At 72.6% G+C, this 113,317-nt stretch carries 102 protein-coding genes and 2 riboswitches (2 of these 104 running past the window's edge); of the genes, 40 read left to right on the forward strand and 62 right to left on the reverse strand.

The features are described from left to right. The 8 genes from ftsW to rsmH all read right to left on the reverse strand — a co-directional run. Window positions 1-170, reverse strand: partial view of a putative lipid II flippase FtsW gene (gene ftsW, locus ACPU2J_RS09560; RefSeq protein WP_361595074.1) — the beginning only. The gene continues 1,192 nt to the left of window position 1, outside the view; the window shows 170 of its 1,362 coding nt (coding positions 1-170); its start codon is at window positions 168-170; its stop codon lies beyond the left edge, outside the window. 70 nt (window positions 171-240) lie between these two features. Then, a complete protein-coding gene (gene murD / locus ACPU2J_RS09565) occupies window positions 241-1,740 on the reverse strand; it encodes a UDP-N-acetylmuramoyl-L-alanine--D-glutamate ligase (protein ID WP_365074466.1) in 1,500 nt (499 codons plus the stop codon). After that, the gene (gene mraY, locus ACPU2J_RS09570) at window positions 1,722-2,792 is read right to left on the reverse strand and encodes a phospho-N-acetylmuramoyl-pentapeptide-transferase (protein WP_360879207.1); all 1,071 of its coding nucleotides are present in this window, start codon (window positions 2,790-2,792) and stop codon (window positions 1,722-1,724) included. The genes murD and mraY overlap by 19 nt, the downstream gene beginning before the upstream one ends. Continuing rightward, a complete protein-coding gene (locus ACPU2J_RS09575; protein WP_423833076.1) occupies window positions 2,789-4,219 on the reverse strand; it encodes a UDP-N-acetylmuramoyl-tripeptide--D-alanyl-D-alanine ligase in 1,431 nt (476 codons plus the stop codon). Before ACPU2J_RS09575 ends, mraY begins: the two co-directional genes overlap by 4 nt. Then, window positions 4,216-5,925, reverse strand: coding sequence for a UDP-N-acetylmuramoyl-L-alanyl-D-glutamate--2,6-diaminopimelate ligase (locus ACPU2J_RS09580; RefSeq protein WP_420081057.1), 1,710 nt, complete (start codon window positions 5,923-5,925; stop codon window positions 4,216-4,218). The genes ACPU2J_RS09575 and ACPU2J_RS09580 overlap by 4 nt, the downstream gene beginning before the upstream one ends. Before the next feature lie 45 nt (window positions 5,926-5,970). Further along, a complete protein-coding gene (locus tag ACPU2J_RS09585; protein ID WP_361595082.1) occupies window positions 5,971-7,977 on the reverse strand; it encodes a peptidoglycan D,D-transpeptidase FtsI family protein in 2,007 nt (668 codons plus the stop codon). Window positions 7,978-8,136: 159 nt separating this feature from the next. Further along, entirely contained in the window at window positions 8,137-8,736 is a 600-nt protein-coding gene (locus ACPU2J_RS09590; RefSeq protein WP_361595084.1) for a hypothetical protein, read from the reverse strand. Beyond that, entirely contained in the window at window positions 8,733-9,662 is a 930-nt protein-coding gene (gene rsmH, locus ACPU2J_RS09595) for a 16S rRNA (cytosine(1402)-N(4))-methyltransferase RsmH (protein WP_391347227.1), read from the reverse strand. Before rsmH ends, ACPU2J_RS09590 begins: the two co-directional genes overlap by 4 nt. Window positions 9,663-10,053: 391 nt before the next feature. On the opposite strand from rsmH, the gene ACPU2J_RS09600 reads away from it, so the two are divergent. The 4 genes from ACPU2J_RS09600 to ACPU2J_RS09615 all read left to right on the forward strand — a co-directional run bounded on the left by ACPU2J_RS09600 (window position 10,054) and on the right by ACPU2J_RS09615 (window position 15,534). Further along, a complete protein-coding gene (locus ACPU2J_RS09600) occupies window positions 10,054-10,605 on the forward strand; it encodes a beta-class carbonic anhydrase (protein WP_423833077.1) in 552 nt (183 codons plus the stop codon). Window positions 10,606-10,742: 137 nt separating this feature from the next. Next, window positions 10,743-11,753, forward strand: coding sequence for an AAA family ATPase (locus tag ACPU2J_RS09605; protein WP_361595088.1), 1,011 nt, complete (start codon window positions 10,743-10,745; stop codon window positions 11,751-11,753). Next, window positions 11,753-13,123: a DUF58 domain-containing protein gene (locus ACPU2J_RS09610; protein ID WP_423833078.1), complete on the forward strand. Its 1,371-nt coding sequence runs from the start codon at window positions 11,753-11,755 to the stop codon at window positions 13,121-13,123. The genes ACPU2J_RS09605 and ACPU2J_RS09610 overlap by 1 nt, the downstream gene beginning before the upstream one ends. Beyond that, window positions 13,120-15,534: a transglutaminaseTgpA domain-containing protein gene (locus ACPU2J_RS09615; RefSeq protein ID WP_423833079.1), complete on the forward strand. Its 2,415-nt coding sequence runs from the start codon at window positions 13,120-13,122 to the stop codon at window positions 15,532-15,534. The genes ACPU2J_RS09610 and ACPU2J_RS09615 overlap by 4 nt, the downstream gene beginning before the upstream one ends. Window positions 15,535-15,852: 318 nt before the next feature. Here ACPU2J_RS09615 and ACPU2J_RS09620 read toward each other — a convergent pair whose 3' ends face one another. From ACPU2J_RS09620 to ACPU2J_RS09630, 3 genes are read right to left on the reverse strand one after another with little or no spacing between them, the layout of a single operon-like run. After that, window positions 15,853-16,485, reverse strand: a complete 633-nt coding sequence (locus ACPU2J_RS09620; RefSeq protein WP_361595094.1) for a TetR/AcrR family transcriptional regulator — start codon at window positions 16,483-16,485, stop codon at window positions 15,853-15,855. 29 nt (window positions 16,486-16,514) lie between these two features. Beyond that, window positions 16,515-18,608, reverse strand: coding sequence for a YhgE/Pip domain-containing protein (locus ACPU2J_RS09625; RefSeq protein WP_361595096.1), 2,094 nt, complete (start codon window positions 18,606-18,608; stop codon window positions 16,515-16,517). Beyond that, entirely contained in the window at window positions 18,580-19,638 is a 1,059-nt protein-coding gene (locus ACPU2J_RS09630; protein ID WP_423833080.1) for an ATP-binding cassette domain-containing protein, read from the reverse strand. Before ACPU2J_RS09630 ends, ACPU2J_RS09625 begins: the two co-directional genes overlap by 29 nt. Window positions 19,639-19,810: 172 nt before the next feature. On the opposite strand from ACPU2J_RS09630, the gene ACPU2J_RS09635 reads away from it, so the two are divergent. From ACPU2J_RS09635 to ACPU2J_RS09655, 5 genes are all read left to right on the forward strand, one after another. Beyond that, on the forward strand, window positions 19,811-20,305 hold the full coding sequence (locus ACPU2J_RS09635) for an SAV_6107 family HEPN domain-containing protein (protein ID WP_361595100.1): 495 nt from the start codon (window positions 19,811-19,813) through the stop codon (window positions 20,303-20,305). A gap of 74 nt (window positions 20,306-20,379) precedes the next feature. Further along, entirely contained in the window at window positions 20,380-21,138 is a 759-nt protein-coding gene (locus ACPU2J_RS09640) for a methyltransferase (protein ID WP_361595102.1), read from the forward strand. Window positions 21,139-21,428: 290 nt separating this feature from the next. Further along, window positions 21,429-21,830, forward strand: a complete 402-nt coding sequence (locus ACPU2J_RS09645) for a DUF3040 domain-containing protein (protein ID WP_030663992.1) — start codon at window positions 21,429-21,431, stop codon at window positions 21,828-21,830. Between the two features lie 95 nt (window positions 21,831-21,925). Then, window positions 21,926-22,552 (forward strand): DUF4126 domain-containing protein, encoded by a 627-nt coding sequence (locus tag ACPU2J_RS09650; protein ID WP_423833081.1) that lies wholly within the window; start codon window positions 21,926-21,928, stop codon window positions 22,550-22,552. Between the two features lie 36 nt (window positions 22,553-22,588). Continuing rightward, the gene (locus ACPU2J_RS09655; RefSeq protein ID WP_420081050.1) at window positions 22,589-24,007 is read left to right on the forward strand and encodes a phytoene desaturase family protein; all 1,419 of its coding nucleotides are present in this window, start codon (window positions 22,589-22,591) and stop codon (window positions 24,005-24,007) included. Window positions 24,008-24,031: 24 nt separating this feature from the next. Here ACPU2J_RS09655 and ACPU2J_RS09660 read toward each other — a convergent pair whose 3' ends face one another. The 5 genes from ACPU2J_RS09660 to ACPU2J_RS09680 form a co-directional block, all read right to left on the reverse strand. Further along, a complete protein-coding gene (locus tag ACPU2J_RS09660; protein ID WP_423833082.1) occupies window positions 24,032-24,895 on the reverse strand; it encodes a hypothetical protein in 864 nt (287 codons plus the stop codon). 42 nt (window positions 24,896-24,937) lie between these two features. After that, a complete protein-coding gene (gene metF, locus ACPU2J_RS09665) occupies window positions 24,938-25,852 on the reverse strand; it encodes a methylenetetrahydrofolate reductase [NAD(P)H] (protein ID WP_365074502.1) in 915 nt (304 codons plus the stop codon). Window positions 25,853-26,041: 189 nt separating this feature from the next. Then, the gene (thiE, locus tag ACPU2J_RS09670) at window positions 26,042-26,677 is read right to left on the reverse strand and encodes a thiamine phosphate synthase (protein WP_420081048.1); all 636 of its coding nucleotides are present in this window, start codon (window positions 26,675-26,677) and stop codon (window positions 26,042-26,044) included. Between the two features lie 82 nt (window positions 26,678-26,759). Next, window positions 26,760-27,125: an Rv2175c family DNA-binding protein gene (locus ACPU2J_RS09675; protein ID WP_361595114.1), complete on the reverse strand. Its 366-nt coding sequence runs from the start codon at window positions 27,123-27,125 to the stop codon at window positions 26,760-26,762. 250 nt (window positions 27,126-27,375) lie between these two features. Next, the gene (locus ACPU2J_RS09680; protein ID WP_420081046.1) at window positions 27,376-28,596 is read right to left on the reverse strand and encodes an NAD(P)/FAD-dependent oxidoreductase; all 1,221 of its coding nucleotides are present in this window, start codon (window positions 28,594-28,596) and stop codon (window positions 27,376-27,378) included. Between the two features lie 81 nt (window positions 28,597-28,677). After that, window positions 28,678-28,789: riboswitch (TPP riboswitch) on the forward strand. Here ACPU2J_RS09680 and thiO point away from each other — a divergent pair. From thiO to ACPU2J_RS09710, 6 genes are all read left to right on the forward strand, one after another. Next, window positions 28,787-29,968, forward strand: coding sequence for a glycine oxidase ThiO (thiO, locus tag ACPU2J_RS09685; protein WP_423833083.1), 1,182 nt, complete (start codon window positions 28,787-28,789; stop codon window positions 29,966-29,968). Its footprint overlaps the riboswitch before it by 3 nt. After that, window positions 29,965-30,165, forward strand: a complete 201-nt coding sequence (gene thiS / locus ACPU2J_RS09690; protein ID WP_361595120.1) for a sulfur carrier protein ThiS — start codon at window positions 29,965-29,967, stop codon at window positions 30,163-30,165. Before thiO ends, thiS begins: the two co-directional genes overlap by 4 nt. A gap of 3 nt (window positions 30,166-30,168) precedes the next feature. Then, window positions 30,169-30,963, forward strand: a complete 795-nt coding sequence (locus tag ACPU2J_RS09695) for a thiazole synthase (RefSeq protein WP_361595122.1) — start codon at window positions 30,169-30,171, stop codon at window positions 30,961-30,963. 85 nt (window positions 30,964-31,048) lie between these two features. Further along, window positions 31,049-32,968, forward strand: a complete 1,920-nt coding sequence (gene pknB / locus ACPU2J_RS09700; protein ID WP_423833084.1) for a Stk1 family PASTA domain-containing Ser/Thr kinase — start codon at window positions 31,049-31,051, stop codon at window positions 32,966-32,968. Window positions 32,969-32,977: 9 nt separating this feature from the next. Further along, the gene (locus tag ACPU2J_RS09705) at window positions 32,978-33,835 is read left to right on the forward strand and encodes a deoxyribonuclease IV (protein WP_420081043.1); all 858 of its coding nucleotides are present in this window, start codon (window positions 32,978-32,980) and stop codon (window positions 33,833-33,835) included. 91 nt (window positions 33,836-33,926) lie between these two features. Further along, a complete protein-coding gene (locus ACPU2J_RS09710; protein WP_420081042.1) occupies window positions 33,927-34,421 on the forward strand; it encodes a DUF4396 domain-containing protein in 495 nt (164 codons plus the stop codon). Window positions 34,422-34,454: 33 nt separating this feature from the next. Here ACPU2J_RS09710 and ACPU2J_RS09715 read toward each other — a convergent pair whose 3' ends face one another. Continuing rightward, window positions 34,455-35,087 carry a sulfite oxidase-like oxidoreductase gene (locus tag ACPU2J_RS09715; protein WP_365498986.1) on the reverse strand — a complete coding sequence of 211 codons (633 nt, stop codon included), beginning with the start codon at window positions 35,085-35,087 and terminating at the stop codon, window positions 34,455-34,457. Between the two features lie 174 nt (window positions 35,088-35,261). Here ACPU2J_RS09715 and bfr point away from each other — a divergent pair, with 174 nt between their 5' ends. Next, complete coding sequence (gene bfr, locus ACPU2J_RS09720; protein ID WP_031153026.1) at window positions 35,262-35,738, forward strand: bacterioferritin; 477 nt, start codon at window positions 35,262-35,264, stop codon at window positions 35,736-35,738. Window positions 35,739-35,779: 41 nt separating this feature from the next. On the opposite strand, the gene ACPU2J_RS09725 is transcribed toward bfr, so the two are convergent. Continuing rightward, complete coding sequence (locus tag ACPU2J_RS09725; protein WP_420082460.1) at window positions 35,780-36,043, reverse strand: (2Fe-2S)-binding protein; 264 nt, start codon at window positions 36,041-36,043, stop codon at window positions 35,780-35,782. 178 nt (window positions 36,044-36,221) lie between these two features. Next, complete coding sequence (locus tag ACPU2J_RS09730; protein WP_361595131.1) at window positions 36,222-37,577, reverse strand: class II 3-deoxy-7-phosphoheptulonate synthase; 1,356 nt, start codon at window positions 37,575-37,577, stop codon at window positions 36,222-36,224. Window positions 37,578-37,913: 336 nt separating this feature from the next. On the opposite strand from ACPU2J_RS09730, the gene ACPU2J_RS09735 reads away from it, so the two are divergent. Beyond that, window positions 37,914-39,833: an anthranilate synthase family protein gene (locus ACPU2J_RS09735; protein ID WP_423833085.1), complete on the forward strand. Its 1,920-nt coding sequence runs from the start codon at window positions 37,914-37,916 to the stop codon at window positions 39,831-39,833. Here the strand turns inward: ACPU2J_RS09735 and ACPU2J_RS09740 are convergent. From ACPU2J_RS09740 to ACPU2J_RS09765, 6 genes are all read right to left on the reverse strand, one after another. Then, on the reverse strand, window positions 39,830-40,150 hold the full coding sequence (locus ACPU2J_RS09740) for a hypothetical protein (RefSeq protein WP_423833086.1): 321 nt from the start codon (window positions 40,148-40,150) through the stop codon (window positions 39,830-39,832). The two genes, ACPU2J_RS09735 and ACPU2J_RS09740, sit on opposite strands and share 4 nt — an antisense overlap. A gap of 111 nt (window positions 40,151-40,261) precedes the next feature. Beyond that, window positions 40,262-41,260 carry a 2-hydroxyacid dehydrogenase gene (locus tag ACPU2J_RS09745; RefSeq protein ID WP_420081038.1) on the reverse strand — a complete coding sequence of 333 codons (999 nt, stop codon included), beginning with the start codon at window positions 41,258-41,260 and terminating at the stop codon, window positions 40,262-40,264. A gap of 72 nt (window positions 41,261-41,332) precedes the next feature. Then, window positions 41,333-42,361 (reverse strand): 6-phosphofructokinase, encoded by a 1,029-nt coding sequence (locus tag ACPU2J_RS09750; RefSeq protein WP_361595234.1) that lies wholly within the window; start codon window positions 42,359-42,361, stop codon window positions 41,333-41,335. 155 nt (window positions 42,362-42,516) lie between these two features. After that, window positions 42,517-43,221, reverse strand: a complete 705-nt coding sequence (locus ACPU2J_RS09755) for a response regulator (protein WP_361595139.1) — start codon at window positions 43,219-43,221, stop codon at window positions 42,517-42,519. Beyond that, window positions 43,218-44,435, reverse strand: a complete 1,218-nt coding sequence (macS, locus tag ACPU2J_RS09760; protein WP_423833087.1) for a MacS family sensor histidine kinase — start codon at window positions 44,433-44,435, stop codon at window positions 43,218-43,220. The genes ACPU2J_RS09755 and macS overlap by 4 nt, the downstream gene beginning before the upstream one ends. 33 nt (window positions 44,436-44,468) lie before the next feature. Continuing rightward, window positions 44,469-45,236, reverse strand: coding sequence for a lysophospholipid acyltransferase family protein (locus tag ACPU2J_RS09765; RefSeq protein WP_401167660.1), 768 nt, complete (start codon window positions 45,234-45,236; stop codon window positions 44,469-44,471). A gap of 170 nt (window positions 45,237-45,406) precedes the next feature. Between ACPU2J_RS09765 and ACPU2J_RS09770 the strand changes: the two genes are divergently transcribed. Both ACPU2J_RS09770 and ACPU2J_RS09775 read left to right on the forward strand, forming a co-directional pair. Further along, complete coding sequence (locus ACPU2J_RS09770) at window positions 45,407-46,186, forward strand: alpha/beta hydrolase (protein WP_423834944.1); 780 nt, start codon at window positions 45,407-45,409, stop codon at window positions 46,184-46,186. Continuing rightward, window positions 46,179-46,769, forward strand: coding sequence for a hypothetical protein (locus tag ACPU2J_RS09775; protein WP_365074546.1), 591 nt, complete (start codon window positions 46,179-46,181; stop codon window positions 46,767-46,769). Before ACPU2J_RS09770 ends, ACPU2J_RS09775 begins: the two co-directional genes overlap by 8 nt. An 80-nt stretch (window positions 46,770-46,849) precedes the next feature. Here the strand turns inward: ACPU2J_RS09775 and ACPU2J_RS09780 are convergent, their stop codons facing one another. The 6 genes from ACPU2J_RS09780 to ACPU2J_RS09805 all read right to left on the reverse strand — a co-directional run bounded on the left by ACPU2J_RS09780 (window position 46,850) and on the right by ACPU2J_RS09805 (window position 52,284). Then, window positions 46,850-47,599, reverse strand: a complete 750-nt coding sequence (locus ACPU2J_RS09780) for an endonuclease/exonuclease/phosphatase family protein (protein ID WP_420081036.1) — start codon at window positions 47,597-47,599, stop codon at window positions 46,850-46,852. A 68-nt stretch (window positions 47,600-47,667) separates the two neighbouring features. Beyond that, window positions 47,668-48,609, reverse strand: coding sequence for an ROK family glucokinase (locus ACPU2J_RS09785; protein WP_361595149.1), 942 nt, complete (start codon window positions 48,607-48,609; stop codon window positions 47,668-47,670). Between the two features lie 61 nt (window positions 48,610-48,670). Next, on the reverse strand, window positions 48,671-49,135 hold the full coding sequence (locus tag ACPU2J_RS09790) for a DUF5304 domain-containing protein (protein WP_423833088.1): 465 nt from the start codon (window positions 49,133-49,135) through the stop codon (window positions 48,671-48,673). A gap of 75 nt (window positions 49,136-49,210) precedes the next feature. Beyond that, window positions 49,211-50,365 (reverse strand): ArsA family ATPase, encoded by a 1,155-nt coding sequence (locus ACPU2J_RS09795; RefSeq protein ID WP_423833089.1) that lies wholly within the window; start codon window positions 50,363-50,365, stop codon window positions 49,211-49,213. Window positions 50,366-50,863: 498 nt separating this feature from the next. Beyond that, window positions 50,864-51,304 carry an SRPBCC family protein gene (locus ACPU2J_RS09800; protein ID WP_420081033.1) on the reverse strand — a complete coding sequence of 147 codons (441 nt, stop codon included), beginning with the start codon at window positions 51,302-51,304 and terminating at the stop codon, window positions 50,864-50,866. A gap of 161 nt (window positions 51,305-51,465) precedes the next feature. Then, window positions 51,466-52,284 carry a metallophosphoesterase family protein gene (locus ACPU2J_RS09805; protein ID WP_420081032.1) on the reverse strand — a complete coding sequence of 273 codons (819 nt, stop codon included), beginning with the start codon at window positions 52,282-52,284 and terminating at the stop codon, window positions 51,466-51,468. 243 nt (window positions 52,285-52,527) lie between these two features. Between ACPU2J_RS09805 and ACPU2J_RS09810 the strand changes: the two genes are divergently transcribed. Beyond that, the gene (locus tag ACPU2J_RS09810) at window positions 52,528-54,327 is read left to right on the forward strand and encodes an AMP-dependent synthetase/ligase (protein ID WP_420081031.1); all 1,800 of its coding nucleotides are present in this window, start codon (window positions 52,528-52,530) and stop codon (window positions 54,325-54,327) included. A 35-nt stretch (window positions 54,328-54,362) separates the two neighbouring features. On the opposite strand, the gene ACPU2J_RS09815 is transcribed toward ACPU2J_RS09810, so the two are convergent. The 7 genes from ACPU2J_RS09815 to ACPU2J_RS09845 all read right to left on the reverse strand — a co-directional run bounded on the left by ACPU2J_RS09815 (window position 54,363) and on the right by ACPU2J_RS09845 (window position 62,773). Further along, complete coding sequence (locus tag ACPU2J_RS09815; RefSeq protein ID WP_420081030.1) at window positions 54,363-55,979, reverse strand: GMC oxidoreductase; 1,617 nt, start codon at window positions 55,977-55,979, stop codon at window positions 54,363-54,365. A gap of 195 nt (window positions 55,980-56,174) precedes the next feature. Continuing rightward, complete coding sequence (locus ACPU2J_RS09820) at window positions 56,175-57,317, reverse strand: glycosyltransferase family 4 protein (protein WP_361595163.1); 1,143 nt, start codon at window positions 57,315-57,317, stop codon at window positions 56,175-56,177. Window positions 57,318-57,337: 20 nt separating this feature from the next. After that, a complete protein-coding gene (locus ACPU2J_RS09825) occupies window positions 57,338-58,477 on the reverse strand; it encodes a hypothetical protein (protein WP_423833090.1) in 1,140 nt (379 codons plus the stop codon). A 69-nt stretch (window positions 58,478-58,546) separates the two neighbouring features. Then, a complete protein-coding gene (locus tag ACPU2J_RS09830) occupies window positions 58,547-59,614 on the reverse strand; it encodes a C40 family peptidase (RefSeq protein WP_365074568.1) in 1,068 nt (355 codons plus the stop codon). 229 nt (window positions 59,615-59,843) lie between these two features. Further along, window positions 59,844-60,872: a C40 family peptidase gene (locus ACPU2J_RS09835; protein ID WP_389079001.1), complete on the reverse strand. Its 1,029-nt coding sequence runs from the start codon at window positions 60,870-60,872 to the stop codon at window positions 59,844-59,846. A 253-nt stretch (window positions 60,873-61,125) separates the two neighbouring features. Further along, on the reverse strand, window positions 61,126-62,487 hold the full coding sequence (locus tag ACPU2J_RS09840) for an NYN domain-containing protein (protein ID WP_420081028.1): 1,362 nt from the start codon (window positions 62,485-62,487) through the stop codon (window positions 61,126-61,128). Window positions 62,488-62,533: 46 nt separating this feature from the next. Beyond that, a complete protein-coding gene (locus tag ACPU2J_RS09845; RefSeq protein WP_008738811.1) occupies window positions 62,534-62,773 on the reverse strand; it encodes a hypothetical protein in 240 nt (79 codons plus the stop codon). Window positions 62,774-62,897: 124 nt separating this feature from the next. Between ACPU2J_RS09845 and ACPU2J_RS09850 the strand changes: the two genes are divergently transcribed. Beyond that, window positions 62,898-63,632 (forward strand): rhomboid family intramembrane serine protease, encoded by a 735-nt coding sequence (locus tag ACPU2J_RS09850; RefSeq protein WP_361595171.1) that lies wholly within the window; start codon window positions 62,898-62,900, stop codon window positions 63,630-63,632. Continuing rightward, window positions 63,629-63,910 (forward strand): Lrp/AsnC family transcriptional regulator, encoded by a 282-nt coding sequence (locus tag ACPU2J_RS09855; RefSeq protein WP_030850086.1) that lies wholly within the window; start codon window positions 63,629-63,631, stop codon window positions 63,908-63,910. Before ACPU2J_RS09850 ends, ACPU2J_RS09855 begins: the two co-directional genes overlap by 4 nt. A 570-nt stretch (window positions 63,911-64,480) precedes the next feature. On the opposite strand, the gene ACPU2J_RS09860 is transcribed toward ACPU2J_RS09855, so the two are convergent. The 7 genes from ACPU2J_RS09860 to ACPU2J_RS09890 all read right to left on the reverse strand — a co-directional run bounded on the left by ACPU2J_RS09860 (window position 64,481) and on the right by ACPU2J_RS09890 (window position 72,317). Further along, on the reverse strand, window positions 64,481-64,738 hold the full coding sequence (locus ACPU2J_RS09860) for a hypothetical protein (RefSeq protein ID WP_423833091.1): 258 nt from the start codon (window positions 64,736-64,738) through the stop codon (window positions 64,481-64,483). Between the two features lie 349 nt (window positions 64,739-65,087). After that, window positions 65,088-66,467: an aminotransferase class V-fold PLP-dependent enzyme gene (locus tag ACPU2J_RS09865; RefSeq protein ID WP_423833092.1), complete on the reverse strand. Its 1,380-nt coding sequence runs from the start codon at window positions 66,465-66,467 to the stop codon at window positions 65,088-65,090. A 219-nt stretch (window positions 66,468-66,686) separates the two neighbouring features. Further along, a riboswitch (SAM riboswitch) is annotated at window positions 66,687-66,803 on the reverse strand. A 96-nt stretch (window positions 66,804-66,899) separates the two neighbouring features. After that, entirely contained in the window at window positions 66,900-67,964 is a 1,065-nt protein-coding gene (gene trpD / locus ACPU2J_RS09870) for an anthranilate phosphoribosyltransferase (protein ID WP_420081025.1), read from the reverse strand. Window positions 67,965-68,127: 163 nt separating this feature from the next. Next, window positions 68,128-69,759: a cytochrome b gene (locus ACPU2J_RS09875; protein WP_361595178.1), complete on the reverse strand. Its 1,632-nt coding sequence runs from the start codon at window positions 69,757-69,759 to the stop codon at window positions 68,128-68,130. Next, a complete protein-coding gene (locus ACPU2J_RS09880) occupies window positions 69,756-70,814 on the reverse strand; it encodes a ubiquinol-cytochrome c reductase iron-sulfur subunit (RefSeq protein ID WP_361595180.1) in 1,059 nt (352 codons plus the stop codon). Before ACPU2J_RS09880 ends, ACPU2J_RS09875 begins: the two co-directional genes overlap by 4 nt. Then, window positions 70,811-71,620, reverse strand: a complete 810-nt coding sequence (locus ACPU2J_RS09885; RefSeq protein ID WP_030036316.1) for a c-type cytochrome — start codon at window positions 71,618-71,620, stop codon at window positions 70,811-70,813. Before ACPU2J_RS09885 ends, ACPU2J_RS09880 begins: the two co-directional genes overlap by 4 nt. Window positions 71,621-71,696: 76 nt before the next feature. Next, window positions 71,697-72,317 (reverse strand): cytochrome c oxidase subunit 3, encoded by a 621-nt coding sequence (locus ACPU2J_RS09890; RefSeq protein WP_389079455.1) that lies wholly within the window; start codon window positions 72,315-72,317, stop codon window positions 71,697-71,699. Between the two features lie 200 nt (window positions 72,318-72,517). Between ACPU2J_RS09890 and ACPU2J_RS09895 the strand changes: the two genes are divergently transcribed. Next, a complete protein-coding gene (locus ACPU2J_RS09895; RefSeq protein ID WP_361595184.1) occupies window positions 72,518-72,922 on the forward strand; it encodes a hypothetical protein in 405 nt (134 codons plus the stop codon). Between the two features lie 102 nt (window positions 72,923-73,024). Here ACPU2J_RS09895 and ACPU2J_RS09900 read toward each other — a convergent pair whose 3' ends face one another. From ACPU2J_RS09900 to coxB, 4 genes are all read right to left on the reverse strand, one after another. Continuing rightward, the gene (locus ACPU2J_RS09900; protein WP_399818604.1) at window positions 73,025-74,269 is read right to left on the reverse strand and encodes a L,D-transpeptidase; all 1,245 of its coding nucleotides are present in this window, start codon (window positions 74,267-74,269) and stop codon (window positions 73,025-73,027) included. A gap of 124 nt (window positions 74,270-74,393) precedes the next feature. Further along, window positions 74,394-74,792 carry a cytochrome c oxidase subunit 4 gene (locus ACPU2J_RS09905; RefSeq protein WP_350996519.1) on the reverse strand — a complete coding sequence of 133 codons (399 nt, stop codon included), beginning with the start codon at window positions 74,790-74,792 and terminating at the stop codon, window positions 74,394-74,396. Then, window positions 74,789-76,519, reverse strand: a complete 1,731-nt coding sequence (gene ctaD / locus ACPU2J_RS09910; protein ID WP_361595188.1) for a cytochrome c oxidase subunit I — start codon at window positions 76,517-76,519, stop codon at window positions 74,789-74,791. Before ctaD ends, ACPU2J_RS09905 begins: the two co-directional genes overlap by 4 nt. Next, on the reverse strand, window positions 76,516-77,490 hold the full coding sequence (coxB, locus tag ACPU2J_RS09915) for a cytochrome c oxidase subunit II (RefSeq protein WP_361595190.1): 975 nt from the start codon (window positions 77,488-77,490) through the stop codon (window positions 76,516-76,518). Before coxB ends, ctaD begins: the two co-directional genes overlap by 4 nt. Before the next feature lie 283 nt (window positions 77,491-77,773). On the opposite strand from coxB, the gene ACPU2J_RS09920 reads away from it, so the two are divergent. Beyond that, entirely contained in the window at window positions 77,774-79,153 is a 1,380-nt protein-coding gene (locus ACPU2J_RS09920) for a cysteine desulfurase/sulfurtransferase TusA family protein (protein ID WP_420081024.1), read from the forward strand. Between the two features lie 181 nt (window positions 79,154-79,334). Here the strand turns inward: ACPU2J_RS09920 and ACPU2J_RS09925 are convergent, their stop codons facing one another. After that, window positions 79,335-80,309 (reverse strand): carbohydrate kinase family protein, encoded by a 975-nt coding sequence (locus ACPU2J_RS09925; RefSeq protein ID WP_420081023.1) that lies wholly within the window; start codon window positions 80,307-80,309, stop codon window positions 79,335-79,337. Between the two features lie 132 nt (window positions 80,310-80,441). On the opposite strand from ACPU2J_RS09925, the gene ACPU2J_RS09930 reads away from it, so the two are divergent. Both ACPU2J_RS09930 and ACPU2J_RS09935 read left to right on the forward strand, forming a co-directional pair. Next, on the forward strand, window positions 80,442-80,681 hold the full coding sequence (locus ACPU2J_RS09930; RefSeq protein WP_420081022.1) for a hypothetical protein: 240 nt from the start codon (window positions 80,442-80,444) through the stop codon (window positions 80,679-80,681). 112 nt (window positions 80,682-80,793) lie between these two features. After that, the gene (locus tag ACPU2J_RS09935; protein WP_423833093.1) at window positions 80,794-82,236 is read left to right on the forward strand and encodes a hypothetical protein; all 1,443 of its coding nucleotides are present in this window, start codon (window positions 80,794-80,796) and stop codon (window positions 82,234-82,236) included. 81 nt (window positions 82,237-82,317) lie between these two features. Here the strand turns inward: ACPU2J_RS09935 and ACPU2J_RS09940 are convergent, their stop codons facing one another. Beyond that, window positions 82,318-82,674, reverse strand: coding sequence for a HesB/IscA family protein (locus ACPU2J_RS09940; protein WP_030029080.1), 357 nt, complete (start codon window positions 82,672-82,674; stop codon window positions 82,318-82,320). Window positions 82,675-82,968: 294 nt separating this feature from the next. On the opposite strand from ACPU2J_RS09940, the gene nadA reads away from it, so the two are divergent. Continuing rightward, window positions 82,969-84,156 carry a quinolinate synthase NadA gene (gene nadA, locus ACPU2J_RS09945; RefSeq protein ID WP_420081020.1) on the forward strand — a complete coding sequence of 396 codons (1,188 nt, stop codon included), beginning with the start codon at window positions 82,969-82,971 and terminating at the stop codon, window positions 84,154-84,156. A gap of 113 nt (window positions 84,157-84,269) precedes the next feature. On the opposite strand, the gene ACPU2J_RS09950 is transcribed toward nadA, so the two are convergent. The 3 genes from ACPU2J_RS09950 to ACPU2J_RS09960 form a co-directional block, all read right to left on the reverse strand. Next, on the reverse strand, window positions 84,270-87,395 hold the full coding sequence (locus tag ACPU2J_RS09950; RefSeq protein WP_423833094.1) for an efflux RND transporter permease subunit: 3,126 nt from the start codon (window positions 87,393-87,395) through the stop codon (window positions 84,270-84,272). A 126-nt stretch (window positions 87,396-87,521) separates the two neighbouring features. Then, window positions 87,522-88,238: a response regulator gene (locus ACPU2J_RS09955; protein WP_420082459.1), complete on the reverse strand. Its 717-nt coding sequence runs from the start codon at window positions 88,236-88,238 to the stop codon at window positions 87,522-87,524. A gap of 81 nt (window positions 88,239-88,319) precedes the next feature. Next, a complete protein-coding gene (locus ACPU2J_RS09960) occupies window positions 88,320-89,141 on the reverse strand; it encodes an adenosylcobinamide-GDP ribazoletransferase (protein ID WP_420081018.1) in 822 nt (273 codons plus the stop codon). A gap of 70 nt (window positions 89,142-89,211) precedes the next feature. Here ACPU2J_RS09960 and ACPU2J_RS09965 point away from each other — a divergent pair, with 70 nt between their 5' ends. Continuing rightward, entirely contained in the window at window positions 89,212-89,988 is a 777-nt protein-coding gene (locus ACPU2J_RS09965; RefSeq protein WP_365135257.1) for a hypothetical protein, read from the forward strand. A gap of 114 nt (window positions 89,989-90,102) precedes the next feature. Here the strand turns inward: ACPU2J_RS09965 and pspAA are convergent, their stop codons facing one another. Together pspAA and ACPU2J_RS09975 are read right to left on the reverse strand one after the other, a co-directional pair. Next, complete coding sequence (gene pspAA / locus ACPU2J_RS09970) at window positions 90,103-90,381, reverse strand: PspA-associated protein PspAA (protein ID WP_361595210.1); 279 nt, start codon at window positions 90,379-90,381, stop codon at window positions 90,103-90,105. A 13-nt stretch (window positions 90,382-90,394) separates the two neighbouring features. Continuing rightward, complete coding sequence (locus tag ACPU2J_RS09975) at window positions 90,395-91,189, reverse strand: PspA/IM30 family protein (RefSeq protein ID WP_078658699.1); 795 nt, start codon at window positions 91,187-91,189, stop codon at window positions 90,395-90,397. A 270-nt stretch (window positions 91,190-91,459) separates the two neighbouring features. Between ACPU2J_RS09975 and ACPU2J_RS09980 the strand changes: the two genes are divergently transcribed. Beyond that, window positions 91,460-92,068, forward strand: a complete 609-nt coding sequence (locus ACPU2J_RS09980; RefSeq protein ID WP_361595212.1) for a DUF3043 domain-containing protein — start codon at window positions 91,460-91,462, stop codon at window positions 92,066-92,068. A 101-nt stretch (window positions 92,069-92,169) separates the two neighbouring features. Continuing rightward, a complete protein-coding gene (locus ACPU2J_RS09985) occupies window positions 92,170-92,880 on the forward strand; it encodes a class I SAM-dependent methyltransferase (RefSeq protein ID WP_361595214.1) in 711 nt (236 codons plus the stop codon). A 126-nt stretch (window positions 92,881-93,006) separates the two neighbouring features. Here ACPU2J_RS09985 and ACPU2J_RS09990 read toward each other — a convergent pair whose 3' ends face one another. After that, window positions 93,007-93,219 carry a hypothetical protein gene (locus ACPU2J_RS09990; RefSeq protein WP_361595216.1) on the reverse strand — a complete coding sequence of 71 codons (213 nt, stop codon included), beginning with the start codon at window positions 93,217-93,219 and terminating at the stop codon, window positions 93,007-93,009. Between the two features lie 93 nt (window positions 93,220-93,312). Here ACPU2J_RS09990 and ACPU2J_RS09995 point away from each other — a divergent pair, with 93 nt between their 5' ends. From ACPU2J_RS09995 to ACPU2J_RS10015, 5 genes are all read left to right on the forward strand, one after another. After that, the gene (locus ACPU2J_RS09995) at window positions 93,313-94,518 is read left to right on the forward strand and encodes a bifunctional adenosylcobinamide kinase/adenosylcobinamide-phosphate guanylyltransferase (RefSeq protein ID WP_423833095.1); all 1,206 of its coding nucleotides are present in this window, start codon (window positions 93,313-93,315) and stop codon (window positions 94,516-94,518) included. A 104-nt stretch (window positions 94,519-94,622) separates the two neighbouring features. Further along, window positions 94,623-95,687: a nicotinate-nucleotide--dimethylbenzimidazole phosphoribosyltransferase gene (cobT, locus tag ACPU2J_RS10000; protein WP_361595220.1), complete on the forward strand. Its 1,065-nt coding sequence runs from the start codon at window positions 94,623-94,625 to the stop codon at window positions 95,685-95,687. 83 nt (window positions 95,688-95,770) lie between these two features. After that, window positions 95,771-97,633 (forward strand): phosphatidylglycerol lysyltransferase domain-containing protein, encoded by a 1,863-nt coding sequence (locus tag ACPU2J_RS10005; RefSeq protein ID WP_361595222.1) that lies wholly within the window; start codon window positions 95,771-95,773, stop codon window positions 97,631-97,633. Window positions 97,634-97,686: 53 nt separating this feature from the next. Further along, on the forward strand, window positions 97,687-98,334 hold the full coding sequence (locus ACPU2J_RS10010) for a hypothetical protein (protein WP_389078939.1): 648 nt from the start codon (window positions 97,687-97,689) through the stop codon (window positions 98,332-98,334). A gap of 159 nt (window positions 98,335-98,493) precedes the next feature. Continuing rightward, window positions 98,494-99,669, forward strand: a complete 1,176-nt coding sequence (locus tag ACPU2J_RS10015; protein ID WP_420082458.1) for a sensor histidine kinase — start codon at window positions 98,494-98,496, stop codon at window positions 99,667-99,669. A 52-nt stretch (window positions 99,670-99,721) separates the two neighbouring features. Here ACPU2J_RS10015 and ACPU2J_RS10020 read toward each other — a convergent pair whose 3' ends face one another. The 5 genes from ACPU2J_RS10020 to ACPU2J_RS10040 all read right to left on the reverse strand — a co-directional run bounded on the left by ACPU2J_RS10020 (window position 99,722) and on the right by ACPU2J_RS10040 (window position 106,440). Continuing rightward, complete coding sequence (locus ACPU2J_RS10020) at window positions 99,722-100,540, reverse strand: endo alpha-1,4 polygalactosaminidase (protein ID WP_399314035.1); 819 nt, start codon at window positions 100,538-100,540, stop codon at window positions 99,722-99,724. Continuing rightward, entirely contained in the window at window positions 100,537-101,223 is a 687-nt protein-coding gene (locus tag ACPU2J_RS10025; RefSeq protein WP_423833096.1) for a spherulation-specific family 4 protein, read from the reverse strand. The genes ACPU2J_RS10020 and ACPU2J_RS10025 overlap by 4 nt, the downstream gene beginning before the upstream one ends. Next, the gene (locus ACPU2J_RS10030) at window positions 101,220-102,761 is read right to left on the reverse strand and encodes a hypothetical protein (RefSeq protein WP_420081015.1); all 1,542 of its coding nucleotides are present in this window, start codon (window positions 102,759-102,761) and stop codon (window positions 101,220-101,222) included. Before ACPU2J_RS10030 ends, ACPU2J_RS10025 begins: the two co-directional genes overlap by 4 nt. Next, a complete protein-coding gene (gene pelF, locus ACPU2J_RS10035; RefSeq protein ID WP_361607583.1) occupies window positions 102,758-104,314 on the reverse strand; it encodes a GT4 family glycosyltransferase PelF in 1,557 nt (518 codons plus the stop codon). Before pelF ends, ACPU2J_RS10030 begins: the two co-directional genes overlap by 4 nt. 95 nt (window positions 104,315-104,409) lie before the next feature. After that, a complete protein-coding gene (locus tag ACPU2J_RS10040; protein WP_420081014.1) occupies window positions 104,410-106,440 on the reverse strand; it encodes a hypothetical protein in 2,031 nt (676 codons plus the stop codon). Between the two features lie 347 nt (window positions 106,441-106,787). On the opposite strand from ACPU2J_RS10040, the gene ACPU2J_RS10045 reads away from it, so the two are divergent. The 5 genes from ACPU2J_RS10045 to aceE all read left to right on the forward strand — a co-directional run. After that, the gene (locus tag ACPU2J_RS10045) at window positions 106,788-108,323 is read left to right on the forward strand and encodes a leucyl aminopeptidase (protein ID WP_361607577.1); all 1,536 of its coding nucleotides are present in this window, start codon (window positions 106,788-106,790) and stop codon (window positions 108,321-108,323) included. Between the two features lie 284 nt (window positions 108,324-108,607). Then, window positions 108,608-109,996 carry a dihydrolipoyl dehydrogenase gene (gene lpdA / locus ACPU2J_RS10050; protein ID WP_401402429.1) on the forward strand — a complete coding sequence of 463 codons (1,389 nt, stop codon included), beginning with the start codon at window positions 108,608-108,610 and terminating at the stop codon, window positions 109,994-109,996. A 54-nt stretch (window positions 109,997-110,050) separates the two neighbouring features. Continuing rightward, window positions 110,051-111,841 (forward strand): 2-oxoglutarate dehydrogenase, E2 component, dihydrolipoamide succinyltransferase, encoded by a 1,791-nt coding sequence (sucB, locus tag ACPU2J_RS10055; RefSeq protein ID WP_423833097.1) that lies wholly within the window; start codon window positions 110,051-110,053, stop codon window positions 111,839-111,841. Between the two features lie 131 nt (window positions 111,842-111,972). Continuing rightward, window positions 111,973-112,596: a GntR family transcriptional regulator gene (locus ACPU2J_RS10060; RefSeq protein WP_030654838.1), complete on the forward strand. Its 624-nt coding sequence runs from the start codon at window positions 111,973-111,975 to the stop codon at window positions 112,594-112,596. A 219-nt stretch (window positions 112,597-112,815) separates the two neighbouring features. After that, window positions 112,816-113,317, forward strand: partial view of a pyruvate dehydrogenase (acetyl-transferring), homodimeric type gene (gene aceE, locus ACPU2J_RS10065; protein WP_423833098.1) — the 5' portion only. Its footprint extends 2,180 nt past the window's final position; only the first 502 of its 2,682 coding nucleotides appear in the window; the start codon lies at window positions 112,816-112,818; the stop codon falls past the right edge of the window.

A 113,317-nucleotide genomic window follows, 5' to 3' on the forward strand; every position in this document is an offset into this window, starting at 1 on the left:
TACGCGGTGAGGGGGCGGTCCCAGGCCTTGCGCAACTGCCGCTGCGTACGCCGCAGGCCGGCCAGCGGCCCGCGCCCGGCGGGCCGCCTCACCCTCACCGCGGGGCGTTTGCGGCCCTGCGCCTTCACGGCGGACGGCCGCCGCCCCGGCAGCATCTGCTTGGCCGGCATCTGTGATCTTCCCCTCCACTCGTACGGGGCGAGCAGCCGGCCGGAGGGAACCTGTTCGGGCGCCCCCGGCCTAGGCCGTGTCCGCAGTGCTCCCGGCGGCCAGTTCGCGCACCGCGTCGGCGAATGCGTCCCCGCGCTTGTTGTAGTTCGCGAACATGTCCATCGACGCGCAGGCGGGTGCCAGCAGGACCGTGTCGCCGGGCTCGGCGAGCGCGGCCGCCTCCCGGACCGCTGCGAGCATCGCCCCAGTGTCGGTCCGGTCGAGGTCGACGACCGGGACCTCGGGCGCGTGTCGCGCCAGCGCGTCGGCGATGAGCGCCCGGTCGGCGCCGATCAGGACGACGCCGCGCAGCCGCTTCGCCGACTTCTGCACGAGCTCGTCGAAGGTCGCGCCCTTGGCGAGGCCACCGGCGATCCAGACGACCGGCTCGAAGGCCGCCAGCGAGGCCTCGGCCGCGTGGGTGTTGGTCGCCTTGGAGTCGTCGATGTAGGTGACCGAGCCGACCTCGGCCACGTGGGCGACGCGGTGGGCGTCCGGGCGGAAGTCGCGCAGTCCGTCGCGGACGGCGCGCGGCTCCACGCCGAAGGCGCGGGCGAGGGCGGCGGCGGCGAGGGCGTTGGCGATGTTGTGCGGGGCGGGCGGGTTGACGTCCTTGACCTCGGCGAGCTCCTGGGCGTTCTTCTGCCGGTTCTCGACGAAGGCGCGGTCGACGAGGATGCCGTCGACGACGCCGAGCATGGACGGGCCGGGCGCGCCGAGGGTGAAGCCGATCGCCCGGCAGCCCTCCACGACGTCGGCCTCGACCACGAGGTCCTCGGTGGCCTTGTCGGCCGCGTTGTAGACGCAGGCGACCGTGTTGCCCTCGTAGATGCGGCCCTTGTCGGCGGCGTACGCCTCCATGGAGCCGTGCCAGTCGAGGTGGTCGGGGGCCAGGTTGAGGACGGCCCCGGAGTGGACGCGCAGCGAGGGCGCCCAGTGCAACTGGTAGCTGGAGAGTTCGACGGCGAGCACGTCGTACTCCTGCTCGCCGAGCACCACGTCGATGATCGGTGTGCCGATGTTGCCGACGGCCGCGGTGCGCAGCCCTGCGGCCTTCAGGATCGACGCCAGCATCTGGGTGGTGGTGGTCTTGCCGTTGGTGCCGGTGATGGCCAGCCAGGGGGCCGGCTCCCTGCGGGGCGCGCCGGCGGCGGCCCGCCGCTCCTGGCCGACCTCGCGCAGCAGCCAGGCGATCTCGACGTCGCCGACGACGTCCGTGCCCGCGGCGGCGGCTGCGGCGAAGAGCGGGCTGTCGGGCTTCCAGCCGGGCGAGGTGACGACGAGGTCGGTGCCCTCGGGCAGCACCTCGCCGGCGTGCCCCCCGTCGGCCAGCCGCCCGAGGCGGACCTCGATGCCCTCCTCGGCGAGTTCGGCGGCCCGGGCGCGGTGCGCGTCGCCGTCCCCGTTGTCGACGACGGTCACCGAAGCGCCGAGGCCGGCCAGGGCGCGGGCGGCACTGATGCCGCTCACGCCGAGGCCGGCGACGGTGATGTTCTTGCCGTGCCAGGAGGTCACTTGTCGGCTGCCCATCCCGCGTAGAAGATTCCGAGGCCGACGATCACGCACATGCCCTGGATGATCCAGAAGCGGACCACCACGAGCACTTCGGACCAGCCCTTGAGTTCGAAGTGGTGCTGCAGCGGTGCCATCCGGAAGACGCGCTTGCCGGTCAGCTTGAAGGAGCCGACCTGGATGACGACCGACATGGTGATGAGGACGAACAGGCCGCCGAGGAGGGCGATCAGGAACTCGGTGCGCGAGCAGATCGCGAGGCCGGCGAGGGCGCCGCCGAGGGCCAGGGAGCCGGTGTCGCCCATGAAGATCTTGGCGGGCGAGGTGTTCCACCACAGGAAGCCGAAGCAGGCGCCCATGAGGGCGGAGGCGACCACGGCGAGGTCGAGCGGGTCGCGCACCTCGAAGCAGGCGTTCGGGCTGGGCAGGGTCTGCGCGTTGACGCAGGACTCCTGGAACTGCCAGACGCCGATGAAGGTGTAGGCGCCGAAGACCATCACGGCGGCGCCGGTGGCCAGACCGTCCAGACCGTCGGTGAGGTTCACGCCGTTGGACATGGCGAGGATCATGAACAGCGCCCAGACCACGAACAGCACCGGTCCGAGCGACCAGCCGAAGTCGGTGACGAACGACAGCTTGTCGGAGGCCGGGGTGAGTCCGCGCGAGTCCTTGAACTGGAGCGCGAGCACGGCGAAGGCGATGCCGACGATCAGCTGGCCGGCCATCTTGGCCTTGGCGCGCAGACCGAGCGAACGCCGCTTGACGATCTTGATGTAGTCGTCCAGGTAGCCGACCAGGCCCATGCCGGCCATCAGGAACAGCACGAGCAGGCCCGAGAAGCTCGGCTCCTCACCGGTGATGACCTTCGTCAGCGCGTACGCGACCAGGGTCGCCAGGATGAAGGAGATACCGCCCATGGTGGGCGTCCCCTTCTTCCCGGCGTGGCCGCGCGGACCGTCGTCGCGGATGAACTGGCCGTAGCCCTTGCGGGCCAGCAGCTTGATCAGCAGCGGCGTACCGATGACGGTCAGGAACATGCCGATGACACCGGCGAACAGGATCTGCCTCATCGGCCGGCGACCTCGCCCTCGACAGTGCCCTCGAGCAGGGCCTGGGCCACCCGCTCCAGACCGGCCGACCTGGAAGCCTTCACCAGCACGACGTCACCCGGGCGCAGTTCACTGCGCAACAGGTCGACCGCCGCCTGCGCGTCGGACACGAGCACCGACTCCTCACCCCACGAACCCTCGTTATATGCGCCCAGTTGCAGCCAGGAGGCTTCCCTGCCCCCGACTGCGACGAGCTTGCTCACGTTGAGCCGGACGACAAGTCGTCCGACCGCGTCGTGCTCGGCGAGAGCGTCGTCTCCGAGCTCGGCCATCGGGCCGAGCACCGCCCACGTGCGTCCCCCGTTCGCCCTGGCCGCACCGCCCATCGCGGCGAGCGCGCGCAGTGCGGCCCGCATGGACTCCGGGTTCGCGTTGTAGGCGTCGTTGACGATCGTCACACCGTCCGCGCGCTCGGTGACCTCCATCCGCCACCGGGACAGCGTGCCCGCCCCGGAGAGCGCGGTGGCGATCTCCTCGACGGACATGCCCAGGACATGGGCGACGGCGGCCGCGGCGAGCGCGTTCGACACGTGGTGCTCACCGTACAGCCGCAAGGTCACGTCGCTGCACCCGGTCGGTGTGTGCAGTGTGAAGGATGGCTGCCCGGTGTCCGTCATCCGGACGTCGGTGGCCCGGATTTCGGCGTCGTCGGCCTCGCCGAAGAGGACCGTACGCGCCTTCGTACGGGCGGTCATGGCGCGAACGAGCAGGTCATCGGCGTTGAGGACGGCGACGCCGCCCTCGGCCTCGGCGGGCAGGGACTCGACCAGCTCGCCCTTGGCCTGGGCGATCTGCTCGCGGCCGCCGAACTCGCCGATGTGCGCGGTCCCGACGTTGAGCACGAGGCCGATGCGAGGGGGCGTCAGTCCGGTGAGGTAGCGGATGTGGCCGATCCCGCGGGCGCCCATCTCCAGGACGAGGTGCTGGGTGTCCTCGGTGACGCGCAGCGTCGTGATCGGCAGCCCGATCTCGTTGTTGAGGTTTCCGGGGGTCCAGACGGTCGGCGCGTGGTGCTGGAGCACCTGCGCGATGAGGTCCTTGGTGGAGGTCTTGCCGGCGGATCCGGTCAGCGCGACGACGTCGGTGCCCAGGCGGGCGACGACGGCCCGGGCCAGGGCGCCGAGCGCGGCCACGACGTCGGGGACGACGATGGCCGCCACGCCGACGGGACGGGTCGCGAGGACGCCGACGGCGCCGGCGGCGAGGGCGCGTTCGGCGTAGTCGTGGCCGTCGACGCGCTCGCCGACGAACGCGGCGAACAGGCTCCCGGGGCGGACCTCGCGGGAGTCGTAGACCACGGGACCGGTGACCTGGACGGACGGATCCGGTATGTCGTGGGGTTGCCCGCCGGTGATGTCGGCGATCTCGGCGAGGGAGAGGGCGATCACTGGTTCACCTCGGCCTGTCGGGCCTGGGTCGTTCGGTCGAGCACGAGCCGGTGCTCGATCGCGGCGCGGAGCACCGTGCGGTCGTCGAAGGGCCGTACGACACCGGCGGTGTCCTGGCCCTGCTCGTGTCCCTTGCCCGCCACCAGGACGGTGTCCCCGGGCTCGGCGCGTGCGACGGCGGCGGCGATGGCCGCGGCGCGGTCGGCGTCGACGAGGACGGTGCCGCGCTCGGCGGGCGGGACGGACACGGCGCCCTCGAACATCGTGGCGAGGATCGCGAGCGGGTCCTCGGAGCGCGGGTTGTCGGAGGTCAGGACGGCCACGTCGGCGTACCGCGCGGCCGCGGCGCCCATCGGGCCGCGCTTGGTGGTGTCGCGGTCGCCGCCGCAGCCGAGCACGATGTGCAGTCGGCCGGCGGTGACCTCGCGCAGCGCGCGCAGCACGGATTCGACGGCGTCGGTCTTGTGCGCGTAGTCGACGACGGCCAGGTACGGCTGGCCCGCGTCCACGCGCTCCAGACGGCCGGGGACGCCGGGGACGGCGGCCACGCCGTCGGCGGCGGTCTGCGGGTCGAGTCCGGCCGCGGCCAGGGTGACGACGGCCGCCACGGTGTTGGCGACGTTGAACGGGCCCGGCAGCGGCGCCTCGGCCCGTACGCGCTGCCCGTCGGGGCCGAGCAGGGTCAGGGTGGAGCTCGCCGGACCGAAGACCACGTCCTCGGCGCGCCAGTCGGCGGCCGGGTCGCCTGCGGCGGAGAAGGTGACGACCGGGATCGTCGCCTCCTTGGCGAGGCGGCGGCCGTACTCGTCGTCGAGGTTGACCACGCCCAGGCGGGCCCGGCGGGGGGTGAAGAGCCCCGCCTTCGCCTGGAAGTAGTCCTCCATGTCGGAGTGGAACTCCATGTGCTCGGGGCTGAGGTTGTTGAAGACGGCCACGTCGAAGACGCAGCCGTCGACCCGGCCGAGGACGAGGGCGTGGCTGGAGACCTCCATGGCGACGGCCTCGACACCGCGTTCGCGCATGACCGCGAACAGGGCCTGGAGGTCTGTGGCCTCGGGGGTGGTGCGCTCGGACTTGATGCGCTCGTCGCCGATGCGCATCTCGACCGTGCCGACCAGTCCGGTGCTGCGGCCGGCCGCGCGCAGTCCGCCTTCGACGAGGTACGCCGTGGTGGTCTTGCCGGAGGTGCCGGTGATGCCGATCTGGAGGAGGTCCTTGCCGGGGTCTCCGTAGATGGCCGCGGCGAGCTCGCCCATCCGGCCCCGCGGGTCCTCGACGACGAGGACGGGCAGGCCGGTCGCGGCGGCGCGCTCGGACCCGGCGGGATCGGTCAGCACGGCGGCCGCGCCGAGGGAGGCCGCCTGGGCGGCGAACTCGGCGCCGTGCATCCGGGCGCCGGCCAGGGCGGCGTACAGGTCTCCCGGGCGGACCGCACGGGAGTCGTGCGTGATCCCGGTGATCTGCGCAGCGCCTGGGGACGGGATTCCCAGCAGGGCGGCCAGCTCGCCCAGCGGGCTCGGACTGGCGGACGCGGGCCTGGGCGCTCCCGGCGGCGCTGCCGGGGCGTCTTTCTGGGCGGTTCTGGGCTGATCAGCGTGGGGCACGGCGGTGAGCGTACCGGGCGTGGCGGCCGGGCCGCGAAGTGAGGGCCCGGCCGCGGGGCCGGCGGCCGGTCGGTTCCCGGGTTCGGGGGTGATCGTTGTCACTGATGGTGCCTCACGCTTTTCTGGCGGGCAGGCCGCGGCCGTGGGTCACTGACCGGGCTTCGGACTGGGCTGGGGGGCGGGCTGGGGGCCGGGTTCGTAGGTGACGGGGAGCCCGGCGGGGGCGGATCCGGTGGGGGCGACCTGGAGGGTCTTGAGGGCGAACTCCATGACCTGCTTGTAGATGGGGCCGCAGATCTGGCCGCCGAAGTAGCTGCCCTTGGTGGGGTTCTGGATGGCGCAGTAGACGGTGATGCGCGGGTTGTCGGCGGGGGCGAACCCGGCGAAGGAGGCGGTGTAGCCCTTGTAGCGGCCGGTGGCCGGATCCACCCGGTTGGACGTGCCGGTCTTGCCGCCGACCCGGTAGCCGGGGATCTTCGCCTTGGTTCCGGTGCCCTCCTGGTCGTCGACCACGGACTCCAGCATCGCGGCGAGGGTCTTGGCCGTCTCCGGGCTGATGACCTTGGTCTGTTCGGGGGCCGGGGCCGGGGTGAACCGGCCGTCGGGTCCCTTGGTGCCGCGGACCAGGGTCGGTTCGATGCGGACCCCGCCGTTGGCGACGGTCGAGTACACGGAGGCGGCCTGCATGGCGTTGAGCGAGAGGCCCTGGCCGAAAGGAATCGTGTACTGCTGCGAGGTGGACCAGTTCTCGGGCGCGGCGAGGAGGCCCCGGGACTCACCGGGGTAGTCCAGGCCGGTGGGGCGGCCGATGCCGAACCTGGTCAGGTAGGAGTGCAGGACCTTGTTGGCCTCGGGCTGCGTCGGGCCGAGCTGTCCGGTGGCCAGGATGGTGCCGATGTTGGAGGACTTGGCGAGGACCCCGTTGAGGGTGAGGTACCAGGTCGGGTGGTCGATGTCGTCCTTGAACAGCCGGTCGCCGCGGTGCAGCCGGTTGGGCACCTCGACCCGGGTGTCGGGGGTGGCCTTCTTCTCCTCCAGCACGGCGGCCATCGAGATGACCTTGGCGGTGGAGCCGGGCTCGTAGACGTCCTGGAGCGCGGCGTTGCCCATGGCGGCGGAGCTGGCCCGGGTCAGGTCGTTGGGGTCGAAGCCGGGGGCGTTGGCCATGGCCAGCACCTCGCCGGTGCGGGTGTCCTGGACGATGACGTAGCCGCGGTCGGCCTCGGACTTGCGGACCTGCTCGGCGATGGCGCTCTGCGCCGCCCACTGGATGTCCCGGTCGATCGTCAGCTCGATGTCGTCGCCGGGGACGGCGCGCTTCTCGCTGGATCCGGCGGTGGGCACCCGGCGGCCGCCGGACTGGGCGTAGGTGATCTCCCCGTCCTTGCCGGAGAGCTTCTTGTCGAGGGAGGACTCCAGTCCGCCGCCGCCCTTGCCCTCGGCGTTGACGTAACCCAGTATCCCGGCGGCGAGGTCGCCGTTCGGGTACACGCGCTTGCTGCTGTTCTCGTTGAAGACGCCGGCGAGGACGTTGGCGCCGGGGCCGTTGCCGCGCTTGTCGGCGGCGGCCTTGTCGGCGAAGACCCGCTTGAGGTCCTTGATCTGGTTCCAGACCTGGGGGGTCTGGCGCTGGGCGAGGACCACGTAGCGGGAGTTCTTGGTCTTCAGCTTGGCGGCGATGTCCTTGGCGTCCTTGCCGAGGATGGGCGCGAGGAGTGCGGCCGCCTGCTCGGGGGCGTCGGGGGCCTTGCTGTCCTGCGGGGTGAACATCTTCGGGTCGGCGGTGATGTCGTACGCGTCGACGCTGGTGGCGAGGGCCACGCCCCGCCGGTCGGTGATCTCGCCGCGTTCCGCGGCCAGTTTGACGCTGGTGTAGCGGTTCTTGGAGGCCTCGGCGGAGAACGAGGAGGCGTCGACGGCCTGCACCTGGAGCAGGCGTACGACGAAGGCGAGCATCACGAGGGTGAGCCCGACGCCGACCAGACGCAGCCGGGGCCGGGGGCTGCCGAGCCGGATGGTGTGGGGGGTGCGGGCGGCCGCGGGGCGCCGGGTCGCGGGGCGGGAGGCCGGGCGGGAGGCGGGCCGGGCGCCGCCGGGGCGTGGTCGGGCCGGTCCGGGGACGCGCCGCCGGGGCGGCTCCCCCGCGGGGCTCATGCGGACACCGCCGCGGGCAGGGCCGGGCCGGGCAGGCCGGGGGCGTGCGAGGACCGGGTCCGGGCCTGGCCCGGGGAGCGGTGAGGGGCCGGGGTGGGGGGAGGCCCCGCGGGGCTGCCCCCGGGCACCGCGATACCGCCTTCCGTCGGGGTCACCACGTCACCTGCCTGGGTTGGGGGTGGGCTGCTGCTGGGAGGGCCGGGCCGGGGGTGCGGCGGTCGGTTCCGGGGAGGCCGGGGCAGGAGCCGGGGCCTCCTCCGGGGCCGTGGCCGCGGGTGCGGTGGGGGCCGTCGGCGTGGGCCGGCCGGGGCCGGCCTGGGCGGCGGGCGGGGCCGGGGTGGGGGTGGGGCTCGGCGGCGCGGGGGCCTGCGCCGGTGCGGCGCTGCCGCTGACGCTGCCGTCGGGGCCGAGGAAGACCGGGCTGCCGCCGGGGACCAGGCCCAGTTCGTGGGCGCGGCGCTGGAGGGCGTCGGGGGCCGAGTAGGCGTCCACGTCGCGCTGGAGGGCCTGTTCCTCGTCGGTGAGGGCGGTGGTCTCCTTCTTCAGCCGGCTGAGCTGGAAGGAGCCCTCGTTGAGGGCCGAGTTGAGGAGCAGCAGGCTGATCAGGCCGCCGGCGAGGAGGGCGACGACGAGCAGGACGAACGGCATCCGGGCCGCCTGCCCGCCGGGCCGCGGGGCGGCCGGCCGGGCACCGAGGGCCCGGCCGAGCCGGGCGGCCTGGCCCCGGGTCAGCGTGGCGACCTTCCCGGCCCTGGTCACAGCCGCGCCTCCCGGATGCGTTCGACCCCCCGGAACCTCGCGGGGGCGGCCCGCCGGTTCTCGGCGATCTCCTCCTCGGTCGGCAGTTCCGCGCCGCGGGTGAGGAGCTTCAGTTTGGGCTGGTACTTCTCGGGCACCACGGGCAGGCCGGGCGGGGCCGTGGAGGTGGCGCCCTCGGCGAAGACCTGCTTGACGAGGCGGTCCTCCAGCGAGTGGTAGGAGAGGACCGCGATGCGGCCGCCGACGGCGATCCGGTCGACCGCGGCCGGGATGGCCCGTTCCAGGCCCGACAGCTCGCTGTTGACCTCGATGCGCAGTGCCTGGAAGGTCCGCTTCGCCGGGTTGCCGCCGGTCCGCTTGGCGGCCTGCGGCAGTGCGTCGCGGATCAGTTCGACGAGCCGCGCGCTGTTGCTGAAGGGCTCCTTGTCGCGTTCGCGGACGATCGCGGAGACGATCCGCTTGGCCTGCTTCTCCTCGCCGTACTGGCGCAGGATGCGGACGAGTTCGCCGGGGGCGTAGGTGTTGAGGACCTCGGCGGCGCTGATGCCGGTCGTCTGGTCCATGCGCATGTCCAGGGGTGCGTCCTGGGCGTACGCGAACCCGCGGTCGGCCTCGTCCAGCTGCATGGAGGAGACGCCGAGGTCGAAGAGGATGCCCTGGACCGCGGGGAGGCGGAGCCCGTCGAGGACCTCGGCGAGGTCGGCGTAGATCGCGTGGACGAGGGTGGCCCGGTCGCCGAAGGGCGCGAGCCGTTCGCCGGCGAGCCGCAGGGCCTCCTTGTCGCGGTCGAGGCCGATCAGGCGGGCCTCGGGGAAGCGGGTCAGCAGGGCCTCACTGTGGCCGCCGAGGCCGAGGGTGCAGTCGACGACGACGGCCCCGGGCCTTTCCAGCGCCGGGGCCAACAGGTCCAGGCACCGCTGGAGCATCACCGGGACGTGTCGGGACTCGCTAGTCAAAGCGCCCTCTCAGATAACGGCGGGGCAGGCGTACGCGCCGCCGGTCCTCCGGGCCGGTGGGCGGAAGAGGGCCGGGCCGTACGTACGCGCCGCGCACGCGGAGTGTTCATCGGGGGCCGGGCGGCCGGTCAGGGCCGGGCTCCGGCCGGTTCGCGTCACTTTAGTGCAACGGTCGCCGCGGTCAACGAACCGCCCCGCGTGCCGTGCACGGCTCTCGGACCGAAGCGGCAAATGCCGTGAATCATCCGAACAGCCCCCGCAGTCCCACCCCTGTGGGTTAGCTCACACCGGGCGGCGTTGACGCCCTTCGTCCCCTTCTCACGCGGGACGGCCGTCGACGGTGACCACTACCGTCGTGGCCATGACGACTTCCGCACCCCTCCCCGCCGGGTCCGCGCCCGGGGCCGTCCCTCCGGGATCCGTCACCGACCGGCTCGTCGAGGCCAACCGCCGCTACGCCGCCGCGTTCGCCGACCCGGGCATGGACGCCCGCCCCGTGCTGCGCGTCGCCGTCGTGGCCTGCATGGACGCCCGCCTGGACCTGCACAAGGCCCTCGGCCTGGAGCTCGGCGACTGCCACACCATCCGCAACGCGGGCGGGGTGGTCACCGACGACACCATCCGCTCGCTCACCATCAGCCAGCGGGCCCTCGGCACCCGTGTGGTGATACTCATCCACCACACCGGCTGCGGTCTCGAAAGCCTGACCGAGGACTTCCGGCACGAGCTGGAGGACGAGGTGGGCCAGCGTCCGTCCTGGGCGGTGGAGGCGTTCCGCGACGTCGACCAGGACGTCCGCCAGTCCATGCAGCGCGTCCGCACCAACCCGTTCCTGCCCCACACGGACGATGTGCGAGGCTTCGTCTTCGACGTGCACACCGGGCTCCTGCGGGAGATCGATCCCGGCTCTTGAGTGACACAAGGCCGTGACGCCGTCAAGAATGCGGGGAGGCACCACCCGGACGGACCCGGGAAAGGTGTCCCGTGATTCGGGGTGGGCCGGCGATGCGCCAAGGGCGTCGGCCCTGGGAAATGGCCGAGGAGAACCAGGTGACGACGTATGACGACCGAGCGAGCCTCGCGGATCTGACCAGCACGGTGGACCGGGTGCGCCGGTCGGTCGAGACCGTGATCGAGGGCAAGCCCGAGGTCGTCCGCCTCGCGCTGACCGTGCTCCTCGCCGAGGGGCACCTGCTGATCGAGGACGTACCCGGCGTCGGCAAGACGATGCTCGCCAAGACGCTGGCCAAGTCCATCGACTGCTCGGTGCAGCGCATCCAGTTCACCCCGGACCTGCTGCCCTCCGACATCACGGGCGTCAGCATCTACGACCAGCAGCGCCGCGAGTTCGAGTTCAAGCCCGGCGCGATCTTCGCGCAGATCGTCATCGGCGACGAGATCAACCGCGCCTCGCCGAAGACCCAGTCGGCGCTGCTGGAGTCGATGGAGGAGCGCCAGGTCACCATCGACGGCACGACCTACACGCTGCCGAGCCCGTTCATGGTCGTCGCGACCCAGAACCCGGTCGAGATGGAGGGCACCTACCCGCTGCCCGAGGCCCAGCGCGACCGCTTCATGGCCCGCGTCTCCGTGGGCTACCCCAGCCCCGAGGCCGAGCTGCAGATGCTCGACGTGCACGGCGGCGTCAACCCCCTCGGCGACCTGACGGCCGTCGCGCACGCCCACGAGATCGTCAAGCTCATAGAGGCGGTCCGCGACGTGTACGTGGCCGAGCCCGTCCGGCGCTACGTCGTCGACCTGGTCTCCGCCACCCGGACCCACCCCGACCTGCGGCTCGGGGCCTCGCCCCGCGCCACCCTGCACCTGCTGCGGGCCGTGAAGGCCTCCGCCGCGCTCGACGGCCGGGACTACGTCCTGCCCGACGACGTCCAGACCCTGGCCGCCCCGGTCCTCGCGCACCGGCTGCTGCCCACCGCGCAGGCCCAGCTGAACCGCCGCACCGCCGAGCAGGTCGTCGCCGACATCCTCCAGCGCACGCCCGTCCCCGCCGCGCACGGCCGCGGCGAGATGCCGCCCGGCGCGGGCGCCCGGAGCTTCTGATGGGTGCCGGTGCCCCTCGCGGCGCCGGCGGTCCGGCGGACGGCGGCGGACTGCGCGCTTCCCTGTCCGGGCTGACCACCCGCGGCCGCTCCTTCGTGGCCGCCGGGCTCGCCGCGTCGATCTGCGCGTACGTCCTGGGCCAGGGGGCCCTCCTGCGGGTGGGCCTGCTGCTGGCCGTGCTGCCGCTGATCTGCGTGTACGCCCTGCACCGCACCCGCTACCGGGTCTCCGGCAGCCGCCGGCTGAGCCCCGGGCGGGTGCCCGCCGGCGCGGAGGCCCGCGTACAGCTGCGGATGGACAACGTCTCCCGGCTGCCCACCGGCCTGCTCATGCTCCAGGACCGGGTGCCCTACGTCCTCGGTCCGCGGCCGCGGTTCGTCCTGGACCGGGTCGAGCCCGGCGGGCGGCGCGAGGTGTCCTACCGGGTCCGCTCCGACCTGCGGGGCCGCTATCCGCTGGGCCCGCTCCAGCTGCGGCTGACCGACCCGTTCGGGCTGGTCGAGCTGACCCGCTCGTTCAGCTCCTACGACACCCTGACCGTGGTGCCCCGCACCGAGCCGCTGCCGCCGGTCCGGCTGACCGGCGAGTCCAACGGCTACGGCGACGGCAGCCGCCGCTCGCTGGCCCTGGCCGGCGACGACGACGTGATCCCGCGCGGCTACCGGCGCGGCGACGACCTGCGCCGGGTGCACTGGCGCTCCACCGCCCGCTACGGCGAACTGATGGTCCGTCGCGAGGAGCAGCCCCAGCGCAGCCGGGCCACCGTCCTGCTGGACACCCGGCGCCTCGCCTTCGACGGCGCCGGCCCCGACTCCGCCTTCGAGTGGGCCGTCTCGGCGGCCGCCTCCAGCCTCGTGCACGTCCTGGAACAGGGCTTCTCCGCACGGCTCCTCACCGACGCCGGCACCTCGGTGCCCGGCGACGGCGCCGGCGGCTTCTCGGCCGGCGGGCAGGAGTCCGCCGAGGCGGCCGGGCTGATGATGGACACCCTCGCCGTGATCGGACACTCCGACGGCGCGGGCCTGTCCCGGGCCTACGACGCCGTGCGCGGCGCGGGCGGGTTCGGCGAGGGCGGCGGCGACGGGCTCCTCGTGGCGTTCCTCGGGGACACCGACGACGTACAGACCGAGCTGGCCGCGAAGATGCGCCAGCGCACCTCGGGGGCGGTGGCCTTCGTGCTGGACACCGCCGCGTGGGGCGGGGCCCCCGCGGCGGGGCACGAGGTGCCCCCGCTGGAGGAACGACTGCGCAGGCTGCACGAGGCCGGCTGGACGGCGCTGGCCGTCCGGCCCGGCACGGCCTTCGCGGAGCTGTGGCGACAGGCCGGGGCCGCACGGGCCGGTACGGGAACGAGCGGAGGCCGGGAATGAGCGGGCGGGCGAAACTGACCGTGTTCGCGGCGCTGGCGACGCTGCTCACCGCGTGGTCCCTGACCCCGCTGGTGGAGTCGCAGGCCTGGCTGCTGCAGGCGGGACTGCTGCTGATCGTGCAGAGCGCGGTCGGGGCGGGGGCCCGCCGGGTGCCGGTGGGCCGGTCGCTGACCGTGGCCGCGCAGCTGCTGGTGTCGGTCCTGCTGCTGGCGCTGCTGTACACCGGGAAGGGCGGGTCCGACGGGGACGGCCCGCTGGCCTACCTGGTGACGGACTTCGGCGCGCTGTTCGCGCAGGGCGCCCGGGACGTCGGCGAGTACGCGATACCCGCGCCCCTGACGGACGGCATCCAGCTGCTCCTGGTGTGCGGGGTGCTGCTCATCGGGCTGCTCGTGGACGTCCTGGCCGTGGGCGCGCGGACGGCGGCCGCGGCCGGGCTCCCGCTGCTCGCGCTGTACTCGGTGGCCGCGGGCCTCTCGGGCGCCGGGGAGGCCTCCTGGGTCTCCTTCCTGCTGGCGGGCTGCGGCTACCTGATGCTGCTGCTGTCGGAGGGCCGCGACCGCCTCGCGCAGTGGGGCCGGGTCTTCGGCGCGGCCCCGCGCGGCCGCGGGGCGGCCGACTCGGGCATCAGCAGCAGCGGCGGCCGGGCCATGGCGCCGGTGCGCTTCGGCCGGCGCATCGGTGCGCTGGCCCTCGGCCTGGCGCTGGTCGTGCCGGCGGCGCTGCCCGCGCTCGGCGACGGACTGCTCGGCGGCCGGAAGGACGACGGGGAGGCCGGCCGGCCCGGCGGGACGATCTCGGCGGTCAATCCGCTGGTCTCCCTGCAGAGCAACCTCAACGCGCAGGACAACCGGGTGGTGCTGAGCTACCGGACGAACAACCCCCAGCAGCAGGAGCAGTACCTGCGGATCCTCGCCCTGGACGAGTTCAACGGCGTGAAGTGGGAGGCCTCGGGGCGGGCGCTGTCCGACGTCCCGAAGCAGTGGCCGACCCCGCCCGGGCTCGGGGACACCGTCCGCGGCACCGCCACGGAGGTCACCACCACCCTGTCGGCGGCCGACACGTACACCCAGCGCTACCTGCCGATGCCGTATCCGGCGACGTCGGTGGAGATCGGCGGGAAGTGGCGATTCGAGCCGGCCGGCCGGACGCTGGTCGGCGACCAGCTGAGCCGGGACCGCTACCAGAGCGTCCAGGGCGCGCAGTACCGGGTGACGAGCCTGCAGCTGAAGCCGACGGTGGAACAGCTGCAGAAGGCCCCCTCCCCCAACCCGGCGATCCGCGGCGAGTACACGAGGCTCCCGGACAACCTGCCGCCGGTGGTCGCGGAGACCGCCCGCCGGGTGACGCAGGGCGCGAAGGACGACTACACGCGGGCGGTCAGGCTCCAGGACTTCTTCGCGGTGTCCGGCGGCTTCCGCTACGACACGCGGACGAACTCGGGCACGGGCCCGGACGCGGTCGCCCGGTTCCTCCAGGACAAGGAGGGATTCTGCATCCACTTCGCGTTCTCGATGGCGGCGATGTCGCGTTCGCTGGGCATCCCGGCGCGGGTCGCGGTGGGCTTCACCCCCGGTGAGAAGCAGTCGTCCGGGCTGGTGAACGTCTCGATGCGGGACGCGCACGCCTGGCCCGAGCTGTACTTCGAGGGGGTGGGCTGGACCCGGTTCGAGCCGACGCCCCGGTCCGGCATCAACATCCCGGACTACTCCCGGGCGCAGGCCCCGGCCACCCAGCCGTCGGCGCCGGCGCCGCTGCCGTCGCAGAGCGCCGCGGCACAGCCGTCGACGGGGCCGTCCGCGACCCCGGAGTGCCCTCCGACGCTGAAGAAGCTCGGCGAGTGCGGCACCACCACGCCCGCGCAGGCCGCGGCCGCGGGCGACGGCCCGTCGGTGACCACGGTCCTCGGCTGGACGGCGGCCGTGCTCGCGGTGCTCGCCCTGCCGTTCCTGCCGGTGCTGTGGCGGGGCAGGCTGCGGTCGCGCCGGCTGGGCACCGGCGAGGTGCTGACGGCCTGGCGGGAACTGGGCGACACCGCCTGGGACGTGGGCGTCGTACCGGACGAGGCGCTGTCCCCGCGCCGGGCGGCCCACCGGATCGTCGAGCTCGGCCACCTCGAACGGGACGCCGCCGAGGCGGTGCACCGGGTGGCGGGTGCGGTGGAGCGGGCCCTGTACGCGCCGCCGGGCGCGGAGGTCTCGTATCCGGGTCTGGCCGAGGACGTGCTGACGGCCCGTACGGGGCTGATGGCGGGGGTGACCCGGCCGGCCCGGGTGCGCGCCCTGCTGCTGCCCCGGTCCGCGGCCCGGATCTCCTGGGCGGTGGCGGCCCGCCGGTCGGCGGCCGCCTCGGCGGTGTCGGCCCGGCTGGCGGACCTGCGCACCAGGCTCCCGCTGCGCGGACGGGCCTGACCGGACAACACGGAAGCCGCGGACGCGGCAGGCTCGATCCCCCCGAGCCCGCCGCGTCCGCGGCTTCCCTGCGCCGGGACCCGATCTCCCCCGCCCGGCGCCGGAAGGAGGTACCCGGTCCGCTCCGCAGCCCCGTGTCGGCGGTGCGGACCGGGTCTCCTGTCCGTTGCTCCCAGTCTGACGTCCGCGCAGGTGGGAGCCCATCCGCGCGGGTACTCATCCCCGTACTGGGTACGGATACTCAGTGCCCGGCAGCACCACCAGTTGTACTGGCCCGCGCCGCCGGACCACACCGCCGACCGGGGGGTGCCGCGCGGGTCAGCGGCTGCCGCTGACCCGGCCCCGCAGCAGCAGCGACAGCGCCGAGTGCACGTCGTCGAGGGACCGCTCGCGCTGGAAGGACTGCCAGTCCAGGGCGGCCACCAGCACCATGCCCACCAGGGCCGCCGCGGTGAGCTGCACGTCGATCTCGGCGCTCAGCTCACCGCGCTCCACGCCCTCGCGCAGCACGTTCTCCACGACGGCCACCGCTTCCTGGCGGACCACCATGAGGGTGGACTGCCAGGTGCGGTTGGTGCGCCACAGCTCGGCGACGTAGAGCTGGGTGAAGGCCGGGTAGCGGTCGATGAAGACCAGGCCGGCGCGGATCATCCCGTCGAGTGCCTCGACGCGGCTGCCGCCACGGGCCTCGGTCTCCTCGGCCGCCGTCCGCAGGGACGCCGTCAGCAGCCCGACGCCGTGCCGGAGCAGCTCCTCGAAGAGCTCGTTCTTGCTGGCGAAGTTGTAGTAGACCGTCCCCTTCGCCACGCCCGCCCGTTCGGCGATCTCGTCGACGGTGGTCGCGGAGAAGCCCTTCTCGGCGATGAGGGTGACGGCCGCTTCGTAGAGCTTCTGCCGGGTGGCCTGCCGGCGTCCGCCGCCGGTGCCCGTACCGGTCCTGCTGCTTTCCATGGCGCTGATTGTCACAGGTCGACACTTCCCTACAGGCTCAGTTCGGGGTGCAGCCGGTCCATGGTCCACACCTGCTTGCCGCGGGCGGCGAGCGCGGTGAGGGCGAGGGCGCCCGCGGTGAAGGCGATCAGCACCGCGCAGCCCTGCCAGACCGGGGTGAGGTCGCCGCCGGTGATGAGGCGGCGCAGGCTCTCCACGATGTACGACATCGGCAGGTACGGGTGGACGGCGTTGAAGAAGTCCGGGCTGGTCTGCACGGGGTAGGTGCCGCCCGCCGAGGTCAGCTGGAGCATCAGGACGGCGAGGACCAGGATGCGGCCGGCGGCCCCGAACTTGGCGTTCAGCCACTGGACGATCGCGGCGAAGCAGCCGGTGACCAGCATCAGGAAGGCCACGGTGAGGGCCGGGTGGGCCATCTCCAGGCCGAGGCCCGGGGCCCAGTGGAGGACCGCCATCAGCAGGCTCACCTGGGCCGCGCCGAGACCCGCGACGGGCAGCCAGCCGGCGAGCGCGACCCGCCAGGGGGACGCGCCGGCCGCCAGGGCCCGCTTGTTCATCGGGGCGATCAGCATGTAGGCGACCATGGCGCCGACCCACAGGGACAGCGGGATGAAGTAGGGCGCGAAGCCGGTGCCGTAGTTGGGCGCCTTGTGCAGGGACTGGTTGGCGAGCCGGATCGGGTCCGCCATGACCTCGGTGCGGGCGTCGCGCTGCTGCTGGTCGTAGTCGGGGATCTTCCCGGCGCCCTCGTGCAGGCCGCCGGCGAGTTCGCCGGTGCCGTCGACGAGCTTGTACATGCCGCTGTCGAGGGTGCGGGCGCCGTCGCCGAGCTTGCCGACGCCGTCGCTGAGGGCGCCGGAGCCGTTGGTGGCGGAGCCGATGCCGGTGTGGAGCTGCGCCATGCCGGTGGCGACCTTCTGGGCGCCGGCGTTGAGCGCGTTGACCTTGGCGACGGCCGCGTCGAGGTCGCCCGCGAGCTGCGGGGCCTTGGTGGAGAGCTCGCGGGCCTTGTTCTCCAGGTCGGTCAGCTGGGTGCGGAGCTTGCCGATGTCGGCGTTGCCGTTCTTGAGCACGGTGCTGACGTCCCCGCTGAGCAGGGCGGCTTCGGCCATGTCGTCCTTGACCCGCTTCAGGTCGGGGCAGGAGGCGAGGTGGGGCTCGGCGCCCGGGGTGACGCAGTGCTTGGTGTAGTAGGCGTCGGCGCCGGAGGAGGCGCGCTTGGCGGCGGCCGCGGCGGCGGGGGCCTTCTCCGCGACGGTGTCGAGGTGGTTGTTGACCACCTTGGCGCTGTCGGCGACGAGCTTGGCGGTGTCCGCGAGGTTCTTGGGGTCCTTCACGAAGGGACGGGCCTTGTCGGCGGCGCCGTTGACCTTGTCGGCGAGGGCCTGGGTGCCGTCCGCGACGTCCTTGGAACCGGTCTCCAGCTTGCCTGCGGCCGTGTTGAGCTTCTTCAGGCCGCCGTTCAGCTCGCCGGTCTTCTCCTTGGCGGTGTCGAGGCCGTCGGCGAGTTCCTTCGCGCCCTCCTGCGCCTTGCCCGCACCGTCCTTGAGCTTGTCGGCGCCGTCGGCGGCCTCGGCGGTCTTGTCGTGGAGGTCGGAGAAGTTCACGAAGATCTTGTCGAGGAAGCCGCGGGAGGCGTTGGTGGACGCCGCCGTGCGGACCTCGGAGAAGACGGTGCGCGAGATCGATCCGACGATGTAGTTGTTGGCGTCGTTGGTGCGGACCTGGAGGGCGCCGGTGGTGGGGTCGTCACCGGAGCTGGAGGCGATCTTCTCGCTGAAGTCCGCGGGCATGGTCAGGGTCAGGTAGTACTTCCCGTCCTCCAGGCCCTTCGCGGCCTCCTTGGCGCCGACCTCGCGCCAGTCGAAGGTCTTGCTGTCGCGGAGCTTCTTGGTGATCTCGTCGCCCGCGTCCACGCGCTTGCCGTCGACGGTCGCGCCGCGGTCGGCGTTGACGAGGGCGACGGGCACCCGGTCGAGACGGCTGTAGGGGTCCCAGAAGGACCAGAGGTACAGGGCTCCGTAGAGCAGCGGGAGCAGGAGCAGCGCGACGAGGGCGGCCCGGGGCAGCTTCCCCCGCCCGAACCGCTTCAGCTCAAGCGCGGCCAGCTTCGGCGAGCGCATCGTCCGCCCCCTTCGTGTCGTCGTTGTCGGTGCCGCGGTCGGTGTCCGCGTCGGTGGCGCTGCCGGTGTCCGTGGCGGTCCCGGCCGCGGGCTTCGTCGTGGGCTCGGGTTCGCCGGCGGCTGGTTCCTCCGCGGGCTCCGCGGGCTCCGCGGGCTCCGCGGGCTCCGCGGGCTCCGCGGGCTCCGCGGGCTCCGCGGGCTCCGCGGGCTCCGCGGGCTTCGCGTCCGGCCCGGCGGGCTTCGCGGCGGCCCCCCAGGTGATCTTCCGGTCGGGGGTCTCCGCGGTGCGCTTCCCCTTCGGTTCCGCGGCGCCTTCCCGCGGCCCCTCCTCGTCCTGCGGGCCGGTGCGCAGGACCACCGCGTCGGCGGGGGCCTCGCTGCACACCGCGAGGACGGTGGTCCCGGCGGCCGCGATCGAGCGGAGCAGGGCCCAGGCCTCGGTGCGCTCGGTGTCGGAGAGCTTCAGGTCCAGGTCGTCCAGGGCGAGCAGCCGCGGCGACCCGAGCAGCGCGATGGCGACGGACAGCCGTACGGCCTCCAGCCGCTCCAGGTCGCGCACGGAGGTGCGTTCGCCCTTCGGCAGGGTCCCGAGGTCGAGTCCGGCGGCGGCCAGGGCGGCCTGGATCCGGGCCTCGGCGGCGGCGCGGCGCTCGGCCCGCGGCCGGAACAGGGCGCGGACCGGGGCGTCGTAGCGGCGCTGGAGCAGAGCACCCTCGCGCAGCTGCTCGGCGACGGTGAGGGCCTGGTCGAGGTCGTTGACCCCGGGGACGTGGCCGAGGGCGGCGATCCGGCGGACCGCGGCCATCTTCCTCGGCAGCCGGTGCGGGCCGATCTCGGCGTGCCCCTCGGTGGGTTTCATCCGTCCGGTGAGGGCAAGGAGCAGGCAGGTCCGGCCGGTGCCGGAGGGGCCTTCGATCGCGATGAGCGAGCCGGGCCGCGCGTCGAGGCCGATCCCCCGGACGACCCAGCCGCGCGGGCCCTTGATCCCGAAGTCCTCGGCCTTGACGGCCGCGCCGTGCGGGCTGTCCACGCCATCCCCCTTCTTTTTGAACTGACCAGTCAGTTCAAAAACTATCACCTGTCGGAGCATCACCTGCGCATCGGGGGGCAGTTGATGGGCATACGACCGAAAAGGTGCAGGTCAGCGGGATTGTCAGTGGTGAGCGTCACCATGGGAGCAACGCATCGACAGGAGGTTCGTCATGGCCACACCGTCCCCGTCCCCTGTCCACCCCGTCCTGCGCAAGTCGGCGGCACCGCCGGCCGCACTGGACCTGCTCGCCAAGGCCCGCAGCGGCCTGGCAGAGGCCGCCCGGCTCACCCGGCCCAACGAGCGCTACGCCACCGCGCACCTCGCCGCGCTGCGCACCGCGGCGGCGGTGCTCGCCGCGCGCGCCCGGCCTGAGCCGGCCAACCCGCGGCGCCGGCCCCGGATCCGCAGCGCATGGGAGGTGCTGCCCGAGCTGGCGCCGGAGCTCTCCGAGTGGAGCGCGCTCTTCGCCTCCGGCGCGGCACGGCGGGCCCGGGCCGAGGCGGGGATACCGGACGCGGCCACCGGCCGGGACGCGGACGATCTGGTGCGCGCCGCCTCGATGTTCCTGCGCCTGGTGGAGCGGATGCTGGCCGCGGCGATGCCCCAGGAGGTGCTGCCGCCCGCCGTGCCGGAGCCCCGTCCGGAGCGTCCGGACGCGGGATGAGCTGCCCGGCAGTGGAAGGCAATAGGGTGGGGCACTGACCGCTCATCCTTAACCGCGCCGAGGAGCCATCAGCCGTGTCGGACACTTCCCGCCCCCGTGCCTCCCTCCGCACCGCCGTGGTGTGGGAGGTCCTGAAGGAGGCGCTCGACCGCCGGGCGAAGGCGACCGGACGGGACGTGCTGGACGTGCTGGACACCGGTGGCGGCACCGGCAAGTTCGCCGTGCCGGTGGCCCACCTGGGCCACCGGGTGACCGTGGTGGACCCCAGCCCGAACGCCCTGTTCGGGCTGGAGCGCCGGGTCTCCGAGGCGGGCGTGGCCGACCTCGTCCGCGGCGTCCAGGGCGACGCCCAGGGCCTCCTGGACGTCGTCGAGCGGGACGCGTACGACGTGGTGCTCTGCCACGGCGTGCTGGAGTACGTGGACGACCCGGCCGAGGGCGTGGCCAACGCGGTGGCCGCCCTGCGCTCCGGCGGCACGCTCAGCCTGCTGGCCGCCGGCCTGGGCGGGGCCGTGCTCGCCCGTGCGCTGGCCGGCCACTTCACCGAGGCCCGGACGGCCCTGGCCGACCCGGCCGGCCGCTGGGGCTCGGGCGACCCGGTCCCGCGCCGCTTCACCGCCGAGCAGCTGTCCGGCCTCGTCGGGGGCGCCGGGCTGGAGGTCGGCGCCGTCCACGGCGTGCGGATCTTCGCCGACCTCGTCCCCGGCGTCCTGGTGGACACCGAGCCGGGCGCCGTGGAGGCGCTGCTGCGCCTGGAGGAGGCCGCCGCCGAGCTGCCCGCCTTCCACGCGGTGGCCACGCAGTTGCACGTCCTGGGCGAGAAGCAGGCCTGATCTGCGCTCTTCCGCGCACCCAGTCTCCCGCAGACCCTCCGCACCGGAGCTCGGCCCCGTATGATCGGGACCAGTGACCGGCATGGTGAACGGGCCATTGGGGAATAACGGCCTCAGTGACCGCTCCTGCGGCGGTACGGTTTTCGCAGTGGCTGTACCAACTGTGCGTTTCTGCGACCGACCATTTCGGAAGGTGCGCAGTGGGCGGGTGTCACGGGGGCGATTCCCCGCCTATCCTGAAGGGGACCCCTGGTCGCCACCCCCGCGACCGACGGATGAGGAGGACTCCCGTGCCGCTCTCGGAGCACGAGCAGCGAATGCTCGAGCAGATGGAGCGAGCGCTGTACGCCGAAGATCCCAAGTTCGCGACAGCGCTTGAGGGTAGCGGACTGCGTACGTACACCCGGCGACGGGTCTACCAGGCAGTCGCAGGCATTGTGGTGGGTATCGCGCTCCTCATGACCGGTGTGATCATTCCGAACGTGCTCTGGATCAGCGTGGTGGGATTCCTCGTCATGCTGGGATGCACGGTCCTGGTGGTCACCGGTTGGCGCAAGGCCCCCAAGCCTGGCGAGCAGCCCGTCTCCGGCAGTACCGGCGGTTCGGCCCGCGGCCACAACCGGCAGCGTCGGTCGATGATGAACCGCATCGAGGACAGGTGGCAGCGCCGCCGTGACGAGCAGGGGCAGTAGCCGGCCCCCGAACGCGTGAGTGAAGGGACGGCCGTCGTCGTGCGGCCGTCCTTTCGCCTCTCCGCGCCGCACCCCGCGTACGGCATGATGATCCAATGAGTGTGCTCCCCCTGGTCTTCACCAGCGGCTGGGCCAGTGGGATCAACGCCTACGCCGTGGTCCTGCTGCTCGGCATCTTCGGCGCGACCGGCCTGACCGACGACGTGCCCGCGTCCCTGCAGCGCACGGACGTGCTCATCGCCGCCGCGATCCTGTTCCTCTGCGAGGCCGTCGCCGACAAGATCCCGTACGTCGACTCGATATGGGACGCCGTCCACACCGTGATCCGCCCGCTGGCGGGCGCCGTGATCGGTGCGCTGCTGGCCGGCCAGAGCGGCTCGCTGTCCGACCTGAGCGCCGCCGCCCTCGGCGGTTCCACGGCCCTGGCCAGCCATTTCGTCAAGGCCGGCACCCGAATGGCGATCAACAGCTCGCCCGAGCCGTTCACCAACGTCGCCATGAGCATCGCGGAGGACCTCGGCGTCGCCGGCCTGGTCACCTTCGCGATCTTCCACCCGGTGCCCGCGGCGATCATCGCGGCCGTGCTGCTGGCCCTGGGGCTGGCCGTACTGGTCTTCCTCTGGAGCCGGATCCGCCGCTTCCTGCACCGCCGGGCGCAGCGCCGGGAGGAGAAGCGGCTGGCCTCCGAGGTCCGCGCCACGACCGGCGGGCCACCCCGCTGACCACCGGGCCCCGCACGGGGCCATAGGCTCGGCCGCATGGCACGAATTGCGGTGATCGGCGCGGGCATGGGCGCGATGGCGACGGCGGCCCGGCTTGCGGTCGCGGGGCACCGGGTGACGGTGTACGAGCGCTCCGGAACCTTCGGCGGGGCCGTCGGGTGGTACGAGCGCGACGGCTTCGCCTTCGACACCGGGCCCGGGCTGCTGCACCTGCCCGCCGTCTACCGCGACCTCTTCGTGAAGACCGGGAAGCGGTCCCTGGAGGACTGCGTCGACATGGCCCAGGCGAACCCGGCGGTCCGGCACGTCCTGCCCCGCCACGGCATCGACGTCACCCTCCCCGGAGCCTCGCACGGCGGTGTCGCGGCCGCCCTCGACGGCGCCTTCGGGCAGGGCTCGGGCGAGCGCTGGAACGGCGTCCTCGGCCGGGCCCGGGACGTCTGGGACGCCACCCGCCGCCCGCTGCTGGAGGAGCCGCTGCGCGAGGGCGCCCGGCAGGCGCTGGGCACCGACCCCTATCCGGCCGTGCGGCGCAGCGGGCTGCTGCGCCGCCGCCCCCCGACCCTGGCCGAGGTGGCCGGACGGGAGCTGGGCGGCCCGCTCGCCGAGGTCCTGACCGGCCTGGTGCGCACGTACGGGGTCGATCCGGTGTCGGCGCCCGGCTCGGCGACGGTGCTGGCGTACATGGAGCAGACCTTCGGCAGCTGGTACGTGCGCGGCGGGATGCGGGCGCTGGCCACCGCCGTGTACGAGCGCTGCCTGGAGCGGAAGGTGGAGTTCGTCTTCGGGGCGGAGGTCCGCGAGGTGCTGGTCCGGGACGGCCGGGCGGCGGGCCTGCTGCTGGCCGACGGGTCCGAGCGGGCCGCCGACTCCGTCGTCTGCGGGATCGACCCGCGGCTGCTGCCGGCCGCCTCGCCGTCCCGGTCGCCGGAGGCGGTCCCCGCCCGCGGGGAGGACGTGCCGGGCCGGACCACGCTGCTGCTGGCGCTGCGCGGCGCCCGGCCCGCCGGGACGGTCCACCGCACCCTCGTCCACTCCGCGGGGGCCCCGGTCACCGTGATGCGGCCCGACGACCCCGCCACCCGGCCCGACGGGGACCACGAGGCGGTCACCGTGAGCGCCGTGCACGGCCCGGGGACCGCGGAGCCCGAGGAGCTGCTGAACCTCGCGGAGAAGGCCGTACAGGGCCTGCGGGAGCGGCTGTTGTGGCAGGAGGTGCGCACGCCCGCCGACGTCGAGGCGGCGACGGGCGCGCCGGGCGGCGCGGTGCCGCCGCCCGCCCTCGCGGGCGCCGGGGGCCGGCTGCTGTACCCGGGCAACGCCACCGCCGTGCCCGGGCTGTTCCGGGCGGGCGGCTGGGCACATCCGGGCGGCGGGCTCGCCCACGCCGGGATGACGGGGGCGCTGGTGTCCGGGCTGATCGTCGAGGGGGCCGGCTTCCGCGGCTCGCAGTGAGCCGCGCGGACCCGGCCCCGCCGGTCAGTAGCGGTACTGCTCGTACCCGTCCTGCTGCGGGTACGGGTACTGCGGCGGCTCCTGGCCGTCCTGCGGGTAGGCCTGGCCGGCGCCGTCGGTGGACCGCTGCTGCGGGACCCAGACCCCGCCGGGCGGGGTGTCGGTGGAGTACTGCTGCTGACCGTAGTCGGCGTACGGGGCGTAGTCGTACGGCTGGGACGGGGCGACCCCGCCGCCGGTGCCGATGTACGGGTCCGAGTAGGCGGCGTAGACCTGGGGCTGGTCACCCGTGGGGTAGCCGCCCGAATAGTCGTAACCGCCCTGGTTCTGCTGGTCGTAGTAGGCGGCGTACTGGTGCGCGTCCTGCTCGGCCGTGGTGAACGGCGAGGCGAAGGCGGCCGTCTGCGCGGCGTCCGGCGCCGGGGCGAAACTCTGTATGCCGTAGGACCCGGTGTCCTCGGGCACCGGCTCCGGGCTGTAGACCTCCGCGGGCGGGGCCGGGGAGCGGAACTCCCTTTCCTCCGCGGCGGCCTGCGCGTCGTCGTACTCCAGCGCGGTGACCTGGAGGGCCGGTTCGCCCGGCGCCTCGGCCCCGGAGCGGCGCCGCTTGGTCTGCTTCCGTACGGGCTCCCCGCCGCGGCGCAGCGCCCAGCCGGCGACGAAGCCCTTGCGGAAGGACAGCGTGACGAGGGTCTGGCCCACGGCGAAGGCGGCCGCGCCGGCCCCGATGACGGGCACGGAGGGCAGGATCACCCCGGCGACCACGCCGAGGAAGCCGGCGAAGGCGAGCAGGCGCCAGCGCAGCCGGGCCTTGTACTGCATCAGGACCTCGGCTAGCAGCCACAGCGCGACGATGCCGAACGCGATGTAGAGGACCGTCATTCCCATGCAAGGCCCCTCTCGGTGCGGCCGTCACACGGGTGCGGCCGGTCAGGCCCGCTGGTGCAGGCCCAGGTTCTCGTAGATCTCGAGAGTCGCCGTGGAGTTGTTCAGCGTGATGAAGTGCAGCCCCGGGACACCCTCGGACAGCAGCCGCGCGCAGAACTCCGTGGCGAACTCGATTCCAATGGAGCGTACAGCGGCCGGATCGTCCTTGACGGCGAGCATGCGCTCTTTCACGTCCGCGGGGAAGACCGCGGTGCTCAGCTGGGGCAGCCGGTCGAGCTGCTTGATGCCCACAACAGGCATGACCTCGGGGATGATCGGGGTGTCGCAGCCGTGCTTCTCGGCGCTGTCGCGCAGCCGCAGATAGTTCTCGGGATCGAAGAACATTTGGGTGATCGCATAGTCCGCGCCCGCACGGCACTTGTCCACGAAGTGCCGGATGTCCGTATCCCAGTCGGCGGAACGCGGATGCATCTCGGGGAAGGCGGCGACGCCGACGCAGAAGTCGCCGGACTCCTTGAGCAGCCGGACCAGGTCCGCCGCGTAGTGCACGCCCTCCGGGTGCGGCACCCAGTCGCCCATCGGGTCGCCCGGCGGGTCACCGCGCAGGGCGAGCATGTTCCGGATGCCGGCGTCGGCGAACTGGCCGATGACGTGGCGCAGCTCGGCGATCGACTGGTCCACCGCGGTGAGGTGCGCGACGGGCGTCAGGGTGGTGTCGGCGGCGATCTCCTGGGTGGCCTTGACCGTGCCGCCGCGGGTGGAGCCGCCGGCCCCGTAGGTCACGGAGACGAAGCTCGGGGATACCGCCTCGATCCGACGCAGTGCGTTCCAGAGGTTGCGTTCGCCCTTCTCGGTCTTCGGGGCCCAGAACTCGAAGGAGTACGAGCGCCCGGACGCGAGGAGGTCGCGGACCGTGTGTGCACGGTCCGACCAGGTGGAAGCGGTACCAAGGGCCATGGGGGCAGGTTAGACGCGGGCGGGCGGACACCGAAGCCGTGTCCGCCTTTTGGACAGGTTTTTGGACACTTGCCGTGTCGGGCCGGGCCCGGCGGGGCTTTCGTGCAAAGGGAGGCGCGGAATGCCACCGGCCGTCCGGGCCGGTGGCGGAGCCTACGGGGCCGGGGCCTGCGGCCCGTGCCTGCGGGGTCAGGCCAGGCGCGCCCGGATCCGGCCCGCCAGCTCCGCGGCGGCGGCACCGGGGTCGGAGGCCTCGGTGAGGGCGCGGACCACCACGACCCGGGTGGCGCCGGCGTCCAGCACCTGGTCCAGGTTCGTGCTGTCGATGCCGCCGATGGCGAACCAGGGGCGGTCCTGCTCCAGGGAGGCGGCGTACCGGACGAGGTCCAGGCCGGGGGCGTGCCGGCCGGGCTTGGTGGGGGTGGGCCAGCAGGGGCCGGTGCAGAAGTAGTCCACGCCCGGTTCGGCGGCGGCCGCCGCGACCTCGTCCTCCGCGTGGCAGGAACGGCCGATCAGCACCTGCCCGCCGAGGATGGCGCGGGCCGCGGGGACGGGGATGTCGCCCTGGCCGAGGTGGAGGACGTCGGAGCCGATCGCGTGGGCGACGTCGGCCCGGTCGTTCACGGCGAGCAGCCTGCCGTGGCGGCGGGCGGCCTCGGCGAAGACCCGGAGGTGCTCCAGCTCCTCCCCCGCCTCCATGCCCTTGTCGCGGAGCTGGACGACGTCCACGCCGCCGGCCAGGACGGCGTCGAGGAACTCGGGGAGGTCTCCCTGCCGCTTGCGCGCGTCCGTGCAGAGGTAGAGCCGGGCGTCGGACAGCTGCATTGGGTGTACCCCCCGTGATGGACGACGGTGCGCGGGCCGGCGGGGGCCCGCGCACCGTCGTGTGGTGCGGATGCGAAGCGGGTCAGAGGGCGAGCGCCTGGGCGCGGCGCTTCACCTCCGTGCCGCGATTCTCGCTCAGCGCCTGGGCGGGGGTGCCCGGCAGGGTCGGGTCCGGGGTGAAGAGCCACTCCAGCATCTCCTCGTCGGAGAAGCCGTCGTCGCGCAGTACGGTCAGCAGACCGACGAGCCCCTTGACCACCTTGTCGCCGTCGATGAAGGGGGCGGGCACCTGCAGGGCGCGGTTCTCGCCCCGGCGGACTGCGATGAGCTGGCCTTCCTTGACCATCTGGCGGACCCGGGTCACCTCGACGTCCAGCATCTCCGCGATGTCGGGGAGGTACAGCCAGTCGGGGACGAGGGAATCGGTCTTTGCGTCAATCTCGGTCACGGGCCAAGCCTGCCACCTCCCACCGACAGCCGGTACCCGGGCGGCCCGTCCGTGGCGGTCCGCCCGCTCCGCGGCACTAGGAAGTGTCGTCAAAGTGGCGTCGGCCGCCCGGAGGGCGGGGTCGGCGGGGTCTGGCGCGTGCGATCGCAAGGCGGAGGAGGGAATCGACGCGGAGCGTCGGTGACCGACGACAACGCGGCGAGCGTGCGTACCAGACCCCGCCGACCAGACGGGACTTTGACGACACGACCTAAACCGCGGCCGACTTCAGCGGGATCGCGGGGTCGGCGACCCGGGCTGGGTCCACGGGGAGCGCGGCCTCGACGAGCCTGCGGCCCTGCGCCAGGTCGCGGGGCCGGCCCACGGCCAGGACCGCGACCAGGGCGCCGTCCCTGAGCCAGCACACGGACCAGGCCTCCTGCGCCGGGTCGCCGCGCAGGACCAGGGTGTCGGCCTCGCCGTGGTGGCCCGCGTACTGGACGAAGCGCCCGAACTGCTCCGACCAGAAGTAGGGCACCGGGTCGTAGGCCACGGCCGGTCCGCCCGCCAGGATGTTGGCGGCGACCGCCTTCGGCCCCTGGAGCGCGTTGTCCCAGTGGTGCACGAGGAGCCGCTCGCCGTGGCGTGCGGACGGGAAGGAGGCGCAGTCGCCGACGGCGTACACCCCGGGCAGGGAGGTCCGCAGCCAGGCGTCGGCGGTGACGGAGCCGTCGGGTCCGAGGTCCACTCCGGATCCGGCCAGCCAGCCGGTGTCGGGCCGGGCGCCGATGCCCACGACGACCGCGTCGGCGGGCAGCGCGCGCCCGTCGGCGAGGAGGACCCGGCCCTCCTCGATCCCCGCGACCCGCACGCCGGTGACGAGCTCGGCGCCGGCCTGCGCGTACCAGCCGGCCATGGCGTCGGCCACCTCGGCCGGCATGGCTCCGGCGAGCACCCGCTCCGCCGCCTCGACGACGGTCACCGCGCAGCCCGCCTCGCGGGCCGCGGTGGCGAACTCGGCGCCGATCCAGCCCGCGCCGACGACCACGACCCGGGCCCCGGCGGCCAGGACGGGGCGTAGCCGCGCCGCGTCGTCCAGGGTGCGCAGGAGGTGGACGCCGGGGACGCCCTCGGTGCCGGGGAGGGTCAGGGGCCGGGCGCCGGTGGCCAGGACCAGGACCTCGTACGGGACGGGTCCCGCGGCGGTGTCCAGTGCGTGGTCGGCGGCCCGCAGGCCGGTGACGTCCGTGCCGAGGCGGAGGTCGATGCCGAGGCCTTCGAAGTCCACGTCGAAGGCGGAGTCCTCGGCCTTGCCGAGCAGCACCGCCTTGGACAGCGGGGGCCGGTCGTAGGGCTGGTGGGGTTCGGCCCCCAGCAGGGTGACGGGGCCGTCGAAGCCCTGCTCGCGCAGGGCGACCGCGGTCTGCACCCCCGCGATTCCGGCGCCGACGATCACCACGCCGCGCTGATTGCGTTCCGTCTGCTCGCTCACGCGACAACCCTACTGAGCTGACGCTCCATCAGGAACAGGTGCCGCCTTACCGGCCGTCGACCGCCGGGATAGTCTGGCCACCGTACCTATCGCGGGAGCCCGGCGCACCGGGCTGAGAGGGAGGCTGGACGGCCTCCGACCGTACGAACCTGATCCGGGTCATGCCGGCGAAGGGAGGGGCTGGACGCCCATGCACTCATCTCGGAAGGGATCCGCCCGCGGCTGCGACGTCCTCGTCATCGGCGGCGGCATCATCGGCCTGGTCACCGCCTGGCGGGCCGCGCAGCGCGGCCTGGCCACCGCCATCGCCGACCCCGTGCCCGGCGACGGAGCCGCCCGGGTCGCGGCCGGCATGCTCGCCCCCGTCACCGAACTCCACTACGGCGAGGAGGCACTCCTCGGCCTCGGCCTCGCCTCCGCCGAACGCTATCCGCGGTTCGCCGCCGAGCTCGCCGAGGCCTCCGGCGGCCTCGGCATCGGCTACCGCGCCTGCGGCACCCTCGCCGTCGCCCTCGACGCCGACGACCGGCTCCACCTGCGCGAACTGCACGCCCTGCAACGCCGCTGCGGCCTGGATTCCGAGTGGCTCACCGGCCGCGAGTGCCGCCGCCTGGAACCCATGCTCGCCCCCGGCGTCCGCGGAGGCCTGCGCGTCGACGGCGACCACCAGGTCGACCCGCGCCGCCTCGCGACCGCCCTGCTCGCGGCCTGCGAACGGGCCGGGGTCGCCGTCCACCGGGCCGCCGCGGAGCAGCTGCTCACCACCGGGGACCGGGCCTCGGGCGTCCTCCTCGACGACGGTACGGAACTCCGCGCCGACCAGGTGGTCCTCGCCGCGGGCTCGCTCAGCGGCCGGCTCGCCGGCCTGCCCGCCGAGGTGCTGCCCCCCGTACGGCCGGTCAAGGGACAGGTGCTGCGGCTCGCGGTGCCCGCCGCGTACGCGCCGTTCCTCTCGCGGACCGTGCGGGCCGTCGTCCGCGGCAGTCACGTCTACCTGGTGCCGCGCGAGAACGGCGAACTCGTCGTCGGCGCCACCAGCGAGGAACTCGGCTGGGACACCACCGTCACCGCCGGAGGGGTCTACGAACTCCTGCGGGACGCCCACGAACTGGTCCCCGGCATCACCGAACTCCCCCTGACCGAGACCCGGGCCGGGCTGCGCCCCGGCTCCCCCGACAACGCCCCGCTGCTGGGGCCGACCGACCTGCCGGGCCTGCACCTGGCCACCGGGCACTACCGCAACGGGGTCCTGCTCACCCCGCTCACCGGCGAGGTCATGGCCGACCTGCTGGCCACCGGCGAACTACCGGAGATCGCGCGCCCCTTCACCCCCCTCCGCTTCTCCGCCGCACGTCAGGAGTCCCCCGCATGACCATCTCCGTCAACGGCGAGCCGCGCGAGGTCGCGGCCGGCACCACCCTGGACGCGGTCGTCGCCACCCTGACCGCGGCCCCCTCCGGGGTGGCCGCCGCCCTCAACGAGACCGTGGTCCCGCGCGGGCTGTGGCCGGCCACGCCGGTGGGCGAGGGCGACCGGGTCGAGATCCTCACTGCCGTCCAGGGAGGCTGACCCGTGGCGGACGACCTCTTCACCCTGGGCGGCCGGACCTTCGGCTCCCGCCTGATCATGGGCACCGGCGGCGCCCCGAGCCTGGACGTCCTGGAACGCGCCCTGGTCGCCTCCGGCACCGAACTCACCACGGTGGCCATGCGGCGCCTTGACCCGACGGTGCAGGGCTCGGTCCTGTCCGTGCTCGCCCGGCTGGGCATCTCCGTACTGCCGAACACGGCCGGCTGTTTCACCGCGGGCGAGGCCGTCCTCACGGCCCGGCTCGCCCGGGAGGCCCTCGGCACGGACTGGATCAAGCTGGAAGTGGTCGCCGACGAGCGGACCCTCCTGCCGGACGGCGTGGAGCTGCTGGACGCCGCCGAGATCCTGGTCGACGAGGGCTTCACCGTCCTGCCGTACACCAACGACGACCCGGTGCTCGCCCGGAAGCTGGAGGACGTCGGCTGCGCGGCCGTCATGCCCCTCGGCTCCCCCATCGGCTCGGGCATGGGCATCCGCAACCCGCACAACTTCGAGCTGATCGCGGAGCGGGCCTCCGTGCCCGTGATCCTGGACGCGGGGGCGGGGACCGCCTCGGACGTGGCGCTGGCGATGGAGCTGGGCTGCGCGGCGGTGATGCTGGCCTCGGCGGTGACCCGGGCGCAGGAGCCCGTCCTGATGGCCTCGGCCATGCGCGACGCGGTCTCGGCGGGTCGGCTGGCCCACCGCGCGGGCCGCATCCCGCAGCGCCGCTTCGCGGAGGCCTCCTCCCCCGCGGAGGGCCGCGCCCACCTGGATCCCGAGCGCCCGGCGTTCTGAGGGGCGGGGCGCCCCACGTCACAGCTGCGCTGCAAGGGGGACCCGTCCCGGACGGGGGGCCGGGGGCGGCTCGTAGAATCGGCGGGTGGATACGACCCTGGATGACCCCCTCGTCGGGCGCGTGCTCGACGGCCGCTACCGCATCGACGCCCGCATCGCGGCCGGCGGGATGGCGACGGTCTACCGGGCCGTCGACACCCGCCTGGACCGCGTGCTCGCCCTGAAGGTGATGCACCCGGCGCTCGCCTCCGACGCCGCCTTCGTGGACCGGTTCATCCGCGAGGCGAAGTCGGTGGCCCGGCTCGCCCATCCCAACGTGGTCGCCGTGTTCGACCAGGGCACGGACGGCCCGTACGTCTACCTGGCGATGGAGTACGTCTCCGGCTGCACCCTGCGCGACGTCCTGCGCGAGCGCGGCGCGCTGCAGCCCCGGGCCGCCCTGGACATCCTCGAACCCGTCCTCGCCGCGCTCGGGGCCGCCCACCGGGCCGGCTTCGTGCACCGGGACATGAAGCCCGAGAACGTCCTGATCGGCGACGACGGCCGGGTCAAGGTCGCGGACTTCGGGCTGGTGCGGTCCGTGGACTCGGTGACCAACACCACCGACTCGGTGCTCGGGACGGTGTCCTACCTGGCGCCGGAGCAGATCGAGAACGGCATCGCCGACACCCGGGTGGACGTGTACGCCTGCGGTGTCGTCCTGTACGAGATGCTCACCGGCAGCAAGCCGCACCTCGGCGGCACCCCGGCGCAGGTGCTCTACCAGCACCTGAACGAGGACGTTCCGCCGCCGTCCGCCGCCGTGCCCGGGCTGCCCGCCGGACTGGACGAGCTCGTCGCGCACGCGACGGCCCGCAACCCCGACCTGCGCCCCTCCGACGCCGCGGCCCTGCTGGGCCTCAGCCTGGAGGCCCGGGCGCCGCTCGGCGACGCCGAGCTGGACGCCGTACCGCCGCAGGCGCGTGCCGGGGAGCGTTCGGCGACCGAGGACCGCACGAGCGTGATCCCCCGCCCGGTGGCCGCGGACCGGCCCGTGAACCTCACCTCCCGCTTCGAGACGCTGCCCCCTCCGCCGGCCCCGCCGGCCGACCGGGCGCAGGCCTCCGCCGGGCGGCGGCCGAACCGGGGCGTCCTGCTGGCCGTCGTCGGCGTGCTGCTGGCGCTCGGGCTGGGCACGGGCGTCTGGTACATCAACTCGGGCCAGTTCACGAGGGTGCCCAACCTGCTGGGCAAGACCGAGGACCAGGCGCGCGCCCAGCTGTCGGAGGCCGGTCTCGGGGTGAAGGGCGTCGAGCGGAAGTTCAGCGACGCCTTCGACCGGGGCACGGTGATGGACACCGACCCGCCGGGCGGCCGGAAGATCCGCGGCAACGGCGCGGTGACCCTCACCCTGTCCCGCGGTCCCGAGGTCGTGGCCGTGCCCAACCTGAAGGGCAGGCCGCTGGAGGAGGCGAAGTCCGAGCTGACGAAGGCCGGGCTGGCCCCGGGCGCCGTCACGCAGGCCTTCAGCCAGGACGTCGCCCAGGGCTCGGTGATCAGCACCAACCCGCCGGGCGGCGAGAAGCGGGCGCCCGACACCGCCGTCTCGATCGTCGTGAGCAAGGGCCGTCCGGTGCCGGTGCCCGGGGTGACGGGGCTCTCCGTCGACCAGGCGACGTCCACCCTTCAGGCACTGGGCCTGAAGGTGCAGACGGCTCCCGAGCAGGTCGACTCGCCCTCCCCGGCCGGTACGGTCGCCAACCAGTCGATCGGGGCCGGTACGCAGGCCGCAGCCGGTGACACGGTGACGCTGACGGTGTCCAAGGGACCCCGCATGCTGCCCGTCCCCAACGTGGTCGGCCAGGACGTGGACCCGGCCCGCAAGGCGCTGGAGGCTGCGGGCTTCAAGGTGAAGGTCGACCGGCCGCTCATCTCGTTCAGCAACACCGTGGACGCCCAGTCGGTGCCGGCCGGGCAGCCGGCCCCCGAGGGCAGCACGATCACCATCCGGACCAAGGGGCTGTAGGCGGCAGTGGTGCGCAATCCAGTGGGCGGGCACGTCCCGGTGGCGGGCGGTCTGGCCTCGGTCGGGCTGACGTACGCCCGCGAGATGGGCGCGGAGGCCGTCCAGGTCTTCGTCGCCAATCCGCGGGGATGGGCCACCCCGGTCGGCAGCCCGGCGCAGGACGAACGGTTCCGGGAGGAGTGCGCGGCGGAGTCGATCCCGGCGTACGTGCACGCGCCGTACCTGATCAACTTCGGCTCGCACACCGCGGCGACCGTGGAGAAGTCGGTGGAGTCCCTGCGCCACTCGCTGCGCAGGGCCCGCGCGATCGGTGCGCTGGGGGTGGTCGTGCACACCGGCTCGGCGACCGGCGGCCGGCCGCGGGAGCTCGCGTACGCGCAGATCAGGGAGCACATGCTGCCGCTGCTGGACGAGCTGACCCACGACGAGGACCCGTTCCTGCTGTTGGAATCGACGGCCGGGCAGGGCTCCTCGCTGTGCTCGCTCGCCGAGGACTTCGGTCCGTACTTCGACGCGCTGGACCACCACCCGAAGCTGGGGATCTGCCTGGACACCTGCCACGTCTTCGCGGCCGGCCACGACCTGGCGGAGCCCGGCGGCTCGAAGGTGACGCTGGACCTGCTGGTGGACACGGTGGGCGAGGGCAGGCTGAAGCTGGTCCACGCGAACGACTCGAAGGAGGGCGTGGGCGCCCACAAGGACCGGCACGCGAACATCGGCCAGGGCCATATCGGCCGGGACGCCTTCGCGGAGCTGTTCTCGCACCCGGCGATGGAGGGCGTTCCGCTGATCATCGAGACGCCCGGGGGCAAGGAGGGGCACGCGGCGGACGTGGCCCTGCTGAAGGAGCTGCGCGGCTCGCGGTGATCCACGACCCTTGAGGGAATACTCCAGGGGGGTATACGGTTCCGGTCGTGTCGGCGGAACCACCACCCGGCATTTCCCCGAGGGGGTCGTCATGGACCAGAGCCACGAGGGTCACGAGCACCGTCACGAGCACCACGGGAACCACGGGAAGACCGGCTGGGCCGTGGCGGCCCGCGCCACCCTGCACTGCCTCACCGGCTGCGCCATCGGCGAGGTCCTCGGCATGGTGATCGGCACCGCACTGGGGTGGGGCAACGTACAGACGATGGTCCTGGCGATCGTGCTCGCGTTCTTCTTCGGCTACGCCCTCACGCTGCGCGGGATCCTCGCCGCGGGCGTCGGCTTCCGTGCGGCCGTCCGGGTGGCGCTGGCCGCGGACACCCTTTCGATCGCCGTGATGGAACTGATCGACAACGGGGTGATCGCCCTGTGGCCGGGCGCGATGGACGCCCATCTGTCGGAGCCGGTGTTCTGGATCGTCCTGGCGATCGCCCTGGCGGCCGCCTTCGTGATCACGACCCCGGTCAACAAGTGGCTCATCGGCCGGGGGAAGGGACACGCGGTGGTCCACCGGTACCACCATTGAGGGACACCGGCGGGACGCGGATCCGGACGCGCCCTAGAGTTCGGGGCCGTCCCCGGGCTCCTCCTGGTAGGAGTAGCGCTGCTCCCGCCAGGGGTCGCCGATGTTGTGGTAGCCGCGCTCCTCCCAGAAGCCGCGGCGGTCGGCGGTCATGTACTCCACGCCGCGGACCCACTTGGGGCCCTTCCAGGCGTACAGGTGCGGGACCACCAGCCGCACGGGGAAGCCGTGTTCGGCGGTGAGGAGTTCACCGCCCTCGTGAGTGGCGAAGACGGTCCGGTCCGAGGCGAAGTCGGCCAGTCGCAGGTTGGAGCTGAAGCCGTACTCGGCCCACACCATCACGTGCGTGACCTGCGGCGCCGGCGGAGCGAGCTCCAGGATGCGCCGGGCGAGCACGCCGCCCCATTCGGCGCCCTGCATGCTGAACTTCGTGACGCAGTGGAGGTCCGCCACGACGGAGTCGAACGGCAGGGCCGTGAACTCCTCGTGGTTCCAGCAGCGCTTGTCACCGTCGGCGGTCGCGCCGAAGACGCGGAACTCCCAGCGCTCCGGCTTGAACTTGGGTACGGGGCCGTAGTGGGTGACCGGCCAGCCCTTCTGCAACCGCTGTCCCGGTGGAAGCTCCAGCTGCTCTGCTCCCGGAGATTCCCGGCTTTCCGGCTGACCCATGACTCCATGGTGACAGACTGGGCAGGGTGGTGATGACCAGGCCTGAGCCGATTCGGGGCAAGTCGCGGCAACTCCCACTAAGGAGGCACTTACTGGACGGCCTTCTGCGGCGGTGCAAGGATGCGCGCAACTGCCCCGTCACATAGCTGACATTGCCTGGAAGGAGCCTCTGCGATGCAGGGCGACCCCGAGGTCCTTGAGTTTCTGAACGAGCAGCTGACCGGCGAGCTGACGGCCATCAACCAGTACTGGCTGCACTACCGCATCCAGGACAACAAGGGCTGGACCAAGCTCGCCAAGTACACGCGTGAAGAGTCCATCGACGAGATGAAGCACGCGGACAAGATCACCGAGCGCATCCTGATGCTCGACGGTCTTCCGAACTACCAGCGACTCTTCCACGTGCGCGTCGGGCAGACGATCACGGAGATGTTCCAGGCGGACCGCCAGGTCGAGGTCGAGGCCATCGACCGCCTCAAGCGGGGCATCGAGGTCATGCGCGGCAAGGGCGACATCACCTCGGCGCGGCTCTTCGAGGACATCCTGGAGGACGAGGAGCACCACATCGACTACCTCGACACGCAGCTGGAGCTGATCGAGTCCCTCGGTGAGGCGCTGTACATCGCGCAGCTGATCGAGCAGCCGAGCTAGCAGCGGGTCCGACCTGCGGGCCGTGCGGGCCCGGAGCCCTCCTAGGCCGCTTCGGCCAGCTCGGGCGTGGGCGCGGGCGCCGCTTCCGGGTCGGCGGCGAGCACGGACACCGCGTCGCCCTTCTCCAGCAGCTCCCGGCGGGGACACGCGCCGCGGCCGAGGATGCCCTGGATGGTGCGGACGCAGGAGCCGCAGTCGGTGCCGGCCTTGGTGACCGAGGCGATCTGGCGGGGCGTGCAGGCCCCGGCAGCCGCGTGTTCCTTGACCTGCCTGTCGGTGATCCCGAAACAAGAGCAGACGTACACGCGGTTCACCTCCTGGCGCTTCTGGTGCGGCGAGCCCTCACCTATTCGGTGAGGCTTACCTAACCGTACCCAAAGTTAGGTTCGCCTAAAAGCCCCGGATACGACGGTGGGGCGCGGATCACATCGATCCGCGCCCCATCGCCGTAGGAAGCTACGACTCATCGCCGAGCTGCGTTCCTCACTGGTCGCGGTACATCTCGGCGACCAGGAACGCCAGGTCCAGGGACTGGCTGCGGTTGAGCCGCGGGTCGCAGGCCGTCTCGTAGCGCTGGTGCAGGTCGTCGACGAAGATCTCGTCGCCGCCGCCCACGCACTCGGTGACGTCGTCACCGGTGAGCTCGACGTGGATGCCGCCCGGGTGGGTGCCGAGGGCCTTGTGGACCTCGAAGAAGCCCTTGACCTCGTCGAGCACGTCGTCGAAACGGCGCGTCTTGTGGCCCGAGGCCGCCTCGAAGGTGTTGCCGTGCATCGGGTCGGTGACCCAGCCGACGACCGCACCGGAGGCGGTGACCTTCTCGACCAGCTCGGGGAGCTTCTCGCGGACCTTGCCGGCGCCCATGCGGACGACGAAGGTCAGCCGGCCGGGCTCGCGCTCCGGGTCGAGGCGGTCGATGTAGGTGAGCGCCTCGTCCACCGTGGTGGTGGGGCCGAGCTTGATGCCGATCGGGTTGGCGATCTGCGAGCAGAACTCGATGTGCGCGTGGTCCAGCTGGCGGGTGCGCTCACCGATCCACACCATGTGGCCCGAGGTGTCGTACAGCTTGCCGGTCCGCGAGTCGGTGCGGGTCAGCGCGCCCTCGTAGTCGAGCAGCAGCGCCTCGTGGGAGGCGTAGAACTCGACGGCCTTGAACTCGGCCGGGTCGGTGCCACAGGCCTTCATGAAGTTCAGGGCGTTGTCGATCTCGCGGGCGAGCTGCTCGTAGCGCTGACCCGACGGGGACGACTTCACGAAGTCCTGGTTCCAGGCGTGGACCTGGCGCAGGTCGGCGTAACCACCGGTGGTGAAGGCGCGCACCAGGTTCAGCGTGGACGCCGAGGCGTTGTACATGCGCTTGAGGCGCTCCGGGTCCGGGACCCGGGCCTCCTCGGTGAAGGCGAAGCCGTTGACGGAGTCGCCGCGGTAGGTCGGCAGGGTCACGCCGTCGCGGGTCTCGGTGTCCTTGGAGCGCGGCTTGGAGTACTGGCCGGCGATCCGGCCGACCTTGACGACGGGCACGGAGGCCGCGTACGTCAGGACGGCACTCATCTGGAGCAGCGTCTTGAGCTTGGCACGGATGTGTTCGGCGGAGACGCCGTCGAAGGCCTCGGCGCAGTCGCCGCCCTGCAACAGGAACGCCTCGCCCTTGGCGACGGCTCCCAGACGGGCACGCAGCTGGTCGCACTCACCCGCGAAGACGAGCGGAGGATACGACTCGAGGTCCGCGACGACAGCGCGCAGAGCCTCGGCATCGGGGTACGAAGGCTGCTGCGCCGCGGGAAGGTCTCGCCAGGTCGCCTTGGCGGCGAGGGCGTGGTTTTCAGCGTTCACGGTCACCTCGTACACATTACGGCGTCCGCGGGGGCGTCCGGCCCCCCGCCCACAACGTGAGACGGATTTCTCGAAGGCGGCGGGCCCCGCACGGAACGGAATCCATGGTTCGGCCCGGCTTCCGGAACGGATCCGGGCGCCGGGTGCTCGGTCTGGGCTAAGGTGCCTCCCATGTACGCGCACTCGAACCAGAACTGGTGGTGGCCCGCTCCCGGCGGCCCACTTCCCGCGCGTACCTGAGACACGCACGACGCGAAGGCCGCCCCGAGGGGCGGCCTTCCGCGTTCCCGACCGCGATGTCGGCGGCCGGAGCCGCTCCTCCCACCGGAAGGACGCTCCGCCATGGAAACCCGCCGCCAGGACCGGCAGCACCCGCTGAGCCGGCTGCTCGACGAGACCTGCCCGCCGTTCGCCCTGCTGCGCAGGCGCACCCCCGGCCGTGACCACGAGACGGTCGAGGTGCTCGTGGGCCCCGTCCACGAGGCCGGCCGCCTCGCCGACCTTCCGGTCGGCCCCCTGCCCACCCTCGCCCTCGTCCCCTTCCGCCAGATCCGGGAGCGCGGCTTCGACGTGCGCGACGACGGCACCCCGCTGTGCGCGCTGGTCGCCGAGGAGGCGTACGAGATCCCGCTCGCGGAGGCGATGGCGGAGCTGCCCGCGCACCGGGTGCGGGTGGAGGACGGTGGTTTCGACGTCTCCGACGCGGCGTACGCGGACACGGTCGAGCGGGTGGTGCGGGACGAGATCGGCCAGGGCGAGGGCGCGAACTTCGTCGTCCGGCGGACCTTCGAGGGCCGGATCGACGGTTTCGGGCGGGCCGACGCGCTGGCCCTGTTCCGCAGGCTGCTGGAGGGCGAGCGGGGCGCGTACTGGACGTACGTCGTGCACACCGGCGAGCGCACGCTGGTCGGTGCCAGCCCCGAGGTCCACGTGCGGATGTCCGGGGGCACGGTGGTGATGAACCCGATCAGCGGGACGTACCGGCATCCCGCGGGCGGCCCGACGGCCGAGTCCCTGCTCGCCTTCCTCGGCGACCGCAAGGAGACCGAGGAGCTGTCGATGGTGGTCGACGAGGAACTGAAGATGATGTGCACGGTCGGCGACCGGGGCGGGGTCGTCGTCGGTCCGCGGCTGAAGGAGATGTCCCACCTCACCCACACGGAGTACGAGCTGCGGGGGCGTTCCTCGCTGGACGTGCGGGAGGTGCTGCGGGAGACCATGTTCGCGGCGACGGTGACGGGCTCGCCCGTGCAGAACGCCTGCCGGGTGATCGAGCGGTACGAGAGCGGCGGCCGCGGCTACTACGCGGGCGCGCTGGCCCTGCTGGGGCTCGACGCGTCCGGGGCGCAGACCCTCGACTCCCCCATCCTCATCCGCACCGCCGACATCGCCGCGGACGGCGCGCTGCGGGTCGCGGTCGGCGCGACCCTGGTGCGCAGCTCCGACCCGGCGGGCGAGGTGGCGGAGACGCACGCGAAGGCGGCCGGGGTGCTGGCGGCCCTCGGGGTGCGGCCGGCGGCGCCCCGGCCGACGTCCGGCGGGCCCCGGCTCGCGGACGATCCGCGGGTGCGGGCGGCGCTGGCCGCGCGGCGGGCGGACCTGGCCCCGTTCTGGCTGCGGATGCAGGAGCGGCCGCCGGCGGTGACCGGGCACGCGCTGGTGGTGGACGGCGAGGACACGTTCACGGCGATGCTGGCGCACGTCCTGCGGGTGGCGGGACTGGAGGTGACCGTACGCCGCTACGACGATCCGGGGCTGCGCGGCGCGGCCCTGGCCTGGGAGGGCCCGGTGGTGCTGGGTCCGGGGCCGGGGAACCCGGCGGACGAGGCCGATCCGAAGATGCGGATGCTGCGCGGGCTGGCGGCGGAGCTGCTGGCCGGGCACCGGCACGGGCTGCTCGGGGTGTGCCTGGGCCACGAGCTGCTGGCGGCCGAGCTGGGCCTGCCGCTGGCGCGCAAGGCGGAGCCGGCGCAGGGCGCGCAGCTGGAGGTCGACCTGTTCGGGGCGCGGGAGGTGGTCGGCTTCTACAACACGTACACGGCCGTCTGCGACGGGCCGGCGGCCGCCGGGCTGGCCGCCCGCGGGGTGGAGGTGGCCCGGGACCGGTCGACGGGTGAGGTGCACGCCCTGCGGTCCGCGGCCGGGGGCTTCGCGGGGGTCCAGTTCCACCCGGAGTCGGTCCTGACCCTGCGGGGCGCGGAGCTGCTGCGGGATCTGGTGACGGCCGTCCGCGCCCCGGCTCCGGCGCGAGCACGGCGTTAGCCCTGGGTCAGGCCGGGGTTCAGCGGGTCGCCGGGGCCGTCGGCGGACGGTCCGCGGCGGGCCTGGATCCGCCGGACCAGCTGGGTCACCAGGACCGGCCCCTGGACGGCGAGCCCGCCGACGAACACGGCGAGCTGCCCGAAGGCCAGTCCGGTGAGGACGACGACTCCGGCGAGCGCGTCGACGAGGTCGAGTCCGGCGTCCGTGCGGCGGGCGCCGTCGGCGCTGCGGAGGCGGCGCAGGGCCGCGTACGCGCCGAGCAGCTGGAAGGCCGCGAGGGCCAGGAGGGCCGAGCGGGCCCAGGAGGGGATGTCCACGGGGCGAAGGTACGTGCCGGGGTGCGCGGGCGGGGTGACGGCGGGGTGAACTCCGGCCGAAGTCGGGGGGCCGTGGCGCGCGCCCGCGGGCCTGCGGGACGGCCGGGGTGTTCAGGGGGCGGCCGGCACGAGGACGTTCTCGGAGTGGCGGCCCGCCAGGTAGTCGGCGATGTTGGCGGCGGTGGTGTCGATGATCTGGCCCACCGCGTCGGCCGTGTAGTAGGCCTGGTGGGAGGTGACCACGACGTTCGGGAAGGTGACCAGCCGGGCGAGGGTGTCGTCCTCGACGGCCTCCAGGGACCGGTCGGTGAAGAAGACGCCCGCCTCCGCCTCGTACACGTCGAGGCCGACCCCCGTGAAGCGCCCGGCCCGCAGCTCCGTGACCAGCGCTTCGCTGTCGATGAGCCCGCCGCGGCTGGAGTTGACCAGGATCGCGTCGTCCTTCATGGCCCGGAGCGCGGCCGCGTCGACGATGTGGTGGGTGGCCTCCAGCAGGGGAACGTGCAGGCTGATGAGGTCGCAGGAGGCGAACAGCTCGTCCTTGCCGACGTACTTCATGCCCAGTTCCGCGCAGGCCGGGTTCTGCACCAGGTCCCAGCCGAGGAGGCGCATGCCGAAGCCGTGCGCGATCCGGGTGAAGGCCTCGCCGATCCTGCCCGTGCCGAGCACGCCGACCGTCCGGCCGTGCAGGTCGCGGCCGAGCAGTCCGTCGAGGCGGAAGTCGAAGTCCCGGGTGCGCATCGAGGCGCGGACGATGCGCCGGTTCACGGCCATGGCCAGGGTCCAGGCGAACTCGGCCACGGCGTACGGGGAGTAGGAGGACACCCGGCTCACCGTCAGGCCCAGCTGCCGGGCGACGTCGAGGTCGATGTTGTTGAAGCCGGTGGAGCGCTGGGCGATCATCCGGGTGCCGCCGGCGGCCAGGATGCGCAGCACCCGGGCGTTCAGGTCGGCGTTGACGCTGGAGGAGACGACCTCGTAGCCGGCGGCGATGGGGGCGGTGTCCTCGCTGAGGAAGACGTCGAGGCAGCGCACCTCGTGCAGGCCCGCGAAGGCCGCTTCCAGCATCGGTTTCTCGTCGGCCTGCACGCCGAACGCAAGGATTTCCACGCTGTCTCCCGGAGTGCCGGACCATGGGCCGTTCGTCACGATACGACCCATGGCGGGCGCGAGCGCGGCGGCTCAGCCGAAGAAGACGCCGACCTCCTCGTAGAGGGCGGGGTCCACGGTCTTCAGCTTCGCCGTGGCGTCGGCGATCGGGACCCGGACGATGTCGGTGCCCTTGAGGGCGACCATCTTCCCGAAGTCCCCTTCGTGGACGGCGTCGATGGCGTGCAGTCCGAACCGGGTGGCGAGCCAGCGGTCGAAGGCGCTGGGGGTGCCGCCGCGCTGGATGTGCCCGAGCACGGTGGTGCGGGCCTCCTTGCCGGTGCGCTCCTCGATCTCCTTCGCCAGCCATTCGCCCACGCCCGAGAGCCGGACGTGCCCGAAGGAGTCCTTGGTGCCGTCCTTCAGCACCATGTCCCCGTCCTTGGGCATCGCGCCCTCGGCGACGACGACGATGGGCGCGTAGCTGGCCTTGAAGCGGGAGTTCACCCAGGCGCACACCCGGTCCAGGTCGAAGCGCTGCTCCGGGATGAGGATGACGTTGGCGCCGCCGGCGAGTCCGGAGTGCAGGGCGATCCAGCCGGCGTGGCGTCCCATGACCTCGACGACCAGGACCCGCATGTGCGATTCGGCGGTGGTGTGCAGCCGGTCGATGGCCTCGGTGGCGATGCCGACGGCGGTGTCGAAGCCGAAGGTGTAGTCGGTGGCGGACAGGTCGTTGTCGATGGTCTTGGGCACGCCGACGCAGGGGACGCCGTGCTCCTCGTAGAGGCGGGCGGCGACGCCGAGGGTGTCCTCGCCGCCGATCGCGACGAGCGCGTCGACCTCGTACTTGGCGAGGTTCTCCCTGATGTCGCGCACCCCGTTCTCGGTCGTGAACGGGTTGGTGCGCGAGGAGCCGAGGATGGTGCCGCCGCGGGGCAGGATGCCGCGGACGGCAGGGATGTCGAGCGGCACCGTCCGGCCCTCGACCGCGCCGCGCCAGCCGTCCTTGAACCCGACGAACGCGCAGCCGTACTCCTGGTGGCCCTTGCGGACGACGGCCCTGATCACCGCGTTGAGACCGGGGCAGTCGCCGCCGCCGGTCAGCACTCCGACCTTCATGGAATCTCCCTTCGCCATGACGGTCACGCTAGTGGTGACGCAGGTCACAGCAAGGGCTCCGGAAACGGCAATTCCGGTGGAATCGAGAGGCGTTGCGTACGCCCGTTCACTCGTACGAGGACGTAAGTACGATCGACGGCCGGCGGGAGGGGCCGTCAGGCGTCGTCGAGCCCGGCCTCTATCGCGTAGCGGACCAGCTCCACGCGGTTGTGCAACTGCAGCTTGCCCAGGGTGTTCTGGACGTGGTTCTGCACGGTGCGGTGGGAGATGACGAGCCGTTCGGCGATCTGCTTGTACGAGAGCCCCTTGGCCACCAGGCGCAGCACCTCGGTCTCCCGGTCGGTCAGCTGCGGTGCCTTCGGGTCGTCCGGGGCGGCCGGTGCGGGGTCGGTGGCCAGGCGGCGGTACTCGCCGAGCACCAGTCCGGCGAGGCCCGGGGTGAAGACCGGGTCGCCGGCGGCGGTGCGGCGGACGGCGTCGATCAGCTCCTGGGCTCCGGCCGACTTCAGCAGGTAGCCGGTCGCGCCCGACTTCACGGCCTCCAGCACGTCCGCGTGCTCGCCGCTCGCGGACAGGACCAGGACCCGCAGCGCGGGGTTGGCGCCGACCAGTTCCTTGCAGACCTGCACGCCGGGCATGCCGGGCAGGTTGAGGTCGAGGACCAGGACGTCGGGGCCGACGGCGCGGGCCCGGCGTACCGCCTCGGGGCCGTCTCCCGCGGTGGCCACCACGTCGAGGCCGGCGGCGGCCAGGTCGCGGGCGACCGCGTCCCGCCACATCGGGTGGTCGTCGACGACCATCACCCTGACCTCGGGCGCCTGCTGCTCCTGCGGGGTGTTCACGTCGGTGTGCTCGCTCATCTCTTGTCCGTCCTGGCCCTGGGGACCTTCAGTTCCACTTCGGTGCCCTGCCCGGGTACGGACACCAGCTCGGCGCTGCCGCCGAGGTCGCGCAGCCTGCCGCGGATGGACAGGGCCACTCCCATCCGCCCCTCGCCCTCGGCCTGGTCGAGGCGGCCCGCGGGGATGCCGGGCCCGTCGTCGCGCACGGTCACGATCACCTCGTCGCCCCAGTCCTCCACCAGGATCCAGGCGCTGGCGCCCTCGCCGGCGTGCTTGCGGACGTTGTCGAGGGCGGCGCCGACGGCCGCGGCCAGCTCCTTCGCCGCCGGTGCGGGCAGCGGGACCGGGGTGCCCGGTTCGGCGAAGCTGACCCGGGAGCCCGCGTACGGGGCGAGGAGGCCGCGCAGGTCGGTCTCGGAGTCGCCGGCCCCGGGCTCGTCGTCCTCGTAGGCGTCGACCAGGGCGCCGCGCGACTCGTCGCGGGAGACCCGGGAGGTGTGCACCAGCCCGCTGGAGACCAGCGTGCGCAGCGCGACCTCCTGCTCGCCCGCCATCCGGCCGATCTCCGCCGCCTCACCGCCGAGTTCGGCGCCGCGACGCTGGACCATGGCGAGGACCTGGAGGACCCCGTCGTGGATGTCGCGGGCGAGGCGTTCGCGTTCGCGGGTGGCGGCCTCGATCTCCAGGGCGCGGGCGAGGGTGTTCTCACTGGCGCGGGCGACCTCGACGACGTAGCCGATGGCCACCGAGGCGACCCAGACCAGCAGGACGTTGTGGAGGGTGTCCCGGGTGGGCTGGCCGCTGTGGACGAGGATGTTGGCCGCGGCGACGATGGTGGAGGCGAAGCAGGCCCAGCGCCAGCCGCCCTTGATGGCGAAGCCGAGGACGGCGCCGGCCGTCCAGATGCTGGGGAGGGTGGGGCCCCCGGCGGTGATCCGCTCGTGGGTGTCGGCGACCGGGGTCAGCGCGATGCCGCCGACCGCGACGGTGAGGTCGGCGACGAGGAAGCCCTTGGTGCAGCTCGCGGCGCCGGAGACCTTCCGCGAGGTCGCGAGGGTCCACACGCAGAGCATGGCGAGGTAGCCGATGGCGACCCCGGGGCGGGGGAACTCCTTGTACGCGGAGCCGAACAGCAGCACCGCGTAGACCATCGTCAGCAGCCGGTACCCCGTCAGGGCGCGCCAGAGCGGCTGCTCGACCGACATGCGCACGACACGTTCGCGTCTCGCCATCTCCCCCACCCCCCGCAGGCGGTACCGCCCGTGCTACGCGGCGCCGTCGCCCTTGTCGCCGCTCTTGTCCGCGCTCTTGTCGGCGCTCTTGTCGGCCTTGGCCGCCTTCTCGGCGTCCTTGGCGGCCTTCTCGGCATCGGCGATCTGGCGCTTGGCCGCCGTCGCGTAGATGTCGACGTACTCCTGGCCGGAGAGCTTCATGATCTCGTACATGACCTCGTCGGTCACCGAGCGCAGGATGAAGCGGTCGCCGTCCATGCCGTGGTAGCGGCTGAAGTCCAGCGGCTTGCCGATGCGGATGCCGGGGCGCATGAGCTTGGGGATGACCTTGCCGGGCGGCTGGATCTTCTCGGTGTTGATCATCGCGACGGGGATCACGGGCGCACCGGTGGCCAGGGCGACCCGCGCCAGGCCTCCGGGCTTGCCGCGGTAGAGGCGTCCGTCGGGTGAACGCGTGCCCTCGGGGTAGATACCGAACAGCTCTCCGCGCTCGATGACCTCGATGCCGCTCTTGATGGCGGCCTCGCCGGCGCCGCGCGCGCCCGAGCGGTCCACCGGGAGCTGGCCGACGCCCTTGAAGAACGCGGCGGTCAGCTTGCCCTTGACTCCGGGGGAGGTGAAGTACTCCGCCTTCGCGATGAAGGTCACCTTCCGGTCCAGCACGGCCGGCAGGAAGAAGGAGTCGGAGAAGGACAGGTGGTTGCTCGCGAGGATCGCCGGCCCCTCCGCGGGAATGTTCTCGAGGCCCTCCACCCACGGCCTGAACGCGAGCTTCAGCGAACCGCCGATGGAGAACTTCATTGCGCCGTAGATCAACTCGAAAGCCTTCCTGTGTCTGTCGAACAGACCTTATCCCCTGCCTCCACCGGCAGCGGCCCGACGACCCTGGCCGGTGCCACCCCGGTCGCGTACGGTGAAGTCACACAGAGCAACGCACCCACCCGACGTACATCATGACCAAGGAGACCCTGGTGCCCGTCCTCCCTGGAGCCGAGCCGTTCCGCCACGAGGGCGGAGAGGTCGGCGTCCTCCTCTGCCACGGCTTCACCGGTTCCCCGCAGTCCCTGCGCCCCTGGGCCGAGTACCTCGCCGGGCGGGGGCTGACGGTGTCGCTGCCGCTGCTGCCCGGGCACGGGACGCGCTGGCAGGACATGCAGCTCACGGGCTGGGAGGACTGGTACGCCGAGGTCGACCGCGCCCTGCGGGAGCTGCTGGACCGATGTGAACAGGTGTTCGTCTTCGGGTTGTCGATGGGCGGCGCGCTGACCCTGCGGCTGGCCGCCCGGCACGGCGACGCGATCAGCGGCATCGTCCTCGTCAACCCGGCGAACAAGCTGCACGATCCACTGGCCTTCGCGCTGCCGGTCGCCAAGCACTTCGTCCGGTCGACGCCGGGCATCGCCAGCGACATCGCCAAGCCGGGCTCCGAGGAGGTCGGCTACAACCGTGTCCCGACCCGCGCCGCGGACTCGCTGCGGAAGTTCCTGCAGCTCGTGGACGCCGACCTGCCGCAGGTGACGCAGCCGCTGCTGCTCCTGCACAGCCCGCAGGACCACGTGGTGCCGCCCGTCGACTCGGCGCGGGTGCTGGCCCGGGTGTCCTCGACGGACGTCACCGAGACCCTGCTGGAACAGAGCTACCACGTCGCGACGTTGGACCATGACGCGGAGCGGATCTTCGCGGACAGTTTTGCGTTCGTCGGCCGACTGGCGGAGAGCGTGGGCAGGGAGGGGGCGGAGGCCGGTGGCTGAGCACGAGGAGCAGTCGGGCGGCATCCCGCCGCTCGACGAGGAAGCGGCCTGGGCCGCGATCGTCGCCGGATACGGGCAGGAGCCCCCGGACCCGCCGGGAGCCAGGCCGTTCCGGCCCATCGAGAACCTCCTGCTGCCGGAGGAGGACGTCAAGCCGCTGCCCCCCGGGAAGGACGCCGAATCCGGTGACGGGGACGGCTCCGGCACCGACGCCCCGGCCGGGCCCGCCCCCGCCCTGGGCAGCTCGGTGGTCTTCGCCCCGGGCGTGGGCATGGCGGGTCCCCGTGACCACTCGCTGGCGGAGCCGGACGACGAGGACCCGGCCACCCCGGCGGACGAGGGCCACTTCGTCCAGCCCGAGCCGGAGCTGCCGCCCGCGGACACGACGGCGAAGTTCGCGTGGCTCGCGGTGGTCGGCGGCCCGGTGCTCCTGCTGCTGGCGGTGCTGCTGCAGTGGGACATGACCTGGTGGCTGACGACCCTGGGCATCGGCGGTTTCCTGGGCGGCTTCGCGACGCTGATCGCGCGCATGCAGCACGGCGACGACGAGGACGACGACCCGGGCCGCGGCGCCGTGGTCTGAGACGGGCCGGTGCGGCCGGGCTTCCGGCCCGGCCGCGCTCCCCCGTCCCGCCGCCGCCCGGCCCCGCCGGCCGGACCGGGCTACGGCGCGGCCGGCAGCCGCAGCGCGGCCAGGACCGGCAGGTGGTCCGTGGCGGACCGCAGGTCCGCTCCGGACACCCCCGCCAGCCCCGCGGGGACACCGCAGGCCAGTACCTCCACCCCCGCCGTGGCGAAGACCGCGTCGATCCGCCGGTCCGGCGCCGTCGCGGGGAAGGTCCGCTCGCCGCCCCAGGGGGCCACCGACCAGCAGTCCTGCAGCCCGCCGGCGAGCCGCCGGAAGGCGGGGCCCTCCGGTCCCTCGTTCACGTCGCCCGCGGCGATCCCGTACGGGGTGTCCAGCGCGGCCACCCGGTCGAGGACGAGCTCCGCCTGCGCCCGGCGCTCCGTACGGTCCAGGGACAGGTGCGCCGAGACCACACCCAGGCGCACGCCGCCGATGCGCACCACGGCCGTGGCCAGGCCCCGGCGGTGCAGTCCCGGCGTGTGCGGCAGCAGGACGTCCTCCGCGCGTTCCGCGAAGACCCGCAGCGAGCACAGCAGCAGCGGGCCGGTCGCCGTCGCTCCCCCGCCCAGCACCACCAGGTCGCATTTCCTGGCCAGCCGGGCCGCGTGCTTGCGCCAGCGGAAGAAGCGGGGGGCCTCCTGCACGAGGACCAGGTCCGGCGCGCAGGCCCGGACGACCCGCACCAGCGCCTCCTCGTCGTCGCGCAGCGAGCGGATGTTGTAGCTGAGCACCCTGATCACGGCAGAACCGTCGGGCTCCGTACGGGACTTCGGCAGCTGGTCCATGTCCGCAAGATACGCAGCCGCCCGCCGCTCCCCCAAGGGGCGCGGCGGGCGGCTGCGTACGGAAGCCGTCAGCCCTGGCGGGCCAGGTCGGCGGCGCCGACCAGGCCGGCCTTCCCACCGAGCTGCGCGGCGAGCACCTGTGCGTGCGGGCGCCACGCGCCGCCGACCAGCCACCGCTTGAAGGACTTGCGGATGGGGTCGAGGACGAGGTCGCCCTCGTCGGAGACCCCGCCGCCGACGATGAACGCCGACGGGTCGAAGAGGGAGGCCAGGTCGGCGAGGCCGGCTCCGGCCCAGCGCGCCAGCTCGCGGAAGGCGTCGACGGCCACCAGGTCGCCCGCCCGTGCGGCCTCGCTGATGTGCTTGCCCTCGATGCCCTCGGCCGTGCCGTCGCCCAGGGCGAGCAGGGTCGTCGCGTTCTCGGGGGTGGCGTTGGCACGCTGGCGTGCGTAGCGGACCAGCGCGCGCCCGGAGGCGTACTGCTCCCAGCAGCCCTGGCTGCCGCAGCCGCACAGCAGGCCGTCGGGGACGACCCGGATGTGCCCGAACTCGGCGGCGACGCCGAAGCGTCCGCGGCGCAGCTTGTTGCCGATGATGATGCCGCCGCCCAGGCCGGTGCCGAGCGTGATGCAGATGACGTCGTCGTGGCCCTGGCCGGCGCCGAAGCGGTATTCGCCCCAGGCCGCGCAGTTCGCGTCGTTCTCGACGACGACGGGGAGGCCGATGCGCTGCTCGACCTTGTCCTTCAGCGGTTCGTGGCGCCAGTTGATGTTCGGCGCGAAGAGGACGGTGGCCCGCTTGTCGTCCACGTACCCGGCGGCGCCGATGCCGACCGCCTCGATGCTGTGGTTGCTGCTGACCTCGGAGACGGCGGAGCAGATCGCTTCCGTCACCCCGTCCGCGGTCGGCGGCGTGGGCACCGTGTACGTCTCAAGGATGGTGCCCTCTTCGTCGACCACGCCGGCCGCGATCTTGGTGCCGCCGATGTCGACGCCGATGGTGAGTCCCATTAGTCCCTCGGTTTCCGGTCAAGCCCCGCCACGGCCAACGGTACCCGAGGGCGTCGCCGGTTCAGTCGAGATCGATCCGCTCCGCGGGGCCGTCGTCGGGGCCGTCGCCGCGCGGGTCGCGGTCCTCGGGTGCCCGGCGGGGGGCCGCGGCCTCGCCCCGGGTCCAGCGGCCCTCGTGGCCCTCGACGGCGGACCGGTAGGCGGCCAGCAGTTCGGAGCCGGCGGCCGCGAGGTGGTCGAAGACCTCGGGGTTGCGCTCGATCACGGGCCGGGCGGCCGTCCTGGCCTGGTCGACGATCTGCCGGACGGCGCCCTGTGCGGCGGCTCCGAACAGCGGATTGTTCAGTCCGGAGACCTTGTCGGCGACGGCGTCGATGAGCTTGAAGAGCTCCTCCGCGGCGGTGCCGGTGCCCGCGGAGCCCGCCCGGTCCTCTCCGCGCAGGCGCTCCTTCTCCGCGGCGAGGTCCTCGGCGCAGGCCTTGGCCCAGGCGTCGTCGTCGGTGGGGCGGTCGGTGGCCTCGCTCATGGCGGACTCTCCTGCGGCGGATGCTCGGCGTGCGTGCTGTCTCCTTCCGACGGTACCCGAACGGAGGTATCCCGTTCAGTGCGTACGGGGCCAGAGGCCGGGATCCGGGGTGAAGCGGATGCGGAGCTCGCCGTCGGCGAGGGCGGCGCCGGAGACGGTGCAGCGGCGCAGCGCGGAGGGCAGCGGAACGATCCTGCGGTGCGGGCCCGCCGTGAGCATCAGCTCGTCGCCGCGGCGCACCAGGTCGAGGTCGCTCTTGACCGCGCCGGGCAGCGGGACCACCCAGACGAGGACCCCGTCGGCGGCGAGGCGGTCCTCGACGGTCCACGCCCGGCGGGGGGCGGGGACCTGCGGGACGAGCCCGTCGGCGGCCAGGCGGTCGAGGTCGTCGGTGCCCCGGGGGTCCGCGCCGAGGTGGGCGAGGGGGACGACGGGGAGGTCGGCGGCCCACTCGGCGGCGTGCTTCTCCTGCTGGGCGGCGATCCCGGCGAGCCAGGGGTCGGCGCAGTCCCGCGGGACCATCCGGTTGGCGACGACGGTGCGGACGTCGAGCTGCTGGAGGGCCAGTCCGAGCCGGCCGAGGCGCAGGGCGTCGGAAGCGGCCGGTCCGGGCTCGGCGACCAGCCGTACCTCGGTGGTGTCGGCCTCGACGACGGCCTGGACGGCGGCGAGCTCCTCGTCCCAGCGGGCGGCGGCCTCGTAGAGCCACTGCGCGGGCATGGGGACGCCGGCCAGCTGGGCCAGTACGGGCCGCAGGGCGCGGGCGGCCTGCTTCTCCGCCGGGAGCAGCCGGGCGAGGTAGCGGCGCAGCTGGGCGGGGAGGGCGAGGGTGGTGACCGCCCGGTGGAGCGGGGGGAGGTCGACGACCACGAGATCGGTGCCGGGGGCGGCGGCGGCCCGGCGCAGGGCGCGCAGCAGGGCGAACTCCTCGGCGCCGGGCAGCTCGGTGAGCTCCTCGGCGGCGAGCGGCCGCGCTCCGACCATGCCGAGCAGTGCGGATCCGCGCTCCTGGAGGGCGACGAGCTCGTCGCGGAACTCCCGGCCGGAGTCGACCCGGGCGAGGCGCAGGCCGGGCGGGAGGGGGTCACCGAGCAGGGGGGTGAGCGGGTCGCCGGGGTCGCCGGACAGCAGGAGCACCCGGTGGCCCCGGCGGGCGGCGGCCAGCGCGGTGGCGGCGGCCACGGTGGTCCGCCCGGCTCCGCCGGGGCCGGTGATCAGCAGGGTGTGCATGGGGGGGTGCTCCGGATCGGTGGGGGCTGTCGGTGCGCCGGTTCCGGGCGGGCCCGCGGGAGGCGTCACCGCTCCCGGCCGTGCGCGGTGCGCTGCGCGGTCGGACGGCTGCCCGGTGGGGGGCCGTCGCGGTGCCCGTGGGGGCCCGGTCGTGCGGGGTGGGGTGGGGTGCCCGGTGGGGGCCCGTCGGGCGGACCGGATCGGGCGGGGCGGGCGGCTTCGGCCGGTGCCCGGCGCCGTCCTTCGGCCGGTCGGGGCGGGTGCCCCGGTGGGGCCCGTCATGCGGACCGGGTCGGGCGGGGGCTGTGCCCGGTGCCCTCCCCGGGGGGCGGGTGCCCCGGTGGGGCCCGTCAGAGGGGCGGACGGGTCGGGCGGGGCCGGGCGGACCGGTGCCCGGTGGGGGCGCGGTCGGGCGGCGGGCCGGTCCCGTCCGGTCCGTCGGGGCGGCCCGGACGGCAGGGCGCCGGACGGGCCGCCCCGGCGGACCGGACGGGCCGCTCAGACGGATTCGACGCGCTTCTTGAGGCCGGCCAGCGCGCGGTCGATGATGACCTTCTCGGCCTTGCGCTTGATCATGCCGAGCATGGGGATCTTGACGTCGACGGTCAGCTGGTAGGTGACCTCGGTGCGCTTGCCGCCGTCCACCGGGGCCAGCCGGTAGGAGCCGTCGAGCTGGCGGAGCATCTGGGACTTGTCCAGGGTCCAGCTGACCTCGTCGGCGCCCGTCCAGGTGTAGGCGAGGGTGTGGTCGTCCTTGATCGCGCCCGCGTCGAGCAGCAGCCGGACCTTCTCGGCGCGGCCGTCGGCGTCGATGGCCAGGACCTCGGCCTCCTTCACCTCGCCGGTCCACTCGGGGTAGCGGGCGAAGTCGGCGATCACGGCCATCACGTCGCCGGGCGCGGCGTCGATCGTGATGCTTGAGCTGGTGTGTTCCGCCATCGCGGTCGCTCCTCCGGTCCTGTGTGCACCTCCCGGCGGCAGCCGGGAGTTCGAGGATGTGTACGGCCTCCGGCCGCCGCGTGAAGGCTACCGCGCGTGCGGACCACGCCACTCCAGTGGCTCCCGTACCCCGGGTCCGGCCGCCGGAGGGCGGCCGGTTCTCACCACTCCAGGGCCCACGGCCGACCGGTCGCGGCGAAGTGGCCGACGTTCACGCATTCCGTGGCGCCGATCCGCATGCGGCGGGCGAGCGGCTGGTGGACGTGCCCGAAGAGCGCGTACCGGGGCCGGGTGCGGCGGATCGCGGCGAGCAGGGCCTCGCTGCCGCGTTCGAAACGGCGCGCGACGGTGTCGTAGCAGAGCTCGGGCACCTCCGGCGGGATGTGCGAGCACAGCACGTCCACCTCGCCGAGGGCCTCCACCTTGGCCGCGTACTCCTCCACGTCCACTTCGTAGGGGGTCCGCATGGGCGAGGGCAGGCCGCCGCCGACGAAGCCGAAGACGCGGCCGGCGATCTCCACCCGCTGTCCGTCGAGCACGGTGACCCCGTCGCGGGCCGCGTACTCGGGCCACAGGCCGGGGATGTCGACGTTGCCGTAGGTGGCGAAGGTGGGGCTGGGGAAGGCGGCGAACATCTCGGCGTACTGGCGGCGCACGGCGTCCTCGATCACGCGGTCGCGGTCGAGGCCCTCCCACAGCGACCGGCCGAAGGCGTGGGCCTCCTCGAAGCGGCGCTCGGTGCGCAGGGCGACGATGCGGCGGGCGTTCTCCACGCCGAAGAGGTCGGGGAAGATCCCGCGCGAGTGGTCGGCGTAGTCGAGGAAGAGGACGAGGTCGCCGAGACAGAGGAGGGCGTCGGCGCCCTCTCCCGCCCGGGCGAGGGCCTCGGCGTTGCCGTGCACGTCGCTCACGACGTGGATCCGGGTGCGGCTCGAACCGCTCCTGCCGCCGCTGTTCCCGCCCCGCTCGATGCCAGCCATGCGGACAACCCTAGGGGGACCGGTGGAGGTCGGGTAGTGGGGCTGTGAAAGGTGGGCCTACCTGCGGTTACTTCCGCGTCGCCGAAGGGGTGGACTACTGTCGGGACGTTGGGGCCGGGCCGTGTGAGTGCAGAATGTGACGCACGGAACATCTGGCCGGTTCCCTCTATCGGGAACCCACTACCGGTGGGTAACGTCCGGTCGGTCCACATGGTGGCGATGGCGCCCAGAGGAGCAGCAGTCTTGCGCGAGTTCAGCCTTCCGGCCCTGTACGAGGTCCCGTCGGACGGGAACCTGACGGATCTCATCCGCCGCAATGCCGCCCAGCACCCAGACATCGCCGTCATGAGCCGCAAGGCCGCCGACGGCCGGTGGCAGGACGTGACGGCCACCGAGTTCCTCGCCGAGGTCCGGGCCGCCGCCAAGGGGCTGATCGCCTCCGGTGTCCGCCCCGGTGACCGGGTCGCCCTGATCTCCCGCACCCGCTACGAGTGGGTGCTCTTCGACTTCGCGATCTGGAGCGCGGGCGGCGTCACCGTCCCCGTGTACGAGACCAGCTCGCCGGAGCAGATCCAGTGGATCCTCGGCGACTCCGGCGCGGTCGCCGTGATCGTCGAGAACCCCGGGCACAGCGCGGCCGTGGCCTCGCTGCGCGACCGGCTGCCCGAGCTCCGCGAGGTCTGGGAGATCGAGCAGGGCGCGCTGGAGAGCCTGAAGGCGGCGGGTGCGGAGGTCTCCGACGCCGAGGTCGAGGAGCGCAGCACCCTCGCGAACGCCGACGACCCGGCGACCATCGTCTACACCTCGGGCACCACCGGCCGCCCCAAGGGCTGCGTGCTCACCCACCGCAACTTCTTCGCCGAGTGCGGCAACGCGGTGGAGCGGCTGAGCCCGCTGTTCAAGACCGGCGAGTGCTCGGTGCTGCTGTTCCTGCCGGCCGCGCACGTCTTCGGGCGCCTGGTGGAGGTGGCGGCCGTCCTGGCGCCGATCCGCCTGGGCTGCGTACCGGACATCAAGAACCTCACCGACGAGCTGCAGTCCTTCCGCCCCACCCTGATCCTGGGCGTGCCGCGGGTCTTCGAGAAGGTCTACAACTCGGCGCGCGCCAAGGCGCAGGCCGACGGCAAGGGGAAGATCTTCGACGCGGCGGCCGACACGGCCATCGCCTACAGCCGCGCGCTGGACACCTCGCGGGGCCCGTCGTTCGGGCTGAAGCTCAAGCACAAGATCTTCTCGAAGCTGGTCTACAGCAAGCTGCACGCGGTCCTCGGCGGGCGCGGCGAGTACGCGATCTCCGGCGGCGCGCCGCTGGGCGAGCGGCTCGGCCACTTCTTCCGCGGCATCGGCTTCACGGTCCTGGAGGGCTACGGCCTGACCGAGTCCTGTGCGGCGACCACCTTCAACCCGTGGGACAAGCAGAAGATCGGTACGGTCGGCCAGCCCATGCCCGGCTCCGTGGTGCGCATCGCGGACGACGGCGAGGTGCTGCTGCACGGCGAGCAGATCTTCACGGGCTACTGGAACAACGAGGCGGCCACCGCCGAGGCGCTGACCGACGGCTGGTTCCACACCGGCGACGTCGGCACCCTCGACGAGGACGGCTACCTGACGATCACCGGCCGCAAGAAGGAGCTCATCGTCACGGCGGGCGGCAAGAACGTGGCCCCCGCGGTGATCGAGGACCGGATCCGGGCGCACGCGCTGGTCGCGGAGTGCATGGTGGTCGGCGACGCGAGGCCGTTCGTGGCCGCGCTGGTCACCATCGACGAGGAGTTCCTCGGCCGCTGGGCGGCGGAGAACGGCAAGCCGGCCGGGGTCACGGCGGCGGAGCTGCGGGAGGACGCGGACCTCATCGCCGCCGTCCAGAAGGCGATCGACGACGGCAACGCGGCGGTCTCCAAGGCGGAATCGGTGCGGAAATTCCGCATTCTGCCCTCCCAGTTCACGGAGGAGTCGGGCCACATCACGCCGTCGCTGAAGCTCAAGCGCAACGTGGTGGCGAAGGACTACGCGGACGAGATCGAGGCGCTCTACCGCGGCTGACCCGGCCTACCGGGGCCCGCGGCCGGAGGCCGCGGTCAGCGGAGGTCCTCGGCGAGGATCCGTGCCATGTTCCGCTCCGCGAGGGCGGTGATGGTGACGAACGGGTTCACGCCGAGCGACCCCGGGACCAGGGAGCCGTCCACCACGTAGAGGCCCTGGTGGCCCTTGGCCCGGCCGTAGGCGTCGGTGGCCCTGCCGAGGACGCAGCCGCCGAGCGGGTGGTAGGTGAAGTCGTCGGCGAAGGCCCGGTTCCCGCCGAAGAGGTCGTAGCGGTAGATCGTGAAGTTGCGGCGGTTGATGCGGTCGAAGAGGTTCTTGGCCGCACCGACCGCCGGCCCGTTCTGTTCGCGCCGCCAGTTCAGGCGTGCGGAGTCGGTGGCCGCGTCGTAGGTGAAGTGCCCGCGCTCCGGATTCCTGGTGATGGCCAGGTACATCGAGATCCAGTGTTCGAGGCCCATGGGGAGCGGGGCGATCTCGGCGAAGACCGGGTTCGCGGCGTTGTCCCAGTCGTCGATGCCCAGGGCGGGCATGGTGGCCTGGCAGGCGCCGACGGTGTCCCAGAGGTGGTTGGCGCGGGCGGTCATGACGTTGCCGTTGGGGCCCCAGCCGCGGCCGACTTCGTCGCCGAGGCCGGGCAGTGCGCCGGTGTCGCGGGCCCGCAGCAGGATCTCGGTGGTGCCGAGGCTGCCCGCCCCCAGGAAGAGCTGCCGGCAGCCGATCTCGCGGACCTGGGTGACCTTGCCGGTCACGTCGCTGGTCCGCACCGTCAGGACGTATCCGCCGGCCGGGTCGGGGCGTACGCCGACCACGCGCTGCATGGTCTCGATGGTGACGTTGCCGGTGCCGAGGGCGGCGGCGAGGTAGGTCTTGTCGAGGCTCTTCTTGCCGTGGTTGTTGCCGTAGATGACCTCGCCGGCCAGGGCCGAGCGGGGCGCGGTCCCGGCCGCCTCGCGCTTCATGTGCTCGAAGTCGTAGACGTTGGGCACGAAGACGGTCTTCAGGCCGGTGTTGTGGGCGTGCTTGCGGGAGATCCGGGCGAAGCGGTACCACTCCGTGGACTCGAACCAGGCCGGGTCGATGTCGTTCACGCCGAGCATGGCGCGGGCGCGCGGGAAGTAGGTGCCGTACATCTCGTCGGCGTCGACGCCGGGGAAGAGCTCGGTGAAGTACGAGCGCCTCGGGGTGGGCGCCATGCCGCCGTTGACGAGGGACCCGCCGCCGACGCCGCGTCCCACGTAGACGGACATGTCGCCGTAGTGGACGCGGTCCAGGACGCCGGGGTACGGGCTGATGTCGCGGTTGACCACGTCGAGCCAGAGGAACTGCGCGAGCGGGGCCTCGGTGCGGGTGCGGAACCACATGGAGCGGTGGTCGGGGGCGGAGGTGGAGGGAAAGACCTTGCCGTCGGGGCCGGGGGTGTCCCACAGCCGGCCCATTTCGAGGACGACGGTCCGCACGCCCGCCTGGCCCAGGCGCAGGGCGGCGACGGCGGAGCCGTAGCCGGAACCGACCACGACGGCGGGGGCGTAGGGGGCCGAGGCCGGCTCGACGGCCGCGGCGGACGCGGCTCCGATCCGGGTGAAGCCGAGGGCGGCGGCGGTCGAGAGGGCGCCGAGACCCAGCATGTGACGGCGCGTCAGGTTGGGTGTCATGGCCGCATCATGAGCGGAATCCGGCCGTCCGCCCAGACGCGGTGTTGACAGACATCTGAGGAACAGTCAGACATGGCTGCGCGGCCGGCGGCAGCCGAATTCAGCCCCGCCGGCGATTGAGGCGCGGGGGTCCGGGGGCAGAGCCCCCGGCAGCGGCGCCGCACCGGCAGGGCACCGGCACGGAACCGGCACCCGTTACAGCAGCTCGCGCAGGCGTTCCGCCAGGAGGTCCCAGCGCCACTTCTCCTCGACCCAGGCGCGGCCCCGCTCGCCCATGCGGGCACGCAGGCCCGGGTCCTGGAGCAGGGCCGTGATCCGGTCCGCCGCCTCCTCGGGCTCACCGCCGCGCACGACCCAGCCGGTCTCGCCGTCCAGGACCGCGTCCGGGGCGCCGCCCGAGTCGCCCGCGACCACGGGCAGGCCCGTCGCCGAGGCCTCCAGGTAGACGATGCCGAGCCCCTCCACGTCGAGGCCGCCCCGCCGGGTCCGGCAGGGCATCGCGAAGACGTCGCCCGCGCCGTAGTGCGCGGGGAGTTCGGACCACGGGACGGCCCCCGTGAAGACCACCGAGCCCGCCACGCCCGTGGACACCGCCAGCTTGCGCAGGTCGTCCTCGTACGGGCCTCCGCCGACGATCAGCAGCACGGCGTCGGGGACCGCGGCCAGGATCCGCGGCATGGACTCGATCAGCGTGTCCTGGCCCTTGCGCGGGACCAGCCGCGACACGCACACCACGACGGGCCGGTCCGTCAGGCCGAGCCGGGCCCGGACCTCGTCGCCGCCCGACGCCGGGTGGAAGGTCTTCTCGTCGACCCCCGGCGGGAGTTGGACCATCCGCGCGGCCGCCCGGTCGGTGAGGGCCGAGGCGATCCGCGACCGGGTGTACTCGCCGAGGTAGGTCACCGTGTCCGTGCCCTCGCCGATCCGGCGCAGCAGCTGCCGCGCCGCCGGCAGCTGCGCCCAGCCCGCCTCGTGCCCGTGACTGGTCGCCACGATCCTCCGCGCGCCCGCGCGCCGCAGTGCCGGGCCCATCAGGCCGAGCGGGGCCGCGGCCCCGAACCACACCGACTCGCAGCCGTGTTCGCGCAGCAGCCCGACGGCCCGGCGCGTCACCCGCGGGGTCGGCAGCAGCATCGTCGTACGGTCGCGGACCACCTGGAACGGCTGCTCCGCGTCGAAGGCGGCGGTGGCCTCGCGGCCCTCCGCGCCGTGCTTCCACGTGGAGGCGTAGACGACGACCCGGTCGGGATCCAGCCGCAGCGCCATGTTGTGGAGGAAGGCCTGGATCCCGCCCGGGCGCGGCGGGAAGTCGTTGGTCACGATCAGGGTCTTGTGCATCGCCTGCCGACAGTACCCGCTCAGCGCAGCTCCCCGCGCAGGGACTCCCGCCAGGCCTCCGTGAGCTCCGCCCGGTCCACCCCGAGGACCGCCGGCAGCGCGGTCTCCAGCGGCTCGCGGCCCGCCCGCCCGTACAGGTCCACCAGGGCCTTCTCGCCCCACTTCGCCGCGATCAGCCGGCAGGCCAGCCACGCGCCCTCGTACGCCCGGGCCGCCGCTTCGGGGTCCCCGCCGAAGGCGAAGTCCTCGGTCCGGGGCAGCTCCCCCGGCAGCTCCCCGCGCCGCACCGCCCGGGCGAGCGCGGGGGCGGCCTGCGCGGGTGTCGCGGAGGAGCCCCGGTACGCCGCCCGGTCGGCGAAGCCCTCGGAGAGCCAGAGCGGGGTGGTCGCGGTGGTCGCCGCGCGCGTGGCCACGTGCGTGACCTCGTGGGTCAGGATGATCCGGCGGCCTTCCGCGGCCAGTCCGGCGTACCCCTCCGGGTTGACCACGACCCGGTCCGCGGGGGCCGGGCCGGCCCCGACCCGGCCGGTGGTGACGGCGCCGAGCCCGCGGTAGGTGTCGGCGGGGCGGCCCAGCAGCCGCGCCATGGCGTCGAGGGAACCGGGGACCACCACGACCACCCGCCCCGCCCAGGGCCCGGGCCAGGCGGCGCTCGCGGCGGGCACCGCCCGGTCGGCCTCGGCGGCGATCTCCCGCAGGGTCCCGGCGCTCTGCCCGGCCCCGCCGAGGACCAGCGAGTGGGTCCCGCCGACCACCGTGACCGGGCCCTGGTCCCACAGCCTCGGCAGGGCGCCCGGGGCGGGCCGGTCGGCCGCCACCCGCCAGGCGCCGTCCTCCCGGACCAGCTCCACCTCGCGCGCCGCCTCCTCGGGGGCGGTGTCGTAGCCGTCCAGCCGGTAGCGCAGCCGGGCCGCCGCGACGGCCCGCGCGCCGTCGCGGCGCACCGAGGAGACCTCGTACGACCAGTCCGTCAGCGGGATCCCGGCGAGCTCCCCGGGCACGGTCCGCGACCAGTCGGCCACGGCCCGGCGGACGTCCCGCTCGGCGCTGCCGGCGCCGTCGGCCGGGCCGGCGGGCCGGGGGCCGCAGCCCGCGAGCAGCGCTCCTAGGAGGAGCGCCGCGAGCGGCAGGACGCGCGGCGGACGGCGGACGGGGAGCATCCGACGATCGTACGCAGGGTGCCGCGGGCAGCGGGGCCGGCGGGGGCGGATCCGCCGCTGCCCGCGGGGTCAGGGGCGGGTCACCGCCGAGACCGGCATCATCCCGACCGGGTCGTAGCGCACGCGGGCCCCCGGATACGGGGCGTGGACCACCTGGCCGTTCCCCACGTACATGCCGACGTGGCTGGCGTCCGAGCGGTAGGTCACGAGGTCGCCCGGGCGGGCCTGGGAGAGCGGGACCTGCCGCCCGGCGTTGCGCTGGGCCTGGGAGGTGCGCGGCAGGGAGACGCCCGCCTGCCGGTAGGACCACACCATCAGCCCGGAGCAGTCGAAGCCGGAGGGGCCGGTGGAACCCCACACGTACGGGCGGCCCACCGCGGCCCGGGCGGCCATCACGGCGGCCGCGGCCCGGCCGGACGGGGCGCCGGAGCCGTCGAACGCGGCCGGGTCGGGCAGTGCGTCGGCGCGGCCGGAGGAACGCGAGGAGCGTTCGAAGTCGGCGCGCTCCGCCGACGGCATGGAGTTCAGGAGCCGCTGGGCCGCGGCCAGCTTCGCGTTCACCGACCGCTTGTGCCGGGCCACGTCGGAGCGCAGGGCGTCGAGTTCGGCGAGCTTGCGGGAGGCCTCGGAGCGGATCTGGCCGAGCCGGCGCTGCTCCTGGCGCAGCTCCTGGAGCCGGTGGGCCTGGCGTTCGGTCAGCCGGTCCAGGGCGGCGGCCTGTTCCAGGTAGGCGTCGGGGTCCTCGGCGAGCATCAGGCCCACGGCGGGGTCGATGCCGCCGCTGCGGTACTGGGCCCCCGCGAAGGTGCCGAGGACGCCCCGCATGGTGTTGATGCGCTCCTGGCCCTGCGCCACCGCGTCCTGGGCCCGGGCGACTTCGGCGCGGAGCCGTTCGGCCTTCTCCCCGGCCTCGTTGAAGCGTTCGGTGGCCTGCTCGGCCTCCTCGAAGAGCCGGTCCACCTGGGCGCTCACCCCGGTCCTGGCTCCGCCGCCCGGCTCGTGGGGCAGGCCGGGGGCGGCGCTCGCGGGCGCTCCCGCCATGGCGGCGGCGGCCGTTGCCGCGGCAGCGGTGAGGACGGTGGCCGTGACCGTGTTCCGGTCATGGCCACCGGGTCCGGACCGACGATGGGACGCCATGGGGGGCCGCCCTTCCGCAGCGCGGGCCCGGGTCCGCCCTCCGTGGACGGCCGTGTGCCGGGTTCCGCGCTGGCAGACAGTAGCCGCGCGACCACGCACCGACCAACGACCGCCGGAGGGTTCACACGCCGACGCCCCGCCGGAGACGCAGGTCACCGGCGGGGCGTGCGGTCGAAGCGGGGCGGTGGAATTCGCCCGGATGGGCGGCGTACGGCGCGCCGGTCCGGGGTCAGCCGATGCGGACGCCGAACTGGAAGGGCATGTTGTCCATGGACTCGTACTTGACGCCGCCCCGCGGGTTCGCGGCGTGCAGCGTCATGTTGTTGCCGGCGTACAGGCCGACGTGGTGCAGGTCCCCGTAGAAGAAGACCAGGTCACCGGGCTGGAGCTGGCTGCGGCTGATGCGCGTGCCGTCGTTGGCCTGGGTGTAGGTGACGCGGCTGATGCCGACGCCCGCCTGCTTGTACGCCCACTGCGTCAGCCCGGAGCAGTCGAAGGAGTTGGGGCCCTCGTGGCCCGATATGTACGCGCTTCCGACCTTGGTCTTGGCGGCCGCGAGCGCAGCACCGGCACGGCCGGAGGCCTTCACGTCGCCGAGGTCGACGCGCTGGCTGTCGGCGCGGCTGGCGCGCGTCTCCTCGTCCTTCAGCGCGGCGCGCTCCTGCGCCGTGAGGCTGTTGAGGAGGGCCTGCGCGGCGGCGAGCTTCTCGTTCGAGACCTTCTTCTTCTCGGCGAGTTCCTTGCGGGTCGCGTCGAGGTCGGCGAGCTTGCCGGCGGCCTCCTGGCGCTGCTGCGCGAGGGTGCGCTGCTTGGCCTGGATCCGCTGGACCGCCTCGACCTGCTTGCCGCTCAGGTGCTCCAGGGAGGAGGCCTTGTCGAGGTAGCTGTCGGGGTCCTCGGAGAGGAGGAGGGCGAGGGCCGGGTCGATGCCGCCGTTGCGGTACTGGGCGCTGGCCATCGAACCGAGCGTGCTGCGCAGGTCGTTGAGCTCGCCCTGGCCGCGCGCCACCTGGTCCTGGATCTGCCCGATCTCCTTCTCGAGCGCCTCCTGGCGCTCCTTGGCCCCGTTGGACTTCTCGGTGGCCTGCTCCGCCTCTTCGTAGAGCGCGTCGACCTGGGACTTGACCTCGTCCTTGCTCGGCTTCCCCGGCGCCGCGGAGGCGTTCTGGGAGAAGAGGGCGACGGCCGCCGCCGCGGTGGCGGTCACGACGGTCACACGAGCGCGGGTCGGCTGCTTGGGTCGACGGTGGGACGCCACGAAGGCGATCTCCTTCTTCCTAGAGCCGCCGAAGAAGACAGGCTCGGCAGCACCTTCGCCGCCACCCCGAATGAGTGATCTACCGCACGAAGGTTTGAGCAGACCCTAGTGACCGAGCTGTGATCAGTTCAAATCCTGCCGAGAAAAAAATCGCCGCCCTACCAGGATCTTTACCTCCGGAGCACGCTCCGTGCCGGGCAGTTGACGGTACGTCCTCCACAGGACCCACTAATTCGGGCATTCGAAACAGGAGTTAGGAAACGCGCGAAAGCCGCTTCAGCAACAAGGCGGACGCCACCGGGCGGGCACCGGCCTTCGCCACCCCGTCGGCGACCTCCCGGTCCGTGGAGACCACGACCACCGGACGGCCGGGCGGTTCCGCACGCACCAGCTGCCGGATCAGCTCGTCCGCCGTCACCCCCGCCTTGGAGAACAGCACCCGCACCCCGCGCGGCGGCGCCAGCAGCACGGGGGCCGCCAGCTCCGCCCCGTCGAAGACGCACGTCATCTCCGCACCCGTCTGCGCGGCCAGCATCGACAGCCCGCCCAGCAGCCGCAGCCGCTGCTTCTCCAGCGGCATCGTCGGATAGCCCGTCTTGGTCACGTTGTAGCCGTCGACCACCAGATGCGCCTGCGGCAGCGCCAACAACTGGTCCAGCAGCGCCGGATCGGTCTCCGACAGGGCCCGCGCCGCGATGTCCTTCGGCGTCATCCGGCCCGGCTCCACCGCGTCCACCGTGTCCGCCGGGCGCGTGTTCACGGGCGGCAGCGCCAGCTCCCGGCGCAGCCCCTGCGCCGCGTCCAGCACCGTGTCCAGCAGCAGCCGCAGCCGCATGTCCTCGATGCTGCGCCCCTCCCGGGTGGCCCGGCGCGAGGTCTCCAGCGCCGTCTCCACCTCCGCGAGACGGGACTTGAGCCGCCGGGTCTCGCTCTCGGCGGCCGCCACCTGGGTGGCCGCCTCCCCGCGGATGCCGTCGATCTCGGCGGTCACCTTGCGCAGGGCCGCCTCACCGCGCTTGACGTCACTGAGCGCGCTGCGCAGCCGACGCTGAAGCGATTCGGCTTCCTTCCGCGCCGCCTCCAGCTCGGCGCGCACCTGCTCACCGCCCGAACGCTGTGCCTCCCGTACGTGCGCCAGCTCCTCGCGCAGGCGTTCCAGCTCGCGCCGGGTCTCCTCGTCGGCCCGCTCGGCATCGGCGCGCTGCGCCTCCTCCCCCGCGGCGGCCACCAGCTTGACCCAGCCCGGCGGACGCAGCACGAACGCGGCGGCCGCCACGTCCAGCGGGTCCGCCGCGGCGGGCGGCGCGCCGGACTCCAGCGCCGCGGCCAGGTCCGCCTGGGCCTCGCGCAGCTTCTCGGCGACCCGGCTGCGGAACACGCCGTCGGTCTCGACCGCCGCCGCCATCGCGTTGCCGGCGAACTTGGCCCGCCGGGTCGGGGTGAAGCGGGCGTACTGGCGCAGCTGCGCCGGCAGGTCCGCGACCGTCAGGCCGCCGAAGGCGTCCGAGACGAGCGCGACGACCCGGCGCCGCACGCCTTCCGGCAGCGGGCGGTCGAGCGCCTCGGCGGCGTCGCCGGCCGCGTCGGCCGGTTCAGCGCCGCTTGCGCCTTCCACAATCCGTCACCCCTACCGTGATGGTCCTGTTCGGGGCGGGGCTCCGTCAGGAGTCCGCGCCCGGCCTGTCCACGAGTTCGATCTGGTCCACCGCGTTGCACCATCGGCAGCGGACCGACTCGATGGTCTCATTGACCACCTCGCGTTCCTCGACCTTCGGCTCCCCGGCGAGGTCCAGGTGGACGTACTCGACCACCTTCGACGACCGGGTGACGTCGAAGCGTGTGAGGTTGCCGCACAGGGTGCAGCGCCACCGGGTCGTGTCGGTCGGCAGGGGAACCGTCATCAGGCCGCTCTCTCCTTCGTAACTGATTCAATTAAAGCGGTCCGGTCGGCCGGATGCGTCGTCCGGCGGACCGCAGCTCGTAACCCTACGGCCTGCCACCGCTTCAGGTGGGGTCCCTTGCGTCATGCTCTGTCACATGATCGTAAGGTGGCGGGCCGTGCGCGAAGCTGCCCGGGGACCGGTGGTCACCCATGCGCTGATCGCGGGCTGCGGTGTGGTGTTCGTCCTCGGGCCGGCCTCGGGGCTGAATCCGGCCTACGGGACCGGTGACGAGCTGCTGGACGCCGGAGCGGCGTACTTCCGGCGCTGGGGCGTGGTCCCCGACGAGCTGTTCACCGCGACCCCGCGGGCCTGGCTGACCCCCCTCACCGCGCTCTTCGTCCACGGCAACTGGCTGCACCTGCTCGGGAACATGCTCTTCCTCTACGTCTTCGGCGCGATGGCGGAGGAGCGGATGGGCCGACCGGCCTTCATCGCCTTCTACATCTGCACCGGCTACGTGGCACTGGCGGCGTACGCGGCCGCCAACGCGGGATCCTCGCAGACGCTGGTGGGCGCGTCCGGAGCGATCTCGGCCGTCCTGGGCGCCTTCCTGTACCTGCTGCCGCGGGCCAGGGTCACGAGCCTGTTCCCCTTCCTGTTCTTCCTGCCGCTGCGGTTCCCGGCGTGGCTCGTGCTGCTGTTCTGGTTCGCGCTCCAGTGGGTGGCGGCGCACCGGGCGGAGAGCGGGCCGGGGGTCGCCTATCTGGCCCACCTGGTGGGCTTCTCGGTCGGCTTCCTCTACGCGTGGGCGCGCTATCGGGGTACGACTAGAGTGAGTCGACCAGCGACGGCCACCGAGGGAGACAGCCAGCCGTGATCACCGCGATCGTGCTCATCAAGACCAGCGTGGACCGCATCCCCGAGATCGCCGAGTCCATCGCCGCCCTCGACAACGTCAGCGAGGTCTACTCCGTCACCGGCACGTACGACCTGATCGCGCTGGTCCGCGTGAACCGGCACGAGAACCTGGCGGACATCATCCCGGGCCGCATCAGCAAGATCCCGGGCGTGGAGGCCACGGACACGCACGTCGCGTTCCGCACGTACTCCCAGCACGACCTGGAGGCGGCGTTCGCCATCGGCCTGGACGCATAGCGCCGGCCCTGCGGGCTCGCTCGGCGGATCCGGGTGCGGGCCTGCTCGGCTTGGCGGTGGTGGTCCGGGTTCGGGGGGCGGTGCCGTGCCGGGGTGTCTCCTCGGCTCGGCGCGTGCGGGCACCTCTCGGCTGTACCCGGTGGTCGCGCCTCGTCCTGCGGGGACACCCCGCCACGTCCCCGCCCCCCTCGGCCGCGGACCCCGGCCCCCGGCGCAGCGACCCCTGGCCGTGTTCCCCGCCCGGCCGGTCGGTGAGGCAGTGGGCCCGGATCGCGTTCCCGCTCTGCCGGTCGGTGAGGCGGTGGGCCTTGGTCGTGTGGGCCTCGGCGGGGCAACTGGGCGGTGGGTGCGGGCTGGGCGGAGTCGGCCGTGGGGTGGGGACACGGAGGAGGGTCCCCGCAGGACGAGCGCGCGCCCCAGGCCGCCTGGCCGCGACACACCCGCACGCGCCGAGCCGAGGAGACCCTCCTCCGGGTCCCCACCCCACACCCCCGACACCCCCGCCGCCGAATCCCGCCGTCACCCGCGAAGCCACCCCGCAGGGGGAACCGGCCGGGCGAGCCCGCAGGGCTAGAGGTTGGGGAGGGGGGCACCCGGCGCCGGGCTGCGGTGTTCGGTCAGCCAGAACAGGTAGCCGCGGAGGTAGTCCGCGAGGCCGTCGTCGATGTACGCCACGTACGCCCGCGCACCGCCCGCCGCCTCGCGTTCGGCCTCGTCCTCCGACACGGACCACGTCCGGTCCAGCGCCACGGCCCACTCCCGGACGCGGCCCCGGCCCGCCACCAGTCCCGTACCAGCTCCGGCGTCCACCGTTCGTCCCCGTCGCACTGGAATCCCTCCATCGGGTCCTGCCAGGCCGCGGCCATGACCCGGTGCGTCTCCTCGGGGGTGCGCGGCTGGCGGTAGACGAACTCAAGCCCGTACTCGTCGTCGTACAGAATGTGGTCCGGAGCCACGCCCCGGCCCACCCAGCAGCTGTCGGTCATCGCCCCGTAGAACGGCCCCGGTACGTTCCGCCAGTTGCGCTCCTGCCACACGTCGGGGCAGGCGTCCCAGGAGTGGTTGTACGCGGGCACCCACTCGGAGAGCCCGGGCAGCGGCTCGCCCTCCACGCACGCCCACACCGTCGGTATCGGATCCCAGTAGCTCATGATCCGTACGATGCCAGACCGCACTGTCAGACCGCGGGGACGCAGCGGCCCTCCTGCGTGCGGTACTGCCACTTCGCGCCGTCCGTGACGAGTTCCCGCACCGCCCGGACGAAGCGCTCCACGTGCTCGTCCGGGGTGCCGGCGCCGAAGCTGACGCGGATCGCGTTCAGCGAGCGCTCGCCCGGGGCGGCTTCGGGGGCCCCGCACTCGCCCTGGGCCTGCGGCTCGCTGCCCAGCAGGGTGCGTACCAGCGGGTGGGCGCAGAACAGGCCGTCCCGGACGCCGATGCCGTACTCGGCGGAGAGGGCGGCGGCGAAGTGGGAGCTGTTCCAGCCGTCCACGACGAAGGAGATGACGCCGACCCGCGGGGCGTCCTCCCCGAAGAGGGACAGGACCCGGACGGCCGGGACCTCGGCGAGGCCCTCGCGGACCCGGGTCACCAACTGCTGCTCGCGGGCCACCAGGTGGTCGAAGCCGGCCTCGGTGAGGGCCCGGCAGGCGGAGGCGATGGAGTAGACGCCGATGACGTTCGGGGAGCCGGCCTCGTGGCGGGCGGCGGTGGTGTGCCACTCGACGTCGACGCCGCCGTCCTCGCGGCGGGAGACCTTGCGGGAGGCCCCGCCGCCGGCCAGGTACGGCTCGGCCTCCTGGAGCCAGTCGGCGCGGCCGGCGAGGACGCCGGAGCCGAAGGGCGCGTAGAGCTTGTGGCCGGAGAAGGCGACCCAGTCGACGTCGAGGTCGCGCACGGAGACGGGGTGGTGCGGGGCCAGCTGGGCGGCGTCCAGCACGATCCGCGCGCCGTGGGCATGCGCGGCGGCGGCGAGTTCCTTGACCGGCCACAGCTCGCCGGTGACGTTGGAGGCGCCGGTGACGCACACGAGCGCCGGGCCGTAAGGCTCCCGGTCGGCGAGCGCCCGCTCCAGGGTGGCGACGGCCTCGGCCGGGGTGCGGGGCGCGTTGAGGTAGGTGACCTGCGCGTTCGTCCACGGCAGGAGGGAGGCGTGGTGCTCGGTCTCGAAGACGAAGACCTGGCAGTCGGCGGGGAGGACCGCGGCGAGCAGGTTCAGGGAGTCGGTGGTGGAGCGGGTGAAGACGACCTGGTCGCCGGGGCGGCAGTCGAGGAACTCGGCGACGGTGGTGCGGCTCTGCTCGAACAGGTCGGTGGACAGCTGCGAGAGGTATCCGGCGCCGCGGTGGACGCTGCCGTAGTAGGGGGCGTACGCGGCCACGTCGTCCCAGACGCGCTGGAGGGCGGGGGCGCTGGCGGCGTAGTCGAGGGCGGCGTAGGTGACCTCTCCGCCGGTGACGAGCGGGACGGTGACGTCGCGGCCGAGGACGGGGAGGGGCTCGGCGCAGGCGGGGTCCTGGGCGGTGGCGGTGGTGGCGGCGTTCAGGGATGCGGACATGGCGGTATCTCCCGGCAGGCAGGGCTGAATGGCTTCGGTGTGCCCGTACGCGGGTGCGGCGGCGCGGCCGTCCGGGGTACGGGAGGGGCCTCGGACGGTCGGTCGCGGTACGCGGAAGTGACCCTGGTCCGAGGGGTGAAGAAGGGGCGGATTCGCCCTATCGCATTCGCTTGCTCACGGAATTCGCTCCTCGAGAGACCAGGACCCCTGGTGTCGAGGGATCCGCGCTTGCCGTAGGCCTTGCTGCCTACGACCTGGTCATCACCCGGGGCACCCCGCCACGGAAGGAGGGTTGCCGGACAGCAAGCCGGGGCCTAAACGCTGTCACTCGTGACCTGGTCTGCATCCTGCCACATGATCGGCCGGTCGCAAGACCCCGGTCCACATGGCGGACCGGGGCTGTGGCGCGAAACGTACCGTCGTGGCGGGTGGTCAGGCGTTGCTGGCCGTCACCCAGCGCTCCAGCGCGGACCGGGCGGAACCGGAGTCGATGGACTCGGCCGCGCGGGCGATGCCCGCGGCGATCTGCTCCTCCAGGGTGCCCGGGCCGGGGTGGAGGGCGACCAGGGCCGCGGCCGAGTTCAGCAGGACGGCGTCGCGGACGGGGCCGGTCTCGCCGGCCAGGAGGCGGCGGGCCACGTCGGCGTTGAAGGAGGGGTCGCCGCCGGCCAGGGCGGAGACGTCGACGAGGGGGATGCCCACGTCGCGCGGGTCGAAGGTCTGCTCGGAGACCTTGCCGTCGCGGACCCACCAGACGCGGGAGGTCGCGGTGGTGGTCAGCTCGTCGAGGCCGTCGTCGCCGCGGAAGACCAGGGCGGAGGAGCCGCGCTCGGCGAGCACTCCGGCCACGATCGGCGCCATCCGCGGGTCGGCGACGCCGGTGGCCTGGGAGCGCACCCGGGCGGGGTTGGTCAGCGGGCCGAGCACGTTGAAGGTGGTGCGGATGCCCAGTTCCCGGCGGGCGCCGGCGACGTGCCGCAGGGCGGGGTGGAACTTCACGGCGAAGCAGAAGGTGATGCCGGCTTCCTCCGCGACCCGCACCACCCCGTCGATGGGGAGGTCGAGGTTGACGCCGAGCTTCTCCAGGACGTCGGAGGAGCCGCTGGCGGAGGAGGCCGCACGGTTGCCGTGTTTGACCACCTTGGCGCCGGTGCCGGCGACGACGACCGCCGACATGGTGGAGATGTTGACCGTCTTGGCCCCGTCGCCCCCGGTGCCGACGATGTCGACGGTCCGGCCGGGCACCTCGATGAGGTTGGCGTGCGCGTACATGGCCCGTACCAGGCCGTTGATCTCCGCGACGGTCTCCCCCTTGGCCCGCAGCGCGACCACGAAGCCGGCGATCTGGGCGTCGGTGGCCTCCCCGCGCATGATCCGGTCCATGGCCCAGGCGGTGTCGTCGGCGCTCAGGTCCTGGCCGGTGAGCAGGGCGTCGAGGACGCCCGGCCAGCCACGGGCCGCCACGCTGTCGCCGCCTGCCGGGGTCGCAACGTTCATGGTCAGCTCCTGCTGCTGGTAGTGGTTCCACGTCGAATGGAAGGAGATCAGCCTATCCAGCGCCGGTTACGGCAAAGAGCCCCGTCCGGACAGTGGACGGGGCTCTTGCCGTGGCGACGCCGGGACTGACCGGAATCAGTCCCTCATGGGGTGGTGCCGGGGATCAGTGGTGGCCGTGGCCGGACTGGATCTCCTTGTACTCCTCCACCGTGGGCTTCGGGATCTGGTTGCCCTCGGCGTAGAAGCCCTTGCTGAGCTTCGCGCGCAGCTTCTCGGTGGCCTTCACCTTGCGCTCGACACCGTTCTCGTCGACCGTCGGGCCGATCTCGACCGGCTTGTACTGCTCGTGCGCGGTGAGGGTGTGCAGCTTGCCCTGCGACAGCGGCTCGTGGACCTCGACGAACTCACCGTGCGGCAGGCGCTTGATGATGCCGGTCTCGCGACCGTGCAGCACCTTGTCCCGGTCCCGGCGCTGGAGGCCGAGGCAGATCCGCTTGGTGACGATGAAGGCCACGACCGGGACGACGAAGAAGCCGATCCGGACGAACCACGTGATCGAGTTGATCGACAGGTGGAAGTACTGGGCGAACATGTCGTTGCCGCCGCCGATGAGGAGCACGATGTACTCCGCGATCCAGGCGACACCGAAGGCCGTACGGGTCGGGACGTTGCGCGGGCGGTCCAGGATGTGGTGCTCGCGCTTGTCGCCGGTGACCCAGGACTCGATGAACGGCCAGACGGCGATCGCGCCGAGGACCAGCGGGAAGAGGATCAGCGGGATGAACACGCCCAGGACGAGCGTGTGGCCCCACAGGTTGATCTCCCAGCCGGGCATGGCTCGGATCAGGCCTTCCGGCATACCCATGTACCAGTCGGGCTGTGCGCCGGTGGACACGTGGTCCGGGCGGTACGGGCCGAGTGCCCAGATCGGGTTGATCGAGGCCACTGCCGCGACCACCGCGATGACACCGAAGACCAGGAAGAAGAAGCCTCCGGCCTTGGCCATGTAGACCGGCAGCAGCGGCATGCCGACGACGTTCTTGTTCGTCTTGCCGGGGCCCGCGTACTGGGTGTGCTTGTGGTAGAAGACCAGGATCAGGTGGGCCACGAGGAGGCCCATCATGATGCCGGGCAGCAGCAGGATGTGCACCGAGTAGAAGCGCGCGACGAAGTCGCCGCCCGGGAACTCCCCGCCGAACAGGAACATCGACAGGTACGTGCCGACGACCGGGACGGACAGGATGGCGCCCTGCATGAAGCGGACACCGGTGCCGGAGAGCAGGTCGTCCGGCAGCGAGTAACCGGTGAAGCCGGTGAACATGCCGAGGACCAGCAGCAGGAAGCCGAAGATCCAGTTGACCTCGCGCGGCTTGCGGAACGCGCCGGTGAAGAAGACGCGCATCATGTGCACGATCATCGCCGCGACGAAGATCAGCGCCGCCCAGTGGTGGATCTGACGGATCAGCAGGCCACCGCGGACGTCGAAGCTGATGTCGAGCGTCGAGGCGAAGGCCTCGGACATCAGCACGCCCTGCATCGGGACGTAGCTGCCGTGGTACTCCACCTCGTTCATGCTCGGGTGGAAGAACAGCGTCAGGTACACACCCGTGAGGATGATGATGATGAAGCTGTAGAGGCAGATCTCACCCAGCATGAAGGACCAGTGGTCCGGGAAGATCTTGCGCATGTTCGCCTTGGCGAGGCTGTAGATGCCCAGGCGGCCGTCCGCCCAGTCCGCTACGCGCTCGCCGGCGGGGGCTTTGCGCCCCGTCTTGTTGTCGGTGGCAGTGCTCATCCGCGCTCCCAGAATGCAGGACCGACGGGCTCTTCGAAGTCGCCGAGCGCTTCGAGGAAGCCTTCGTCATTCACGCCGATCCGCAGCTGCGGAAGCGCGTGACCGGCCGGGCCGAAGATGACACGGGCGCCGTCGGAGAGGTCGAAGGTGGACTGGTGGCACGGGCAGAGCACGTGGTGCGTCTGCTGCTCGTACAGGCTGATCGGGCAGCCGACGTGGGTGCAGATCTTCGAGTAGGCGACGATGCCGTCGTGGGACCACTCGAGTTCCTGCTTGTCCTTGATGTCCTCCGGCTGGATACGGACGATCATCAGGGCGGCCTTGGCGATCTGCACCTGGAAGTCGTGCTGGTGCTCGTCCAGGCCCTCGGGCATGGCGAACGTCAGCGAGCCGACGAGGACGTCCTCGGGGCGCAGCGGCTCCATCGTGTTCTGGTTGATGAGCAGCTTGCCCTTGGCCCACAGGGTCTTGCGCAGCTTCTCCTCGGGCAGCGGGCCCAGGTCGCGCAGCAGCACGACGCCGGCGAGCGGCACCATGGCCATCGCACCGATCAGCGTGTTGCGGATCAGCGGGCGGCGGCCGATGCCGGACTCGTTGGCACCGTCGGCGAAGTCCTGCAGGACCTTCGCCTTGACCTCCGGCGACGCGGCGATCTCGTGGCGGTCGTCGGCGACCTCGACGTCGGACATCAGGGTGCGGGCCCAGTGGACCGCGCCCGCGCCGATGCAGAAGAGGGCCACGCCCAGGGTCATGCCCAGGGCGAAGTTCAGCGCGCTGACCTTCCCGATCGGGAAGATGTAGACGATCTTGTCGACCGGGAAGATCACGTAGGACGCGATGAAGGCGATGGTCGCCAGCATCGACAGCGTGAAGAGCATCGCGACGGTGCGCTCGGAACGCTTCGCCGCACGCTCGTCGATGTCCTGGATGCGCGGCTTGTGGACCGGCAGGCCCGGGTCGGCGAACGGGTCGTCCGCGACTGCTACGCCACCGTGGTGGGCGTCGCCCTGCTCGCTCGGCAGGTGCTTCTCTTCGGGAATCTCTTGGCTACTCATGACTTCTTGGCCTTAGCGGTGTGGGCCGCGACCCAGACGGCGACAGCGATCAGCGCACCCAGAGCGAAGATCCAGCCGAACAGACCCTCGGACACGGGGCCGAGGCCGCCGAGCTTGAGACCACCGGGGTTGGTCGACTTCTCACCGTTCACGTTCTGGAGGTACGCGATGATGTCCTTCTTCTGCTTCTCCGGCATGGTGCTGTCGGGGAAGGAGGGCATGTTCTGCGGGCCGGTCTGCATGGCCTCGTAGATGTGCTTCGGCGAAACGTCCTCAAGGTTGGGGGCGTACTTGCCGTTGGTCAGCGCGCCGCCCTCACCGGTGAAGTTGTGGCACTGCGCGCAGTTGTTGCGGAACAGCTCACCGCCGTTGGCGATGTCGGCGTCCGCCGGGTCGTACTGCTTCTCGGTCGGCGTGATCGGGCCGGCACCGAGGGAGGCGATGTACGCGGCCAGCTGGTCGATCTGCGCCTGGGTGTAGATGACCGGCTTCTTCGGCACCTGGGCGCCGGGCTGCTGGGCGGGCATGCGGCCCGTGCTCACCTGGAAGTCGACGGCCGCGGAGCCGACGCCTACCAGGCTCGGGCCGTCAGAGGAACCCTGACCGCCGGTTCCGTGGCAGCTTGCGCAACCCACGGCGTAGAGCTTCTTGCCCTCCTCGATGGCGAGGGACTGGGCGGTTTCATCGGCCTGCGCCTTGCCCGCGGGGGCGAAGGCGGCGTACAGCCCCCCAGTGGCCGCCAGCGCGAGGAGTAGAACGACGACCGCCGCCAGCGGATGGCGTCGTCGTGCGGAGAGCTTTTTCACGGATTACCCCGGTGTCAGGATCTTCTGCGTCGGTGTGTCTGGATGGTGTGCCGGGTCGGGCCCGGTGACGTGTTCGCTACTTGATCAGGTAGATCGTCGCGAAGAGGCCGATCCAGACGACGTCGACGAAGTGCCAGTAGTAGGACACGACGATGGCCGACGTGGCCTGTTCGTGGGTGAACCTCTTGGCCGCGTACGTCCGGCCGAGGACCAGCAGGAAGGCGATGAGACCGCCCGTCACGTGCAGACCGTGGAAGCCGGTGGTCAGGTAGAACACCGAGCCGTACGGATCGGACGAGAGGCTCATGCCCTCGTGCTTGACCAGCTCGGTGTACTCGAACACCTGGCCGCCAATGAAGATCGCACCCATGACGAACGTGATGATGAACCACGTCCGGAGCTTCTTCACGTCACCGCGCTCGGCGGCGAACACGCCGAGCTGGCAGGTGAGGGAGGAGAGCACCAGGATCGTGGTGTTCGTCGCCGAGAAGGGCAGATTCAGGGATGAAGCCTGCTCTGACCAGTACTCGGCGCCCATCACGGATCGCAGGGTGAAGTACATCGCGAAGAGGGCCGCGAAGAACATCAGCTCGGAACTCAACCAGATGATGGTTCCGACGCTGACGAGGTTCGGCCGATTGACCGTCGGGTGCGCGTGCCCGGTATCTACTGTCGTTGCTGTCGCCACGACCGACATTATGTCGGTCGCTTATCCCGCCCTCACCCCGGGGGGTGCCGTTCGGAGTGTCAGGGGCGTGTGCAAGGCCCGAACGGCCCATCGGACGCCCCCCGCACACACCCCTCGCGCACATGTCCGAAGCGATGTTGACGGGGCGGCGGGAGGAGTAGCATCCCGCGCAACATCAACGTGATTCATGGGACACGTGGAGGATCGAAATGCGGGCGACTGCGCGGGTTCTGGTCTACAGCGACGACGCGGGTACCCGGGAGCAGGTGAGACTGGCGGCGGGCCGCCGCCCGGCCGCGGATCTGCCGCCGGTGGAGTTCCTGGAGTGCGCGACGCTGCCGGCGGTGCTGACGGAGCTGGACGCGGGCGGCATCGACGTGTGCGTGCTGGACGGCGAGGCGGTTCCGGCCGGGGGCATGGGTGTGTGCCGGCAGATCAAGGACGAGATCTTCCGGTGCCCCCCGGTGCTCCTGCTGATGGGGCGCCCCCAGGACGCCTGGCTGGCCACCTGGAGCCGCGCGGACGCCGCGGTGACCCTTCCGGTGGATCCCGTGGAGTTCGCGGACGCCCTGGCGGGCCTGCTGCGGGCGCGGCTGGCCTCCTCGGCCGCCTGACGCCCGGCGCGGGCGGGCTCCGCCCCCGCCCCGGGGGCGACGGCGGAGCCGGATGCCGTGCGTTCCCCTCCCGGACGGCCGGGAGGGGAACGGGGGCCTGCGCTAGACCGTCGGCCTCAGGCGGGCCTGGTCGACGTGACTGCGGCCTTCCTGGGTGCCCTTGAGCAGGGCGCTGCCCTCGCGCCAGTCCTTCCAGTCCATGTTCCAGTCGCCGAAGCCGTTGCCGAAGATGTCCATGTCGTCGCCGATGCTGTTGATGACCTGGACGAGGTCGCCCTCGCGGATGTTCTCGTAGAACCAGGCGGCGTTGCCGGTGCTCATGCCGGTGCAGCCGTGGCTGACGTTCGCGTAGCCGTGCGAGCCGATGGACCACGGGGCGGCGTGTACGTATTCACCACTCCAGGTGACACGCGTGGCGTAGTAGACGGGCAGGTTGTAGTACTCGCTGCCGCCGATGCCGACGGTGTCCCCGCGCATCTGTACGTAGTACTGCTTGCCCAGCACCACCTTGATGCCGTTGCGGGTGGAGAAGCCGGGCTTGCCGGTGGTCACCGGAATGGAATTGATCACTTCTCCGTTCCGCTTGAAGGTCAGCCAGTGCGCCGCGGCGTCGGTGGTGACCTCCACGCGGTCGCCGATCTCCAGCTTCAGGGGCTTGGAGGCGGCCCCGTGGAGCTGGTCGGTGACCCGGATGCCCTCCAGGTTGCTCCGTACGGAGACGGTGGTGTTGGCGGGCCAGTAGTCCTTCGGGCGGTAGTGCAGGTTCTTGTCGTCGACCCAGTGCCAGGCACCCTCGACCCCGGCCGGGGCGTCGACGATCAGACCGCGTTCGACGACGGCGCGGGCGGCCTTGTCCTTGACAGGCTCGTTGAGTTCGGCGGTGAGGGGCTGGCCGACGCCGTACTTGCCCTCCTCCGGGCCGAACTCCACCTTGAGGACGCCCTTGGACGGGGTGGTGTCGAAGGCCATCGTGCGCTGGCCCGGGGTGCCCCGTTCGTCCTCGGTGCTCACGGTGACCGTGTAGCGGACGCCTGCGGCCATGGGGACGGTGCTGTGCCACCGGTCGCCCTTGGCGCTGAGTTCGCCCGCCAGACGGCGTCCGTGGGTGTCCACGGCCGTGACGTCGGTGATCCGGTTGCCGGTGCCCTTGGCGGTGACTTCGAGGGGCCGGTTGGGGTCGACGGGGCGGCTGCCGGCGGTCTGGTTGAAGGCGACCTGTTCGCCCGCGTCGACCGGGCGGGCGGACAGCGGGTTGTCGCCGGACCCGCATGCGGTGGCGCCGGCACCGAGGGACGCGACCAGCAGGGAGCAGCTGAGTACCGTCCAAAGACGCGGTGTGTGGTTCATGGAGCCAACGCTATGAAGATATGACAAATACGGCGCGCGGGGTGACTGCAAACGAGGGGCCCGGACTCCTCCGAAGAGGTGTCCGGGCCCCACGTGGTGCGCGGCAGTGCCGCGCGGATGCCGCTTACTGGTTCGCGTTCTCACCGCGGTAGTACTCGTACACCCAGCCCCACAGGCCGATCAGGATGATCGGGGCCGAGAAGTACATGAGCCACCAGCCGAAGATGACGCCCATGAAGGCGAGCGCACCGCCGATGCCCAGCGAGAGCGGCTGCCAGCTGTGCGGGGAGAAGAACCCCAGCTCGCCCGCCTCGTCGGCGACGTCGGCCTCCAGGTTGTCCTGGGCCATCTCGTCCACGCGCTTGGCCGTGAAGGCCAGGTAGTAGCCGATCATGACGCTCAGGCCGAAGGCCAGGAAGAGCGCGGTGGTTCCGACGGGCTCCTTCGACCACACGCCATACACGATGGCCATGATCAGGATGAAGAAGGAGAGCCAGAGGAACATCTTGCCCTGGATCTTCACTTGCCGGCCTCCTTGCCACCGGTGACGGCCTTGGCCGGGGTGTGGTCCTCGAGGTGCTCGAGGGCCGCGATCTCCGGGTGGTGCAGGTCGAACGCCGGCGACTCGCTACGGATGCGCGGCAGGGTGAGGAAGTTGTGCCGCGGCGGCGGGCAGGACGTCGCCCATTCGAGCGAACGGCCGTAGCCCCACGGGTCGTCGACCTCGATCTTCTTGCCGTACTTGGCCGTCTTCCAGACGTTGTACATGAACGGCAGCATCGACAGGCCGAGCACGAACGAGCTGATCGTCGAGATCGTGTTCAGCGCGGTGAAACCGTCGGCGGCGAGGTAGTCCGCGTAACGACGCGGCATGCCCTCGGCACCCAGCCAGTGCTGCACCAGGAAGGTGCCGTGGAAGCCGATGAACAGCGTCCAGAAGGTGATCTTGCCGAGGCGCTCGTCCAGCATCTTGCCGGTGAACTTCGGCCACCAGAAGTGGAAGCCGGCGAACATCGCGAACACCACGGTGCCGAAGACGACGTAGTGGAAGTGGGCGACGACGAAGTACGAGTCGGAGACGTGGAAGTCCATCGGGGGCGAGGCCAGGATGACGCCGGTCAGACCACCGAAGGTGAAGGTGACCAGGAAGCCGATCGTCCAGAGCATCGGGGTCTCGAAGGACAGCGAGCCCTTCCACATGGTGCCGATCCAGTTGAAGAACTTCACACCGGTCGGTACCGCGATCAGGAAGGTCATGAAGGAGAAGAACGGCAGGAGCACGCCGCCCGTCACGTACATGTGGTGCGCCCACACCGTCACCGAGAGGCCGGCGATGGCGATCGTCGCGGCGATCAGGCCGATGTAGCCGAACATCGGCTTGCGGCTGAAGACCGGGATGATCTCGGAGACGATGCCGAAGAACGGCAGGGCGATGATGTACACCTCTGGGTGCCCGAAGAACCAGAACAGGTGCTGCCACAGCAACGCGCCACCGTTGGAGGCGTCGAAGATGTGCGACCCGAACTTGCGGTCGGACTCCAGCGCGAAGAGCGCGGCGGCCAGCACCGGGAAGGCGAGCAGGACCAGGACACCGGTCAGCAGCACGTTCCAGGTGAAGATCGGCATGCGGAACATCGTCATGCCGGGTGCGCGCATGCAGATGATCGTGGTGATGAAGTTGACCGAACCGAGGATCGTGCCGAAGCCGGAGAAGGCCAGACCCATGATCCACATGTCGGCGCCGATACCCGGCGACCGGACGGCGTCCGACAGCGGGGAGTAGGCGAACCAGCCGAAGTCGGCGGCGCCGTTCGGCGTCACGAAGCCGGCCACCGCGATGGTCGAGCCGAAGAGGTACAGCCAGTACGCGAACATGTTCAGCCGGGGGAACGCCACGTCGGGCGCGCCGATCTGCAGCGGCATGATCCAGTTCGCGAAGCCCGCGAAGAGCGGGGTGGCGAACATCAGCAGCATGATCGTGCCATGCATGGTGAACGCCTGGTTGAACTGCTCGTTCGACATGATCTGCGTACCCGGCCGCGCCAGCTCGGCGCGCATGAAGAGCGCCAGCAGGCCGCCGATGAGGAAGAACACGAACGACGTGACCAGGTACATCGTGCCGATGGTCTTGTGGTCGGTGGTGGTGAGCCACTTCACGACCACGTTGCCCGGCTGCTTGCGCCGCACCGGCAGCTCGTTCTCGTACGAGTCAGCTGCGGCGGCACCCTGGGATTCGTTGAGGATGCTCACAGTTTGTTCGTCTCCGCATTCCGGGCCGGGTCGGTCTGCTGGATGCCGGCCGGCAGGAAGCCGGTCTGACCCTTCTCCGCCAGGTCCTTCAGGTACTCCTGGTACTTCTCGGGCGAGACCACCTTGACGTTGAACAGCATCCGGGAGTGGTCGACGCCGCAGAGCTCGGCGCACTTGCCCATGAAGGTGCCTTCTTGGGACGGGGTGACCTCGAAGACGTTGGTGTGGCCCGGGATGACGTCCTGCTTGAACAGGAAGGGGACCACCCAGAAGGAGTGGATGACGTCGTTCGACGACAGGATGAAGCGGACCTTCTCGCCCTTGGGGAGGACCAGGGTCGGACCCGGGTTGCCCGTCTGCGGGTTCCGGTCGCTCGGGACGCCCTTCTCGTAGACGCCCTCGGCACCCGCCGGGAAGTCCTTGGTGAAGCGGTCCGGGATGGAGGCGAGCTCCTTGGGAACCGCGTTCGCCTTCGGGGTCGCCGCGTCGCCGTCGACGTTCTCGATGTAGTTGAAGCCCCAGCTCCACTGGAAGCCGATCACGTTGATCGTGTGCGGCGGCTTCGGGGTGAGGGCGAGCAGCTTCGACTCGTCACGCGCGGTGAAGTAGAAGAGCACCGAGACGATGATGAGCGGGACCACCGTGTACAGCGCCTCGATGGGCATGTTGTACCGGGTCTGCGCCGGGACCTCGATCTTCGTCCGGCTGCGCCGGTGGAAGATGACGCTCCACAGGATCAGGCCCCAGACCAGGATGCCCGTGACGAGCGCGGCCGCCCAGGATCCCTGCCACAGGGAGAGGATGCGCGGCGCCTCCTCGGTTACCGGAGTCGGCATTCCGAGGCGGGGGAAGTCTTTCCATGTATACGAGCAACCAGTGGCGGTCGCCAGGACCACGCCCGCAGTCAGCGCCTGCAGCAGCTTCCGCCGCATCGGGCGCCGCGGCGAGCGGTCGGAGCCGTAGGGACTCACGTAGCGCCTTCCCGAGAGTCTCGGCCCGCGCGGCCGGCCGCGGCCGTGTTCGGGTCGGTCGCCGGCCCTGACGCAGGCAGGGGTTTGGATGTTTATGCGGACCAAACCCTACTGGACGCTATTTGGGGTCGCGCGGGGAGGGTGCCCAACGCGCCGCTACTGCCCCCGAAGGGATGGATCCGCCGTCCGGGGGACGGCGGGAGCCACCCCGAACGGCGGGCTCCGGAGCGCATCTGACGGCCCCTGACCTCGCACCCTCGCGGGCTGGGGTTAGCGTGGCCGGATGCCGTACTTCGACAGCGCGTCCGCCGCTCCCCTGCACCCCGTGGCCCGGCAGGCGTTGCAGGCCTCGCTGGACGAGGGCTGGGCCGATCCGGCCCGGCTCTACCGGGAGGGCCGGCGCGCCCGGCTGCTGCTGGACGCCGCGCGGGAGGCCGCCGCGGAGGCGGTGGGGTGCCGCGCCGACGAGCTCGTGTTCACTCCTTCGGGGACGCACGCGGTTCACACGGGCGTCGCCGGGGCCCTCGCGGGCCGCCGGCGCGCCGGGGACCATCTGGTCGTATCGGCCGTCGAACACAGTTCTGTATTGCACGCCGCGGCGGCGCACGGGGCGGGCGGCGGGACCGTGACCGAGGTCCCGGTGGACCGATCGGGCGCGGTCTCCCCCGCCGGGTACGCCGAGGCCCTGACCCCGCGGACGGCGCTGGCCTGCCTCCAGTCGGCCAACCACGAGGTGGGAACGGTCCAGCCGGTGGCGGAGGTCGCCGAGGTCTGCGGGGCGGCCGGGGTGCCGCTCCTGGTCGACGCCGCGCAGTCGCTGGCCTGGGGTCCGGTGGAGGGGGCCTGGTCGGCCCTGGCGGCCAGCGCCCACAAGTGGGGCGGTCCGCCCGGGGTCGGGCTGCTCGCGGTCCGCAAGGGGACCCGGTTCTCCCCCCAAGGCCCCGCGGACGAAAGGGAGTCGGGCCGCTCCCCCGGCTTCGTGAACCTGCCCGCGATCGTGGCGGCGGCCGCCTCGCTGCGGGCCGTACGGGCCGAGGCCGAGGCCGAGGCGGCCCGGCTGCGGATCCTGGTGGACCGCATCCGGCGCCGGGTGGTGCGGCTGGTGCCCGACGTGGAGGTGGTGGGCGATCCGGAGCGGCGGCTGCCGCACCTGGTCACCTTCTCCTGCCTGTACGTCGACGGGGAGGCGCTGCTGCACGAGCTGGACCGGGCGGGCTTCTCGGTGTCCTCGGGGTCCTCCTGCACGAGCTCCACACTGACCCCCAGTCATGTGCTGCGGGCGATGGGGGTGCTGTCGGAGGGCAACGTACGGGTGTCGCTGCCGGCGGGGACCACGGCGGAGGACGTGAACGCGTTCCTGGAGGTGCTGCCGGGCGCGGTGGCGGGCGTACGGGAACGGCTCGGCGTGCCCGGGCCGGAGCCGCGGACGCCGGTCGCGGAGTCCGTGGAGGTCGACGCGCTGGGGCTGCGCTGCCCGCAGCCGGTGATCGAGCTGGCGCGGGCCATCGGGTCGGTGCCGGTGGGGGGCACGGTGACGGTCCTGTCGGACGACGAGGTCGCCCGCCTGGACATCCCGGCCTGGTGCGCGATGCGGGGCCACACGTACCTGGGCGAGTCCCCCCGCCCCCCGGGCACGGCCTACACGATTCGCCGCGAGGCGTAGCCGGCCCCCGCCGGCCGATCCAGCCTCGCCGCCCCTTGAGGCCCGGGCCCGGGCACGACCAGCCCCGCCGGCGTTTGAGGCGCGGGTCCGGGCGGAGCCCGGTGCCCGGCGGAGCCGGGTTCCCCGGGGCGCCGCCCCGAACCCCGCGCCTCAAACGCCTCCAGCCACCGCTGGGACGGCGTCAGCCGAGGTGGGTGCGGACCTCCGCCGCGGCCTCGTCGCCGTAGGCCTTGGTGAAGCGCTCCATGAAGTGCGCACGCGCCAGCGTGTACTCCTGGGTGCCCAGCGTCTCGATGACCAGCGTCGCGAGCATGCAGCCCACCTGCGCCGCCCGCTCCAGGCCGACGCCCCATCCCAGGCCGGTCAGGAAGCCCGCGCGGAACGCGTCGCCGACACCCGTCGGGTCGACCTTCGCGTTCTCCTCGGGGCAGCCGACGACGATCGGCTCCTCGCCCGCCCGCTCGATCCGGACGCCGTTGGAGCCCAGGGTGGTGACGCGGGTGCCGACCTTGGCCAGGATCTCCTCGTCGGTCCAGCCGGACTTCGACTCGATGAGGCCCTTCTCGTACTCGTTGGAGAAGAGGTAGGTCGCGCCCTCCATCAGGGTGCGGATGTTGTCGCCGTCCATGCGGGCGATCTGCTGCGAGAAGTCGGCGGCGAAGGGGATCCCGCGGGTGCGGCACTCCTCCGTGTGGCGCAGCATCGCCTCGGGGTCGTCGGCGCCGATCAGGACCAGGTCCAGGCCGCCCACGCGGTCGGCGACGGACTTCAGCTCGATCAGGCGGGCCTCGCTCATCGCGCCCGTGTAGAAGGAGCCGATCTGGTTGTGGTCGGCGTCCGTGGTGCACACGAAGCGCGCGGTGTGCAGGACCTCGGAGATCCGGACGGAGTCGGTGTCGACGCCGTGGCGGTCGAGCCAGGCGCGGTACTCGTCGAAGTCGGACCCGGCGGCGCCCACGAGGACCGGGCGGATGCCGAGCTGGCCCATTCCGAAACAGATGTTCGGGCCGACGCCGCCCCGCCGGACGTCGAGGTTGTCGACGAGGAAGGAGAGGGAGACCGTGTGCAGCTGGTCCGCGACGAACTGGTCGGCGAAACGGCCGGGGAAGGTCATGAGGTGGTCGGTGGCGATGGAGCCGGTGACTGCGATGCGCACGGCGTGGACGCTCCTGCTGGAGGACGGGGAGGGACAGTCAAAGCTACCCGTTGCGCGAGCCCATGCCGAACCCCAGAAACTACCTCTTAGTAGCTCTTTCTTCGCGAGAGGCGTGATGTCTACGGTGCATGCATGACCTCTACCGACGGTTACGACTACTGCGAGTACACCGCCGAGCGGCGCGGAGCGGAAGGCGGCGGGCGGCCCGGTTTCGCGCGGATGCTCGGGGACTGTGCCCGGATGGCCCCGCACTGGGCGGTTCCGGCGGGTCCCCGGCCGGTCCGGGTGGCTCCTTCGCAGATCCACGGGATCAGCGTCCCGCGGGCCTCGGCCCGGCTGATCGCGTCCACGGCCGCGTACGGGGACCAGTAGCCGCCCCGGAGGACCCGGAGGAAAGGCCGGATCGCGCCGGAGGGGAACCGGTCGCGCCGCTGTTCCGTCACACCCGCATCAGAGACTGCGGAACAGGTGAAGGAGCGATGCGGTGACCAGCGAAGAACCCGGCACATCACGCGGCACACGACGGCGGCCGGCCTGGGCCGTCGGCTCGATCGCGGCCGCCGTGCTGCTCGCGGGCGGCGGTACGGCCTACTGGGCGTCCACGGCCCACGGCGACGGGGCTCCGGGCGGCCGTGGGGGCGACAGCGCGGCCTCGGCGCCCCGCGACGCGGGTGATCCCTCGGGGCCGGGGATCGCACCCGGGGAGCCCGACCCGTCCGGCGGGGCGGTGGTCTACCGGGCGGACGTGAAGCTGCCCGAGGCCCCGGCCTCCGCGCCCGCCTTCCGGGTGTCGGGCGAGGTCACGGAGGCGGAGGTGGCGCGGCTCGCCTCGGCCCTGGGTGTGGCGGGCGCTCCGCGGCTGTCCGGTGACGTCTGGCTGGCCGGGGAGGCCTCCGACGGCTCCGGGCCGCGGCTGACGGTGGCGCGTACGGCGCCGGGCACCTGGAACTTCAACCGGTTCCAGGGGGGCGCCGGTACGGGCAACGGCGCGGGCGACGACTGTGTGCGCGGCAAGGACACCTGCGGCCCCGCCACGCTCCCGCGGGACGGCGGCGCGGCCGGGGGTGCGGGCAAGCCCGTCTCGGAGGAGGCGGCGAAGGCCGCCGCGGCCCCGGTGCTGGCGGCGGCCGGGCAGGACGGGGCGAAGCTGGACGCGCGCGCGACCCAGGGCGCGGTGCGGGTGGTGAGCGCCGATCCGGTGGTCGGCGGGCTGGCCACGCAGGGCTGGGCCACGAAGCTGAGCGTGGCGGCGGACGGTTCGGTGGTCGGCGGCAACGGCGAGCTGAAGGCGCCGGTCCGGGCGGCCGACCAGCCGGTGGTCGGTGCGGTGGAGGCGCTGGCCCGGCTGAACGCGCGCTCGGGCGGCACGGGCGGGGAGCCGGCTCCGAGCGGCTGCGCGAGTGCGGTGCCGCTGGCCCAGGACCCCCCGGCGGGGGCCGCGGAGACGGTGCCGTGCAACCCGGAGCCGCGGCCGATGAAGCCGCCGCGGACGGAGTCGGTGCGGGGTGCGGTGCTGGGGCTGGCCTCGGGCACGGTGGACGGCGAGCGGGGTCTGGTCCCGGCCTGGCTGTTCGAGGTGGCGGGCCGGGACGGGGCCGCGGCCCGTACGGTGGCGGAGCCGGCGACGGCCGAGGGGGCCGGGACTCCCGCACCCAAGGACGGCCGTACGGTGCCGGGGATCTCGTACGCGGTGGACGACCGGAAGCTGACGGTGACCTTCTGGGGCGGGGTGTGCAGCACCTACGCGCTGACGGTGCGGGAGGAGGCCGCGTCGGTCATGGTGAAGATCACCGACACCCCGAACAAGCCGGGCCAGGCGTGCATCATGATCGCCGAGGAGCAGTCGGTGACGGCGCAGCTGCAGCAGCCGCTGGGTGACCGGACGGTGGTCGACGCGACCACGGGCAAGCCGCTCCCCCGCGGCTGACTCGCGGGACGGGACGGCGAAGGGGCCCGTCCCGGTCGGATGCGACCGGGACGGGCCCCTTCGTGCCGTACGGGTACGGGCTTAGCTGAACGAGTCGCCGCAGGCGCAGGAGCCGGTGGCGTTCGGGTTGTCGATCGTGAAGCCCTGCTTCTCGATGGTGTCGACGAAGTCGATGGAGGCGCCGCCCAGGTACGGGGCGCTCATGCGGTCCGTGACGACCTTCACACCGTCGAAGTCCTTCACGACGTCGCCGTCGAGGGAGCGCTCGTCGAAGAAGAGCTGGTAGCGCAGGCCGGAGCAGCCGCCGGGCTGAACGGCGACGCGCAGCGCCAGGTCGTCACGGCCTTCCTGCTCCAGCAGGGTCCTGACCTTTTCGGCGGCGGCGTCGGACAGGAGGATGCCGTCGCTCACGGTGGTCTTGTCGTCCTGTACGGACATCTGCATTCACTCCCGAAGTGGGCGGCTCCCCGCGGCGGGCGGGGAAACGTCGGACTCTTGCCGTCGGTGGCAACGAGCGGGACCTCGGATTCATTCCGGGACCCGACGCTTCTTTTCAGATGTTCCATGCTCGCACACCGCACGCCCGGCGGGACCAGTTGAATCGGGGGCTGATGCGTCACATTGACACTATCGGCATCGTCAAACTGACGTGAAGCGGTTATGATAGATAGCGTCAAGTAGACGAGAAGTCGAAGCGCTGATCCAGAAGTCCCTTGTCGCAGAAAAGAAAGGGTGCGTGTCGTGACCACCGCCCAGCCGTTGGACGTCCAGCCGACGCCCCTTGCCCTGCTGCTGCTCGGCCGTGAGGCCGACCCCAAGAGCGAGCGCGGGGTGGAGTGTCCCGGCGACCTCCCCTCGCCGTCGGACCCGAACCTCGTGGAGCGGGCCCGCGCGGCCAAGGAGAAGCTCGGGGACAAGGTCTTCATCCTCGGCCACCACTACCAGCGTGACGAGGTCATCGAGTTCGCCGACGTCACCGGCGACTCCTTCAAGCTGGCCAAGGACGCGGCCGCCAAGCCGGAGGCCGAGTACATCGTCTTCTGCGGCGTGCACTTCATGGCCGAGTCCGCGGACATCCTGACCTCGGACGACCAGAAGGTGGTCCTGCCGGACCTGGCCGCCGGCTGCTCGATGGCCGACATGGCCACCGCCGAGCAGGTCGCCGAGTGCTGGGACGTGCTGACCGAGGCCGGCGTCGCCGGCGACACGGTGCCCGTCTCGTACATGAACTCCTCGGCCGACATCAAGGCCTTCACCGGCAAGCACGGCGGCACGATCTGCACCTCGTCCAACGCGAAGAAGGCCCTGGAGTGGGCCTTCGAGCAGGGCGAGAAGGTGCTCTTCCTCCCCGACCAGCACCTGGGCCGCAACACCGCCGTCCGCGACATGGGCATGTCCCTCGACGACTGCGTGCTCTACAACCCGCACAAGCCGAACGGCGGCCTCACCGCCGAGCAGCTGCGGAACGCGAAGATGATCCTGTGGCGGGGTCACTGCTCGGTCCACGGCCGGTTCTCGGTCGACTCGGTCGAGGACGTCCGCGCCCGCATCCCCGGCGTGAACGTGCTGGTCCACCCCGAGTGCAAGCACGAGGTCGTGGCGGCGGCGGACTACGTCGGCTCCACGGAGTACATCATCAAGATGCTGGAGGCGGCCCCCGCCGGCTCCAAGTGGGCCATCGGCACCGAGCTGAACCTGGTCCGCCGCCTGGCGAATCGATTCGCCGCCGAGGACAAGGAAGTCGTCTTCCTCGACAAGACGGTCTGCTTCTGCTCCACGATGAACCGCATCGACCTCCCGCACCTGGTGTGGACGCTGGAGTCCCTCGCCGAGGGCACCCTCGTCAACCGCATCCAGGTGGACAAGGAGACGGAGAGCTTCGCGAAGCTCGCCCTGGAGCGCATGCTCGCCCTCCCGTAGGGACGGCGCCGCGGCTCCGGCACCGCACGCACACGAAGGGCGGCTCCCCTGCGGGAGCCGCCCTTCGGCGTGCGCCGGGCGGGCGGGCCGGGGGTCCGGCCCGCCCGGCCGGATCAGACCTTCGCCGGGGTCTCCTCCGGCTGGTCCTGCGACGGGACGACCGTCAGACGGGCCGTCTTCTTCGCGCGGCGGCGCTCCTTGCGGAGCTCCACCATCGTGTAGAGGGTCGGCACCAGGAGCAGCGTCAGCAGGGTCGAGCTGACCAGGCCGCCGATGACCACGACCGCGAGCGGCTGCGAGATGAAGCCGCCCTCACCGGTGACGCCCAGCGCCATCGGCAGCAGCGCGAAGATCGTCGCCAGGGCCGTCATCAGGATCGGGCGCAGCCGGTGCCGGCCGCCCTCGACGACCGCCTCGACGACGCCCAGGCCCTGGGCGCGGTACTGGTTGACCAGGTCGATCAGGACGATCGCGTTGGTCACGACGATGCCGATGAGCATCAGCATGCCGATCATCGCCGGGACGCCCATCGGGGTGCCGGTGACGAGCAGCAGGCCGAGCGCGCCGGTCGCCGCGAACGGGATGGACACCAGCAGGATCAGCGGCTGGACCAGCGAGCGGAAGGTCGCGACCAGCAGCATGAACACGATCGCGATGGCCGCGAGCATGGCGAGGCCGAGCGAGCCGAACGCCTCGTCCTGGTCCTCGGAGACGCCGCCGATGGAGGCCGTCGCGCCGTCGGGCAGGTCCAGCGCCTTGAGCTTCGTCTGCAGCTCGGCGCTGACCGCGCCCGTGTTGTCGCCCTGCGGGCGCGCGGTGACGGTCGCGGCGCGGGCGCCGTCGATCCGGGTCATCGCGACCGGGCCGGGGACCTCCTTGACCTCGGCGATGTCGCCCAGCTTCACCGGGCCGACGGGGAGTGCCTGCAGTGCGGCCAGGGTGGTGGCCGGCTGCGCGGAGCGGATGACGATGTCCCGCTCGGTGTCCTCCAGTACGGCCTTGCCGGCCGGGGTGCCGCGGACGGCCTGGGCGACGATCGCCGCGAGGGCGGCCTGGTTCAGGCCCGCCTCCGCCGCCCTGGGGGTGGCGGTCACCGAGATCCGGGGCACGGACTGGGACAGGTCGCTCTGCACGTCGGCGACGTTGTCGAGCTTGGCCACCTCGGCGCGGACCTGCTCGGCGGCCTTGGCGAGGACCTCGCCGTCGCCGGCCTTGACGACCACGCTGAGGTTCTGGCTGCCGAAGGCGTCACCCGCCGAGATCCGGGTCTCGCCGATCCCGTCGAGGGCCGCCAGCCCGTCCTCGATGCGCTTCTTCACGGCCTCTCCGTCGCCGGCGTCCTTCAGGGAGACCTGGTAGGAGGCCTGGTTGGAGCCGGTGCCGCCGCCAAAGGCCGCGAGGAAGCCGGAGGAGCCGACGGTGACCTGGTAGCTCTTGACCCCGTCGACGGAGGCCAGCACCTTCTCCACCTTCCGGCTCGCCTCGTCGGAGGCGGCCAGGGAGGTGCCCGGGGCGAGCTCCTGCTTGACCGTCAGGACGTCCTGCTCGCCCTGGTCGAAGAAGTTGGTCTTCAGCATGGGGGTCATGCCGAAGGTGCCGAGCAGGACGACCACGGCGATGGCCACGCTGGTCAGGCGGCGCCGGGTGGCGAAGCCCAGCACGCGGACGTACAGGCTCTGCAGGCGGCTGCGGGCCTCCTTCTCCTCGGCCTCGCGGCGGGCCTTCGCGGCGCTCTCGGCGTCCCCGGGGGTGACGCCCTTGGGTGCGCTGAGGAACCAGTACGAGAGCACCGGTACGACCGTCAGGGAGACGAGCAGCGAGGCCAGCAGGGCCGCGGTGACGGTGAGCGAGAAGGAGCCGAAGAGCTCTCCGATCATGCCGCCGACGAGGCCGATCGGCAGGAAGACGGCGACGGTGGTGAGCGTGGAGGAGGTGACCGCGCCGGCGACCTCCCTGACCGCGGTGATGATGGCGGCCTCGCGCTCCTCCCCGTAGCCGAGGTGGCGCTTGATGTTCTCCAGGACCACGATCGAGTCGTCGACGACGCGGCCGATGGCGATGGTCAGCGCGCCGAGGGTCAGCATGTTGAGCGACAGGTCGCGGGTCCACAGCACGATGAGCGCGAGGACCACCGACAGCGGGATGGACACCGCGGTGACCAGGGTGGAGCGCAGCGACGCCAGGAAGACCAGGATCACGATCACCGCGAACAGCAGGCCGAGCAGGCCCTCGGTGGTGAGGCTGGAGATGGACTTGGCGACGGCCGGGCCCTGGTCGCTGACGACGGTCAGGTCGGCGCCGCCGCCGAGCGTCGAACGCAGCTCGGGGAGCTTGTCCTTGACGGCGTCGGAGATGGCGACGGCGCTGCCGTCCTTGTCCATGGTGAGGACGAGGGCGAGGCTGGGCCGGCCGTTGGTGCGGGTGATGGAGTCGGCCTTGGCCGGCTCCTGCTTGACCGTGGCGACGTCGCCGAGGCGGACGGCCGGCCGGCCCGGGCCGGGGCTCAGGCGCAGCTCCTCGATCTGGGCGAGGGAGGTGAAGCCGTTGCCCACGCGGACGGTGCGGTTCTTGCCCGCCTCGTCGAAGGAGCCGGCGGGGACGGCTGCGCCGCCCGCCTGGAGGCCCTGGGCGAGGGCGGCGCCGTCGAGGCCGGCGGCGGCGAGCTTCGCCTCGTCGGGGGTGACGGTGACCTGGAGGTCCTGGACTCCGTCGACGCTGACCTGGCCGACGCCGTCGATGTCCGACAGGACGGGGACGACGGACTTCTCCAGCTGGTCGGCGAGGGCCTGCTGGTCCTTGTCGGAGGTGACGGCGAGGATGACGGTCGGGATGTCGTCGGTGGAACCGGCCACGACCTGCGGGTCCACCTCGGCGGGCAGCCGGACGCGGGCCCGGTTGACGGCCTGCTGGACGTCGGCGACGAGCTGCTTGGTGCCGCTGTCGCCGTAGTCGAAGGTGGCCATGATGAGGGCGTTGCCCTCGCTGGCGGTGGAAGTGATGCCGGTGATGCCGTCGACGCCCTTGAGGGTGGCCTCGATCGGTTCGACGACCTGCTTCTCCACCACGTCCGGCGAAGCGCCCTGGTACGGCGCGAGCACGGACACCATGGGCAGTTCGATGGAGGGCAGCAGCTGCTGCTTGAGCTGCGGGATCGCTATGGCGCCGAAGAGGAGCGCGACGATCGACACGAGGCCGACCAGCGCCCTTTGGGCCAGGCTGAAGCGGGACAGCCAGGACATGGGTATGGGATCTCTCTGCAGTGACGAAGGCGAGGGCCCTCCCACCCTGTCCCACGCAGGGGGCCGGTTTCGTCGCTCGCAGGTGCCGTCCTTATGTGCGGCATACCGCGTCCGTAGTACGCGGTGCTACTCCGGCGCCGTACCGGGCTGCTCCAGCCGCGGCCGGACGAGTCCCGATTCGTAGGCGATGACCACCAATTGCGCCCGGTCGCGGGCGCCCAGCTTGGCCATGGCCCGGTTCACGTGGGTCTTGACGGTGAGCGGGCTGACCTCGAGCCGTGCGGCGATCCCGTCGTTGGACAGGCCGGCCGCCACGTGGACGAGGACCTCGCGCTCGCGGCCGGTCAGCGCGGCGAGCCGCTCGGCGTGCAGGCCGTCCGTGCCCGCCGGGGCGGCCGGTCCGGCGCCACCGCCCTGGGCGAGGAAGGTGGCGATGAGCCCCTTGGTGGCGGCCGGTGAGAGGAGTGCCTCGCCGGCGGCGGCGACCCGGATGGCGTTGAGCAGCTCGTCGGGCTCGGCGCCCTTGCCGAGGAAGCCGGAGGCGCCCGCCCGCAGCGCGGAGACCACGTACTCGTCGACCTCGAAGGTGGTCAGCATCACCACGCGGACGGCGGAGAGTTCGGGGTCCGCGCTGATCATGCGGGTGGCCGCGAGCCCGTCGGTGCCCGGCATCCGGATGTCCATGAGGACCACGTCGGGCCGCTCCTGCCGGGCGACGGCGAAGGCCTGCGCCCCGTCGCAGGCCTCGCCCACGACCTCCATGTCGGGTTCGGAGTCGACGAGCACCCGGAAGGCGCTGCGCAGCAGGGCCTGGTCGTCGGCGAGCAGCACCCTGATCGGCACGGTGGGCGGCAGGTCCGCCGGAGTGTGGTCCACGCGCCGAGGGTACGCGGGCCCCCGCGGCGGCGGCCGGGCGGTGGAGGGTCAGCCGAGGGTGAGGACGATCAGCGCGGTCGTGGCGGACACCTCGGCCAGGGCGCCGAACACGTCGCCGGTGACCCCGTCGAAGCGGCGCACGCAGCGCCGCAGGAGCAGCTCCGCGGCGACCAGGGCGACCAGGACGGCGGCCGCGGCACGGACCGCGGCGGGCAGGCCCAGCGGGAGCGCCGCGGCCGCGGCGGCGACGGCGGTCACGGCGGCGAGGACGGCGGCCACGCGCCGGGGGACGACCCCGGCGACGGCCGCGCCGAGGCCCTCGGGGCGGGCGGCGGGCACGCCGTCGCGGGAGGCGAGGGTCATGGCGAGGCGGGCGGTCACGGCGGCGGTGACGGCGGCCAGGGCCCCGTGGACCCAGCTCTCGGCGTACAGCTCGGACAGGGCGGCGGTCTGCAGCAGCAGGGCGAGCACCAGGGCGATGACGCCGAAGGGGCCGATGTCGGACTTCTTCATGATGCGCAGGGCGTCGCCGGCGGGCTTGGCGCTGCCCAGGCCGTCCGCGGTGTCGGCCAGTCCGTCCAGGTGCAGGCCCCGGGTGAGGGCCGCGGGTGCGGCGGCGGTGACGGCGGCGGCGAGCAGCGGGCCCGATCCGAGGAGGAGCAGGAGGACCCCGGGGAGGGCGGAGAGCACGCCGACGGCGAGCCCGGCGAGCGGGGCGCAGGCCATGCCGGTGCGGGCGGCGGGGCGGTCCCAGCGGGTGATCCGCGCGGGCAGGACGGTGAGGGTGCCGAAGGCGAAGCGGACGCCGTCGGGGAGGGAGGCGCGTTCCGCGGGCGGCGTCGGGGGCGGATCGTCGAACGAATCTGTCATCGGCGCGAACGCTACCCGCTCCGAGCGGGCGGTAAATTACCCATTACCTGCCAAATAGGGAGTCAGTGGGATGGGTCACTGGTGGTACCGGAACATCATGGAGCCGGGAAAGCTCCCCATGCTGCTGGCCCTGGTCTCCTTCGTGACGTCGTTCCTGGTCACCCGGGTGATCACCCGCATGATCCGGGCGGGTCGCGGCCCCTTCAAGAACGTCACCCCGGGCGGGCTGCACATCCACCACGTGGTCCCGGGCGTGATCCTCGTGATCATCGGGGGGTTCGGTGCCATCGGGAGCGCCCGCAACAGCTTCGGAGCGGCCCTCTCGGCCGTCATCTTCGGCCTGGGGGCGGGTCTGGTGCTGGACGAGTTCGCGCTGATCCTGCACCTCGACGACGTCTACTGGAGCGAGCAGGGCCGCAAGAGCGTCGAGATCGTGGTGGTGACGGCCGCGCTGGTGGCACTGGTGCTGGGCGGGTTCGTGCCGTTCGGCGTGAACGACCTGACCCCCGAGGAGCGGCAGAGCCGGGGCCTGGTGGTGATGAACGCGGCGGGCAACTTCTGCCTGGCCCTGATCGCCCTGTGGAAGGGCAAGGCGCGCACCGCCCTCTTCGGGGTGGTGGTGCCCTTCGTGGCGCTGGTCGGCGCGATCCGGCTGGCCCGGCCCGGGTCCCCGTACGCGAAGAGGTTCTACGCGAACCGGCCGCGCGCCCGGGCCAGGGCCGGGCTGCGGGCCTTCCACCACGACCGGCGCTGGACCCGGAGACGGCGCAGGTTCGAGGACTTCATCGGCGGCGCCCCCGACCCGCAGCGGGTGTCGCTGGAGAAACCTCCGGTGGAGGGGGACTGACGGCGCGGCACAGCACGGCGACGGGCCCTCCCCCTGCCCGGGGGAGGGCCCGTCGTGTCGGTGCGCCGTCGGGTGGGCCCGCGTACCGGTGAGACGTCGTACCGGTGCGGCGTCTCAGCCCGGGATCAGGCCGTCGTCGCTGAGCATCTCCCGGACCTCGTCGAGGCCGGCGTCGGGACCGGGCAGGATCAGCTCGGACGGCTCCAGGGCGTCGTCCGGGAGCGGAGTGCCGAGGCGTCGTACGGCGTCGAGGAGCGCGCCCAGCGTCCGCCGGAAGCCGGCCTCGTCCCCGGACTCCATCTCCTTGAGCAGTTCGTCGTCGAGCGTGTTGAGCTCGGCGAAGTGGCCGTCGGCCACTTCCACCTGGCCCTCCCCCATGATGCGGACGATCATGACGGCCCCGTTCCTACTGCTTGTCGAACCGGTGCTGGGTCTGCGGCTGCTGGGCGTTGCCCTGGGCGCCGCCCTCGATGGCCTGCTGCTGGGCGGACGGGCCGCCGGCGAGCTCCGCCTTCATGCGCTGGAGCTCCAGCTCCACGTCGGTCCCGCCCGAGAGGCGGTCCAGCTCGGCCTGGATGTCGTCCTTGGAGCCGAGTCCGCTCTGGTCGTCGAGGGCGCCGGAGGCGAGCAGCTCGTCGATGGCTCCGGCGCGGGCCTGCAGCTGGGCGGTCTTGTCCTCGGCCCGCTGGATGGCGAGGCCGACGTCGCTCATCTCCTCGGAGATGCCGGAGAAGGACTCCGCGATCCGGGTCTGGGCCTGGGCCGCGGTGTAGGTGGCCTTGATGGTCTCCTTCTTCGTGCGGAAGGCGTCCACCTTCGCCTGGAGCCGCTGGGCGGCCAGGGTCAGCTTCTCCTCCTCGCCCTGGAGGGTCTGGTGCTGCACCTCCAGGTCGCTGACCTGCTGCTGGAGCGAGGCGCGACGGGAGAGGGCCTCACGGGCGAGGTCCTCGCGGCCCAGGGCGAGGGCCTTGCGGCCCTGGTCCTCGAGCTTCGCGGACTGCCCCTGCAGCTGGTTCAGCTGCAGTTCGAGGCGCTTGCGGGAGGTCGCCACGTCGGCGACGCCGCGGCGCACCTTCTGCAGCAGCTCGAGCTGCTTCTGGTACGAGTAGTCGAGGGTCTCGCGCGGGTCCTCGGCCCGGTCAAGGGCCTTGTTCGCCTTCGCGCGGAAGATCATCCCCATACGCTTCATGACACCGCTCATGGGCTTCGCGCGCCCCCTTCTAGACGGACTGTGCTCCAGGTCACCGACAGGTCCCACAGTACGGGCCCTGCATCCATTACCGCACTGTTCGAGGCCGGATGCGCTCCTCCTCCAGGACGACTGCTCCCCCGCCGTGTCAGGCGTGAGGAGTAGGTGGGCCCCGGACCGTGCGGGGGGTGGGCCCCGTACGCACCGTGCACAGGGAAGGACGCCCGCCGTTGCCGGATCGTTCCCCGCGGGGGTGGGGCCCGTGCCCTCGACCACGTAGGCTTGGGTTTTGTGTTTGGTAGCCGCTCCTCCAAGGAAGAGAAGGCCGCCGCCACCGACAAGGTGAGCGCCGACCTCTCGCAGCCCCGTGACCCGCAGGCCCCGAAGGGCCGCCCGACGCCGAAGCGTGCTGTGGCCCAGTCGCAGCGCAAGGCCGTCGTGGCCTCGACCGGCAACCGCAAGGAGGACGCGAAGCGCGCCCGCGAGCGGCGCCGTGTGGAGATGGCCAAGCAGCGCGAGGCGCTGGCCAACGGCGACGAGCGCTACCTGCCGGCCAGGGACAAGGGCCCCGTCCGCAGGTACGTCCGCGACTTCGTCGACTCGCGCTTCTCGGTCGCCGAGATGTTCCTGCCGCTGGCCGTGGTCATCCTCGTCCTCAGCATGGTGCGGCAGCCGACGATCCAGAACATCGCGCTGCTCCTGTGGCTCGGCGTGATCGCGCTGATCATCCTGGACTCCATCGGTCTGGTCTTCCGCCTGCGCAAGGCGCTCAACGAGCGCTTCCCGGACGAGCCGCGCCGCGGCGCCGTCGCGTACGGCCTGATGCGCACCCTGCAGATGCGCCGGCTGCGCCTGCCGAAGCCCCAGGTCAAGCGCGGGGAACGGCCCTGACCGGAGGGGCGCCCGGCGCGTCGGGGGAAGGCTTCGCCGAGGGGGCACGCCTGTGGCTCGAGGGCCTGGGCGGACTGCGCAACGCGGTCCGTCAGGAGCTCGTGGGCCGGCAGGTCGACGAGCAGATCGCGCAGCGCTTCCCCGTGGGGCAGCGGCTGCGGGTACTCGACGTGGGCATGGGCCAGGGGACGCAGGCGCTGCGGCTGGCCCGCGCCGGGCACAAGGTGACCGGGCTGGAGCAGGATCCCGGGATGCTGGCGGTCGCCCAGGAGGCGCTCGCCGGTGAGCCGGAGGGGATCCGCGACCGGGTCCGCCTGATGGAGGGCGACGGCCGCGAGACCGGCGCGCACTTCCTGCCCGGCAGCTTCGACGTGGTGCTGTGCCACGGGGTGCTCATGTACGTGCCGGAACCGGACGCCATGCTCGCCGGGCTGGCCCGGATGCTGGCCCCCGGCGGTCTGCTGTCCCTGCTGGTGCGCAACGGCGACGCGCTCGCCATGCGGCCGGGCCTCGACGGGGACTGGAAGGGCGCGCTGGCGGCCTTCGACAGCGTCGACTACACGAACCGGCTGGGGCTGGAGGTGCGCGCCGACCGGCTGGCGGGGCTGACGGCCACGCTGTCGGGGATCGGTGCGCCGCTGCACTCCTGGTACGGGGTGCGGGTCTTCACCGACGGGACCGAGGCGGGCGGGGCGCTCCCGCCCGACGGGGAACTGGAACGGCTGCTGGCCGCCGAGGACCGGGCCGGCCGGACCGACCCCTACCGGGGCGTGGCCGCGCTGCTGCACCTGTGCGGCGTCCGGGGCCAGTAAGCCGGCACACCCGAGGATCCACGGGTCCACGGGCCGGGGAACGCGGAAGGGGCGGTACGGGGAGCACTCCCCGTACCGCCCCTTCCCCGTCGCGCCGCGGGCCTGCCGGTCCGCGGCGGTGGACGGCTACGCCTCCAGCGCGTCGCGCAGGCTCATCGTGTAGAGCTCGGCCCCGCTGTCGTCGGACAGCTTCACCTGCTCGGTGCCGCCCTCCAGCAGGTCCTTCCAGTACTCGCCGATCCAGGATTCCGCGTCACCCTGCGTCGTGAACTCCTCGGGCACCACCGACGGGCTCGTCTCACTGCCGTCGGCCGTCTCGAACCGCCACGTCCACGCCATCTCAGCCTCCGTTGCTCGCACGCTTCCTGCCCTGAGTCTGCCCGCAGAGTAACCAGGCGCGCAGCAGTCTCCGCCACGCGGGAGGATCATCCTGTGGAACTCACTCTGCTCGGCACCGGTACACCCGAGGGCCTGCCCCGTCCCGGCTGCCCCTGCGCGGCCTGCGCCGTCTCCGTCGGGGCGGCCTCGCGCGCGGCGACCGCCGTCCTCGTGGACGGGGCCCTGCTGCTCGACCTCACTCCCGGAGCGGTCTTGGCGGGCGCCCGGGCCGGCCATTCCCTGGCCGGTGTGCGGCAGGTCCTGCTGACGCATCCGCACGACGGGCCCGTGGTGGAACTGCCACCGGGCCTGCCCACCGCCGGGCGGGTGCCGGACGGGCAGGAGCTCTCGGTGATCTCGGGGCACCGGGTGCGGGCGGTGCCGATGGACGCGCCGGGCACCGGGTACGAGGTGACCGGCCCGGACGGCGGTCGGGTGCTCTACCTGCCGCCCGGCGGGGCCCCGGCCGGCACGAACGGCGGGCCCGCGCGGCGCCCGTACGACATGGTGCTCGCCGATGTGCTCGGCCGGCCCGAGGGGCTGGCCCGGCTGCGGGCGAGCGGTGCGGTCGGCCCGGCCACGGACGTGATCGCCGTGCACCTGGACCACGACACCCCGCCCGGCCGCGAGCTGGAGCGCCGGTGCGCGGCCGCGGGGGCGCGGGCGGTACCGGACGGGACCACCGTCGTCGTCGGGGAGTACCACGCGGTGCCGGACCTGCCGCGCCGCACGCTGGTGCTGGGCGGGGCCCGCTCGGGCAAGTCGGTGGAGGCCGAGCGCCGTCTGGAGGCCTTCCCCGAGGTGGAGTACGTGGCCACCGGCGGCACCCGGGACGGGGATCCCGAGTGGGCCCGGCGGGTGGGTCTGCACCGGGAGCGCAGGCCGGCGAGCTGGCGGACGGTGGAGACCTGCGAGCTGGTGCCGCTGCTGGCGCAGGACGGGCCGCCGCTGCTGATCGACTGCCTGGCCCTGTGGCTCACGGACGCCATGGACCGGGCCGGGGCGTGGGACGACGAGGTCTGGGAGCGCAGTGGCCGGCGCGACCTGGCCGAGCGGACCGCCGCCCTGGTCGCGGCGGTCCGCGCGACCGGCCGGCACGTGGTGCTGGTCAGCAACGAGGTCGGCTCGGGCGTCGTCCCGGCGACCCCGTCGGGGCGCCGCTTCCGCGACGAGCTGGGGCGGCTGAACGCGCGGGTCGCGGGCGAGTGCGAGCACGTGCTGCTCGTGGTGGCGGGCCAGGCGACGGTGCTCAGGCCCTGACCGGACCGGTCCCGGCGGGCCGCCGCGCCGCCCGGCCGCCGGGCCCGCGGGAGCGGGCGGGACGGGGCCCGAGGGAGGGGTTCACCGGCTGTACTCTCTGGCAGATGACCACGCTGAATCTCGACGACTTCTCCGATCTGATCGAGCGCCCCGACGGGGGCGTCCGGCGTGACGCCGAGGACCGCCGCGAGCGCCTCGCCGTGCCGCCCGGGGCACTGGGACGGCTGGACGATCTCGCCGAGTGGCTGGCCGCCGCGCAGGGGCGGGTTCCGGTCACCCCCATCGAGCGGCCCCGTGTGGTGCTGTTCGCCGCCGACCACGGGATCGCCTCCCGGGGCGTCTCCGTCCGGGCCGCCTCCACCGGGCACGAGCTGGTGCGGGCCGTGCTCGACGGGACCAGCCCGGTGTCGGTGCTGGCCGGCCGGTTCGGCGCGACGATACGGATCGTCGACGCGGGGCTGGACTGCGATCCCGAGCTGCTTCCCGCGGACGTGGTGGCCCACCGGGTGCGGCGCGGCAGCGGGCGGATCGACGTCGAGGACGCGCTGACGGTCGAGGAGGCCCGCGAGGCGCTGCTGCTCGGCATCCGGATCGCCGACGAGGAGGCCGACTCGGGCACGGACCTGGTCGTGCTGGGGGACCTCAGCGTCGGCGGTACCACGGTCGCCGCGACCCTGGTCGCCGCCCTGTGCGGAACGGACGCCTCGGTGGTCACCGGCCGCGGCGGGCTGCCCATCGACGACCTGGCGTGGATGCGCAAGTGCGCGGCGATCCGGGACGCGCTGCGCCGGGCCCGCCCGGTCCTCGGTGACCAGATCGCGCTGCTGGCCGCGGTCGGGGGCGCGGACGTCGCCGCGATCACCGGATTCCTCCTCCAGTGTGCGGTGCGCCGTACGCCGGTCATCCTCGACGGTGTGGTTTCGGCCGCGTGCGGGCTGGTGGCGCAGCGGGCCGCGTTCCGGGCTCCGGACTGGTGGCTGGCCGGACAGGCCAGCGGCGAGCCGGGCCAGGCGAAGGCACTTGACCGAATGGCGCTCAACCCGGTGCTCGATCACGGCGTCACAGTAGGTGAAGGTACCGGGGCATTGCTGGCTCTTCCCCTCGTCCAGGCGGCTGCCGCGCTCGCGGCGGAGCTGCCGGTACGGGCGTCGCAGGAGCCGACGGAATGAGCCGCCGGGGACCGCGGCCCTGACCAGGCCGTGGTCCCCGACCGCACAAGGACGGACAGCTGCGCCCCATATGATCGCTTTTTATGGGAGAGGTCCGTTTGACCAGCGCAGAGACCGACCGCATCGCCGCACAGGCGCCCGGTCCGTCATCCGGAAGGAAAGAGCCCGGCGATGCCGCCGGCAAGGCGGCGGGGGCCGGCCGGGACACCGGCCGGGGCAGCACCCGGTCACGGCGCGGCGCCGCGTTCGCGGTGTGGTACCTGCGCGTCGTCACCTTCATCAACTTCCTCAGCGCGGTGTGGGTTTCGCTCGGGCAGGACCTGCGGCGCCACAACGTCGAGGACTTCTACACCCCGTACATGCTCACGGCCGGCTTCGCCTCCGGGCTGTTCACGCTGCTGCTGGCCGTCACCCTCGGCCGACGCAAGCGGGCCTCCTGGATCCTGAACCTCGTCCTGAGCGGCCTGCTCGCGCTGCTGCTCGCCTACGCGCTCTTCGCCTACGAGGAGATCCGCGAGCACCCGCAGAACTGGGTCTCCCTGGCCCTGACCGCCGCCTTCACCGGCGCCCTGCTGCTGGGCCGCCGTGAGTTCTACGCCCGGGGCGACCGCTCCAACCCGGCCCTCGCGACCGCCGTGGCCGCCGTGGGCCTGCTGGTCACCTCGCTGATCGCCGCCCTGCTCGTGGGCGCCGCCAACACCGCCCCGAACAGCGCCGACGTGTCCTTCCCGGCGCGCTGGAAGTACGGCGTGATGCGGCTGATCACCCTGGCCCCGGACGACCGGGCCTACGCGTCGATCACCACCCCCGGCTGGGTGGACGTCTCCATCAACGTCATGTCGATGCTGCTGCTCCTCGCCGTGCTGTTCGCGGCCTTCCGCTCGCGCCGGGCCGTCGACCCGATCAGCGAGGAGGACGAGGAGCGGCTGCGGGCGCTGCTGGCCCGGCAGGGCGACCGCGACTCCCTCGGCTACTTCGCGCTGCGCCGCGAGAAGTCCGTCATCTGGTCCCCCACCGGCAAGGCCGCCGTCACCTACCGGGTGGTCGGCGGGGTCTCGCTGGCCTCCGGCGACCCGATCGGCGACCCGGAGGCCTGGCCCGGCGCCATCGACCCGTGGCTGGCCGAGGCCCGCGAGCACGGCTGGGTGCCCGCCGTGATGGGGGCGAGCGAGGAGGCCGGGCAGATCTACGCCCGGCACGGCCTGGACGCCCTGGAGCTGGGCGACGAGGCGATCGTGGAGACCGCCGAGTTCACCCTGGAGGGCCGCGCCATGCGGACCGTCCGGCAGGCGTACAACCGGGTCAAGCGGGCCGGGTACACCGTCCGCATCCGCCGGCACGCCGACATCCCGGCGGACGAGATGGCCGAGCTGGTGCGGCGCGCCGACGACTGGCGCGACGGCGCCACCGAGCGCGGCTTCTCGATGGCGCTGGGCCGGCTGGGCGACCCCGCCGACGGGCAGTGCGTGATGCTGGAGTGCACCGACGGCGAGGGCGACCTGCGCGCCGTGCTGTCGTTCGTGCCGTGGGGCCCGAAGGGGCTGTCCCTGGACCTGATGCGCCGCGACCGCGACTCCGAGAACGGCCTGATGGAGTTCATGGTCATCGAACTCCTCGAACGCTCCAAGGAGATCGGGGTCACCCAGGTCTCGCTGAACTTCGCGATGTTCCGGTCGGTCTTCGAACGCGGCTCCCGGCTGGGCGCCGGCCCGGTGTTGCGGATGTGGCGTTCGCTGCTGAGCTTCTTCTCCCGCTGGTGGCAGATCGAGTCCCTCTACCGGGCGAACGCCAAATACCGGCCGATCTGGGAACCGCGGTTCATGCTCTTCGAGAAGAGTTCGGACCTGCTGCGGATCGGCATCGCCGCGGGCCGGGCCGAGGGCTTCCTGGAGGCCCCCGGCCTTCCGAAGTGGCTGCACCGCAGACACCTGGAGACCCGCCGTTGACAACGTGGAGCACCACCCCACTGCGGCGGTTCGCCCGCCGTGAGTGGGGCCCCATGTTCCGGACCGTCCGGGAGGCACTCACCCGCGAACGATGGCGGGCCGTCCCGATGACCCTGGGCGCGGTCTGCCTGACCACGCTCTTCCAGATCGTGCAGAACACCTCGTGGGGCTTCCAGCCGGTGCAGGACCTGGGGTCGGTGAAGGCCGCCGACCCCTTCTGGCTGGCCCTGCTGCGCACCCCCCTCTCGCTGTTCGTCCCGGCGCTGGACCTGCCCGTGTGGGGGGCGCTCGCGCAGATGCTGCTGGTGTTCGGCATCGCGGAGATCTGCATCGGCTGGTGGCGGACCCTGCTCGTCGGCTACCTCGCCACCCTCGCCGGCACCTCGTACGCGCGGATCGGGCTCGCCCTCGGCCCGGAGCACCCCTTCGGGCTGCCGCTGTCCGACCGGATCGTCAACGACACCGGCCCGTCGGCGGCGGTCGTCGGCCTCGCCATGTACGTGTGCTGGCGCTACCGGGCGTACCTGACGGGCGCCCTGGTGGTCCTGGCGATGATCGGCGAGGTGCTGGTCAAGAACAACCTGGCGGGCAAGGAGCACCTGGCGGCCATCGCCGCGGTCATGGTGGTCTGCGTGGTGCGGGCCCAGTGGGGCCCGGTACGCACCCGGGCCCGGGCGGCCCGCCCCCCTTCCCCGGGCTGAGACCCCGCTCCCCCGGGCTGTGGCCCCGCTCACCCGGCCGAGACCCCCGCCCTGCGGCTGAGGCCCCCGCCCTGCGGCCGGGCTCCCGTCCGCCCCGGGAGGCCGTACCGTATCCGGGTGACGACAGACCTCGGGCCGTTCGCGCCCACCCGGCAGTGGATGCGGGCGCATCCGCTGGCCACCGACGCCGTGCTGGGCTTCGGGGCTCTCGTCTCCATGGTCGTGGGCTCCTTCGCCGATCCGCACGGCCCCCACGGGCCCACCTTCGGGACCCGCACCCCCGATCCGTTCTCGCTGGTGCTGATGCTGCTGGGCGCGGCCGCCCTGATCTTCCGGCGCCGGCGTCCGCGCACCGTGCTGGCGGTGACCTGCGGCCTGTCGCTGCTGGAGCTGACCACCGGCGAGCCGAGGGCCCCCGTCGTCATGTGCACGGTGATCGCCCTGTACACGGTTGCCGCGCGCACCGACCGGCCCACGACCTGGCGGATCGGGCTGCTGACGATGGCCGGGCTGACCGGTGTCGCGATGCTCGCGGGACCGCTGCCCTGGTACGCGCAGGAGAACATCGGGATCTTCGCCTGGACCGGCATGGCCGCGGCCGCCGGGGACGCGGTGCGCAGCCGGCGGGCCTTCGTCGACGCCATACGGGAGCGGGCGGAGCGGGCCGAGCGCACCCGGGACGAGGAGGCGCGGCGGCGGGTCGCCGAGGAGCGGCTGCGGATCGCCCGGGACCTGCACGACGTGGTGGCGCACCACATCGCCCTGGTCAACGTGCAGGCCGGGGTGGCGGCGCACGTCATGGACAAGCGCCCGGACCAGGCCAAGGAGGCCCTGGCCCACGTACGGGACGCCAGCCGGTCGGCGCTGAACGAGCTGCGGGCGACGGTCGGGCTGCTGAGGCAGTCCGGCGACCCGGAGGCGCCGACGGAGCCGGCGCCGGGGCTCGCGGTCCTGGACGAGCTGGTGGACACCTTCCGGCACGCCGGTCTGCCGGTGGAGGTCATCCTCCAGCTGGACGGGGAGCCGGGAGCGCTGCCGGCGGCGGTGGACCTGGCGGCGTACCGGGTGATCCAGGAGGCGCTGACCAACGTGCGCAAGCACGCGGGGTCGGGGGCGCGGGCCGAGGTGAGTGTGGTCCGGGTCGGGCCGTCGGTGGAGGTCACCGTGCTCGACGACGGCGGTGCGGCGGCCGAGGTGCCGGAGCCCGGGGACGCGGGCGGCGGACACGGTCTGCTCGGCATGCGGGAGCGGACGGGCGCCCTCGGCGGCTCCTGCTTCGCGGGCCCCCGCTTCGGCGGCGGCTACCGCGTCCACGCCGTCCTGCCGTGGGCCTAGCCGGCACATCCAGCCTCGCCGGCGTTTGAGGCGCGGGTCCGGCTGGACTTGGCTACGGGCAGGTTTTGCGCCACGCGTCGAGGTCGTAGCGCTTCTGGATCGAGCTGAGCTTCGCGGCACGCGACTTCGCGCAGAAGCGCGAGGTCGACAGCTCGTACTCGGCGTGGAAGACGGCCTTGCCCGCCTCGATGAAGGGGGTCAGCCGCTCGCACTCGTCGTACTGCGCGCACTGCTCGTTGACCGCGAAGTCGAAGTCGCCGACGAGCTGGGGGATCTGGTCGAGGTCGTTCTTGAGGCCGACCGCCATCCCGCGGTCGTGCGCGAGTCGTGCGATCAGCCGGTTGTAGCGCAGCTGGTCGTCGGCGGTGAGCGGGAAGCCGGTCGGGTTGGCGTAGCCGTCCATGTTGTCCGGCTCGACGGCGTCGAAGCCCTTCTCCCGGCACATGTCCATCCGCTTCGCCATCAGCGGTTCCAGTTCCTTCACCCGCCGGATGTCCAGCCAGCGCTCCCCCTCCCAGCCGTTGCCCTTGCCGAGGAGGTCCCGGGGGAAGGCGCCCGCGTCGGGCCGGAAGTCCTCCCAGGCGCCGGTGGAGAGGTAGCAGATCGTCTTGCGCCCGGCCTTCTTCAGCGTCGCGACCTGCTCCTTCGTGGTGTTGAAGCCGTCCACGTCGTAGACCGGGGCCTTCACCGAGGTGTCGAGCCGGCCCGTGAGCTGCCATTGCCAGGCCGTCCCCGGGGGTGGCTGCCAGCGCTGTCCGGGGGCCAGTTCCGGCCAGCGGACGGGCTCGTCGTCGCCGTCGTCGTCCGGTGCGGACGTGCACGCCGCGAGCAGCAGCAGGGGCAGTGCCAGCAGCAGGGCGAGCTTCCTCATCCCGCCTCCTCCAGGGCGTACGGGAGGGTTCCCCAGGGGTGCGGGCCGGTGCCGGGGACGGCGCAGTGCACGCCGGCGCCGCGTTCGGCGGCGAGTTCCCCGGCGAGCCGGGCGGCGAGTGCGCCCGGCGGGACCGCGTACACGAGGTGGCAGAAGCGCCGGGCGGGGTGGTCGGCCGTCCAGGAGGGCACCGACTCGGCCTCGCGGTAGGCGTCCCAGGGGCCCTCGAAGGTGACGAGGAGGTCGGCGAGCCGCGCGTAGCCGGGGTGCGGGTGGACCCCGTGGTTGAGGACGAGGGTGCGGGCTCCCGCGGCGCGGGCGGCCACGGCGAGCCGCCCGTAGTGCGGGAGCAGTTCGGGGTCGGCGGAGGCCTGGTCGAGGAAGGCCCCTTCGGTGGCGTACCAGTCGCGGTGGTGCAGGAGGTCCTGCACCACCGCGGCGTGGGGGCGCCGCCCGTAGTCGGTGTCGGCGTAGCCGAGTACGGGCACACCGGCGTCCCGCAGCCGTTCGGCGACGTGCGCGAACCTTTCGTCGGGGGCGGAGCCGGGCCCGTTGCCGGGGTTGAGCACGACCGAGTGGAGCCGGTCGGCGGAGCGGATGAGCCGCTCCCAGGCCTCGGGCCGGTCGGCGGGATGCTCGTAGAGGGGCACCAGCAGCATGGGGTCCTTCTTCTCGTGCGTCATCGGTGGGCGGTCGCGCGGCCGAGGAACAGGCAGACGAGCACGGCCAGGGCGGCCGCGGCGGTGCCGGCGACGGCGAGCTGCACGACGCGGGGCTGGCCCACTCCGGCGAGCAGGGCCAGGCTCTGGACGACGGCGGCCGAGGCGCAGACGACGGCCGCGGGCCGGACCGCGCCGAAGGACTGCAGGAGCAGTCCGCTCCACATGACGGCGCCGAGCAGCAGGAGGGTGGCGATGCGGACCCCGGTGAGGCCGGGGGCGCCGGGCCACAGGAGGGTTCCGGTGAGCCCGAGGACCAGCAGCACCGCCAGGTAGAGGGTGAGGCAGCGGGCCAGGGTGCCGAGCATGCGCCTGCGGAAGGCGCCGGGCGAGCGGGCGCCCCGCAGCCCGGAGAGGCTGCCGCTGCGGAAGCGGTGGAGCAGCCATTCGGCGGGGCCCATGCTGAGGGTGAGGGCGACCGCCGAGGGGGCGGCGACCGCTTCGGCGGGGCCTCCGGCGAGCACTTCCCCGAGAGCGGCGTAGAGCACGAGCAGGCCGGTGCCCAGGCCGAACACCCCGAAGGGCACCGAGTCCCCGAGCCGGGGCCCGCGTGCCGTGTACTCCTCCTCCGCTCCGCGCAGCATCCGCCAGCGCACGGGACCCTTCCCGGGCCGGCGTGCGGTGCGGCCGCGGATCCGGCGCGCGACGGCCCGGCACCCCGCGGCCACCGGGAGCTCCCGCAGGGCGAGGCCGCAGGCGGCGCACAGGGAGACCAGCAGCAGGGCGACCCGGACGGGCACGGGCAGGTCGGCGAAGAGGACGAGGACGGATCCGGCGGCCATCGGGGCGAGCGCGGCGAGCAGGACCCGTTCCCGGCCGAGGACCAGCAGGACGGTGGCGGCTCCCACGTAGCAGGCCTGCCCGGCGGCGAAGGCGTAGGAGAAGGGAGGGCCGCCGGGCACGGTCAGTGCGGCGGCGGTGCCCAGCAGGGCGCCGACGGGCGCGCCGACGAGCAGGGTCCGTCCGGCGGCGGCCCGCTCGCCGAGCCCGAGCCAGGAGTAGGCGCGGTGGGAGAGGGTCTGGTCCCAGACCCAGCCGATGAGGGCTCCGGCGAGCAGGGTGAGCGTGCCGGCGGGGAGGCCGAGGCGGTCCTTGGGGCCTTCGAGGAGGGGGGCACCCAGGAGGTAGGCCAGGCCGGGCAGGGCGAAGATCACCCCGCGCAGCAGGCAGGCGGTGAGGGACACCCTCCAGGGGTCGGGGGCGGGGCCCGGCTCCGGGAAGGAGCGGGGCACCCGGGCGTAGAGTTCCTCGGCGAGTCCGAAGGAGTCCTGGCGGCCGTAGGTGAGCCGGATGTACTCGTCGGTCATGCCGTCGGATTCGAGGACGGCGGCGATCTCGTCGGGGTGGACGGCGGCCGCGATGAACACGTCGAGCCGTTCGGCGAGTTCGTCCAGGGGGTCGGCGGCGGGGCCGGGGTCGGTGTCGCCGGTGCGCGGCCGGGGAACGGCCGGCAGGGTGCCGGAGGAGGCGCCGGGCGGCTTTAGCCACAGGGATCCGCTCACCACGGGCCTCCTTCGCCGGATTCGGTCCGGGGGCGTCCCATGGCGGCCAGTTCGCGGTACCAGGGGTCGCCGAGCCGCTGGGTCCAGGCGTCGCCGTCGTGGACGGGCAGGACGGGCTGGCCGGCGAGTTCGCGGTAGATGTGCCGGAAGCCGTCGACGGACTGGTGGAGGGTGAACTTCTCCACGACCCGCCGCCTGGACATGCGGCCCAGTTCCGCGCGGCGTTCGTCGTCGCGGAGCAGGGCGAGCGTGGCGCGGGCCATGGTCTCGGGCTCGCGGGGCGGGACGACCAGGCCGGTGTCGCCGACGGCCTCGCGGACGCCGCCGACGTCGGTGGAGACGGTGGTGCGGCCGCAGGACATGGCTTCGATGATGCTGAAGGGGAAGCCCTCGCTGATGCTGGAGAGCATCACCACGGAGCCGGCGGCGTAGGCTCGGGCCACGTCGTCGATGCGTCCTTCGTAGGTGATGCCGTCGGTCACGCCGAGTTCGGCGGCGAGTTTCTCCAGGCGCAGCCGGTACTCCTCGCAACCGGCCGGGACGGGCCCGAAGAGGCGCAGCCGCAGGGCGGGCATCTCCCGGCGCATGAACGCGTAGGCCCGGATCAGGGTTTCGAGGTCCTTGATCGGGTCGATGCGGCCGCACCAGCTGAGGGTGGGGACGTCGGGTTCGGGTCCGGCCTCGGGGAAGGCGTGGGGGTCGACGCCGTTGTAGACGGTGCGGATCCGGGTCGAGTCGGCGCCGCCGCGTTCCTCCCAGCGCCGGTTGTACTGGTTGCAGGGGGTGATCAGGTCGGCCTGGCGGTAGCCCTCGGTGTTGAGCTCGCGGTAGAAGCCGAGCATGAGGGCCTTGACGGGCCAGCGCTGTTCGGCGGTGCGGTAGCCGAGGTAGCGCTCGCGCAGGTAGATGCCGTGTTCGGTGAGCAGGAAGGGCACTCCGTCGAGGTGTTTCGCGGCGAGCGCGGGGAGCGTGGCGAGGCCGCTGCTGACGGCGTGGGCGACGCTGTCGGGCGGGATGCGCACGCTGAGCGGGCGCAGTGCGTGCTCCAGCAGGTCGGTGGCGGTGAGCGCGTCGTGGATGGTGGGCGCGGCCTCGGCGGTGCTGAGGCCGGGGCGGGTCCAGACGTTCATCAGCAGGCGCAGAACCGATTCTGAACGAAGGGCTGGTACGAGTTTCCCGGCCCGGGCCAGGACGGCCAGTTCGCGCAGTGCCGTGGAGAAGTCGTGGCGGGCGGAGTCGCCCGTGGGGTCGAGCAGGCAGAGCAGCAGGCTCTCGTACACGTCGGTGAAGCGGCGGCGGGCCCTGCCGCGCAGCCGGTGGCCCCGGCGGGCCCGCGGCGGGGCCGGGCCCCAGAGCGGGACGGCGGTGTGCCGGTAGACGTTGCGGGGCAGTTCCCAGGTGACCGGCTCACGGCCGGAGCCGGTCAGGGCTATGACGTTGAAGTCGACCTCGGGCATGCCGCGGACGAGTTGGTCGCACCAGGTGCTGACGCCCCCGTGGACGTGTGGATAGGTGCCTTCGGTGAGCATGGTGACATGACGCCCATGACTCATGCGGTGTGTCCCCCCAGGACGGAAAAGGGGCCGGCGCCCGATGGATGCGGAGCGCCGGCGGTAGGTGGTACCGGTGGTGAGGTGATGCGGGTGGGTCAGCTGGGCAGCTTGAGCGTGACGGCGCTCTGCAGCAGCTCGGGGGCGGTCCAGGCGGAGCGGTTGCCGGCGTAGGCGGAGCCGAAGTCCGCCGTGCCGAGCAGCATCTGCTTCTTGGTGCCGTTGGGTGCGGTCACGGGGGCGACGACCCCGGACGGCGCCTTGATGGTGACGTCCTTGCCGATGCGGTAGGCGGTGACCTTGCCGTCGGCCAGGGCCTTGTCCCAGGCGGCACGGCGCTGGAGCTCGACGCCGGTGTCCTTCATGGACTGGTTGACGATCGGCGCGCTGGGGGCGTACAGGCCCCGGTAGGTGTCGAGGACCTGGTTGAGCACCGGGTAGAGGGTGCGGTCCTCGGCGAGGTTGGACTGGTGGACGTAGTGCGGGCGGGGGTCGTTGGCGAGGACGTGGCGCAGGGCGGTGCGGGCCTCGGCCGGGACGATGTAGTTCAGGTAGCCGGTGTTGACGTCGAGCGGGGCCGGCAGGCAGGTGGAGGTCGCCGGGTTGTCCTCGCAGACGCCGCTGCCGCCGTGGGCGCGGCTGGTGTAGATCCAGTTGTACTCGTCGGCCATCTCGGCGTTGGTGCCGGTGTTGTAGTAGACGTTCATCGGGTGGCGGGGGACGGTGAGGGTGGAGCCGATCGCCCGCTGCGCCGGCTCGCGGGAGTTGTCGCTGCCGGCCCACTTGACCCCGTTGTCGGCGAGGGCGCCGGCCAGGTTGGGGTTGTCCACGGGCTGCTGCGGGGCCGTCTTCAGGCCGGAGTGCTCACCGGTGACGAGTTCGGTCCTGTCGAGGGTGATCCCCTTGGACGCGGCCCAGTTGTTGTTGTCGCGGATCTGGGCGGAGATCTCGGCGCGGCTCATGTACTGGATCGCGCCCTGGGCGTTCTTCGTACACGTCCACGGGGTGACGGCGGTGTTCTGGACGCAGCCGAGGAACGGGTGGGTGTAGGTGTGGTTCATCCAACGGTACTTGGCCCGGTCGGCGACGAGCTGGGCGGTCAGCGCGTCGACCCCGCCGTTCTCGGCCTTCCACTCCTCGCCGGCGCCGCCGTTGAAGAGCATGTCGAGCTTGAAGTCCTTCGACGTCTGCCACTGCGCCGCGTACACGGCGTCGGCGGCGGTCATCCGGATGGTGCTCTCCTTGCCCTCGCCGCCCGCGCAGGCGTAGTCGCCCGGCGTGCAGTTGAGCTCCTTGTTCCAGCGGGCGTCGGGCGCGAAGACGTCGTCGACGTGGACGGCGAAGTAGTTGCGGCTCTGGCCGAGGTGCACGCCCTGGGTCAGCCAGTCGACGATGCCGCGGGCGAGCAGCCGGAACTGCTGCTGGTGCTGGTTGTAGCCGAAGGTGACGACCAGCTCGCTGCGGCCGTCGTGGGTGTACTCGCCGACCAGGGAGGCCCGGCCGGAGCCGACGGGCGCGTCGACGTAGCTGGTGTAGCCGGGGCGCGGCTTGCCCATGAACCCGTAGCTCTCGGGGACGAGGGCGGAGTTGTCCTCGAAGGTGACCTGCCCGCCGAGGTAGCCGAACGGGCCGGCCTTGCCGGCGGCGGTGACCGCGGCCTGGGTGCCGTCGAGCTGCCCGCTGAAGCCGCCGTTGTCGGTGTACTCCAGCCCGACGCCCGGGTGCGCCCAGGTGTAGGCGTCGACCTGGCGGATCCCGTACGTCGTCTCGTAGGAGGCGAGCGCGGCCATCTCGGCGGAGCCCTCGCCGAACGGGTTCTCGTTCGGCAGGACGACGCCCTGGTACTTGGCGCGCGGCCGGCCGTCGACGGTGTCGCTGAGGAACGCCGCGTTGATGACCGGGCGGCCCGCGCTGCCCAGCTGCACGCGGGTGTAGGGCACCCCGGTGTCCCGGAGCTCCGCGGTGATCGCCTCGACCGAGCTGCCGCCGTCGTCGACGACGAGCACCTTGAGGTCGATCCGCGGTGGTGTCACGGCCGCCGTGGCGGTCGCGACGGGTACTGCCACGGACACCAGGGCGGCCGCCGCCATGACGGCGGCCAGCCTGTTCATCCGGTTCTTGTTGACCATTTCGGCCTTTCCCCCCGCAGGCGTCCCTCGACGCGGCCCCAGGCGGTGTGCCGGGCCGTGGGAGGCTCTGTGGAAATCATGCAAAGGAACCCCGCGTCCCCTTGCGAGAGTGCGCCGAGTCTTACGGACCTCGTGAGGTCCGCGGGGCAAACCTGGGGCAGAGTCCACAGATGGGTGAACCTGATGACCGTCTGATCGAACACCCTGCCAAACCTTCGAGTGGCGTACGGACGAGTGGGTGCGCGTAGGCTCGTTCCCGGCGGCCGTCGGGCCCCGAATACGATCGCTACGGATGGCCGTCCACCCACTCGGCCCACACACACAAACGGAAGCGAGACTTCACCACCGTGACTGCTCTGACTCTCAGCACTGCCGGTGCCGCGACGCTGCGCGCCGACGCTCTCGTCGTCGGTGTCGCGAAGGGCCCCAAGGGCCCGGTCGTCGCCGCCGGCGCCGAGGCCGTAGACAAGGCGTTCGACGGCAAGCTCGCCGGTGTGCTCGACGCGCTCGGCGCCTCGGGCGCCGAAGGCGAGGTCACCAAGCTGCCGGCCCCGGCGGGCCTCAAGGTCCCGGTCGTGCTCGCGGTGGGCCTCGGCTCCGTGCCCGAGAAGGCAGAGTCGTTCGACGAGGAGGTGCTGCGCCGCGCCGCCGGTGCCGCCGCCCGCGCCCTGCACGGCACCAAGAAGGCCGCCTTCGCCCTGCCCCTCGACGACGCCTCCGCCGTGACCGCGGTGGCCGAGGGCGCGCTGCTCGGCGCGTACGCCTTCACCGCCTACCAGGGCGGCGAGAAGAAGGCCGGCAACGGCAAGAACTCCGGCCCGAAGCAGCCGCTCGCCGAGGTGGCCCTGCTGGGCGCCAAGCCGCGCGACAAGGAGCACAAGGCCGCGGTCGAGCGGGCCGTGGTCGTCGCCACCGAGGTCAACGTCGCCCGCGACCTGGTGAACACCCCGCCGAACGACCTGACCCCCGAGGCCTTCGCCGCGGTCGCCTCCGCGGCCGCGAAGGAGAACGGCGTCAAGGTCCAGGTGCTGGACGAGAAGGCCCTGGTCAAGGGCGGCTACGGCGGCATCATGGGCGTCGGCAAGGGCTCCGAGAACCCGCCGCGCCTGGTGAAGCTCACCTACACCCACCCCAAGGCGGAGAAGACCCTGGCCTTCGTCGGCAAGGGCATCACCTACGACTCGGGCGGCATCTCCCTGAAGCCGGCCGGCCACAACGAGACGATGAAGTGCGACATGGCCGGCGCCGCCGCCGTGTTCGCCTCCGTCGTCGCCGCGGCGAAGCTGGGCCTGAAGGTCAACGTCACCGGCTGGCTCGCGCTCGCCGAGAACATGCCGTCGGGCTCCGCCACCAAGCCGGGCGACGTGCTCCGCATGTACAGCGGCAAGACCGTCGAGGTCCTGAACACCGACGCCGAGGGCCGCCTGGTCCTGGGCGACGCGCTGACCAAGGCCTCCGAGGACAACCCGGACGCGATCGTCGACGTCGCCACCCTGACCGGCGCCATGGTGCTGGCCCTCGGCGACCGCACCTTCGGGATCATGGCGAACGACGACGCCTTCCGCACCTCGATCCACGAGATCGCGGAGGAGGTCGGCGAGTCCTCCTGGCCGATGCCGCTCCCCGCCGAGCTGCGCAAGACCATGGACTCCCCCACCGCCGACATCGCGAACATGGGCGTCCGCATGGGCGGCGGCCTGGTCGCCGGCCTCTTCCTGCAGGAGTTCGTCGGCGAGGGCATCACCTGGGCCCACCTCGACATCGCCGGCCCGGCCTTCCACGAGGGCGCGCCGCACGGCTACACCCCCAAGGGCGGCACCGGCTCGGCCGTGCGCACCCTGGTCCGCCTGGCCGAGCGCACGGCCACGGGCGACCTGGGCTGACCGCCCGCAGTGTGACGTGCCGCACCCCGGGACCGGTCCGGTCCCGGGGTGCGGCGCTCCCACGACGGAATCCGTAGGTTTCTACGCAGCGGTAACCGTCACATCGGACAGAACGCCCTGTCACAACGTGGGCCCCGCGTCCCGCACTCCCCCGACAAATGCGAAGATGGGTTCTCGGCAGGACAGGGCCCCCACCACAGGGCCGAAGATACAAGCGGCCGATCACCAGCCGCCGCCCGGTCACAGAGGACCGGTGCCCGGCGCACATGCATGGAGGACGTGACGTGGCGAACGACGCCAGCACCGTTTTCGACCTAGTGATCCTCGGCGGTGGCAGTGGCGGTTACGCCGCGGCTCTCCGCGCATCCCAGCTGGGTCTCGACGTTGCGCTGATCGAGAAGAACAAGCTCGGCGGCACCTGCCTGCACAACGGCTGCATCCCCACGAAGGCTCTGCTGCACGCGGGCGAGATCGCGGACCAGGCGCGCGAAGCCGCCCAGTTCGGCGTGAAGGCCACCTTCGAGGGCATCGACGTCGCGGGTGTGCAGAAGTACAAGGACGAGGTCATCTCTGGCCTGTACAAGGGCCTGCAGGGCCTGGTCGCCTCCCGCAAGGTGACGTACATCGAGGGTGAGGGCCGCCTCTCCTCGCCGACCTCCGTCGACGTGAACGGCCGGCGCATCCAGGGCCGCCACGTCCTGCTCGCGACCGGCTCCGTGCCGAAGTCCCTGCCGGGCCTGGACATCGACGGCAACCGCATCCTCTCCTCGGACCACGCGCTGGTCCTGGACCGCGTGCCCGAGTCCGCGATCATCCTGGGCGGCGGCGTCATCGGCGTCGAGTTCGCCTCGGCGTGGAAGTCCTTCGGTTCCGACGTCACCGTCATCGAGGGCCTCAAGCACCTCGTGCCGGTCGAGGACGAGAACAGCTCGAAGCTGCTGGAGCGTGCCTTCCGCAAGCGCGGCATCAAGTTCAACCTGGGCACCTTCTTCGACAAGGCCGAGTACACGGAGAACGGCGTCCGCGTGACGCTGGCCGACGGCAAGACCTTCGAGGCCGAGGTGCTGCTGGTCGCCATCGGCCGCGGCCCGGTCTCGCAGGGCCTGGGCTACGAGGAGCAGGGCGTCGCGATGGACCGCGGCTACGTCCTGGTCGACGAGTACATGCAGACCAACGTGCCGACCATCTCGGCCGTCGGTGACCTCGTCCCGACCCTCCAGCTCGCGCACGTCGGCTTCGCCGAGGGCATCCTGGTCGCGGAGCGTCTGGCCGGCCTCAAGGCCGTCCCGATCGACTACGACGGTGTCCCTCGCGTCACCTACTGCCACCCCGAGGTCGCTTCCGTCGGCATCACCGAGGCCAAGGCCAAGGAGATCTACGGTGCCGACAAGGTCGTGGCCCTGAAGTACAACCTGGCGGGCAACGGCAAGAGCAAGATCCTGAAGACCGCGGGCGAGATCAAGCTCGTCCAGGTCAAGGACGGTGCCGTGGTCGGCGTCCACATGGTCGGTGACCGGATGGGCGAGCAGGTCGGCGAGGCCCAGCTGATCTACAACTGGGAGGCCCTGCCGGCCGAGGTCGCGCAGCTCATCCACGCGCACCCGACCCAGAACGAGGCGCTCGGCGAGGCCCACCTGGCCCTGGCCGGCAAGCCGCTGCACTCCCACGACTAGTTCGTCCCGGGCGCGACGACCACTTCCGCACTTTCGTAAGGAGCAACAGAAACCATGTCGGTTTCCGTAACCCTTCCGGCGCTCGGCGAGAGCGTCACCGAGGGAACTGTCACCCGCTGGCTGAAGGCCGAGGGCGAGCGCGTCGAGGCCGACGAGCCGCTGCTCGAGGTCTCGACCGACAAGGTCGACACCGAGATCCCGTCGCCCGTCTCCGGCATCCTGGCCTCGATCAAGGTCGCCGAGGACGAGACCGTCGAGGTCGGCGCCGAGCTGGCCGTCATCGACGACGGCTCCGGTGCCCCGGCCGCCGCTGCGGCCCCGGCCGCCGAGCCGGCCGCCGCCGAGGCCCCGGCCGAGGCCCCCGCCGCCGCTCCGGCGCCCGTCGCCGAGGCCCCCGCGGCCCCGGCCCCGGCCGCCGAGGCCCCGGCCGCCGCCCCTGCCGCCTCCGGCACCGATGTCGTGCTCCCCGCCCTGGGCGAGTCCGTCACCGAGGGCACCGTCACCCGCTGGCTGAAGGCCGTCGGCGAGTCGGTCGAGGCCGACGAGCCGCTGCTCGAGGTCTCCACGGACAAGGTCGACACCGAGATCCCCGCCCCCGTCTCCGGCACCCTGCTGGAGATCCTGGTCGGCGAGGACGAGACCGCCGAGGTCGGCGCCCGTCTGGCCGTCATCGGCGTCGCCGGTGCCGCCCCGGCCGCTCCGGCTCCGGCCGCCGCCCCGGCTCCGGTCGAGGCCGCGGCCCCCGCCGCGGCTCCGGCTCCGGCCGCCCCGGCCGCTCCCGCGGCTCCGGCTCCGGCCGCCCCGGTCGCCGCCCCGGCTCCGGTCCAGGCCGCCGCCCCGGTGGCCGCGCCGGCTCCGGTGACCCCGGCTCCGGCCGCCGCCCCGGCCGCTCCCGCCGCCCCGGCCTCCGCCGGTGACGAGGGCGCGTACGTGACCCCGCTGGTGCGCAAGCTCGCCTCGGAGTCCGGCGTGGACCTGTCCTCGGTCTCGGGCACCGGTGTCGGTGGCCGTATCCGCAAGCAGGACGTCCTGGCCGCCGCCGAGGCCGCCAAGGCCGCCGCTGCCGCCCCGGCTCCGGCCGCCGCCCCGGCCGCCGCGAAGGCCCCGGCCGCCGCGGTGTCCGAGCTGCGCGGTCAGACGGTCAAGATGACCCGCATGCGCAAGGTCATCGGCGACAACATGATGAAGGCCCTGCACTCGCAGGCGCAGCTCAGCTCCGTGGTCGAGGTGGACATCACCAAGATCATGAAGCTGCGCGAGAAGGCCAAGGCCGGCTTCCTCGCCCGCGAGGGCGTCAAGCTGTCCCCGATGCCGTTCTTCGTCAAGGCCGCTGCCCAGGCGCTGAAGGCCCACGCGGTCGTCAACGCCCGGATCAACGAGGACGAGGGCACCATCACCTACTTCGACTCGGAGAACATCGGCATCGCCGTGGACTCCGAGAAGGGCCTGATGACCCCGGTCATCAAGGGTGCGGGCGACCTCAACCTGGCGGGCATCTCCAAGGCGACCGCCGACCTGGCCGCCAAGGTCCGCGGCAACAAGATCACGCCGGACGAGCTGTCGGGCGCGACCTTCACCATCAGCAACACCGGTTCGCGCGGTGCGCTGTTCGACACGGTCATCGTTCCGCCGAACCAGGTCGCCATCCTGGGCATCGGTGCCACGGTGAAGCGCCCGGTGGTCATCGAGACCGCCGAGGGCACCAACATCGGCATCCGCGACATGACGTACCTGACCCTGTCCTACGACCACCGTCTGGTGGACGGCGCGGACGCGGCCCGGTACCTCACCGCGGTCAAGGCGATCCTCGAGGCCGGCGAGTTCGAGGTCGAGCTCGGCCTCTGAGCCGAACGGCTTGTAACCAGCCTCACTGTCGGCGCCCCCGTCCGGGATACTCCCGGGCGGGGGCGCCGCCGTATTGTCTACGCATCAGGCCCCGCACGACCCTGCACACACCAGGAGATGAAGCCCAGATGATCACCCCACCCGTCGTGCACTCGCTGCGCGAGCAGATCCGCGAGCACATCGTGGAGGGGATCGTCAGCGGCCGCTGGAAGCCCGGCGAGCGGATCGTGGAGCGGCGCATCGCCGTGGAGCTGGAGGTCAGCCAGACCCCCGTGCGCGAGGCCCTGCGCGAGCTGGAGACGCTGCGGCTGATCGAGTCGGCGCCGAACAAGGGCGTGCGCGTACGGAACCTCTCGGCGGCCGACCTGGAGGAGATCTACCCGGTCCGGGCCGGTCTGGAGCAGATCGCCGCCGAGCTGGCGGCGCCGCGGCTGGCGGCGGACTGCTCGGCACTGGAGCCGCACGTGGCGGCCCTGTGGGAGGCCGACCGCAGCTCGGACGGCACGGCGCAGGTGCGCCACACGGTGGGCTTCCACCGGGAGATGGTGCGGGCGGCCGGCAACAGCGTGCTGCTGCACACCTGGGAGAGCCTGGGGATCGAGGTGTTCACGGCCCTGTCCATCCGCTGGCTGGGGACCGTCCAGAAGTCCTACGCAGAGGAGCACGAGGCTCTCGTGGAGGCGTTCCGGAGTCGGGATCCGGACATCGGGGTGCTGGTGAAGCGGCACGTCCTGGGCTGCGCACCGCGGGCCTGAGCGCCCGGCTTGTTCCGTTTTGACCGGCACCGCGTGCCCTGATTCCTGGCACGCGGTGCCGACTTTTCGTCGAACGGACGTTTCTTTGTCACTTTTATTTGATCGATCATCGATCAGGGATTTACAGTCGTCGCGGGCCTCAACCAGGTCCGCCGACCCTGTCCTGCCCGTCAGGGTTTCTTTACCACCTCTCCTTTGTCCGGAAGGCGGCGCACAGCGATGTCCGACCCCGTAGGAAAGCTTCCGAGCGAGCTCGACCAGCTCCCGGACCGCGACGCCGAGGAGACCGCCGAATGGGCGGCCTCCCTCGACGCCGTCGCACAGGCCGCCGGTACGCGCCGCGCCGAATACCTGCTCCGCCGCACGCTCCAGCACGCCGAGGCCGCCGGCCTCGCCCTGCCGAAGCTGCTGGAGACGGACTACGTCAACACCATCCCCACCTCCGCCGAGCCCGAGTTCCCGGGCGACGAGGAGATGGAAGCCAGGATCACCGCCTGGAACCGCTGGAACGCGGCCGCCATGGTCACCCGCGGCTCCAAGTACGGCGTCGGCGGCCACATCGCCACCTTCGCCTCCGCCGCGTGGCTGTACGAGACCGGCTTCCAGCACTTCTTCCGCGGGAAGGAGGCCGACGGATCGGGCGACCAGCTCTACATCCAGGGCCACGCCTCCCCCGGCATCTACGCCCGCGCCTTCCTCGACGGGCGCATCTCCGAGCAGC

Source organism: Streptomyces manipurensis (genome assembly GCF_049570255.1).
Classification (GTDB): domain Bacteria; phylum Actinomycetota; class Actinomycetes; order Streptomycetales; family Streptomycetaceae; genus Streptomyces; species Streptomyces manipurensis.

Excerpts from the sequence above, each read along its gene's own strand:
- murD (WP_365074466.1), bottom strand. The coding sequence starts at position 1,740 with ATGGGCAGCCGACAAGTGACCTCCTGGCACGGCAAGAACATCACCGTC.
- mraY (WP_360879207.1), bottom strand. The coding sequence starts at position 2,792 with ATGAGGCAGATCCTGTTCGCCGGTGTCATCGGCATGTTCCTGACCGTC.
- ACPU2J_RS09585 (WP_361595082.1), bottom strand. The coding sequence starts at position 7,977 with ATGAGCCCCGCGGGGGAGCCGCCCCGGCGGCGCGTCCCCGGACCGGCC.
- rsmH (WP_391347227.1), bottom strand. The coding sequence starts at position 9,662 with ATGCTCCAGCGGTGCCTGGACCTGTTGGCCCCGGCGCTGGAAAGGCCC.
- ACPU2J_RS09600 (WP_423833077.1), top strand. The coding sequence starts at position 10,054 with ATGACGACTTCCGCACCCCTCCCCGCCGGGTCCGCGCCCGGGGCCGTC.
- ACPU2J_RS09610 (WP_423833078.1), top strand. The coding sequence starts at position 11,753 with ATGGGTGCCGGTGCCCCTCGCGGCGCCGGCGGTCCGGCGGACGGCGGC.
- ACPU2J_RS09615 (WP_423833079.1), top strand. The coding sequence starts at position 13,120 with ATGAGCGGGCGGGCGAAACTGACCGTGTTCGCGGCGCTGGCGACGCTG.
- ACPU2J_RS09620 (WP_361595094.1), bottom strand. The coding sequence starts at position 16,485 with ATGGAAAGCAGCAGGACCGGTACGGGCACCGGCGGCGGACGCCGGCAG.
- ACPU2J_RS09625 (WP_361595096.1), bottom strand. The coding sequence starts at position 18,608 with ATGCGCTCGCCGAAGCTGGCCGCGCTTGAGCTGAAGCGGTTCGGGCGG.
- ACPU2J_RS09635 (WP_361595100.1), top strand. The coding sequence starts at position 19,811 with ATGGCCACACCGTCCCCGTCCCCTGTCCACCCCGTCCTGCGCAAGTCG.
- ACPU2J_RS09650 (WP_423833081.1), top strand. The coding sequence starts at position 21,926 with ATGAGTGTGCTCCCCCTGGTCTTCACCAGCGGCTGGGCCAGTGGGATC.
- ACPU2J_RS09655 (WP_420081050.1), top strand. The coding sequence starts at position 22,589 with ATGGCACGAATTGCGGTGATCGGCGCGGGCATGGGCGCGATGGCGACG.
- ACPU2J_RS09660 (WP_423833082.1), bottom strand. The coding sequence starts at position 24,895 with ATGGGAATGACGGTCCTCTACATCGCGTTCGGCATCGTCGCGCTGTGG.
- metF (WP_365074502.1), bottom strand. The coding sequence starts at position 25,852 with ATGGCCCTTGGTACCGCTTCCACCTGGTCGGACCGTGCACACACGGTC.
- thiE (WP_420081048.1), bottom strand. The coding sequence starts at position 26,677 with ATGCAGCTGTCCGACGCCCGGCTCTACCTCTGCACGGACGCGCGCAAG.
- thiO (WP_423833083.1), top strand. The coding sequence starts at position 28,787 with ATGCACTCATCTCGGAAGGGATCCGCCCGCGGCTGCGACGTCCTCGTC.
- thiS (WP_361595120.1), top strand. The coding sequence starts at position 29,965 with ATGACCATCTCCGTCAACGGCGAGCCGCGCGAGGTCGCGGCCGGCACC.
- ACPU2J_RS09710 (WP_420081042.1), top strand. The coding sequence starts at position 33,927 with ATGGACCAGAGCCACGAGGGTCACGAGCACCGTCACGAGCACCACGGG.
- ACPU2J_RS09715 (WP_365498986.1), bottom strand. The coding sequence starts at position 35,087 with ATGGGTCAGCCGGAAAGCCGGGAATCTCCGGGAGCAGAGCAGCTGGAG.
- bfr (WP_031153026.1), top strand. The coding sequence starts at position 35,262 with ATGCAGGGCGACCCCGAGGTCCTTGAGTTTCTGAACGAGCAGCTGACC.
- ACPU2J_RS09735 (WP_423833085.1), top strand. The coding sequence starts at position 37,914 with ATGGAAACCCGCCGCCAGGACCGGCAGCACCCGCTGAGCCGGCTGCTC.
- ACPU2J_RS09750 (WP_361595234.1), bottom strand. The coding sequence starts at position 42,361 with ATGAAGGTCGGAGTGCTGACCGGCGGCGGCGACTGCCCCGGTCTCAAC.
- ACPU2J_RS09755 (WP_361595139.1), bottom strand. The coding sequence starts at position 43,221 with ATGAGCGAGCACACCGACGTGAACACCCCGCAGGAGCAGCAGGCGCCC.
- macS (WP_423833087.1), bottom strand. The coding sequence starts at position 44,435 with ATGGCGAGACGCGAACGTGTCGTGCGCATGTCGGTCGAGCAGCCGCTC.
- ACPU2J_RS09765 (WP_401167660.1), bottom strand. The coding sequence starts at position 45,236 with ATGAAGTTCTCCATCGGCGGTTCGCTGAAGCTCGCGTTCAGGCCGTGG.
- ACPU2J_RS09780 (WP_420081036.1), bottom strand. The coding sequence starts at position 47,599 with ATGGACCAGCTGCCGAAGTCCCGTACGGAGCCCGACGGTTCTGCCGTG.
- ACPU2J_RS09785 (WP_361595149.1), bottom strand. The coding sequence starts at position 48,609 with ATGGGACTCACCATCGGCGTCGACATCGGCGGCACCAAGATCGCGGCC.
- ACPU2J_RS09790 (WP_423833088.1), bottom strand. The coding sequence starts at position 49,135 with ATGAGCGAGGCCACCGACCGCCCCACCGACGACGACGCCTGGGCCAAG.
- ACPU2J_RS09795 (WP_423833089.1), bottom strand. The coding sequence starts at position 50,365 with ATGCACACCCTGCTGATCACCGGCCCCGGCGGAGCCGGGCGGACCACC.
- ACPU2J_RS09800 (WP_420081033.1), bottom strand. The coding sequence starts at position 51,304 with ATGGCGGAACACACCAGCTCAAGCATCACGATCGACGCCGCGCCCGGC.
- ACPU2J_RS09805 (WP_420081032.1), bottom strand. The coding sequence starts at position 52,284 with ATGGCTGGCATCGAGCGGGGCGGGAACAGCGGCGGCAGGAGCGGTTCG.
- ACPU2J_RS09815 (WP_420081030.1), bottom strand. The coding sequence starts at position 55,979 with ATGACACCCAACCTGACGCGCCGTCACATGCTGGGTCTCGGCGCCCTC.
- ACPU2J_RS09820 (WP_361595163.1), bottom strand. The coding sequence starts at position 57,317 with ATGCACAAGACCCTGATCGTGACCAACGACTTCCCGCCGCGCCCGGGC.
- ACPU2J_RS09825 (WP_423833090.1), bottom strand. The coding sequence starts at position 58,477 with ATGCTCCCCGTCCGCCGTCCGCCGCGCGTCCTGCCGCTCGCGGCGCTC.
- ACPU2J_RS09830 (WP_365074568.1), bottom strand. The coding sequence starts at position 59,614 with ATGGCGTCCCATCGTCGGTCCGGACCCGGTGGCCATGACCGGAACACG.
- ACPU2J_RS09845 (WP_008738811.1), bottom strand. The coding sequence starts at position 62,773 with ATGACGGTTCCCCTGCCGACCGACACGACCCGGTGGCGCTGCACCCTG.
- ACPU2J_RS09850 (WP_361595171.1), top strand. The coding sequence starts at position 62,898 with ATGCTCTGTCACATGATCGTAAGGTGGCGGGCCGTGCGCGAAGCTGCC.
- ACPU2J_RS09865 (WP_423833092.1), bottom strand. The coding sequence starts at position 66,467 with ATGTCCGCATCCCTGAACGCCGCCACCACCGCCACCGCCCAGGACCCC.
- trpD (WP_420081025.1), bottom strand. The coding sequence starts at position 67,964 with ATGAACGTTGCGACCCCGGCAGGCGGCGACAGCGTGGCGGCCCGTGGC.
- ACPU2J_RS09875 (WP_361595178.1), bottom strand. The coding sequence starts at position 69,759 with ATGAGCACTGCCACCGACAACAAGACGGGGCGCAAAGCCCCCGCCGGC.
- ACPU2J_RS09880 (WP_361595180.1), bottom strand. The coding sequence starts at position 70,814 with ATGAGTAGCCAAGAGATTCCCGAAGAGAAGCACCTGCCGAGCGAGCAG.
- ACPU2J_RS09890 (WP_389079455.1), bottom strand. The coding sequence starts at position 72,317 with ATGTCGGTCGTGGCGACAGCAACGACAGTAGATACCGGGCACGCGCAC.
- ACPU2J_RS09895 (WP_361595184.1), top strand. The coding sequence starts at position 72,518 with ATGCGGGCGACTGCGCGGGTTCTGGTCTACAGCGACGACGCGGGTACC.
- ACPU2J_RS09900 (WP_399818604.1), bottom strand. The coding sequence starts at position 74,269 with ATGAACCACACACCGCGTCTTTGGACGGTACTCAGCTGCTCCCTGCTG.
- ACPU2J_RS09920 (WP_420081024.1), top strand. The coding sequence starts at position 77,774 with ATGCCGTACTTCGACAGCGCGTCCGCCGCTCCCCTGCACCCCGTGGCC.
- ACPU2J_RS09930 (WP_420081022.1), top strand. The coding sequence starts at position 80,442 with ATGACCTCTACCGACGGTTACGACTACTGCGAGTACACCGCCGAGCGG.
- ACPU2J_RS09940 (WP_030029080.1), bottom strand. The coding sequence starts at position 82,674 with ATGTCCGTACAGGACGACAAGACCACCGTGAGCGACGGCATCCTCCTG.
- ACPU2J_RS09950 (WP_423833094.1), bottom strand. The coding sequence starts at position 87,395 with ATGTCCTGGCTGTCCCGCTTCAGCCTGGCCCAAAGGGCGCTGGTCGGC.
- ACPU2J_RS09960 (WP_420081018.1), bottom strand. The coding sequence starts at position 89,141 with ATGACAGATTCGTTCGACGATCCGCCCCCGACGCCGCCCGCGGAACGC.
- ACPU2J_RS09965 (WP_365135257.1), top strand. The coding sequence starts at position 89,212 with ATGGGTCACTGGTGGTACCGGAACATCATGGAGCCGGGAAAGCTCCCC.
- pspAA (WP_361595210.1), bottom strand. The coding sequence starts at position 90,381 with ATGATCGTCCGCATCATGGGGGAGGGCCAGGTGGAAGTGGCCGACGGC.
- ACPU2J_RS09975 (WP_078658699.1), bottom strand. The coding sequence starts at position 91,189 with ATGAGCGGTGTCATGAAGCGTATGGGGATGATCTTCCGCGCGAAGGCG.
- ACPU2J_RS09990 (WP_361595216.1), bottom strand. The coding sequence starts at position 93,219 with ATGGCGTGGACGTGGCGGTTCGAGACGGCCGACGGCAGTGAGACGAGC.
- cobT (WP_361595220.1), top strand. The coding sequence starts at position 94,623 with ATGACCACGCTGAATCTCGACGACTTCTCCGATCTGATCGAGCGCCCC.
- ACPU2J_RS10005 (WP_361595222.1), top strand. The coding sequence starts at position 95,771 with ATGGGAGAGGTCCGTTTGACCAGCGCAGAGACCGACCGCATCGCCGCA.
- ACPU2J_RS10010 (WP_389078939.1), top strand. The coding sequence starts at position 97,687 with ATGTTCCGGACCGTCCGGGAGGCACTCACCCGCGAACGATGGCGGGCC.
- ACPU2J_RS10015 (WP_420082458.1), top strand. The coding sequence starts at position 98,494 with ATGCGGGCGCATCCGCTGGCCACCGACGCCGTGCTGGGCTTCGGGGCT.
- ACPU2J_RS10020 (WP_399314035.1), bottom strand. The coding sequence starts at position 100,540 with ATGAGGAAGCTCGCCCTGCTGCTGGCACTGCCCCTGCTGCTGCTCGCG.
- ACPU2J_RS10025 (WP_423833096.1), bottom strand. The coding sequence starts at position 101,223 with ATGACGCACGAGAAGAAGGACCCCATGCTGCTGGTGCCCCTCTACGAG.
- pelF (WP_361607583.1), bottom strand. The coding sequence starts at position 104,314 with ATGAGTCATGGGCGTCATGTCACCATGCTCACCGAAGGCACCTATCCA.
- ACPU2J_RS10040 (WP_420081014.1), bottom strand. The coding sequence starts at position 106,440 with ATGGTCAACAAGAACCGGATGAACAGGCTGGCCGCCGTCATGGCGGCG.
- sucB (WP_423833097.1), top strand. The coding sequence starts at position 110,051 with ATGTCGGTTTCCGTAACCCTTCCGGCGCTCGGCGAGAGCGTCACCGAG.